Origin of the sequence: Bacillus pretiosus (genome assembly GCF_051294775.1) — a bacterium.
Taxonomy (GTDB): Bacteria; Bacillota; Bacilli; order Bacillales; family Bacillaceae_G; genus Bacillus_A; species Bacillus_A wiedmannii.
In genome coordinates this window covers 1-115,343 of the sequence record NZ_JBPPHF010000007.1, presented here as the reverse complement: position 1 = coordinate 115,343, position 115,343 = coordinate 1, and the positions used below count along the sequence as shown (strand labels likewise).

108 protein-coding genes, 3 pseudogenes, 3 riboswitches and 1 other annotated feature (1 of these 115 running past the window's edge) are annotated in these 115,343 nt (G+C 35.7%); of the genes and pseudogenes, 78 read left to right on the top strand and 33 right to left on the bottom strand.

What is annotated here, in order from left to right; genetic code table 11:
- Positions 1 to 204 carry the 5' portion of an amino acid ABC transporter ATP-binding protein gene (locus ACSG5Z_RS26025; protein ID WP_098147510.1) on the bottom strand. Its footprint begins 519 nt before the window's first position, so only the first 204 of its 723 coding nucleotides appear in the window; its start codon is at positions 202 to 204; the stop codon falls past the left edge of the window.
- 179 nt (positions 205 to 383) lie between these two features.
- Between ACSG5Z_RS26025 and ACSG5Z_RS26020 the strand changes: the two are divergent.
- Both ACSG5Z_RS26020 and ACSG5Z_RS26015 read left to right on the top strand, forming a co-directional pair.
- Positions 384 to 764, top strand: a pseudogene (locus ACSG5Z_RS26020) (HAMP domain-containing protein); the annotation flags it as partial.
- Complete coding sequence (locus tag ACSG5Z_RS26015) at positions 756 to 1,706, top strand: methyl-accepting chemotaxis protein (RefSeq protein ID WP_435712559.1); 951 nt, start codon at positions 756 to 758, stop codon at positions 1,704 to 1,706. The pseudogene ACSG5Z_RS26020 and the gene ACSG5Z_RS26015, both read left to right, overlap by 9 nt.
- A 30-nt stretch (positions 1,707 to 1,736) precedes the next feature.
- Here the strand turns inward: ACSG5Z_RS26015 and ACSG5Z_RS26010 are convergent.
- A pseudogene (locus tag ACSG5Z_RS26010) lies at positions 1,737 to 1,919 on the bottom strand (BBE domain-containing protein); the annotation flags it as partial.
- A 181-nt stretch (positions 1,920 to 2,100) separates the two neighbouring features.
- Between ACSG5Z_RS26010 and ACSG5Z_RS26005 the strand changes: the two are divergent.
- The 4 genes from ACSG5Z_RS26005 (at position 2,101) to ACSG5Z_RS25990 (ending at position 9,570) form a co-directional block, all read left to right on the top strand.
- The gene (locus tag ACSG5Z_RS26005; protein ID WP_435712512.1) at positions 2,101 to 3,765 is read left to right on the top strand and encodes a glycoside hydrolase family 13 protein; all 1,665 of its coding nucleotides are present in this window, start codon (positions 2,101 to 2,103) and stop codon (positions 3,763 to 3,765) included.
- 203 nt (positions 3,766 to 3,968) lie between these two features.
- The gene (locus ACSG5Z_RS26000; protein ID WP_000705549.1) at positions 3,969 to 5,606 is read left to right on the top strand and encodes a PTS transporter subunit IIBC; all 1,638 of its coding nucleotides are present in this window, start codon (positions 3,969 to 3,971) and stop codon (positions 5,604 to 5,606) included.
- 4 nt (positions 5,607 to 5,610) lie between these two features.
- Positions 5,611 to 6,402 carry an endonuclease/exonuclease/phosphatase family protein gene (locus ACSG5Z_RS25995; protein ID WP_435712511.1) on the top strand — a complete coding sequence of 264 codons (792 nt, stop codon included), beginning with the start codon at positions 5,611 to 5,613 and terminating at the stop codon, positions 6,400 to 6,402.
- 306 nt (positions 6,403 to 6,708) lie between these two features.
- A complete protein-coding gene (locus tag ACSG5Z_RS25990) occupies positions 6,709 to 9,570 on the top strand; it encodes a YhgE/Pip domain-containing protein (protein WP_426707997.1) in 2,862 nt (953 codons plus the stop codon).
- Positions 9,571 to 9,611: 41 nt separating this feature from the next.
- Here ACSG5Z_RS25990 and topB read toward each other — a convergent pair whose 3' ends face one another.
- Positions 9,612 to 11,801: a DNA topoisomerase III gene (gene topB / locus ACSG5Z_RS25985; protein WP_435712510.1), complete on the bottom strand. Its 2,190-nt coding sequence runs from the start codon at positions 11,799 to 11,801 to the stop codon at positions 9,612 to 9,614.
- A gap of 424 nt (positions 11,802 to 12,225) precedes the next feature.
- A riboswitch (TPP riboswitch) is annotated at positions 12,226 to 12,335 on the top strand.
- A gap of 63 nt (positions 12,336 to 12,398) precedes the next feature.
- Between topB and thiM the strand changes: the two genes are divergently transcribed.
- Positions 12,399 to 13,214, top strand: a complete 816-nt coding sequence (gene thiM / locus ACSG5Z_RS25980; RefSeq protein WP_097858171.1) for a hydroxyethylthiazole kinase — start codon at positions 12,399 to 12,401, stop codon at positions 13,212 to 13,214.
- A 16-nt stretch (positions 13,215 to 13,230) separates the two neighbouring features.
- Entirely contained in the window at positions 13,231 to 13,890 is a 660-nt protein-coding gene (gene thiE / locus ACSG5Z_RS25975) for a thiamine phosphate synthase (protein ID WP_435712509.1), read from the top strand.
- 115 nt (positions 13,891 to 14,005) lie between these two features.
- On the opposite strand, the gene ACSG5Z_RS25970 is transcribed toward thiE, so the two are convergent.
- Positions 14,006 to 15,319: an anaerobic C4-dicarboxylate transporter family protein gene (locus tag ACSG5Z_RS25970; RefSeq protein ID WP_435712508.1), complete on the bottom strand. Its 1,314-nt coding sequence runs from the start codon at positions 15,317 to 15,319 to the stop codon at positions 14,006 to 14,008.
- Between the two features lie 283 nt (positions 15,320 to 15,602).
- A riboswitch (cyclic di-GMP riboswitch) is annotated at positions 15,603 to 15,687 on the top strand.
- A gap of 143 nt (positions 15,688 to 15,830) precedes the next feature.
- On the opposite strand from ACSG5Z_RS25970, the gene ACSG5Z_RS25965 reads away from it, so the two are divergent.
- The 6 genes from ACSG5Z_RS25965 (at position 15,831) to ACSG5Z_RS25940 (ending at position 22,580) form a co-directional block, all read left to right on the top strand.
- On the top strand, positions 15,831 to 17,570 hold the full coding sequence (locus ACSG5Z_RS25965) for a methyl-accepting chemotaxis protein (protein WP_147787219.1): 1,740 nt from the start codon (positions 15,831 to 15,833) through the stop codon (positions 17,568 to 17,570).
- A gap of 61 nt (positions 17,571 to 17,631) precedes the next feature.
- Positions 17,632 to 17,733, top strand: a riboswitch (TPP riboswitch).
- A 100-nt stretch (positions 17,734 to 17,833) separates the two neighbouring features.
- A complete protein-coding gene (locus ACSG5Z_RS25960) occupies positions 17,834 to 18,154 on the top strand; it encodes an MTH1187 family thiamine-binding protein (RefSeq protein WP_000082897.1) in 321 nt (106 codons plus the stop codon).
- Complete coding sequence (locus tag ACSG5Z_RS25955) at positions 18,126 to 18,899, top strand: ABC transporter permease (RefSeq protein WP_001057159.1); 774 nt, start codon at positions 18,126 to 18,128, stop codon at positions 18,897 to 18,899. The genes ACSG5Z_RS25960 and ACSG5Z_RS25955 overlap by 29 nt, the downstream gene beginning before the upstream one ends.
- A complete protein-coding gene (locus tag ACSG5Z_RS25950; protein ID WP_435712507.1) occupies positions 18,896 to 19,894 on the top strand; it encodes an ABC transporter substrate-binding protein in 999 nt (332 codons plus the stop codon). Before ACSG5Z_RS25955 ends, ACSG5Z_RS25950 begins: the two co-directional genes overlap by 4 nt.
- Entirely contained in the window at positions 19,891 to 20,640 is a 750-nt protein-coding gene (locus ACSG5Z_RS25945; RefSeq protein WP_435712506.1) for an ABC transporter ATP-binding protein, read from the top strand. The genes ACSG5Z_RS25950 and ACSG5Z_RS25945 overlap by 4 nt, the downstream gene beginning before the upstream one ends.
- Before the next feature lie 395 nt (positions 20,641 to 21,035).
- Positions 21,036 to 22,580: an ABC-F family ATP-binding cassette domain-containing protein gene (locus ACSG5Z_RS25940; protein WP_435712505.1), complete on the top strand. Its 1,545-nt coding sequence runs from the start codon at positions 21,036 to 21,038 to the stop codon at positions 22,578 to 22,580.
- Between the two features lie 446 nt (positions 22,581 to 23,026).
- Here the strand turns inward: ACSG5Z_RS25940 and ACSG5Z_RS25935 are convergent, their stop codons facing one another.
- A complete protein-coding gene (locus ACSG5Z_RS25935; protein WP_435712504.1) occupies positions 23,027 to 25,051 on the bottom strand; it encodes a glycosyl hydrolase family 18 protein in 2,025 nt (674 codons plus the stop codon).
- A gap of 421 nt (positions 25,052 to 25,472) precedes the next feature.
- Between ACSG5Z_RS25935 and ACSG5Z_RS25930 the strand changes: the two genes are divergently transcribed.
- The 8 genes from ACSG5Z_RS25930 to ACSG5Z_RS25895 all read left to right on the top strand — a co-directional run bounded on the left by ACSG5Z_RS25930 (position 25,473) and on the right by ACSG5Z_RS25895 (position 29,377).
- Entirely contained in the window at positions 25,473 to 25,844 is a 372-nt protein-coding gene (locus tag ACSG5Z_RS25930) for a DnaJ family domain-containing protein (protein ID WP_435712503.1), read from the top strand.
- 10 nt (positions 25,845 to 25,854) lie between these two features.
- Positions 25,855 to 26,169, top strand: coding sequence for a thioredoxin family protein (locus ACSG5Z_RS25925; RefSeq protein WP_435712502.1), 315 nt, complete (start codon positions 25,855 to 25,857; stop codon positions 26,167 to 26,169).
- A 13-nt stretch (positions 26,170 to 26,182) separates the two neighbouring features.
- Positions 26,183 to 26,434 carry a hypothetical protein gene (locus ACSG5Z_RS25920; RefSeq protein WP_060486913.1) on the top strand — a complete coding sequence of 84 codons (252 nt, stop codon included), beginning with the start codon at positions 26,183 to 26,185 and terminating at the stop codon, positions 26,432 to 26,434.
- Between the two features lie 125 nt (positions 26,435 to 26,559).
- Positions 26,560 to 26,703, top strand: a complete 144-nt coding sequence (locus ACSG5Z_RS25915; protein WP_000817984.1) for a hypothetical protein — start codon at positions 26,560 to 26,562, stop codon at positions 26,701 to 26,703.
- Positions 26,704 to 26,783: 80 nt separating this feature from the next.
- Positions 26,784 to 27,365, top strand: a complete 582-nt coding sequence (locus ACSG5Z_RS25910) for a TetR/AcrR family transcriptional regulator (RefSeq protein WP_048541915.1) — start codon at positions 26,784 to 26,786, stop codon at positions 27,363 to 27,365.
- Between the two features lie 66 nt (positions 27,366 to 27,431).
- Positions 27,432 to 28,664 (top strand): MFS transporter, encoded by a 1,233-nt coding sequence (locus ACSG5Z_RS25905; RefSeq protein WP_435712501.1) that lies wholly within the window; start codon positions 27,432 to 27,434, stop codon positions 28,662 to 28,664.
- A 56-nt stretch (positions 28,665 to 28,720) separates the two neighbouring features.
- Positions 28,721 to 28,972 carry a helix-turn-helix transcriptional regulator gene (locus ACSG5Z_RS25900; RefSeq protein WP_074651450.1) on the top strand — a complete coding sequence of 84 codons (252 nt, stop codon included), beginning with the start codon at positions 28,721 to 28,723 and terminating at the stop codon, positions 28,970 to 28,972.
- 12 nt (positions 28,973 to 28,984) lie between these two features.
- Entirely contained in the window at positions 28,985 to 29,377 is a 393-nt protein-coding gene (locus ACSG5Z_RS25895) for a hypothetical protein (RefSeq protein WP_000514014.1), read from the top strand.
- Positions 29,378 to 29,421: 44 nt separating this feature from the next.
- On the opposite strand, the gene ACSG5Z_RS25890 is transcribed toward ACSG5Z_RS25895, so the two are convergent.
- The gene (locus ACSG5Z_RS25890; RefSeq protein ID WP_087982308.1) at positions 29,422 to 30,705 is read right to left on the bottom strand and encodes an MFS transporter; all 1,284 of its coding nucleotides are present in this window, start codon (positions 30,703 to 30,705) and stop codon (positions 29,422 to 29,424) included.
- Positions 30,706 to 30,812: 107 nt separating this feature from the next.
- Complete coding sequence (locus ACSG5Z_RS25885; RefSeq protein ID WP_087982310.1) at positions 30,813 to 32,126, bottom strand: alkaline phosphatase family protein; 1,314 nt, start codon at positions 32,124 to 32,126, stop codon at positions 30,813 to 30,815.
- Between the two features lie 154 nt (positions 32,127 to 32,280).
- Between ACSG5Z_RS25885 and ACSG5Z_RS25880 the strand changes: the two genes are divergently transcribed.
- Both ACSG5Z_RS25880 and proS read left to right on the top strand, forming a co-directional pair.
- Positions 32,281 to 32,574 carry a YesK-like family protein gene (locus tag ACSG5Z_RS25880; protein WP_060486918.1) on the top strand — a complete coding sequence of 98 codons (294 nt, stop codon included), beginning with the start codon at positions 32,281 to 32,283 and terminating at the stop codon, positions 32,572 to 32,574.
- A gap of 93 nt (positions 32,575 to 32,667) precedes the next feature.
- Positions 32,668 to 32,874 (top strand) — a binding site (T-box leader).
- Between the two features lie 46 nt (positions 32,875 to 32,920).
- A complete protein-coding gene (gene proS / locus ACSG5Z_RS25875) occupies positions 32,921 to 34,351 on the top strand; it encodes a proline--tRNA ligase (protein ID WP_088061622.1) in 1,431 nt (476 codons plus the stop codon).
- Positions 34,352 to 34,465: 114 nt separating this feature from the next.
- On the opposite strand, the gene ACSG5Z_RS25870 is transcribed toward proS, so the two are convergent.
- Complete coding sequence (locus ACSG5Z_RS25870) at positions 34,466 to 35,587, bottom strand: LPXTG cell wall anchor domain-containing protein (protein WP_435712500.1); 1,122 nt, start codon at positions 35,585 to 35,587, stop codon at positions 34,466 to 34,468.
- A gap of 201 nt (positions 35,588 to 35,788) precedes the next feature.
- Between ACSG5Z_RS25870 and ACSG5Z_RS25865 the strand changes: the two genes are divergently transcribed.
- The 7 genes from ACSG5Z_RS25865 to ACSG5Z_RS25835 all read left to right on the top strand — a co-directional run bounded on the left by ACSG5Z_RS25865 (position 35,789) and on the right by ACSG5Z_RS25835 (position 42,372).
- The gene (locus tag ACSG5Z_RS25865; protein WP_088609560.1) at positions 35,789 to 36,658 is read left to right on the top strand and encodes an ROK family protein; all 870 of its coding nucleotides are present in this window, start codon (positions 35,789 to 35,791) and stop codon (positions 36,656 to 36,658) included.
- Positions 36,659 to 36,795: 137 nt separating this feature from the next.
- On the top strand, positions 36,796 to 37,389 hold the full coding sequence (locus ACSG5Z_RS25860; protein ID WP_087982318.1) for a TerD family protein: 594 nt from the start codon (positions 36,796 to 36,798) through the stop codon (positions 37,387 to 37,389).
- Positions 37,390 to 37,415: 26 nt separating this feature from the next.
- Positions 37,416 to 38,000 (top strand): TerD family protein, encoded by a 585-nt coding sequence (locus tag ACSG5Z_RS25855; RefSeq protein ID WP_000146727.1) that lies wholly within the window; start codon positions 37,416 to 37,418, stop codon positions 37,998 to 38,000.
- 82 nt (positions 38,001 to 38,082) lie between these two features.
- Positions 38,083 to 38,661 (top strand): TerD family protein, encoded by a 579-nt coding sequence (locus ACSG5Z_RS25850; RefSeq protein WP_000236650.1) that lies wholly within the window; start codon positions 38,083 to 38,085, stop codon positions 38,659 to 38,661.
- A 73-nt stretch (positions 38,662 to 38,734) separates the two neighbouring features.
- A complete protein-coding gene (locus ACSG5Z_RS25845) occupies positions 38,735 to 39,529 on the top strand; it encodes a TerC family protein (protein ID WP_098122937.1) in 795 nt (264 codons plus the stop codon).
- Between the two features lie 110 nt (positions 39,530 to 39,639).
- On the top strand, positions 39,640 to 41,271 hold the full coding sequence (locus tag ACSG5Z_RS25840) for a YceG family protein (protein ID WP_000492830.1): 1,632 nt from the start codon (positions 39,640 to 39,642) through the stop codon (positions 41,269 to 41,271).
- An 18-nt stretch (positions 41,272 to 41,289) separates the two neighbouring features.
- On the top strand, positions 41,290 to 42,372 hold the full coding sequence (locus ACSG5Z_RS25835) for a toxic anion resistance protein (protein WP_435712499.1): 1,083 nt from the start codon (positions 41,290 to 41,292) through the stop codon (positions 42,370 to 42,372).
- A gap of 82 nt (positions 42,373 to 42,454) precedes the next feature.
- On the opposite strand, the gene ACSG5Z_RS25830 is transcribed toward ACSG5Z_RS25835, so the two are convergent.
- Together ACSG5Z_RS25830 and ACSG5Z_RS25825 are read right to left on the bottom strand one after the other, a co-directional pair.
- On the bottom strand, positions 42,455 to 45,121 hold the full coding sequence (locus ACSG5Z_RS25830) for a cation-translocating P-type ATPase (RefSeq protein ID WP_435712498.1): 2,667 nt from the start codon (positions 45,119 to 45,121) through the stop codon (positions 42,455 to 42,457).
- 192 nt (positions 45,122 to 45,313) lie between these two features.
- On the bottom strand, positions 45,314 to 45,538 hold the full coding sequence (locus ACSG5Z_RS25825; protein ID WP_000366197.1) for a DUF1128 domain-containing protein: 225 nt from the start codon (positions 45,536 to 45,538) through the stop codon (positions 45,314 to 45,316).
- Between the two features lie 173 nt (positions 45,539 to 45,711).
- Between ACSG5Z_RS25825 and ACSG5Z_RS25820 the strand changes: the two genes are divergently transcribed.
- The 3 genes and pseudogenes from ACSG5Z_RS25820 to ACSG5Z_RS25810 all read left to right on the top strand — a co-directional run bounded on the left by ACSG5Z_RS25820 (position 45,712) and on the right by ACSG5Z_RS25810 (position 47,620).
- Positions 45,712 to 46,176, top strand: coding sequence for a low molecular weight protein-tyrosine-phosphatase (locus ACSG5Z_RS25820; protein WP_000250910.1), 465 nt, complete (start codon positions 45,712 to 45,714; stop codon positions 46,174 to 46,176).
- Between the two features lie 53 nt (positions 46,177 to 46,229).
- Positions 46,230 to 46,744: pseudogene (locus ACSG5Z_RS25815) on the top strand (DUF4075 domain-containing protein).
- A gap of 6 nt (positions 46,745 to 46,750) precedes the next feature.
- Positions 46,751 to 47,620: a YihY/virulence factor BrkB family protein gene (locus ACSG5Z_RS25810; protein ID WP_001226530.1), complete on the top strand. Its 870-nt coding sequence runs from the start codon at positions 46,751 to 46,753 to the stop codon at positions 47,618 to 47,620.
- Between the two features lie 186 nt (positions 47,621 to 47,806).
- On the opposite strand, the gene ACSG5Z_RS25805 is transcribed toward ACSG5Z_RS25810, so the two are convergent.
- Positions 47,807 to 49,732, bottom strand: a complete 1,926-nt coding sequence (locus tag ACSG5Z_RS25805) for a heavy metal translocating P-type ATPase (RefSeq protein ID WP_098147767.1) — start codon at positions 49,730 to 49,732, stop codon at positions 47,807 to 47,809.
- A 268-nt stretch (positions 49,733 to 50,000) separates the two neighbouring features.
- On the opposite strand from ACSG5Z_RS25805, the gene ACSG5Z_RS25800 reads away from it, so the two are divergent.
- The 3 genes from ACSG5Z_RS25800 (at position 50,001) to lepB (ending at position 52,509) form a co-directional block, all read left to right on the top strand.
- Entirely contained in the window at positions 50,001 to 50,951 is a 951-nt protein-coding gene (locus tag ACSG5Z_RS25800) for a DMT family transporter (RefSeq protein WP_088061633.1), read from the top strand.
- Between the two features lie 122 nt (positions 50,952 to 51,073).
- The gene (locus tag ACSG5Z_RS25795; protein ID WP_087982332.1) at positions 51,074 to 51,754 is read left to right on the top strand and encodes a lysoplasmalogenase; all 681 of its coding nucleotides are present in this window, start codon (positions 51,074 to 51,076) and stop codon (positions 51,752 to 51,754) included.
- A gap of 218 nt (positions 51,755 to 51,972) precedes the next feature.
- Positions 51,973 to 52,509 (top strand): signal peptidase I, encoded by a 537-nt coding sequence (gene lepB / locus ACSG5Z_RS25790; protein WP_087982334.1) that lies wholly within the window; start codon positions 51,973 to 51,975, stop codon positions 52,507 to 52,509.
- Between the two features lie 42 nt (positions 52,510 to 52,551).
- On the opposite strand, the gene ACSG5Z_RS25785 is transcribed toward lepB, so the two are convergent.
- Entirely contained in the window at positions 52,552 to 55,314 is a 2,763-nt protein-coding gene (locus ACSG5Z_RS25785) for a tetratricopeptide repeat protein (RefSeq protein ID WP_087982336.1), read from the bottom strand.
- Positions 55,315 to 55,788: 474 nt separating this feature from the next.
- Here ACSG5Z_RS25785 and ACSG5Z_RS25780 point away from each other — a divergent pair, with 474 nt between their 5' ends.
- Positions 55,789 to 56,385: a DedA family protein gene (locus ACSG5Z_RS25780; RefSeq protein ID WP_046953695.1), complete on the top strand. Its 597-nt coding sequence runs from the start codon at positions 55,789 to 55,791 to the stop codon at positions 56,383 to 56,385.
- 8 nt (positions 56,386 to 56,393) lie between these two features.
- Here the strand turns inward: ACSG5Z_RS25780 and ACSG5Z_RS25775 are convergent, their stop codons facing one another.
- The 3 genes from ACSG5Z_RS25775 to ACSG5Z_RS25765 form a co-directional block, all read right to left on the bottom strand.
- The gene (locus ACSG5Z_RS25775) at positions 56,394 to 56,822 is read right to left on the bottom strand and encodes an EamA family transporter (protein ID WP_000100307.1); all 429 of its coding nucleotides are present in this window, start codon (positions 56,820 to 56,822) and stop codon (positions 56,394 to 56,396) included.
- Positions 56,823 to 56,966: 144 nt separating this feature from the next.
- Positions 56,967 to 57,116 (bottom strand): BH0509 family protein, encoded by a 150-nt coding sequence (locus ACSG5Z_RS25770; protein ID WP_000977681.1) that lies wholly within the window; start codon positions 57,114 to 57,116, stop codon positions 56,967 to 56,969.
- A gap of 151 nt (positions 57,117 to 57,267) precedes the next feature.
- On the bottom strand, positions 57,268 to 57,684 hold the full coding sequence (locus ACSG5Z_RS25765) for a pyridoxamine 5'-phosphate oxidase family protein (protein WP_000550224.1): 417 nt from the start codon (positions 57,682 to 57,684) through the stop codon (positions 57,268 to 57,270).
- A 179-nt stretch (positions 57,685 to 57,863) separates the two neighbouring features.
- Between ACSG5Z_RS25765 and cax the strand changes: the two genes are divergently transcribed.
- A complete protein-coding gene (gene cax, locus ACSG5Z_RS25760; protein WP_000482128.1) occupies positions 57,864 to 58,919 on the top strand; it encodes a calcium/proton exchanger in 1,056 nt (351 codons plus the stop codon).
- An 81-nt stretch (positions 58,920 to 59,000) separates the two neighbouring features.
- The gene (locus ACSG5Z_RS25755; protein ID WP_033662157.1) at positions 59,001 to 59,798 is read left to right on the top strand and encodes a YfkD famly protein; all 798 of its coding nucleotides are present in this window, start codon (positions 59,001 to 59,003) and stop codon (positions 59,796 to 59,798) included.
- A 118-nt stretch (positions 59,799 to 59,916) separates the two neighbouring features.
- Here the strand turns inward: ACSG5Z_RS25755 and yfkAB are convergent, their stop codons facing one another.
- On the bottom strand, positions 59,917 to 61,044 hold the full coding sequence (gene yfkAB, locus ACSG5Z_RS25750; RefSeq protein WP_000156029.1) for a radical SAM/CxCxxxxC motif protein YfkAB: 1,128 nt from the start codon (positions 61,042 to 61,044) through the stop codon (positions 59,917 to 59,919).
- 213 nt (positions 61,045 to 61,257) lie between these two features.
- Between yfkAB and ACSG5Z_RS25745 the strand changes: the two genes are divergently transcribed.
- From ACSG5Z_RS25745 to truA, 6 genes are all read left to right on the top strand, one after another.
- Complete coding sequence (locus tag ACSG5Z_RS25745; protein WP_000513547.1) at positions 61,258 to 61,440, top strand: SE1561 family protein; 183 nt, start codon at positions 61,258 to 61,260, stop codon at positions 61,438 to 61,440.
- 206 nt (positions 61,441 to 61,646) lie between these two features.
- Complete coding sequence (gene fumA, locus ACSG5Z_RS25740) at positions 61,647 to 63,167, top strand: class I fumarate hydratase (RefSeq protein ID WP_000413499.1); 1,521 nt, start codon at positions 61,647 to 61,649, stop codon at positions 63,165 to 63,167.
- Between the two features lie 126 nt (positions 63,168 to 63,293).
- A complete protein-coding gene (pdaA, locus tag ACSG5Z_RS25735; protein ID WP_000875960.1) occupies positions 63,294 to 64,076 on the top strand; it encodes a delta-lactam-biosynthetic de-N-acetylase in 783 nt (260 codons plus the stop codon).
- A gap of 59 nt (positions 64,077 to 64,135) precedes the next feature.
- Entirely contained in the window at positions 64,136 to 64,999 is an 864-nt protein-coding gene (locus tag ACSG5Z_RS25730) for a DNA-3-methyladenine glycosylase family protein (protein ID WP_000269433.1), read from the top strand.
- 10 nt (positions 65,000 to 65,009) lie between these two features.
- Positions 65,010 to 66,389, top strand: a complete 1,380-nt coding sequence (rlmD, locus tag ACSG5Z_RS25725) for a 23S rRNA (uracil(1939)-C(5))-methyltransferase RlmD (RefSeq protein ID WP_435712497.1) — start codon at positions 65,010 to 65,012, stop codon at positions 66,387 to 66,389.
- Positions 66,390 to 66,445: 56 nt separating this feature from the next.
- On the top strand, positions 66,446 to 67,183 hold the full coding sequence (gene truA / locus ACSG5Z_RS25720; RefSeq protein WP_435712496.1) for a tRNA pseudouridine(38-40) synthase TruA: 738 nt from the start codon (positions 66,446 to 66,448) through the stop codon (positions 67,181 to 67,183).
- A gap of 53 nt (positions 67,184 to 67,236) precedes the next feature.
- Here the strand turns inward: truA and ACSG5Z_RS25715 are convergent, their stop codons facing one another.
- Positions 67,237 to 67,434 carry a hypothetical protein gene (locus ACSG5Z_RS25715; RefSeq protein ID WP_000063921.1) on the bottom strand — a complete coding sequence of 66 codons (198 nt, stop codon included), beginning with the start codon at positions 67,432 to 67,434 and terminating at the stop codon, positions 67,237 to 67,239.
- 106 nt (positions 67,435 to 67,540) lie between these two features.
- On the bottom strand, positions 67,541 to 68,944 hold the full coding sequence (locus tag ACSG5Z_RS25710; protein WP_088061645.1) for a sigma-54 interaction domain-containing protein: 1,404 nt from the start codon (positions 68,942 to 68,944) through the stop codon (positions 67,541 to 67,543).
- Positions 68,945 to 69,218: 274 nt separating this feature from the next.
- Between ACSG5Z_RS25710 and ACSG5Z_RS25705 the strand changes: the two genes are divergently transcribed.
- From ACSG5Z_RS25705 to ACSG5Z_RS25695, 3 genes are all read left to right on the top strand, one after another.
- Positions 69,219 to 69,473, top strand: coding sequence for a biotin/lipoyl-containing protein (locus ACSG5Z_RS25705; RefSeq protein WP_000784766.1), 255 nt, complete (start codon positions 69,219 to 69,221; stop codon positions 69,471 to 69,473).
- A gap of 99 nt (positions 69,474 to 69,572) precedes the next feature.
- Positions 69,573 to 70,994 carry an amino acid permease gene (locus tag ACSG5Z_RS25700; protein WP_000969239.1) on the top strand — a complete coding sequence of 474 codons (1,422 nt, stop codon included), beginning with the start codon at positions 69,573 to 69,575 and terminating at the stop codon, positions 70,992 to 70,994.
- 60 nt (positions 70,995 to 71,054) lie between these two features.
- Positions 71,055 to 72,377, top strand: coding sequence for an acetylornithine deacetylase (locus ACSG5Z_RS25695; RefSeq protein WP_435712495.1), 1,323 nt, complete (start codon positions 71,055 to 71,057; stop codon positions 72,375 to 72,377).
- A gap of 99 nt (positions 72,378 to 72,476) precedes the next feature.
- Here ACSG5Z_RS25695 and ACSG5Z_RS25690 read toward each other — a convergent pair whose 3' ends face one another.
- A complete protein-coding gene (locus ACSG5Z_RS25690) occupies positions 72,477 to 73,130 on the bottom strand; it encodes a DUF1232 domain-containing protein (RefSeq protein ID WP_087982344.1) in 654 nt (217 codons plus the stop codon).
- 130 nt (positions 73,131 to 73,260) lie between these two features.
- Between ACSG5Z_RS25690 and ytaF the strand changes: the two genes are divergently transcribed.
- Complete coding sequence (ytaF, locus tag ACSG5Z_RS25685) at positions 73,261 to 73,872, top strand: sporulation membrane protein YtaF (RefSeq protein ID WP_435712494.1); 612 nt, start codon at positions 73,261 to 73,263, stop codon at positions 73,870 to 73,872.
- A 115-nt stretch (positions 73,873 to 73,987) separates the two neighbouring features.
- Positions 73,988 to 74,146, top strand: coding sequence for a hypothetical protein (locus ACSG5Z_RS25680; protein ID WP_000532409.1), 159 nt, complete (start codon positions 73,988 to 73,990; stop codon positions 74,144 to 74,146).
- A 22-nt stretch (positions 74,147 to 74,168) separates the two neighbouring features.
- Here the strand turns inward: ACSG5Z_RS25680 and ACSG5Z_RS25675 are convergent, their stop codons facing one another.
- Together ACSG5Z_RS25675 and glsA are read right to left on the bottom strand one after the other, a co-directional pair.
- Positions 74,169 to 74,510: a DUF3969 family protein gene (locus tag ACSG5Z_RS25675; protein ID WP_000766602.1), complete on the bottom strand. Its 342-nt coding sequence runs from the start codon at positions 74,508 to 74,510 to the stop codon at positions 74,169 to 74,171.
- 175 nt (positions 74,511 to 74,685) lie between these two features.
- A complete protein-coding gene (gene glsA / locus ACSG5Z_RS25670; protein ID WP_001149862.1) occupies positions 74,686 to 75,615 on the bottom strand; it encodes a glutaminase A in 930 nt (309 codons plus the stop codon).
- Between the two features lie 69 nt (positions 75,616 to 75,684).
- Here glsA and ACSG5Z_RS25665 point away from each other — a divergent pair, with 69 nt between their 5' ends.
- From ACSG5Z_RS25665 to ACSG5Z_RS25605, 13 genes are all read left to right on the top strand, one after another.
- A complete protein-coding gene (locus tag ACSG5Z_RS25665; RefSeq protein WP_074651593.1) occupies positions 75,685 to 75,798 on the top strand; it encodes a transcriptional regulator in 114 nt (37 codons plus the stop codon).
- Positions 75,799 to 75,940: 142 nt separating this feature from the next.
- Positions 75,941 to 77,443: an N-acetylglucosamine-specific PTS transporter subunit IIBC gene (gene nagE, locus ACSG5Z_RS25660; protein ID WP_048567302.1), complete on the top strand. Its 1,503-nt coding sequence runs from the start codon at positions 75,941 to 75,943 to the stop codon at positions 77,441 to 77,443.
- A gap of 254 nt (positions 77,444 to 77,697) precedes the next feature.
- Positions 77,698 to 78,951 carry a serine hydrolase domain-containing protein gene (locus ACSG5Z_RS25655; protein ID WP_327987741.1) on the top strand — a complete coding sequence of 418 codons (1,254 nt, stop codon included), beginning with the start codon at positions 77,698 to 77,700 and terminating at the stop codon, positions 78,949 to 78,951.
- Positions 78,952 to 79,190: 239 nt separating this feature from the next.
- On the top strand, positions 79,191 to 80,006 hold the full coding sequence (locus tag ACSG5Z_RS25650; protein WP_435712493.1) for a sugar ABC transporter ATP-binding protein: 816 nt from the start codon (positions 79,191 to 79,193) through the stop codon (positions 80,004 to 80,006).
- A 167-nt stretch (positions 80,007 to 80,173) separates the two neighbouring features.
- The gene (locus ACSG5Z_RS25645) at positions 80,174 to 80,575 is read left to right on the top strand and encodes an LSm family protein (protein WP_046953685.1); all 402 of its coding nucleotides are present in this window, start codon (positions 80,174 to 80,176) and stop codon (positions 80,573 to 80,575) included.
- A gap of 16 nt (positions 80,576 to 80,591) precedes the next feature.
- Complete coding sequence (locus ACSG5Z_RS25640; protein ID WP_435712492.1) at positions 80,592 to 80,786, top strand: LSm family protein; 195 nt, start codon at positions 80,592 to 80,594, stop codon at positions 80,784 to 80,786.
- Positions 80,787 to 80,799: 13 nt separating this feature from the next.
- Positions 80,800 to 82,344 (top strand): glycosyltransferase family 2 protein, encoded by a 1,545-nt coding sequence (locus ACSG5Z_RS25635; protein WP_435712491.1) that lies wholly within the window; start codon positions 80,800 to 80,802, stop codon positions 82,342 to 82,344.
- Entirely contained in the window at positions 82,337 to 83,578 is a 1,242-nt protein-coding gene (locus ACSG5Z_RS25630; RefSeq protein ID WP_087982350.1) for a nucleotide sugar dehydrogenase, read from the top strand. Before ACSG5Z_RS25635 ends, ACSG5Z_RS25630 begins: the two co-directional genes overlap by 8 nt.
- A complete protein-coding gene (locus ACSG5Z_RS25625; protein WP_060486943.1) occupies positions 83,575 to 84,540 on the top strand; it encodes a UDP-N-acetyl-alpha-D-glucosaminuronate decarboxylase in 966 nt (321 codons plus the stop codon). Before ACSG5Z_RS25630 ends, ACSG5Z_RS25625 begins: the two co-directional genes overlap by 4 nt.
- On the top strand, positions 84,533 to 86,080 hold the full coding sequence (locus tag ACSG5Z_RS25620; RefSeq protein WP_435712556.1) for a glycosyltransferase family 2 protein: 1,548 nt from the start codon (positions 84,533 to 84,535) through the stop codon (positions 86,078 to 86,080). The genes ACSG5Z_RS25625 and ACSG5Z_RS25620 overlap by 8 nt, the downstream gene beginning before the upstream one ends.
- Positions 86,081 to 86,419: 339 nt before the next feature.
- Positions 86,420 to 88,669, top strand: a complete 2,250-nt coding sequence (pflB, locus tag ACSG5Z_RS25615) for a formate C-acetyltransferase (protein WP_087982355.1) — start codon at positions 86,420 to 86,422, stop codon at positions 88,667 to 88,669.
- A 68-nt stretch (positions 88,670 to 88,737) separates the two neighbouring features.
- The gene (gene pflA, locus ACSG5Z_RS25610) at positions 88,738 to 89,469 is read left to right on the top strand and encodes a pyruvate formate-lyase-activating protein (RefSeq protein ID WP_000589742.1); all 732 of its coding nucleotides are present in this window, start codon (positions 88,738 to 88,740) and stop codon (positions 89,467 to 89,469) included.
- A 412-nt stretch (positions 89,470 to 89,881) separates the two neighbouring features.
- Entirely contained in the window at positions 89,882 to 91,048 is a 1,167-nt protein-coding gene (locus ACSG5Z_RS25605) for a diglucosyl diacylglycerol synthase (protein WP_087982356.1), read from the top strand.
- A gap of 369 nt (positions 91,049 to 91,417) precedes the next feature.
- Here ACSG5Z_RS25605 and ACSG5Z_RS25600 read toward each other — a convergent pair whose 3' ends face one another.
- The 4 genes from ACSG5Z_RS25600 to ACSG5Z_RS25585 all read right to left on the bottom strand — a co-directional run bounded on the left by ACSG5Z_RS25600 (position 91,418) and on the right by ACSG5Z_RS25585 (position 94,623).
- Complete coding sequence (locus ACSG5Z_RS25600; RefSeq protein WP_000358487.1) at positions 91,418 to 91,537, bottom strand: YfhE family protein; 120 nt, start codon at positions 91,535 to 91,537, stop codon at positions 91,418 to 91,420.
- A gap of 110 nt (positions 91,538 to 91,647) precedes the next feature.
- A complete protein-coding gene (locus tag ACSG5Z_RS25595) occupies positions 91,648 to 92,205 on the bottom strand; it encodes a GNAT family N-acetyltransferase (RefSeq protein WP_000914737.1) in 558 nt (185 codons plus the stop codon).
- Between the two features lie 241 nt (positions 92,206 to 92,446).
- Complete coding sequence (locus tag ACSG5Z_RS25590) at positions 92,447 to 93,577, bottom strand: amidohydrolase (RefSeq protein ID WP_000698306.1); 1,131 nt, start codon at positions 93,575 to 93,577, stop codon at positions 92,447 to 92,449.
- 140 nt (positions 93,578 to 93,717) lie between these two features.
- Positions 93,718 to 94,623, bottom strand: a complete 906-nt coding sequence (locus ACSG5Z_RS25585; RefSeq protein ID WP_435712490.1) for a TIGR01777 family oxidoreductase — start codon at positions 94,621 to 94,623, stop codon at positions 93,718 to 93,720.
- An 81-nt stretch (positions 94,624 to 94,704) separates the two neighbouring features.
- On the opposite strand from ACSG5Z_RS25585, the gene recX reads away from it, so the two are divergent.
- Together recX and ACSG5Z_RS25575 are read left to right on the top strand one after the other, a co-directional pair.
- Positions 94,705 to 95,517, top strand: coding sequence for a recombination regulator RecX (recX, locus tag ACSG5Z_RS25580; RefSeq protein WP_000268506.1), 813 nt, complete (start codon positions 94,705 to 94,707; stop codon positions 95,515 to 95,517).
- A gap of 10 nt (positions 95,518 to 95,527) precedes the next feature.
- On the top strand, positions 95,528 to 95,845 hold the full coding sequence (locus ACSG5Z_RS25575) for a YfhH family protein (protein ID WP_001057030.1): 318 nt from the start codon (positions 95,528 to 95,530) through the stop codon (positions 95,843 to 95,845).
- Positions 95,846 to 95,909: 64 nt separating this feature from the next.
- Here the strand turns inward: ACSG5Z_RS25575 and ACSG5Z_RS25570 are convergent, their stop codons facing one another.
- Positions 95,910 to 96,062 (bottom strand): YpzG family protein, encoded by a 153-nt coding sequence (locus ACSG5Z_RS25570; RefSeq protein WP_000122093.1) that lies wholly within the window; start codon positions 96,060 to 96,062, stop codon positions 95,910 to 95,912.
- A gap of 46 nt (positions 96,063 to 96,108) precedes the next feature.
- Positions 96,109 to 96,267 (bottom strand): small, acid-soluble spore protein K, encoded by a 159-nt coding sequence (locus ACSG5Z_RS25565; protein ID WP_000517891.1) that lies wholly within the window; start codon positions 96,265 to 96,267, stop codon positions 96,109 to 96,111.
- Positions 96,268 to 96,390: 123 nt separating this feature from the next.
- Here ACSG5Z_RS25565 and ACSG5Z_RS25560 point away from each other — a divergent pair, with 123 nt between their 5' ends.
- Positions 96,391 to 96,657 (top strand): YfhJ family protein, encoded by a 267-nt coding sequence (locus ACSG5Z_RS25560; protein ID WP_000997857.1) that lies wholly within the window; start codon positions 96,391 to 96,393, stop codon positions 96,655 to 96,657.
- Between the two features lie 24 nt (positions 96,658 to 96,681).
- On the opposite strand, the gene ACSG5Z_RS25555 is transcribed toward ACSG5Z_RS25560, so the two are convergent.
- Positions 96,682 to 97,662, bottom strand: coding sequence for a metal-dependent hydrolase (locus tag ACSG5Z_RS25555; protein WP_048542102.1), 981 nt, complete (start codon positions 97,660 to 97,662; stop codon positions 96,682 to 96,684).
- A 149-nt stretch (positions 97,663 to 97,811) separates the two neighbouring features.
- On the opposite strand from ACSG5Z_RS25555, the gene mutY reads away from it, so the two are divergent.
- Positions 97,812 to 98,909 carry an A/G-specific adenine glycosylase gene (mutY, locus tag ACSG5Z_RS25550; RefSeq protein ID WP_046953679.1) on the top strand — a complete coding sequence of 366 codons (1,098 nt, stop codon included), beginning with the start codon at positions 97,812 to 97,814 and terminating at the stop codon, positions 98,907 to 98,909.
- A gap of 35 nt (positions 98,910 to 98,944) precedes the next feature.
- Here the strand turns inward: mutY and yfhS are convergent, their stop codons facing one another.
- The gene (yfhS, locus tag ACSG5Z_RS25545) at positions 98,945 to 99,169 is read right to left on the bottom strand and encodes a mother cell protein YfhS (RefSeq protein ID WP_048542097.1); all 225 of its coding nucleotides are present in this window, start codon (positions 99,167 to 99,169) and stop codon (positions 98,945 to 98,947) included.
- Positions 99,170 to 99,293: 124 nt separating this feature from the next.
- On the opposite strand from yfhS, the gene ACSG5Z_RS25540 reads away from it, so the two are divergent.
- From ACSG5Z_RS25540 to ACSG5Z_RS25525, 4 genes are all read left to right on the top strand, one after another.
- Complete coding sequence (locus ACSG5Z_RS25540; protein ID WP_000039039.1) at positions 99,294 to 99,575, top strand: gamma-type small acid-soluble spore protein; 282 nt, start codon at positions 99,294 to 99,296, stop codon at positions 99,573 to 99,575.
- Positions 99,576 to 99,763: 188 nt separating this feature from the next.
- Positions 99,764 to 100,024 carry a YgaB family protein gene (locus ACSG5Z_RS25535; protein WP_087982361.1) on the top strand — a complete coding sequence of 87 codons (261 nt, stop codon included), beginning with the start codon at positions 99,764 to 99,766 and terminating at the stop codon, positions 100,022 to 100,024.
- Between the two features lie 250 nt (positions 100,025 to 100,274).
- The gene (ntdP, locus tag ACSG5Z_RS25530) at positions 100,275 to 100,805 is read left to right on the top strand and encodes a nucleoside tri-diphosphate phosphatase (protein WP_000506626.1); all 531 of its coding nucleotides are present in this window, start codon (positions 100,275 to 100,277) and stop codon (positions 100,803 to 100,805) included.
- A gap of 54 nt (positions 100,806 to 100,859) precedes the next feature.
- Complete coding sequence (locus ACSG5Z_RS25525) at positions 100,860 to 102,620, top strand: ABC transporter ATP-binding protein (RefSeq protein WP_097889310.1); 1,761 nt, start codon at positions 100,860 to 100,862, stop codon at positions 102,618 to 102,620.
- 15 nt (positions 102,621 to 102,635) lie between these two features.
- On the opposite strand, the gene ACSG5Z_RS25520 is transcribed toward ACSG5Z_RS25525, so the two are convergent.
- The 3 genes from ACSG5Z_RS25520 to hemL form a co-directional block, all read right to left on the bottom strand.
- Positions 102,636 to 103,724, bottom strand: coding sequence for an aromatic acid exporter family protein (locus ACSG5Z_RS25520; protein WP_064477270.1), 1,089 nt, complete (start codon positions 103,722 to 103,724; stop codon positions 102,636 to 102,638).
- Between the two features lie 258 nt (positions 103,725 to 103,982).
- The gene (locus ACSG5Z_RS25515; protein ID WP_435712489.1) at positions 103,983 to 108,419 is read right to left on the bottom strand and encodes a glutamate synthase-related protein; all 4,437 of its coding nucleotides are present in this window, start codon (positions 108,417 to 108,419) and stop codon (positions 103,983 to 103,985) included.
- Between the two features lie 200 nt (positions 108,420 to 108,619).
- On the bottom strand, positions 108,620 to 109,918 hold the full coding sequence (gene hemL / locus ACSG5Z_RS25510) for a glutamate-1-semialdehyde-2,1-aminomutase (RefSeq protein ID WP_000673249.1): 1,299 nt from the start codon (positions 109,916 to 109,918) through the stop codon (positions 108,620 to 108,622).
- Positions 109,919 to 110,045: 127 nt separating this feature from the next.
- On the opposite strand from hemL, the gene ACSG5Z_RS25505 reads away from it, so the two are divergent.
- The 6 genes from ACSG5Z_RS25505 to perR all read left to right on the top strand — a co-directional run bounded on the left by ACSG5Z_RS25505 (position 110,046) and on the right by perR (position 114,337).
- Positions 110,046 to 111,059 (top strand): ABC transporter ATP-binding protein, encoded by a 1,014-nt coding sequence (locus ACSG5Z_RS25505; protein ID WP_000843640.1) that lies wholly within the window; start codon positions 110,046 to 110,048, stop codon positions 111,057 to 111,059.
- Positions 111,052 to 111,843: an ABC transporter permease gene (locus tag ACSG5Z_RS25500; protein ID WP_000521517.1), complete on the top strand. Its 792-nt coding sequence runs from the start codon at positions 111,052 to 111,054 to the stop codon at positions 111,841 to 111,843. Before ACSG5Z_RS25505 ends, ACSG5Z_RS25500 begins: the two co-directional genes overlap by 8 nt.
- 4 nt (positions 111,844 to 111,847) lie before the next feature.
- Positions 111,848 to 112,633 carry an ABC transporter permease gene (locus ACSG5Z_RS25495; protein WP_000639385.1) on the top strand — a complete coding sequence of 262 codons (786 nt, stop codon included), beginning with the start codon at positions 111,848 to 111,850 and terminating at the stop codon, positions 112,631 to 112,633.
- Between the two features lie 72 nt (positions 112,634 to 112,705).
- Positions 112,706 to 113,110, top strand: a complete 405-nt coding sequence (locus ACSG5Z_RS25490; RefSeq protein ID WP_000964347.1) for a potassium channel family protein — start codon at positions 112,706 to 112,708, stop codon at positions 113,108 to 113,110.
- 44 nt (positions 113,111 to 113,154) lie between these two features.
- Entirely contained in the window at positions 113,155 to 113,610 is a 456-nt protein-coding gene (bcp, locus tag ACSG5Z_RS25485) for a thioredoxin-dependent thiol peroxidase (RefSeq protein WP_060486952.1), read from the top strand.
- Between the two features lie 298 nt (positions 113,611 to 113,908).
- The gene (gene perR / locus ACSG5Z_RS25480) at positions 113,909 to 114,337 is read left to right on the top strand and encodes a peroxide-responsive transcriptional repressor PerR (RefSeq protein WP_000237831.1); all 429 of its coding nucleotides are present in this window, start codon (positions 113,909 to 113,911) and stop codon (positions 114,335 to 114,337) included.
- A 199-nt stretch (positions 114,338 to 114,536) separates the two neighbouring features.
- Here the strand turns inward: perR and ACSG5Z_RS25475 are convergent, their stop codons facing one another.
- On the bottom strand, positions 114,537 to 114,893 hold the full coding sequence (locus ACSG5Z_RS25475; RefSeq protein WP_000025063.1) for a YgzB family protein: 357 nt from the start codon (positions 114,891 to 114,893) through the stop codon (positions 114,537 to 114,539).
- Between the last annotated feature and the right edge of the window lie 450 nt (positions 114,894 to 115,343).

Genomic DNA, 115,343 nt, shown 5'->3' with positions numbered 1-115,343 from the left:
CTGTGGATCAATTCGTTCACCTTGTAAGTGAATTTCACCTTCATCGTACATTTCTAAAAAGTTAAGACAGCGAAGTAATGTACTTTTACCGGAACCACTGGCACCAATTAAAACAACAACTTCTTTTTCTTTTACTTGTAAATCAATTCCTTTTAAAACATCAAGTGAGCCAAATGATTTTACTAGATTTTGAACCTGAATCATACAAAACCCCCAGTCAAAATATATTTTACAAATGTTGCCCCTTATTTCTGTTATTAGTCATAAATTGTCAGAATCCTTTATTTTTTTCAGGTAATTTGATATTCAAAGAAATAATGATTTTAAAAATCCCTATATCTTTCTATAACGAAAATATGGATAATAATATATAGGTAGTACTTATGTTGCTTATAAAAAGGGGGAAAGAAGAGATGGAAAAAGAAAGGAAGACATTTTCCTTTGGCTTACGTACACAACTTATGCTATTTACTACAGTTTTAGCTTTTATTACATATTCAACAAGTATATTTTTTATTTACGTGATATACGATTATTTTCAAAGTTATGTAAGTCAAACTGTTTATAATATTATCGTTATGTTATTAGGTGTAGTATGGTCTGGAATTTTAGCGTATGGAGCAGCAATCTTTTTAATTAAACCACTTCGAAAGTTGGAGGAGGCTGCAAGGAAAGCGGCCGATGGCGATATTCGTGAAGATGTCCCGTTACCAAAAACAGATGATGAGATTAAATCTTTAAGTGTTGCATTTAATATGATGCTAGGGAACTTAAGAGGTATGGTAAAAAATATTGATACTACATTTTCGTATACAAATAATCAAGTTCAGCAAATTAGAAGGCAAACAGGGGAAGCAACAAAGCAAGCACGAGGTGTGTCTGAAACTCTTGCAGAGATTTCTTCTGGCGCCGAGCAATCAGCAGCTTCCATTCAGGCGATTGTTTCTGCTGTTGATACAACAACTTCTATTGCGAGTGAAGTAGAAGAAAAAGCAAAACAGTCTGACGAGCTGTCTTTAGAAATGGTTCAAGCTTTAGGGCAAAGTACACGAGTCTTTACTTCTTTAATTCAAGGTATTCAAACATTGGCAAAAGAAAATGAAAATTCGATGAAAAATGTACAGAAATTAGAAGAACGAATGAAACAAGTAGAACATATTGTTTCTGTTGTGAGTGAGATTGCTAGTCAAACGAATTTATTAGCACTGAATGCTTCTATTGAGGCGGCTCGTGCTGGAGAGCATGGAAGGGGCTTTGCAGTTGTAGCTGAAGAAGTACGTAAACTTGCCGATGAAAGCGATCATTCTGCACGAAATATATCGCAGTTATTACGGAATATGCAAGAAGAAGTGCAACAAGTCGCATTGAAAATGACAGAGCAAGTGAAAACGGCTAAAGAAGAGGCGAAACGTGGGGAAGCTACTGAATTAATTTTAAAAGAAATGTCATCAAGTATTATGGAAGTTGCCGATGCAACGAAGCAAATTAGTGGCTATATGAACGAACAAGTGAGTCACATTCATCAAACCGGAGCACAGACGAAGGCTGTAGCAGCAATTGCTGAGGAAACATCAGCTGGTTCACAAGAAGTAGCACGTGTGACGTTGCAACAATCTAAAAATATGGTAGTAATCGATCAATTGTTAAAGGATTTAGAAAAGCAAGCAGCAGACTTGAAACAAACAATTGAACGATTTTCAATGTAAAAAGGAAGAACAGCATTCTGTTCTTCCTTTTTACGTATGAAAGGGTGGGATACTTTGTTGAAAACGAAAAACATTGCAAGGATCATATATGGTTTTCACTTTACGCAATCTTTGAAAGTTAGGGCCGTAATAACTAGTTTGCCAATTTTTAATGTCGATATCGGGCCAATTGATAAAGCTTTCTCGTAAATCTTTAACCGAGCATATGTAACGTGCGTGGACAAGAGCAGGTGAGGAATGAGAGTTGCTTTTGTGAGAAATAAATAAAGCATAAGAATAAGGAATCTACATAGAGTTCAATGAAAACAGTTGCAAACTATTCATATTTTGTTATGATAGTGTTACGAAAACGTTTGCATAAATTTCTGATGGGATGCAAAAGGAGAGAATGACTATGAAAAAGACATGGTGGAAAGAAGCGGTTGCGTATCAAATTTATCCGCGTAGCTTTATGGATTCAAATGGTGATGGTATTGGAGATTTACAAGGTATTATTGCAAAACTGGATTATTTAAAAGATTTAGGTATAGATGTAATTTGGATTTGTCCAATGTATAAGTCACCTAATGATGATAATGGCTATGACATTAGTGATTATCAAGATATCATGGATGAATTTGGTACGATGGAAGACTTTGATGCTTTACTATATGAAGTTCATAAGCGTGATATGAAGCTTATTATTGATTTAGTTATTAATCATACGAGTGATGAACATCCATGGTTTATTGAGTCACGTTCATCTAAAGACAATCCGAAGCGTGATTGGTATATTTGGCATGATGGTAAAGATGGTGCGGAACCAAACAACTGGGAAAGTATTTTTAATGGTTCGGCATGGGAATATGATGAAGTAACAGGACAATATTATTTACACTTATTCTCGCGTAAACAACCAGATTTAAACTGGGAGAATAAAGAAGTTCGCGAAGTGTTATACGATACAGTTAATTGGTGGCTTGATAAAGGAATTGATGGTTTCCGAGTGGATGCAATCAGCCATATTAAAAAAGAAGATGGTTTCAAAGATATGCCAAATCCAAAAGAACTAAAGTATGTACCATCTTTTGATAAACATATGAATGTGGATGGTATTCAACCTTTATTAGAAGAGTTAAAAGAAAATACGTTTTCTAAGTATGATATTATGACTGTTGGTGAAGCGAATGGCGTTAAGATTGAAGATGCTGAGCTTTGGGTTGGAGAAGAGCAAGGTAAGTTCAATATGGTATTCCAATTCGAACATTTAAGTTTATGGGATGCAGAAAAGAAGAAAGATCTTGATGTTGTAGGTTTGAAAAAGGTATTAACGAAATGGCAAAAAGGGTTAGAAAATAAAGGATGGAATGCTTTATATATTGAGAATCACGATAAGCCACGTATCGTTTCAACTTGGGGAGACGATAAACAATATTGGCGTGAAAGTGCAACAGCTCTTGGAGCAATGTATTTCTTTATGCACGGTACACCATTTATTTATCAAGGACAAGAAATTGGGATGACAAATGTTCAATTCCCAAATATTGAAGATTATGATGATGTAGCAATTAAAAATTTATATCGAGAGAAAATTGCAGAGGGCGTATCACATCAAGATATGATGGAAATTATATGGGCTTCTTGCCGCGATAATTCACGTACACCTATGCAGTGGAACGATGAGATGAATGCTGGCTTTACAACAGGTGCATCTTGGTTTGGTATGAATCCAAACTATAAAGAAATTAATGTTGAAAAGCAAAAGAATGAAGAGAACTCTATTTTCAATTTCTATAAGAAAATGATTGCCTTGAAAAAAGAGCACGATGTACTGAATTACGGTACGTATGATTTACTTTTAGAAGATGATCCGCAAATTTATGCATATACTCGTACATTAAACGATGAAAAAATCGTTGTAATTAGTAATATCTCAAAAGAGGTAGCTGTGTATAATGAAGGTTCATTTGCACTAGAACGCAAACGTTTGCTTTTAAATAACTATAAAGTTGCGGAAAATGAACAAGTAACTTCAATCACGTTAAAACCTTATGAAACAAGGGTTTATCGCATTTCATAATAAAAAAGGATGCTCTTAGAGCATCTTTTTTTATGAAAAAAAATAAATTTCTATTGCAAAGTGAAAACGCTTTTATTAAAATAGATTTATGAAAACGGTTGCGTAAAGATAAAAAAAGTAACGTAAGGAATCGTTTTCATAATAGAAACAGAAATTATCATTTAAATCATTATGTTGTTATAAATAAAGGGGAGGAAGAACAGATGAAAATTACGTCTTTTGATTTTTGGCAAAAGTTCGGGAAAGCATTATTAGTTGTTGTAGCTGTAATGCCAGCAGCTGGTTTAATGATTTCTATCGGTAAGTTAATTGGGATGTCTGCTGGGGATATTAACGCAGTTCATACAATCGCTCGCGTAATGGAAGACATCGGTTGGGCAATCATTACAAATCTACACATCTTATTCGCAGTAGCAATTGGGGGATCTTGGGCGAAGGATCGTGCAGGTGGTGCATTTGCAGCGCTATTAGCATTCGTCTTAACGAACAGAATTACAGGAGCTATATTTGGCGTAAACGCTGAAATGTTAGCGGATTCAAAAGCGACAGTTTCTTCAGTATTAGCAGGAGATTTAGTTGTAAAAGATTACTTTACTTCTGTACTTGGTGCACCAGCATTAAACATGGGAGTTTTCGTAGGGATTATCACAGGTTTTTTAGGAGCTACTCTATATAACAAATATTATAACTATAATAAACTACCACAGGCATTAGCATTCTTTAACGGAAAACGATTCGTACCATTCGTTGTAATTGTTTGGTCTACAGTCACTGCAATTGTATTATCACTTTTATGGCCGTTCATCCAAAGTGGATTAAATGAATTCGGTCGCTGGATTGCAGCATCTAAAGATAGTGCACCAGTTGTTGCACCATTTGTATATGGAACGTTAGAGCGTTTACTATTACCATTCGGTTTACATCATATGTTAACGATTCCGATGAACTACACAGAGCTAGGCGGAACATATACGATGTTAACTGGTTCAAAAGTTGGACAAATTGTAGCAGGACAAGATCCTTTATGGCTTGCATGGATTACAGACTTAAATAATTTACTAGCAAATGGAGATACGAAAGCATATAACGATTTATTAAATAACGTTGTACCAGCTCGTTTCAAAGCTGGACAAGTTATTGGCTCAACAGCAGCGTTAATGGGTATTGCTTTCGCGATGTTCCGTAATGTTGATAAAGAAAAACGTGCAAAATATAAACCAATGTTCTTATCGGCTGCATTAGCAGTATTCTTAACAGGTGTAACAGAACCAATTGAATTCATGTTCATGTTTATTGCTCCAGTATTATATGTTGTATATGCAATTACAACAGGACTTGCATTCGCATTAGCAGATTTAATTAACTTACGTGTTCACGCATTTGGATTTATTGAATTAATTACTCGTACACCGATGATGGTTAATGCAGGACTAACAAGAGATTTAATCAATTTCGTTATCGTTTCATTAGTGTTCTTCGGTCTGAACTTTACATTATTCAATTTCTTAATTAAAAAATTCAATTTACCAACACCAGGACGTGCAGGTAACTATATTGATAATGAAGATGAGTCATCAGAAGGAACAGGAAATGTACAGGATGGTTCATTAGCAACAAAAGTTATTGATTTATTAGGTGGTAAAGAAAATATTGCTGACGTAGATGCTTGTATGACGCGTTTACGTGTAACAGTAAAAGATTTAGATGTTGTTGCACCAGAAGCACAGTGGAAACAAAATGGTGCTTTAGGACTTATCGTAAAAGATAAAGGTGTACAAGCAGTATATGGTCCGAAAGCTGACGTATTAAAGTCAGACATTCAAGATATGTTAGGTGCGTAATAAGATGAAATTGCTAACTTTAAACTGTCACTCTTGGCAAGAAGAGAATCAAATGGAAAAGATAAAATATCTTGCTAAAGTCATTCAAGAAGAAGAGTACGATGTCATCGCATTGCAAGAAGTAAGTCAGTCGATACAAGCTGAAAATGTATGCGGTAACAAGAAAGAAGATAATTTTGGACTTTTACTATTAGAAGAGTTAAAAGCGTTACATGTAAAAGATTACAATATTACTTGGGATTTCTCTCATATTGGTTATGATGTGTATGAAGAAGGATTAGCGATTATAACGAAGCATAATGTTGTAAAAGAAGATACGTTCTTTATTTCAGAAAATAAGGATACAACGTATTGGAAAACACGCAAAATTGTAAGTGTGACAATTGCTTATAATGATAAGAACATAACGATTTACTCTTGCCACCTCGGTTGGTGGAATGATGAAGAAGAATCATTCAAAGATCAAGTTAATCGTTTGATGGGGCGTGTAGATAGTAATGAACTTTCCTTCTTAATGGGTGATTTTAATAATAACGCCCGTTTACAAGGTGAAGGTTATGAATATATGATGCAAAAAGGTTTGTATGACACATATGAACTAGCAATAGAGAAGGATGAAGGAACAACTGTCCAAGGTGAGATTGCTGGTTGGGATGAAAATAAACATAACTTACGAATCGATCTAATATTGTGTAACCAAAGTGAAAAAGTTCGTTCTTCAAAAGTCATTTTTAATGGTACGAACAGAAATGTAATTTCAGATCATTTCGGTGTAGAAGTACAAGTAGATATATAATAGAAGAAATCCTCACAGATGATGAAAAGCTGTGAGGATTTTTTTGAGGAATACAAGTATTGCCAAGAGAAAATACTTGTATTTTTTATGACATTTCCTATATATTTGTTATTATTGAATGTAAAACTAATTTGGTCATTTTGTATGCATACTTTTTTTACTTCGTTATATAATGAAGTAAGTGAAATATTTAATGGGAAAAATAGTGTATTTTCGTTTAATCCACGATGTAGAAAGTGATATAATTGCAAAATGTATGTATCATTTTCTAAAGAAGGAAAAATATATAATTAGGTGATAAATTCTATGAAACAAATTTGGCGTATTTATAAGACAGATTTACGGAATGTAGCTAAACATTGGGCTGCAATTGTTATTGTTTTAGGATTAATGATTTTACCATCGTTATATGCATGGTTTAACATTAAAGCTTCTTGGGATCCTTATGGAAATACAAAAGAGGTTCCCATTGCCGTTTCTAACCAAGATGCAGGCTCTAATTTAAGAGGGAAAGATATCAATATCGGGGACGAGATTGTAGATTCTCTAAAGAAAAACAAGAATCTTGGTTGGAAATTTGTAGACCAAAAGCAGGCGATTTACGGAGTTGAGCGTGGGGATTATTATGCAAGTATTACAATCCCAAAAGACTTCTCTGAAAAAATTGCAACTGTTCTGGATGAAAATCCACAAAAGCCAGAACTTGATTACTATGTAAATGAAAAAGTAAATGCGATTGCACCGAAAATTACAGCAAAAGGTGCATCAGGTATTACGGAAGAAATTAGTAAAAACTTCGTTAAAACAGCGAACGGTGAGATTTTTAAAATCTTCAATGACCTTGGAATCGATTTAGAAACAAACTTACCAAGTATCGAGAAAGTAAAAGACCTTGTCTTTAAGTTAGAAGCTCAGTTCCCAGAAATGAATACATTAATGGATAAGGCGTTAGATGATGCGACTCGAGCAGAGGATGTTGTGAAAGTAGCGCAAAAAGATTTACCTGTTGTAGAGAGTGTAATAAATGATGGACAGGAAGCGTTAGCGAATTTAGATAAGTTCTTTGCAAGACAAGATCAAACATTAAAAAATGCTCCAGGGACGATAAGAAATGATTTAGTAGCAGCAAAAGGCGTTATGGATAGTGCGGCTGCATTTACTGACTTTTTAATGAATCCAGGTGTAGAATTAAATATTCCTGACTTGTCTGGAATGAATGGATTACCTGAATTCCCTGCAAGACCAGACCTTTCTAAGTTGAATAGTGATGGTTATAAGGGGATAGCACAAAATATTAATCAAACAGTAAATAATGTTTTAAGCTCATCACGTGCAGGAACAGCTTATGCACAAAGTGTTATGGATGGATTGCAAAATGGAAGCGTTGATCCAGAGATAGCCAAGAAAAATATTTCGACTATATCTAATAATCTTCAAACACATATTGACAATCTTTCTTATGTAATTGATGTTATGGCTCGTTTAGAGCAAGGGGCTCAAACTGAGTTTGGACAAAATTTCTTTAAAACAAGAAAAGAGCATTTAACGGATATTAAGAATGGACAACAAGATTTAAATAATCGTTTTAAACGTTTAAACGATTTAATTAGCACAGGTCAAGAAGTTAAACAAGATGTGCGTGATGGAATCAATCAGAAATTAAATGAAACAAATGCTTTAATCGATCGAGCTGAAAAAGATTACAATGAAACGTTTGTAGCTGATTATAAAAAGGCAGTTAGCGCAGTAGATCAAGCTAAAGCCGATGCAAATCAAATATATGATAATGCAAAAGCAGATTATGATAAAGCGAAAAATAGCCTCGAAGGTGCAAAAGCAGATTTACAAAAAGCAAAAGAAGATGTACAAAATAGAGGTATTAATGGTTTAGATTCAACGAAAGTAGCTTTAAATAGCTTAAATGGTCAATTCCAATCTGGAATTGGTTTAATTGATGATATGATTCCAGTTCTAGAAAGTACAAATAAGGTTTTAGCAGATGTAAATAGTGATAAAAATCTTAATAATGGAATTGCAAAATTAAATAAAGCGAAAAGTAGTCTGCAAAAAGGTGTAGAGGCAACGAATAAGGGGATTACACTTCTTAACAATGGACAGAAACCTACAAAAGATGTAATTGAAAGTATTAACAACGCTGCGAAGGGTGGATCAGCTCAATTAACAGATGTATTATCGACGTATGATTCAGAAATTGTACCTAACTTCAATACAGCAATTGCTCGTACAAAAGAGATGTCGAAAAATACAACTCAAATTTTAAATGATGCAGACAAAAAGCTTCCAGATGTTAAAAAATTACTAGAAGATTCATCAAAAGGCTTAGTAGACGGTAGAAAAAAATTAGCAGATATTAAAGCTGAAATGCCGGAGACTGAGAAAAAGATTAAAGAATTAGCAAATAAAATTCGTGATTTTGAATCTGAAGAGGATTTAAAAGACATCATACGCTTATTAAAAAATGATGTTGAAAAGCAAAGTGATTACTTCGCGAATCCAGTCAATTTAAAAGAGAATAAGTTATTTGCGATGCCAAACTACGGTTCAGCGATGTCACCATTCTATACAGTGCTTGCATTATGGGTAGGCGCATTATTAATGGTTTCATTATTAACAGTAGAAGTACATGAAGAAGGCGCGAATTATAAGAGCCATGAAATTTACTTCGGACGTTTATTAACATTCTTAACGATAGGTCTTTCACAAGCGTTTATCGTATCGATGGGAGATATATTCTTGCTCGGTACGTACGTAGTCGATAAGTTCTGGTTTGTGTTATTTAGTTTATTTATTGGTGGAGTCTTCGTTTGTATTGTATACTCACTTGTTTCTATTTTCGGAAACGTTGGGAAATCGATGGCGATTATTTTACTTGTACTGCAAGTAGCAGGATCGGGCGGAACATTCCCAATTCAAATGACACCAGCGTTCTTCCAAGCAATTTATCCGTTCTTACCGTTCACATATGCAATTAGTGCAATTCGTGAAACAGTAGGTGGAATGCTTTGGGATATCGTAACGCGAGATTTACTTGTGTTAAGTGCTTTCGTAGTAATTATGATTGTTGCTGCGTTATTACTGAAAACACCAATTAACAAATCGAGTGAAAAGTTTGTTGAGAACGCAAAAGGAAGTAAAATTATTCATTAAAAATAAAAGGTTCCTACCGATAGTGGTAGGAACCTTTTTGTTTAATCAAATTTTAACTTCTTTAATGCTTCTGCGAACGGATTGTTTAATGGTTCTTCTTCTTTGTTCTGCTGTTTCATATATTTTTGAACGTCGCGTTTATCAGCTTTGCTTCCAGATTCCTTTTTACGTCTTTCTTGGAATGTGGATAATTTCTCGCGATAGCCACATTTACATGCAAAGATTTGTCCTGCACCTTCACCACGTAATTCTAACTTCTTCTTACATTGCGGACAACGAGCATTTGTTGTACGAGATACATTTTTACGATGACCACATTCACGGTCTTGGCATACAAGCATTTTTCCTTTTTTGCCGTTTACCTCTAGCATTGGTTTACCGCAGTCTGGACAAGACTTTGTTGAAATGTTGTCATGTTTATATTTTTTATCACTCGATTTAATTTCAGAAACAATTTCTTTCGTATAGTTCTTCATTTCTGAAATGAATACTTCTTTTTTCAGTTTACCCTTTGCAATTGCTTCGAGTTTTTGCTCCCATTCACCAGTTAGTGTAGGAGATTTCAGTTCTTCTGGCACTAAATCAAGTAGCTGACGGCCTTTTGAAGTAATGTGAATATCTTTACCACGTTTTTCAAGTAAGAACGAATTGAATAACTTGTCGATAATATCTGCGCGTGTCGCTACAGTACCTAATCCACCAGTCGATTTTAACGTATCAGCAAGTTGTTTGTTTTGCGTATCCATATATTTTGTAGGATTCTCCATTGCTGAAAGTAAAGTTGCCTCGTTAAAACGTGCAGGTGCTTTCGTTTGACCTGATGTTTGCATAATTAACTTTACAGTTAATGTATCGCCTTGTTCAATGCGAGGTAGAAGTTGCTCTTTTACGTCATCCATTACATCATCATCTTCAAAGCGGTTTTCATATACTTCTTTCCAGCCGGCATGTAAAATTGTTTTTCCTCGTGCAATGAACGTTTCATTGCCAACTTTTGTGCGTAACGTTAGTTGTTCGTATTCGAATGCTGGGGATAAAATGGCTAAGAAACGTTTTACAACTAAATCATAAATTTTACGTTCTTTATCTGTGAAGGCGGAGAAATTAACGTATCCTTCTGTCGGAATAATTGCGTGATGATCGCTTACTTTACTATCATCAACAAATGATTTATTAGCCTTGATAGGCTTTTGTAATACTTTATGTGCTAAAGGACGGTATTCTCCAACGCCACATGCTTTTAGACGCTCTGGAAGTGTTCCAACGATATCAGATGAAATATAGCGTGAATCTGTACGAGGATACGTTAGAACTTTATGTTGCTCATACAATTTCTGCATAATGTTTAATGTTTCTTTCGCAGAGTAACCGAACTTTTTATTTGCATCACGTTGTAATTCAGTTAAATCGTAAAGACCAGGAGAGAATGACTTCTTCTGTTTTTTATCAATTTCCACAACGGTAGCATTATGCTTATCTAAACCTTTTACAATACCATCAATTTTTTCTTTATTAAAACTGCGGCTATTACCATTTGCATCTTGCCAAGTTAGTTTTAACTGATTCGTTGTTTGTGCTTCGATACCGTAGTAAGTTTGAGCTTTGAAGTTCTTTATTTCATCTTCACGATTAGCGATCATAGCGACAGTAGGTGTTTGTACACGGCCGCAATTCAGCTGGGCATTAAAGCGAGTCGTTAAAGCGCGAGTCGCGTTAAGGCCGATGTACCAGTCAGCTTCTGAACGTGCGACAGCCGAAGCGTATAAATTGTCATATGCTTTACCTGGTTTTAAATTTGCGAAGCCATCTTTAATTGCTTTATCAGTAACTGATGAAATCCATAAACGCTTAATAGGTTTTTGTATTTTAACTTTATCGATAATCCAACGTGCGACTAATTCGCCTTCGCGTCCAGCATCTGTCGCTACAATAATTTCATTTACATCTTTTCTAAGTAGCTGACTCTTCACAGCATTAAATTGTTTCCCTGTTTGTTTAATAACCGTTAATTTCAAGCGCTCAGGTAGCATCGGTAAATCTTCTAAATTCCACTGTTTATATTTCACATCATAGCTTTCTGGATCAGCTAATGTAACGAGATGACCTAAAGCCCAAGTTACAATATATTTACTACCTTCAAGGTAGCCATTTCCTTTTTTATCGCACTTAAGTACACGCGCAATATCACGTGCAACGGAAGGCTTTTCAGCGATTACAACGCTTTTTACCATATTTAAAACATCCTTTCAAATTTCCATACGTTAACTATAGCATACATCTTCTTGAGATTCAGTTTCGCTCCAGATTTGAACGTTTTTTAGTGGGATAACATCTGTTTGGGGGTGAATGATGGCGACAGAACATAATATGCGCCATGATGAGACTATGAGAAATAGATACTTATTTATCCCGCATTAATGTGCAGTAAGACCCCTACCTCAAAATTCAGCGGAAGCCAAGAAGTTAGGTAGGGGATCAACTGCCCATAAAAGCCTGATTGGTTCAACTAATAATCAGTGGGGGATGAACAAAACCCCCACTGATTAAAGTTTCACTTTATTATGCTTATTGTTTTATTAGTTGCTCCTATATTAAATAGAAAAGTAAAGAACTTGTTATTTTACTAGAATAAGAGTAGACTTTGAAGTAGATGAATAATAAACACATGGGAGTTTGTGGATGCAAACTGAGAGTATGACTAATCCGTCATTGACCATTTGAACCTGTTGGATAATGCCAGCGTAGGGAGAGTGTAAAAGCACATGTTCAGGCACTTTGCGTACGCGCAAAGTGCCTTTTTGTGTATCTCCCATCACTATAGTTAGGAGATGAAAAGGATGAATATGAAAGAAATTAGTAAAGTAGTGGATTTGGTGAGAGAGTCTAATCCACTCGTGCATAATATTACAAATGTTGTTGTAACAAATTTTACAGCTAACGGCTTGTTAGCGTTAGGAGCATCACCTGTAATGGCGTATGCGAAAGAAGAAGTAGCAGAAATGGCTAGCATTGCTGGAGCGTTAGTATTAAATATGGGGACACTTCGTCCTGAAGAGGTAGAAGCGATGTTACTTGCTGGTAAATCAGCAAATGTGAATAATGTACCAGTACTATTTGATCCAGTTGGTGCAGGAGCAACATCGTATCGAACAGAAGTTGCGAGACATATTCCGGCTGAAATTGATTTAGCGATTATCCGCGGAAATGCAGCTGAGATAGCGAACGTTATTAATGAGAGATGGGAAATTAAAGGGGTAGACGCCGGTGTTGGAAATGGCAATGTCGTAAGTATTGCAAGGCAGGCAGCGGATGAATTAAATACAGTAGCGGTGATTACTGGAAAAGAAGATGTTGTTACAGATGGAGAACGAACGATCCTTATTCGAAATGGTCACCCTATTTTAACGAAAGTTACGGGAACTGGTTGTTTACTAACTTCTGTAATAGGAGCATTTGTAGCAGTAGAAAAGGATTATGTAAAGGCAGCAGTAGCGGCATTAACGTTTTATGGTGTAGCTGCGGAACTGGCAGCTGCTAAGACAGTGGAAAAGGGACCTGGTAGTTTCCAAATTGAATTTTTAAATCAGTTAGCGAATACCACTTCGGGTGATATTGAGAAGTATGGGAAGATTGAGCTTATATAGTAAGGAGGGGAACTAGATGCACTGTATTACAAAGGCTGAAATGTCTAGATTATTATCAGTATATTTTATTATGGGAAGTAACAATTGTGCGAAGGAGCCACTACAAGTATTGAGAGATGCACTTGAAGGCGGTATAACAATTTTTCAATTTCGTGAAAAGGGGGAAGGGGCTTTAACGGGAGAGAAACGTATTTGTTTCGCGAAAGAACTACAAGCAGTCTGTAAAGAGTACGGTGTACCATTCATCGTAAATGATGATGTGGAACTAGCTATGGAGTTAGATGCAGATGGCGTGCATGTTGGCCAAGATGATGAAGGAATTACTTCTGTTCGTGAAAAAATGGGTGATAAAATTGTTGGTGTATCTACACATACAATTGAAGAAGCACGCTGGGCAATTGAAAACGGAGCTGATTATTTAGGTGTTGGCCCTATTTTCCCAACGAGTACAAAAAAAGATACGAAAGCAGTTCAAGGAACGAAAGGTTTAGCTTATTTTAGAGAGCAAGGAATTACAATACCGATCGTCGGGATTGGTGGCATTACAATTGAAAATACAGCGTCAGTTATAGAAGCAGGTGCGGACGGCGTTTCTATTATTTCCGCGATTAGTTTAGCGGAATCTGCGTATGAAAGTACGAAGAAGCTAGTTGAGGAAGTAAATAGGGGTTTGTAGGAAAACGGAACTTCACAAAAATAGTAAAAAACATAATGGACCGTTAAAAATATTTAAACAAACGTTTGATTAAAAAAGCACAAACCCTTTAAAATTGTCGGTTTGTGCTTTTTCTTTAAAACATAATTGATATTAGGAGCATTCCAATTCCGATAGAGGTGAATGTTGCGATTAGGCCTGGAATCATAAAGCTATGATTTAAAACATATTTACCAATACCTGTTGTACCAGTGCGATCGAAGTTAATGGCAGCAACGATTGTTCCATAGTTTGGAATGAAGAAATATCCATTTACTGCAGGGAACATTGCGATTAGTAGTGCTGGTGGAATACCGAGTGATAATCCAAGAGGCATTAAAGCACGTACTGTTGCTGCTTGGCTATATAGTAAAATAGATAGAATGAATAATGCGATGGCAAATAGCCATGGTGCACTTGTTACTAGGTGCTGAATTGATCCTTGAATCATATTTAAGTTTCCGTTAAAGAAAGTATCTCCCATCCAAGCGATACCGAAAATAGCAACAACAGCTGTTGCCCCCGCTTTAAAGACGTTACCAGACACGATGCTTTCTACATTTGGTTTGCAGAAAATAATAATAAGAGCTGCGATAGTTAACATAACCATTTCAATTGTGTTTGGCATGGAAAGACGAATTAACTTCCCGTCAACCATCCATCCTGGACGAAGTGCTTCAAATGAACCGAGAAGTACGACAAGGAAAGTTCCTACTAAGAAAAGGATAACGGATAGTTTAGCGCCTTTTAAACCAACAAATTCTTTCTTCTCTTCAATTTTAGGAATTATTCCTTCTTTTAAACGTTTCAAGTATTCAGGGTCCTCATTTAATTCTTTCCCCATTTTGCTAGCAACAAATGCAGCTACCATACAAGCGATGAAGGTAGAAGGAATACTTACTTTTAAAATATCTAATAAGGTGATTTTATAGTCAGCTAGCATTGCTAAAAGTGCAACTGTTGCAGCTGATATAGGGCTAGCTGTAATTGCTTGTTGGGAAGCGATTACGGCAATTGACATTGGTCGTTCCGGTCTAATCCCAGATTCGCGAGAGACTTCTGCGATAACAGGAAGTACAGAATAAGCAACGTGACCAGTTCCTGCGCACAGTGTAAATAAATAAGTAACAATTGGAGCAAAGAATGTAATGCGCTTTGGATTTTTTCGCAATGCTTTCTCAGCTAGATGAACAAGGTAGTCCATTCCTCCAGCGGCTTGCAGTGCACCGGCAGCTGTAATTACTGCTAAAATCATAAGCATTACATCAATAGGAGGAGCTGTAGGTTGTAAGTGGAAGACAAAAACAAGTATTGCCATACCAACGCCACCCATTACTCCTAGACCAACTCCGCCTAGGCGTGCGCCAATAAAAATGCAGAGTAGTAACGTAAGAAATTGTAGCCAAAACATGATAAACTACCTCCGGAATTCATTAGTTAAGATATATTTGAATAATTTAATTTGAACGAAAATTAAAACAAATACCCAAAATAATCCTTGTGTTATATACATTTTTTATTATATAACACAAGAAATGTAACATTCACGAACTTTGTTAAATTATTTCGAAAAAATAATACCTTGAAACTTTACATTTGCATCTCTAAATAGGTAGACATTTTAATTCTTATGTTGTAATCTTTGATAGAGAATAATTTAATTCTCATAGAACTCCCATATCGTTCAACTCGTTCAGCGAGAAAGGCAAACTGATGGAAACATTAGGACGCAAAACTACAGGAGCTAAGGTCGAAAGGCTATGCTAGCCAGTTACCGGACGGATAGGGTTGGTCTTGACCAATGCTCTTTTCATTGGTCTTTTTTTTGTTTATAAACAAATGAGAGCCGTTATCATTTATTAATAAAGTGTATATTTTAATAGCGTTACTTTATAGTAAGTTAATTAAGAAAGGTGATGTTAATGAGAAGATATTGGCATAAGCTATCATTTCTTCAAAAAAATGTATTGTTAACTGTGTTAGTTATTTTGACGCTTGTCGGTACTATGGGAGCGTTAAGTTTTAACATGTTTCAAAATAGCATGATGTCTATATTTGAAAGGCATTCTTTTGAAACAGGAGATACGGTATTACATAAATTAGACGCAGAAATATTGAGAGATGTTGCAAAAGACCCAACGGCAGAAAGAGAAAAGAGAGAGAAGTTAACAGAGAAATTAGATGAATCAACGGAAGAATTGAACAGTGTTGGACAAACCTATATTGTTGGAGCGAAAAAAAATGAAAAAGGTGAGCTACAAATCATTGATTTATCTACAGGTTTAGCAAATGTTGTTGAAGTAAGGCCGGGAGAATATTATAAACAACCAGACCTTTGGATGAAAGCATATGATAAAGTAATGAGCACAAAAAAAGCAAACATGACAGAAGTATATGAAGACGCATTAGGAACATGGGTAACGATATTAGAGCCAATTAAGGATGGAGAAGGTAACATTGTGGCACTTGTTGCAGCTGATGTAGATGCTTCTATTGTTCCTAGTACAAAAGAAAAGTTTATTATACAAGGTTTAATGTTTATTTGTATTTCTGTTTTAATTGCAACTTTTATTCAATTCTTAATTGTGCGTAACGCACTTGCTCCATTGCGGGATTTACGTGAAGGATTGCGCAGAGTCGGTGAAGGTGATTTAAGTATTAAATTAGAGGAAAGACCAGATGATATTGGTATTATTAATGCGTATTTTAATAATACCATTGAGAAGTTTAAAGGAATTATAGATAAAGTGAAGCAGACAGCAGAACAGGTTTCCTCATCTTCGCAAGAATTGTCAGTGAGTACGAAAGAGAATAGCATGGCAGTCCAAGGAATCGTAAGTTCTATAGTTGAGTTAAGGGCTGGCGTTCAATCACAAGAAACTTCAGTACCAAAGTATTTAGGTATTGTATATGAAATGGAAGATAGGATGGAAGAGATAACTAATATTGCAAAACAAATGGCGAAAGAGTCTGAAGGTACGACGCATCATTCAGTAAAAGGAAATGGTGTTATTGAACAGACGATTAATCAAATGAACATAATACAAAATGCAGTACAAGATTTATCTTCTATCATTCATTCTTTGGAAACAAGATCAAAAGAAATTAGTGATATTGTAAATGTAATTACAGGTATTTCAAATCAAACGAATTCGCTAGCTTTAAATGCTTCTATTAAAGCTTCACGTGCTGAGGCAACCGGAAAGGGATTTGCCGTTGTTGCTGATGAAGTGCGTAAATTAGCAGAGCAGACGGAAGCATCAGCAAAAGATATAGCGAAATTAATAGGGGAAACACAAGTTGAAACGGAAGAAGCTGTTGTTTCAATACAAAAAGCTTCAAAAGAAGTAGAATCCGGAATTAAACTTTTTCAAAGTAGTGGTGCTTTCTTTGAAAAAATTTCAAAATCAGCACAATCTGTTACAAATCAAGTTAGAGTTGTTTCTAGCAATTCAAGTGATATATTGCAAAATAGCCAAAATATTGTTCGTGTTGTAAATGAACTATCACTTATTGCAAATAAGTATGCAAATAGTAGTAATAATATTGAAGAAAGTATGAAAGAACAGGAAATGTCTGTACAAGATATTGCTGAATTAGCTAGTTCTTTAAGCTGGCTTTCACAGGAGTTACAAGAGTTAATAGGGGAATTCAAAAGTTAAATGAAATGATTATACGTGCTTTTGTTTGTTCAATAAAATAAATCATGCTACAATGAAAACGAATTAAGGACCGGGGAGCCAATTGGCTGAGAGGATGTAAACAAACATCGACCCTCAACCTGATCTGGATAATGCCAGCGTAGGGAGTTACTTAAAGTGATGTAGCATATGTTATTCTATAATAACTTGCATACAAGGCTTTCCTACGCAGTAGGAAAGCCTTTTCTTGTTTTAATATTTCATTTTATAAGGGGGATTTTACTATGTCACAACAAGTTACAATTTCATTTTCAGTAGTACCACAAGCGAAGAACAAAGATGTGTATTCTGTTGTTGATAAAGCAATTGAAGTTGTACAACAATCGGGAGTTCGTTATGAAGTAGGGGCAATGGAAACAACGCTGGAAGGAGAATTAGATGTACTTCTTGATATCATTAAACGTGCGCAACAAGCTTGTGTGGATGCTGGAGCAGAAGAAGTGATTACTTCTATTAAAATCCATTATCGTCCAAGCACTGGTGTAACGATAGATGAAAAGGTTTGGAAGTACCGTGATGAATATGCAAAACCAGAAGCAATCTAAAATAATTACAACAATTTGGCTTATCCTTCTCATAGCGATATGGGAAGGATCTGTTTCATTATTTAAAATTGAGCCGTGGATTTTACCGAAGCCTTCTGCCATTGTTCAAGAATTAATTGGAATGAAAGATTTACTATTACCGAATACGATGCAAACGTTACAAGAGGTTCTAATCGGACTGTTTTTTGCGATTTTAATTGGGACAAGTATTGCAATTATTATGGATGTTATCCCTTTATTTCGTATTTTAATAAATCCGTTGCTTGTTATTTCGCAAACGATTCCAATCGTTGTACTTGCACCGTTATTTATTATTTGGTTTGGATATGGAATGCTACCGAAAGTAATGGTAGTAATACTCGTTTGTTTCTTCCCGATTGCGCTCAGCATTTTAGAAGGTTTTCAAACGGTAGATAAAAATATGTTGAAGTTGTTGCAAACGATGAAGGCAACGAAATGGCAAGTTTACCAGAAAGTAAAGTTTCCAGCAGTGCTGCCATACTTTTTCTCAGGTTTAAAAATTGCAGTTACATATAGCGTAATGGGAGCAATTATTGGGGAATGGCTCGGTGCAAGCGAAGGGTTAGGAGTTATGCTTACAAGAGCTACAAAATCCTTTCTAACAGCCCGAGTATTTGGTGTGGCGGCAATTATTGTTATGGTGACATTATGTCTGTATTTTATCGTGGAGTTTATGGCAAGAATAACAGCACCATGGATATATAGAAAGGACGGCAGAAAATGAAAAAAGGTTTAAAAGTTATGTTGGCTGCCTTATTAGCAGTAGGTGTAGCTGGATGTAATCCGGCGAAGAAAGAAGAAAGTGCAAGTAAAGATCAAAAAGTAAAAGTAGTATTAGATTGGTTTCCGAATACGAATCATACTGGCCTATATGTAGCGCAAGCGAAAGATTATTATAAAAAGCAAGGATTAGATGTAGAAATTATTCAGCCAGGTGATAATGTGACAGCGGAGCAAATGATAGCTTCCGGAAAAGCTGACTTCGCAATAAGCGCACAAGAAAATGTAACGTTGGCTCGTGTGGAAGGTATTCCTGTTGTATCTATAGGAGCAATCATTCAACATAACACTTCAGCTTTTGCATCACTTAAAAAAGATAATATGACGTCACCAAAAGATTTTGAAGGTAAACGTTACGGCGGCTGGGGAGGACCAGCAGAAGAAGCAACGTTGAAGACAATCATGGAGAAGCATCAAGCTGATTTTAATAAAGTTGAAAAAATCATCTTAGGACAAACAGATTTCTTTAAATCAATCGGTCGTGATGCAGACTTTGAATGGATATATTACGGATGGGATGGAATTGAAGCGAAGCGCCAAGGAAAAGAGTTAAATACGATTATGGTGAAAGACTTAGACCCAGCGCTTGATTTCTATAGTCCTGTTATTATTACGAGTGAAAAACATACGAAGCAAGATAAAGACTTTGTGAAAAAGTTTATGAGTGCAACGACAGAAGGTTATAATTTTGCAATTAAAGACCCGAAAGAAGCTGCTGATATTTTAATTAAAGCAGTTCCAGATGTGAATAAAGAATTAGTACAAGAAAGTCAAAAATGGTTAAGTACGAAATATCAAGATGATGCAAAAACGTGGGGAGTACAGAAGGAAGAAGTTTGGACGAATTACATGAATTTCTTATATGATAACAAAGTTATTAAGAAAAAAATTGATGTGAAAGATGCCTTTACAAATGAGTTCCTTCCAAGTGAAAAATGAGTGGATTACAAATAAAAGAGATTGTAAAAGCTTTTGATGGAAAGAATGTATTAGCAAATATTAGTGCTTCTATACGAGAGGGAGAGTTCGTTTCCTTTGTAGGGCCGAGTGGTTGCGGGAAAAGCACATTATTAAATATGATTGCAAATGTTGAAAAACCAACAAGTGGAAATGTAACGTATAAGGATACGCACGTACAAGAGCAAGATGTTGTAAGTTATATGCCGCAGCAGGATTTATTACTACCTTGGCGATCAGCTTTGCAAAATATAGTTCTTCCATTGGAAATCGAAAGGAAACCGAAAAAACAAAGGCTGACAGAGGGAATGGAAGCATTAAAGCAATTTGAACTAGATGAATATGCAGACCATTATCCAGATGAATTGTCTGGTGGTATGCGTCAAAGAATTAGTTTTTTGCGCACATATTTATGTGAAAAGCCAATTATGCTACTTGATGAGCCTTTTGGAAAATTAGATGCCTTTACAAAAATGGAAGTACATAGCTGGCTTTTAAACTCTTGGCACCAAGAGAAGCAAACAATCGTTATGGTTACACATGACTTAGATGAGGCAATCTTACTTTCGGATCGCGTATTTATTTTATCTCAAAGACCAGCATCAATAGTTGGAGAGGTACAAGTGAAATTACCTAGACCAAGAACGATGGATATGTTAACATCACTTGAGTTAAAGAAGGATAAGGAAGAAATTCTGAGAGTATTAGCTCCTTATATGAAAAAATAGAAAAAGCTCTTACCAGATTTAAATATAATTGCTGGTAAGAGCTTTTTTTTATAGAACATGAAAAGAATGAGAAGGAACAAAAGAAAAAATAGAGAATAGAATATAACAGAGTAGTTTATACTCTTAATATAACAAATGTTAAAGGAGTGAAAGGATAAAATGACTTTATCAACTGTTCTTCAAATGGTTTTAGCTTGATACGGGAGAAGTCTGCCCATTTTTAACGATTAAGCTAAATTGAAGACAGCAGGTAAAGAACCTTAATCCTTTTTTACGATAATATGTAATGGGTAAGGTGTATTCACCTTACCCATTTTTTATATGCACAATTAAATAAGGCTTTTTACTGTTGCTCTCTATTTAGCTTATGAACCATAAGTAGAGGAGAGAAAAAAATGAGTATATTAACAGTAGAAAATTTAAGTCATTCATATGGTGAGAAAACCATTTTATATAATGCGTGTTTTCGACTATTAAAGGGCGAGCATGTTGGGTTAGTTGGGAAAAATGGAATTGGAAAATCAACCTTGTTAAGGATTTTAACAGGAGAACTTATACATGATGACGGAAACATTGAATGGTTTCCACATGTGAAGATAGGTTTTTTACAGCAGCATATGGATTTACAAGAGGGGATAACAATTGAAGGGTACTTACAAAGTGCATTTTCTAATTTGTATGCGATTGAATGTGAAATGTTAAAAATTACAGAAGAGATGGCTGGAGCAGGAGAAGTAGAAAAGTTGTTAGTAAAGTATGGAGAATTACAAACTATATTGGAAAGCTCTAATTTCTATCAAATTCATACAGAAATTGAAGAAGTAGCAATCGGTTTAGGTTTATTTGAAATAGGGTTGAAAAAGGATGTTTCAAAGTTAAGTGGAGGACAGCGAACAAAGTTATTACTTGGGAAGCTCCTTTTAGAAAAAGCTGATGTTTTATTGCTAGATGAGCCAACAAATTATTTAGATACAGCCCATATAGAATGGTTGCAATCGTATTTGAGACTGTATGAAAAAGCTTACGTGATCATTTCACATGACGAAGTATTTTTGAACAGTATTACGAATGTTATTTATCATCTAGAAGAACGGAAAGTGAAGCGGTACGTAGGAAATTATGAAAAATTTGTGCAAAGTTATCAATTGCAAAGGAAACAATTACAATCGGCGCATGCGAAACAGCAAAAAGAAATTGCTCAGTTAGAAACATTTATTCAAAAAAATAAAATTCGAAAAGCGAAACAGGCTAAAAGTCGAGAGAAAGTATTGGAGAAAATGCAAAGGATTGAAAAGGTTAATCATGTACCTCGATCCCGTTTTGATTTCAAAGTTTATGAGGAGCCAGTTAGTCGCATATTACAGGCTGAAAAACTAAGGATAGGATATAGTTCTCCGTTATGTCCAGAATTGAATTTGCAAGTAAAAAAAGGAGAAAAGATAGCGATTGTTGGTCATAATGGGATTGGAAAAACGACAATGTTAAAAACGTTATTAGGTCAAATAAAGCCGCTAAGCGGTTCAATTTCTATTGGAGAACGAGTAAATCCTGCTTATTTTGCGCAGGAAGAGTTTGCTTCAGAAACAACACCATTAGAAAAAGTTTGGGCAGAACGACCAGATATGACAAAGAAAGAAGTACGCCAAGCATTAGCAAAGTGTGGATTGAAAGAAGAACATGTATTAAAACCTATTCGTTTATTAAGCGGCGGGGAACAAACGAAAGTACGTTTATGTGAACTTATCGTAACGAAAAGCAATGTTTTAATTTTAGATGAACCGACTAATCATTTGGATATAGAAACAAAGAAGTCTTTGCAGGAAGCGTTACAACAATATAAAGGAACAGTTTTACTTGTCTCACATGAGCCTTCCTTCTATAAAGCATGGATAACAAAAGTATGGAATATAGAAGAATGGGATGCTGAACGATATGAATAAAGAAAAGGCATTAGCTTGTATAAGCTAATGCCTTTTCTTTGTGATTAACATGATTTTCGAGAACTCTTACATGAGAATTGTATGAAGAAGCACTCTTATGGTGCGCTTATAAGCGTGCTTTTTCTTATGTTATGTTTATATTTAGATGCCTTTCCCTAATAGGCGACTATCTTTCTTTGTATATATAGATAGTTTGAAATGGAATGAAAATAATTCCTATATGTAAAGGATAATGTGATTAGTATGGGAAGACAATAGAACTTAAAGGAAATTCATGTAAAATTCAGATGAACTTCACACGAACTTCATATTAGAAACCAAATATAATTATAATAGGTTATTGTAATTATATTTGGTGATTTTTCATAAAATTAAAAGTTTGAATTTAGGATAGAGCACTCAAACCTAAATTCAAACTTTAGTGAAATAATTAATGGAGGTTACGCTTAGTTTTCGCTAATGGATGCATTTACAAGTTCGGCGGGAGTGCCTGTTCCTGCCCCTCCGATTGTAACGGATCCACCAGGAGGAATTTCACCATTCCATCCTGCATTCGTAATTACGTAATGATTATTTATTTTACTACTAATTTTAGAATCCCAAACTTGTGTTAAATTGCCGTTATAATCAAATTCTAATTTCCAGTTTTTAATAGGGGTCGTTCCACTATTTTTAATTACAATCGAGAAGTTGTAACCACTTCCCCAATTTGAAGTGACTGAAAAGGTAGCATTACCATTTCCACCAGGGGGTGTTGTATCAGTATCATCTGTTTTTACAATGATAGAAGTAGGCTGTGATTTATTCCCGGCAGCATCTTTTGCTATTATTGAAAATGTGTATTCGGTATTAGATTTTAAGTTTTTGATTGTAATGCTATTTGTTGTTGTACTCCATTTCTCTTCTCCGGCAGTAATTTCATATTCCGTAACTCCTACGTTATCAGTAGATGCAGTCCAGTTTAATTGAACGGAGTTTGAATTTTTATTTGTAACAGCAATATTTTTTACGTTTGTTGGGGGCTCAGTATCTTTTTGAGTAATAGGTCCACCAAGTAATTCTTTTACTAACGTATCAAGCAATTTTGGTCCACTGCAACTATATTTTGGACTTGTACGGCAATCCCCGCTTAGTTCCCAAAACATTGCGCCACTTAGACCCTTTGTCTTTATATAGTCTGTTTTATATTTCATAGATTCGTTGTCATCATAGCTAATAAACGTGCCTGTAGTCGCATTATATAAATAAGGTACTTTCGCTACATCGTTCCAGTGGCGAACAAAACCATTTTTATTAACATAATTAGCTGCTAAATCACCATAATCGTAGACACCTGTGTCACCGGTAGAATAATCATCCCAAGTACCTTTAGAAGCGAGCTTTCCGTCACTACCTGGTTTACAAGGTTGGTATTGCCCATTATTTTCTTTTCCGCAACTTTTCCATCCACGTCCGTAAAAAGGTACACCTAATACGAGTTTATCCGCTGGAACCCCTTCATTTGTATAAATGTCTATCGCACCATCTACATAAAATTTTGTATCCGCTGCTGGGTCATTTGGATCTTTGTATAGTGCTGCATTATGGTTAGAAGTAGCTTCCCATCCACCGTGGAAATCATATGTCATAATATTAATCCAATCAAGTATTTGAGAGATCTTCTTTAGCTCTGTATGATCCGCATAACGTTGGCTTGCACCTGATGCGATTGTTAGTAAATATTGTTTCCCATCTTCTGCAGTAGCTTTCGTTAATGCATTTCGAACATCTTGAAGGAGTAGGGTGAAGTTTTGCTTATCTTCAGGACGATAACTACCACCAGGAATCGTTTCAACGCCCGGATATTCCCAATCTAAATCAACGCCGTCAAATCCATATTCACGAAGAAAAGCTACTGTAGATTCAGCGAATACTTTTCTTGTTTTTTCATCAGCGGCCATATCAGAAAAGCGGTTAGACCAAGTCCAGCCACCAACTGAAATTATTGTTTTTAAGTGAGGATACTTAGCTTTTAATTGTTTCAGTTCTCCGAAATTTCCACAACGGGCGTATTTATCACAATCTTCCCAAGTTGTACCTGATCCCGGATAAGATTTTGTGACATCAGCCCAGGGTTCACCGAGTACGAGAGTGCCATTAGGAACCTCTTTATTTTGCAGTGGTACTCCAGACTCTTTACAGTTCCACGTTTGTTTATTTGGATTATCGGGGTGAGTAGAAGGGTTTCCATGTTTTCCATTCCAGCAAATATCAGCGAAAGCATAGTTTAAATGAGTTAGCTTTGATGCATCAATGTCTGCAACTTGATAATTACGTCCGTAAATGCCCCATGAAGGAAAATACCCAACAATTTTTTGACCTTGCTTTGGTGAATCTGCTAATGCAACATTTGGAGTAATAAAGTTTGTGAGAAAAAGAGGTAAGAAGAGTAGTAGGGATAGTAATAGCAGTGTGAATTTTTTAGAGCTCATAGTCATTTCTCCTTTCAAAATAAAAGATATATTTAAAGGCATGCGCCAATAAACCAAAGTGAATCTAGACGTATGAAACGTCTAGATAAAGTGAAACTTTAATCAGTGGGGGTCTTACTGCCCATTAAAGCGGGATAAAAATGATAAGACATCACGAAGTCTATACAAGGGAGCTGGGGGTGATTAAATCGTAGCAAATGTAAGATTTAGTGTAAACGCTTTATTTGATTCAAAAAGATTTTCTCAATATGAAATGGCTCTAATACAGACTACACATGGAAATAAAATATTGATTAGGGAGGAAAAGGCTTCTTGTAATTAAATTTGAGAAAAAATTGTATGAAGTCAATTTGTAATAGCGTAGCAAGATGAGAAAATATCATGTAAAATAATAGTAAAAATATGTAAAGGAGCGAATGGTGTGGATGTCTTTTTGAACATTGCTGAAGAAAAAATTCGACAAGCAATACGGAATGGAGACCTTGATCATATTCCGGGAAAAGGAAAACCACTACAATTAGAAGAACTTTCAATGGTACCTCCAGAACTTAGAATGAGTTATAAAATCTTAAAAAATGCGGGTATGATTCCACCAGAAATGGAACTACAAAAAGATATATTAAAAATAGAAGACTTAATTGCGTGCTGTTATGATGAAGCAGAGAGAAAAAAATTACAAGAAGAGTTAACGGCAAAAACGCTGCGTTTTCAGCAGGTAATGGAAAAGAGAAAGATTAAAGAGAGTTCAGCTTTTCGTATGTATCAGGATAAAGTATTTCGTAAATTACGCTAAGAGGGATAAGATGAATACATTTGAAACGATAGAAGAATTAGCGACACATATTGAAGAACAACAATTAGTACTGCTCTTTATTAAAACGGAAAATTGTGGTGTTTGTGATGTTATGCTAAGAAAAGTAAATGGTGTATTAGAGCATTATGATTACGTAGAGAAAGTGGAAATATTATTACAAGACATGCAAGAGATTGCGGGGCGTTATGCAGTGTTTACAGGGCCAACAGTTTTATTATTTTATAATGGAAAAGAGATCCTTCGTGAATCGCGCTTCATTTCACTTGAAAATTTAGAGAGAACCATTCAATTATTCGAAGATTAAGGGAGGCTTTTATATGGAATTTATTATTGTCATACTATTATTTGTTGTAGTTGGAACGATCGTAACGGCAGTTCGATCAAACAAAAAGAAGGTAAATCTTACGAAACAAAATAACATTCATAATTCATCTAACAGTTCGTCACCATTATTTTTCTTTGCTGGATCTGATAATGATAGCTCGCATGGAGGTTCACATGATTGTGGAGGATCTTTCGGTGGAGATAGCGGAGGTAGCTGCGATGGTGGCGGAGGTGGCGGTGATTGATGAAAATGCGCCTTATATAGGCGTATTTCTTTTTAAACAAACGTTTGATTAGTTGGCTTACATATGCATAAAAACAGTTAAACAAACGTTTGATTAATATTTTTAACGTACTAAGGGGAATAGAAATGAAAAGGGAACCGAAAGTGAAAAATAAGGGGAAAGTAGTGTTATTTTTATTAGCTGCGGGAGGCGTATTTCTTGTTAAATTAGGATTTAAAATTGGAATAATACATATGATTCGAACGTGGTTTGAAAGTACGTTTTCTTAAATAAGGAATATAGCCTCTTGTAATAGAGGTTTTTAATTTGTTATTATTAGACTGAACGGTCGGTTTAAAGAGGTGTAAATATGAGAAGAAGTGCAGAAGAGATAAAGAAAGAAATTGCATATAAAGCAGAAAGTCTGTTTTCACAGAAGGGTTATGCAGCTACATCTATGGAAGAGATTTGTGAAATTACAAAGCGAAGTAAAGGAAGCATTTATTATCACTTTAAAAGTAAAGAAGAATTATTTTTATTTGTAGTGAAACAGCATACGTATGATTGGCTTGAAAAATGGAATGAAAAAGAGAAGTTGTATAGTACAAATACTGAAAAACTATATGGTCTCGCGGAATATCATGTCGAGGACATACAGCAACCCATTTCAAATGCAATAGAGGAATTCTCTATGAGCCAAGTTGTAAGTAAAGAGATTTTGGATGAACTATTGGCTTTAACTAGAGAATCATATGTTATGTTTGAGAAACTAATTGAAGCAGGTATACAGTCTGGAGAGTTTCGTGAAGATAGTACGCGTGACCTTATGTATATTGTGAATGGATTATTATCAGGGCTTGGAGTACTTTACTACGAGTTAGATTATAAAGAGCTGCAACGTATTTATAAAAAGGCGATAGATGTATTGTTAAAAGGAATGGCAGCTGAATAATAAGTCAGTTGCTTTTCTTACAAAACAAATTAGACCGAACGGTCGGTTTATGAAAGGGGAATGAAAATGAACGCTTTATTTAAAAACCGAGCATTTATGCTCGTTATGGCATCTGATATTTTACAACAATTTGCAATTTGGATCAGAAATATGGCTCTTTTGTATTTCATAATGGAGCGAACGAATAATGATCCAGTTTCAGTTTCGTTGTTATCGGTTATGGAATATGCACCTATTTTTATTTTCTCGTTTATCGGTGGGGCGCTAGCTGATCGCTGGAATCCGAAAAGAACGATGGTTGCTGGAGATGTATTAAGTGTACTGTCTATTGTAGGAATTGTCTTGTTGTTAAAGCTGGATTATTGGCAGGCTATATTTTTTGCAACACTCATTTCCGCGATCGTAGGCCAATTTTCTCAGCCATCATCTTCGCGTATATTTAAGCGCTACGTAAAAGAAGAGCAGGTAGCAAATGCGATTGCATTTAACCAAACATTACAGTCATTATTTATGATTTTTGGACCAGTGGTAGGATCACTTGTGTATACACAACTTGGTTTATTTACGTCACTATATAGCTTAATCATTTTATTTTTGTTATCTGCTATTGCTCTTTCGTTTTTACCAAAATGGGTGGAACAAGAGCAAGTGGCGAGAGATTCATTAAAAAATGATATAAAAGAAGGATGGAAATACGTTCTTCATACGAAAAATTTACGTATGATTACGATCACTTTCACCGTTATGGGCTTAACTGTTGGATTAACGAATCCATTAGAAGTGTTTCTTGTAATAGAGCGTCTTGGAATGGAAAAGGAAGCAGTTCAATATTTAGCCGCAGCTGATGGGATAGGTATGTTAATCGGTGGTATTGTTGCTGCAGTTTTCGCTTCAAAAGTGAACCCGAAAAAGATGTTTGTATTCGGTATGAGCATATTAGCAATTTCATTTTTAGTAGAAGGGCTATCTACATCATTTTGGATTACTAGTTTCATGAGGTTTGGAACAGGTATTTGTTTAGCTTGTGTTAATATCGTTGTCGGTACGCTTATGATTCAACTTGTACCAGAAAATATGATTGGAAGAGTAAATGGAACAATTTTACCACTGTTTATGGGGGCAATGTTAATCGGAACTTCACTAGCTGGAGGATTGAAGGAGATGACCTCACTAGTTACTGTATTTTGTATAGCAATGGCACTTATTTTATTTGCGATAGGGCCAGTTCTACGCATGCAAATAAATAAAGAAGATGTCGCTAATAAAGAGGAACTAACAAATTCGTTAGCTTCGAAATAATCATTGTAAGGGAGCAGGATTGCTCCCTTTTCTTGTGGCAATCTTTTGACAATGACATGCCCCAACTATATACTGATGATGTAAAAACGAGTTTACAGGTTAGGAGAAATGGTGTGAAAAATCAAATCTATGAATTACGCACTGAAAACAATATTTCACAAGGTGCATTGGCTGATAAGTGTAAAGTTTCTAGACAGACGATAAATGCAATTGAGAATAATAAATATGATCCAAGCTTAGCGTTAGCATTCCGTTTAGCTGAAGTATTAGGAACAACTGTTGATAAACTATTTTTGTACAAGTTGTAGGGGGAGTAGTTGTTGGGGAAAGAGAAAATAAGCCTTGTAGTTACGGCATTAGTAGCTATAAGTACGTTAGTGTTTGCACTTTATTATTGGTTAACTGAACTTCAAGTAAACTGGTATGCACTATTTATTTGTAGCATCGCATTACATTATATGTTTAAAAGTTTGGCATCGCATAATGTGGAAGGGACAACGGAGGAGAAAGAAGATGTAGAAAAACATGTATTAAAAATAAGTGCAAATGTTACGTATTATGTACTTGTTGTATTAATTTTTGGTTTGTTTTTCGCATCGGTAGGTTTTAATAAATGGATTGATTTTCATAACATACCGCTTTTGTTTGCGTTATGCGCTGCGATAGTTGTAAAGCCGGCTGTAGAATTTTTAATTGTAAGACGTTATCGCTAAAAATAAAGAAAAGATCCTCTTCTCATGAGAAGAGGATCTTTTTCTTATAGCGTTTTAGTTTTTGGACTAGGTGGTGTAACGGACGTATCATTTTCGGGAACTCTAGTTAGTAAGAATCCACCGATAACGAACAGTACAATAATACTAAGGACACCAGCGTTGGTTTTTCCTGTTAATTGCGTTGTAACACCGACTAATACTGGACCCATAATTGCCGCGAATTTACCAAAGATATTATAAAATCCGAAGAATTCATTTGCAGATTCTTTTGGTACTAGTTTTGCAAAATAGGACCGACTAAGTGCTTGAATACCACCTTGAGAAGTGGCAACTAACATTGCTAAAATCCAGAAATCGAGTGTCGTTTTTAAGAAATAAGCATATATGCAGATAATGATATAAATAATAATACCGACGTATAGCATTTTTTTACCTGTAAATGTTTCTGATAACTTTCCGTATAATAAGGCGAATGGACAAGCTACAATTTGTGTGGCAAATAAGATGATTAATAGATTCGTTGCACTAATACCGAGATCTGTTCCGTAAGCGGTAGACATAGTAATAATTGTATCGACCCCGTCAATGTAGAAGAAGTAAGCGATTAGGAACATAAATACAGTTTTATATTCTTTAATATTTTTAAAAGTATTAGCAAGGCGTTTGAAGCTCATTGCAATTGGTCTTGGATGACGTTCAATATAATGTGTTTGCTCTACATTTTTTAGCATTGGAATTGTAAATAATCCCCACCAAAGAGCTGTTATTGCGAACGAAATTTGACTAGCAATGCCGACTGATAAAGGGATAGTTCCTTTTTGAGCAAGAATAATAAGAGCGATACAACCGATAAAAGGAATTGTGCTTCCAATATAACCTAATGCAAAGCCTCTTGTAGAAATTCGGTCCATTCTATCTTTAGAGGTAACATCTACTAAAAATGCATCATAAAAAATGTTTGCTCCCGCAAAACCGACTAATGCGAGCATATAGCAGCCTAGTAATAAGTACCACTGAGATGTTGGGACGACTGCTAGCATACTTGTAAATACGATACCGAGTCCAAAGAAGAATGTGAAAAATCGTTTTTTAAATCCTTTATAATCAGCAACTGTGCCGAGAATAGGAGCAAGTATAGAAATTAAAAGTGTAGCGAAAGAGTTTGCATATCCCCAATATGCCGTTGAAGTTGCACCAGATAGTCCGGCTTCTTTTGCAGCTGCTTTAAAGTAAATTGGGAATAATGCAGTTGTAATGACGAGCGAATATACCGAGTTCGCCCAATCGTATAATATCCAGCTTTTTTCTTGTCTGGACATTTTTTTCATATAATGTTCCCCCTTAAATTGTTCTACTAACAGTGTACAAAAATAAAAATTATAAAAAGAGAAACAGTGATGATTTTTACATAACTTTTACATATATACACAGTTCTTTACAATTGAAGTAAATCCTCTACAATTGATCCGTCTGTTTCACCTAAGTGTAAACCGAGTAGTCTAGCGATAGTTGGACCTTCATCAATAAGTCTCATGTACGGAATGGTAACGCCGCTTTTTATCCCTTTCCCAGCAGCGATAAAAATTGTTTCATAGTTAGGTTTTGTTGGAGAGTATCCATGCGTACCAAATGTATATTTTTTACTGGGCGTAACATCTTTTTCAGTAATTTCTTTTATAAAATCGCCTGTATAGTTTTCAGTGAAATAATATCCTTCTTGTGCTTCCAACATAAATAAACAATTACCATCTGCACCGCAGTCTTTTGCAGCTTCATCATGAAGCATAAATTCAATACCGTTTTGTTTATTTTGAAGTAACTCTTCAAGTAGTAGTTGTACTTTTCGAATTGTATCCGTATCATTTTTGTCTTTCACATATACATAGGCAGAGCCGTCGCAACTTTGGCAATAGACCTTCCAGTCTACTAATTTTCCTTTTGAATTTATAGATATAAGCCCATTTTGATGAAATAGTACATTTAATTGAATGGCTTTGTTTTCACTTAAAGCGCTATGATCACCGAGAGCGATAATTGTACTTTCTTCGTATAGGTCACTGTCTTTTAAAGCTTGAATAATTTTTCCTAGCCGTTCATCATGTCTATGGATAGCAGCTATTGTTTCGTTAGATTCAAAGCCGTGATAGTGTCTTTGAGTGTCTAAATCGGTGAAATGTATAAACATGACATTAGGCTTCTTCGTCTGGATTGTATGCACAGCAGATGCAAGTACGAAATCATCGAGTTCAGGCTGTGATAAGCCATTTCTTATATGACCAAAACGCTGATTCAAATCTAATTGATATAGTGGGCTACCGCTAAATAATGAAACTAAGATTTGATTTTGCCACGGTCTATTTGGAAAAATTTCAGGTAAATTGTAATCAATATTTGCTCTGCCGGTAACAGGCCATAGAAGGGCAGCTGTCGTTAAATTTGCTTTATGTGCTTCATCGTATAACGTTGTTCCTTTAATGGATTTTCGGTACCAATGCCAATCTGGTGACTCGCGTCCAGGTTGAAGTAACGTATTGCTAACTACGCCATGTTTATTAGGGTAGTTTCCAGTAACGATTGTTGAGTGACTTGGATATGTTACAGAAGGATAAATAGGTTCCACTTTTCTCGCCATCGCGCCCTTGTTTATTAATGTTTGAAAATTAGGGAGTTTTTGTAATATAGGAAAATCTAAAGCTGATAAGCAATCGAAAGATAAAATAATGACGTGATTTGTTAATGCTTTATCCATAAAGTTCCCTCCTGATTATATAAAACCTATTCTTATATATTACTATTAATACCTAGTAATAAAAATATATTTCTAGGTAAAAATTTATTATTTATTTTCAGAAAAATTAAACATATAATTAAGTATAAGGGAATGAATGGAAGGAGGGAATACTATGGATTGGCTAGATGGATTTAGTATCTTTTACATCATTGGCGGAATTACGATTATCCTTGTATTTACTATTTCGTATTTACTAAAGAAACGGTTTCCAAACAAACAGTTCGATATTATATTTGCACTTAGTTTAATACTTCTTTGCTTAGCATCCTTTCCCGTTACAATGATGGTGATTGGTGGATGGGAAGGAATGGGATATGGATTTATTGGTTTCTTCGTTCTACTTGGTACACTTATCGGTATGATTGCACATCAACTGGTAAAAATCTCGCGAAAAAGCTACGTATAAAACTGCAGAAAATGAAAAGAATATATAAAAATGAGAAAATTAGCTATTGTTTAAAAAAAGAATTTGTATTATGATAATCAACAAATTTATTTCGTTATAACGATGAAAAAGGACTAGTACATGTTCAACCTTTTTAGCAGAGAGAGAATCCGCTAGGCTGAAAGATTCTTAAAAAGGCGATATGGAACCTACCTTTGCGTTCTGCATATGCAGCGGGAATTTCCCGTTATCAAAAAGAGAGCATGCACAATTTTTGTGCATGAATCAGGGTGGTAACGCCGGCAAAGCTCGGTCCCTATTTAGGGACACGGGCTTTTTTGTATTTTCAAAAGGAGGAAGATTGACTATGGCAAAAGAACAAGTACAAGCGATTACGAAGATGGAAGAGGATTTTGCACAGTGGTACACAGATATTGTAAAAAAAGCAGAACTTGTTGATTATTCAAGTGTAAAAGGATGTATGATTCTACGTCCGTACGGTTATGCCTTATGGGAAAATATGCAGAAAGTTATGGATGAAAAGTTAAAAGCAACTGGTCATGAAAATGTATATATGCCAATGTTTATCCCAGAGAGCTTATTGCAAAAAGAGAAGGATCATGTAGAAGGATTTGCTCCTGAAGTAGCATGGGTGACACATGGCGGGGATGAAAAATTAGCGGAGAGACTTTGTGTACGCCCTACATCTGAAACTTTATTCTGCGAGCATTTTTCAAAAATTGTGCAATCCTATAATGATTTGCCAAAGCTATATAATCAGTGGTGTTCAGTAGTTCGTTGGGAGAAAACAACGAGACCATTCCTTCGTACAACGGAATTCTTATGGCAAGAGGGCCATACAATTCATGAAACAGCAGAAGAATCGCAAGCTGAAACGTTACATATTTTAAATCTATATGCTTCTTTCTGTGAAGATTATTTAGCGATACCAGTAATTAAAGGGCAAAAAACAGAAAAAGAAAAGTTTGCAGGAGCAAAGGCAACTTATACGATCGAAAGTTTAATGCATGATGGGAAAGCACTTCAAACAGGAACATCCCATAACTTTGGAACGAATTTCTCTGAAGCATTTGATATTAAATTTTTAGATCGCAACGGTAAGTGGCAATATGTACACCAAACATCTTGGGGTGTATCAACAAGAATGATAGGTGGACTTATTATGGTTCATAGCGATAATAATGGTCTTGTAATGCCTCCTAAAGTTGCACCAGTGCAAGTTGTTATTGTACCAATTGCGCAGCATAAGGAAGGAGTTTTAGCGAAAGCAACAGAGTTACAAGAACATATTCAAAAGGTTGCACGAGTAAAAATAGATGCTAGTAATAAAACACCAGGCTGGAAATTTAATGAGTATGAAATGAAGGGTATTCCAATTCGATTAGAAGTTGGTCCTAAAGATATTGAAAAGAATCAAGTTGTACTTGTAAGAAGAGATACGAAAGAAAAAGAATTTATATCAATAGATCAATTAGAAGAGCGTATTCCAGCACTACTAGAGGAAATTCATAATTCTTTATTTAATAAGGCAAAAGTATTCCGCGATGAGAATACGTATAGTGTGACGAATTTCGAAGAGATGAAAAAAGTAGCTGATGAAAAGCAAGGATTTATTAAGGCAATGTGGTGCGGAGAATTGGCTTGTGAAGAGAAACTAAAAGAAGAAGTTGGAGTATCTTCTCGCTGTATGCCTTTTGAGCAAGAGCATTTAGCTGACGAATGTATTTGTTGTGGTAAAGAAGCTAAACAAATGGTGTATTGGGGAAAAGCGTATTAATGCTTTTTTGATAGATGATAAAAAGGACTTTGGGCTGCATAATAAAATGCAATCCAAAGTCCTTTTTAGTTTTGCAATTTGTTTCATGTATGTTTTAGATGGAAGGATGTGTTTTTATTTTGCGTTTTTACGGCGAATAAATAGTAACATACCGATTAGGAATGTTGAAAGTCCCATTAAAATAGATGCAGGATAATGTGTTGCCGTATTAGGTAACTTATCGCCTTGTTCTTTCGCATTATCTTTTACATTGCCACCTTGAGAGCCGTTGCCACCCTGAGAACCGCTATCGTCTTTAACGCGGTTGCCGCCTTGAGAGCCATTGCCACCCTGAGAACCGCTATCGTCTTTAACGCGGTTGCCGCCTTGAGAGCCATTGCCACCCTGAGAACCGCTATCGTCTTTAACGCGGTTACCGCCTTGAGAGCTATTGCCACCTTGAGAGCCGTTGCCACCCTGAGAACCGCTATCGTCTTTAACGCGGTTGCCGCCTTGAGAGCCATTACCACCTTGAGAGCCACTGCTGCCAGAACCACTGCCGCTAGAACCACTGCCGCTAGAACCACTGCCACCCGAGCCATTGCCATCCGAGCCATTGCCACCAGAACCATTGCCACCCGAGCCGTTGCCACCAGAACCACTGCCACCAGAACCATTGCCACCAGAACCGTTGCCGCCAGAACCGTTACCACCGGAACTGTTGCCACTAGAACCACCGCCATCAGAACCGTTACCGCCAGAGCCGTTGCCACCAGAACCGTTACCACCAGAACCGTTACCACCAGAACCGCTGCCGCCAGAACCATTGCCACCAGAACCGTTACCACCGGAACCGTTGTCGCCAGAACCATTGCCACCCGAACCATTGCCGCCAGAACCGCTGCCGCCAGAGTCGTTGCCGCCAGAGCCGTTGTCGCCAGAACCATTGCCACCCGAACCATTGCCGCCAGAACCGCTGCCGCCAGAGTCGTTGCCGCCAGAGCCGTTGTCGCCAGAACCATTGCCACCCGAGCCGTTGCCACCCGAGTCATTGCCGCCAGAACCACTATCGTCCTGAGAACCATTGTTTCCTGGTGGTTTATTATTATCTTTTGAGTTGCCTTCTGCTAAATGATCGTTATTTTGTACAATCGCATTTGTTACTGGAGAGAAGTTGTCTGTTGCTGCATTACCGATATTTAAACCACTAAAAAAAGATAAAGAAAGAGTTGATGCTAAAATGAAGATTTTTGTCATTGATTTCCTCCTGAAAATTAATATTCCATCTAAAATACATCCCTTTGTAATATTTCATAGGAAAAAGAGTTTTATGCAAAAAAAACTATATATAGAAAAAGGTGGTGTATTTCTGAAGAGAGAAAAGAGTTAGTGTAAATTCTTTATAATAGTAGAGTGGTGGGAATTTTACACTCATTACAGTAGAGGAAGTGACAGCAGATGAAAGAATATATTGCATTTGATATTGGTGGTACGCAAATTAAATATGGGATTGTTTCAGAAACAGGGACGGTATTAAAGCATAAAACAGTTTCAACAGAAATTCATTTGGGCGGGGAACAAATCATTCAAAAACTTATTCTTCTATCCAAAAAACTAATGAATGAGCATACGATTTCGGGAATTGGTATTAGTACTGCGGGAATTGTTAATATTCATAAAGGGGTTGTAACGGGAGGGGTGGAGCATATTCCGAACTACGCGACTATTCCTATTATTGATAGATTGCAAAGGGTATTACAAGTTCCTGTGTCCATTGAAAATGATGTGAATTGTGCAGCTTTGGGAGAGAAATGGAAAGGTATTGGAAACCGAAAAAGAAATTTTATTATGCTTACTCTTGGAACTGGTATTGGAGGAGCAATTTTTATAGATGGAGATTTATATAGAGGGCATTCGTTTAGTGCTGGCGAATGGGGAAATATGTTAATAGAAGGAAGGCCGTTTGAAGAGGTCGCTTCCATTTCAGGGTTAATTTGTCTTGTGCGAAAATATAAAGGTGAAAGTGATTGGAATGGAAAAACGATTTTCGAACTGTATGATAAAGGAGATAGAGAAGTTACGCAAGCAGTTGAGGTTTTCTTTAAACATTTAGCGATTGGAATTAGTAACCTTGCTTATATTTTTAATCCAGAAATGATTGTTATAGGTGGAGGAATTACTGATAGGGGAAAGCAGTTCTTAAAAGAAGTAAAAGGAGAGGTAGAAAAATATTTAAATAAAGAAATTTATAATAATTGTGAGATTGAACTTGCACAAAACGGAAATTGCGCAGGAATGGTTGGTGCTATTTACCACTTCTTACATTAGCATAAATAAGTTATATGAATGTTTTCATATAACTGAGAATTTATCCTTTTTATCACTAGGTAAATAATGCTACAATATAAGGGGAGAATACAATATTTTCCGATTTGGAAAATGCTTTGTAGAAAGGAAGAAACTTCATGCCTATTATTTTAGAAAAAGGTCAAAAGATCGATTTAACGAAAGGACAACCAAAAGTAGCAAAACTACAGGTTGGCTTAGGCTGGGATCCAATTGGACAATCAGGTGGGTTTCTGTCTTCATTATTTGGAAGTAAACCAAATGTAGATTGTGATGCATCTGTTGTTATGTTAGAAGGGGATCGCTTTTTAAACAAAAACGATTTAGTTTACTTCGGAAACAAACTTTCTACTTGTGGTAGTATTATTCATTCAGGAGATAATTTAACAGGTGAAGGCGCTGGTGACGACGAAACAATTTTCGTAGAATTACATAAAGTTCCAAGCCGTATTAATCGTTTAGTATTCGTTGTAAATATTTATGACTGTGTAAATCGTCGTCAAGATTTCGGGATGATTCGTAATGCATATATTCGTATTCAAACCCCGCAAACTGGTGAAGAATTAGCACGCTATAATTTATCGGATAATTATGCTGGCAAAACGACTCTAATTGCAGGTGAAATGTATCGCCACGGAAGTGAATGGAAGTTTTCAGCTGTTGGAGAAGGCACACAAGATAAAAACTTAAGTGAGATTGTATCACGTTATTAATAAAATAAACCGAGGAGGAATTGAATATGGCATCAATTTCATTGAAAAAAGGACAAAAGGTAGACTTAACAAAAACAAATCCAGGTCTTTCAAAAGTTCTTGTAGGACTTGGTTGGGATACGAATCGTTATGACGGACAAAACGATTTCGATTTAGATGTTAGTATTTTCTTAGTAGGTGCTAACGGTAAAGTTTCAGGTGCAGAGGATTTCGTCTTCTATAATAATCCAAAAGGTGCGAATGGTGCTGTCGAGCATTTAGGAGATAACCGAACTGGTGAAGGTGAAGGCGATGACGAATCGATTAAAGTAGATTTAAAAAATGTACCTGCACATATCGAACGTATTTGTTTCTCAATCACAATTTACGATGGAGAAGGTCGTAGCCAAAACTTCGGACAAGTTTCTAACTCTTTCGTACGTATTTTAGATGAAGAAAAGAATGCAGAGTTAATTCGTTACGATTTAGGAGAAGATTTCTCTATTGAAACAGCTGTTGTAGTAGGGGAATTATACCGTCATGCAGGTGACTGGAAGTTCAATGCAATCGGAAGTGGGTTCCAGGGCGGATTAGCATCTCTATGTAATAATTTCGGTTTAGATGTAGAGTAATAGATTTTATATATCCATCGGTGAAACAGGTGTTTACTGATGGATATATTTTTAAAGATATAAAATATAGAGGTGAATATAAATGGTTATTCAATTGCAAAAAGGACAGAAGATTGATTTAGGTAAGACAAGCCCTGGCTTAACAAAAGCAGTAATTGGTCTTGGATGGGATATTAAATCTTATGACGGTGGATCAGATTTCGATTTAGATGCATCAGCATTCCTATTAGATGCGAACGGAAAATGTACGAAGGAAACCGATTTTATTTTCTATAATAATTTACAGTCTCCTTGTGGATCTGTTCTGCATACAGGGGATAACCGGACAGGTGAAGGTGAAGGCGATGATGAACAACTTGTTGTGGACTTAAAGAAAGTTCCGGCAGATGTGCACAAAATTGCTATTACAGTTACAATTTATGATGGAGAAGGCCGTAATCAAAACTTTGGACAAGTTGGAAACGCATTCGTTCGTTTAGCGAATGAAGAAACTAGTGAAGAAGTTCTTCGTTTTGATTTAGGGGAAGATTTCTCCATTGAAACAGCAGTTGTCTTTTGTGAATTATACCGTCATAATGGACAGTGGAAGTTTAATGCAGTAGGAAGCGGTTTCCAAGGTGGCTTAGGTGCGCTTGTAAGAGCGTATGGCTTGGATGCATAAGAAGGGAAACGATATTCGTTTCCTTTTTTTGACCTTTCTATAAATCTAGCAAAGAATAGGGGATAAAGGTAAGATGAGTATTTTGCAAGGGATCCTTGATACGTATGCTCAGTTTTTCGATTTGGACATGTGGATTAAAGTGTTGCAAGATCCAGTATCTTGGGGATTAATAGGTACACTTGTTGTACTTGAAGGTTTGTTATCTGCTGATAATGCACTTGTATTAGCAGTAATGGTAAAACACCTTCCGGAAGAAAAACGTAAAAAGGCATTATTCTATGGACTTATTGGAGCTTATGTATTCCGATTTATTGCGATTGGAATTGGAATGTTCTTAATTAAATTAGCTTGGGTAAAAGTGTTAGGTGCACTTTACTTAGCTTGGCTTTCAGTTAAATACTTCATTGATAAAAGAAAAGGTAATGCAGAAGAAGAAGAAGAAGCTCATGGTATGAACCAAAACAGTATTCTCTTCAGAATGTTTGGTGTCTTCTGGGGAACAGTTGCGATGGTTGAATTAATGGATATCGCGTTTTCTGTAGATAGCGTACTTGCTGCATTTGGTGTATCAAATGAAGTTTGGATTCTATTATTAGGTGGAATGCTCGGTATTTTAATGATGCGTGGTATCGCTGGTGTATTCTTAAAATTGTTAGAGCGTATTCCAGAACTTGAAACGACAGCATATATTTTAATCTTAATTATTGCAGCAAAAATGTTACTGTCTGTTATTCATATTGAAATAAGTCATATGCTATTCTTTATCATTTTAGTTGTAGCATTTGGAGCAACGTTTATACTTCACTACATGAAGAATTCTGGACAAGCTAAAGAAGAAGTTGCAGCTACTAAAAATAATCATAAATAATTGAAATGGGTTTGCTCGTTATGCGAGCGCCCATTTTTTATAACTAAAAATAGTTTATAATAGAAGAGAGACTTTATAAAAAAAGTAAATGTTTTTGGAGGTGAACTGTTGTGTTTTCACGTTTTACACTTCAACCATGTGCATTAAAAGACGAATCAGATTTAAAGCAATTTGAAGCGCTTTTAGAAAAACGCCCACAATATGAACTGACAGAGAATGAGATGAAGTTTAGTTATATAGCAACTCGTATTCTTGGTGTTCCTAATGATGTAGATGAATATTTCAATGAGCTATTTGATTATAGCGAAGTGAAAGGGATCGTGGTTTTGCATGAACAAAATTTAAATAAGGTGATTGATCCCGAAAAACTGCGCCATATTCAAGAGGTTTTTACATTACATCAAGAAGCACCGAATGGCCTTACAGTAAATAGGCTTGTCGCCCATCTGTCTGGAAAACAACTATTACCACAAGTAGACAATCCTGACTTACAGCATTATATACATACGACGTTTATTTCTGTATTAAAATTGTATGAAAAACAACATAACCAATCATTAAAAACAGAAGGGTTCCGTCGTTTCTTAATCGATATGATTAAGTTAAGTGACAATTACGTAGCGAAGTGGTTCTCTACGATTAATTATAAGAAACAAATGCCGCGCATTATTTGGTACGGTGATGCACAGGAAAGCCGTATATATTTCTTATACTTTCTTATTATGCTCGGTTGCGATGTACTTTATTATCACCCAGAAGGAAAAGATGGATTTGAGAATGTTGATGAGGAAGGAAGAAGTTTTGTTGTGTCTCATCCAGGTCGCATTTCTCTTGAGCCATTTCCAGATCGCCGCCGTGAGCGAGTTGCGACAGTAGCGTATCAGGCTTCAAAAGAAATTGAACAAGTACTTCACCACGATAACTCACTGCTGTACAAGCCATGGCAATTTCGTTCCTATACGCCTGTAGCTCGTACGCTCAAAACAACGTATGATGAACTCTTTTTAATTACGAAAGAAAAGGCATTTGTGCGTCCAACATTCTTTGTTGAAAATAAACACATTTATATCCCTTCTTTATTTGCGAAAATATCAGGTGTCTCAAAAAATGATAAAGAATATTTTCAGCGATTAAAGGCTATTACATCATTTGATAACAGTTTATTAATTAATACATTTCCGTTTACGAAAGAACAAAAAGCGAATTTCCAATATCATTACCGAGATGCGTTAGACCGCGGGGGGAAATTACACCCTGATTTAATTATGAACAGTCATTGGTGGCCACATAAACGTTTGCCAGAAGGATTGCAACATGGTATTGCAGAGGCGATTATCCATACGTGCGAAAGTGAAATGTGTAAACCCATTGCGAAAGAGACGAAACAAGATGTAGCACTGTATGTTTTCGCACAGCTTTCTCAAATACCGCCGAACATTTTAGAGCAACTTGAGAAATTTGATTACTCGCAAGAAGTACCGAAAATTGTTATATTTAATAATGAGAAGAGCGGAGAATTAAGCCGTTCAGATGCTGTTTTATTACTATTTTTAAATCAAATTGGAGTAGATGTATTCCATTTCAATCCAACGGGAAGAAACGATATCGAACCGTATATTGAAGCAGGAGCATTTGATTCCCATTGGCTTGAAGAAGTTAATTTCGATCTTGAGTTTCATGGTTCATCAGCCTATAAAAATTTATCACAAACAATAAAAGGACTATTTCGTCCATTTTTATAAGGAAAGGGAGAATACCATATGAATAACCCAGTCATACTAGATTCGAAAACAGAATTAAATGAGCAAACGGCACAAGATGTTCGTTTACAACTTAGACAAGATGCAGAAGTACAACGTATTTATAATGCAGTAGATATTAAAGATCAGTTAGAATTAATCGAGCTTGGAAAAGAACCATCTATGGAAATTTCACGTTTCGCTGATCAAATTTTACATACAATGTCTTTATCAAAAATAGAAGACTCTGGAGAATTATTAAAACAGCTTGGTAAAATTATGGACAGATTCGATAGCAAAGACTTTGCGGAAGAGAAAAGCGGTTTCTTCTCACGTATGTTCAAAAAAGCTGATAAAATGATTGAACAGATCTTTAGTAAGTACCAAACAATGGGTCGCGAAATGGATAAAGTATACGTAGAAATTACAAAGTATCAAGATGAAATGAAAAAATCAATCGGTACGTTAGATGGTTTATATGAGCAAAATTTGAAATATTATTTAGACTTAGAAAAGTATGTAGTAGCAGGGGAAATGTTATTAGAGCGTTTAAATACAGATTTGGTTCCAATGTACGAAGAGCGTGTGCGTAACAATGACCAATTAGCAGGTATTGAATTAGAATCACTGAAAAACTCTGTTGAAATTTTAGAGCAGCGTATTGATGATTTAGAAAAAGCACGTATGGTTGCGCTACTTACAGCACCACAAATTCGTATGGTTCAACGTGGTAATAATAAATTAATTGGTAAAATCAATACAGCATTTATTACAACGATTCCTATCTTTAAAAATGGTATTATTCAAGCGGTAAATGCGAAACGTCAAAAGCTTGTTGCAGATTCTATGGCTGAACTTGATCGCCGCACAAATGAATTACTTAAGAAAAATGCACAAAATATCGCAACGCAAAGTGTGGAAGTAGCGAGATTATCAGGTTCTTCTAGTATTAAGATGGAAACACTTGAGGAAACTTGGAACATTATTTCAAGAGGTATGCAAGAAACACAACAAATTGAAGAGCAAAATAAACGTGAGCGCGAAGAAAGCCGCAAGCGTATGGCTACGTTAACAGAGAACATAAAAAAAGAATTACAAGGATAAAGTGAAACTTTAATCAGTGGGGACATCTCCCACAAATAGTGAAATAAATGAAAAGGCAATGAGGAATAATCCTCATTGCCTTTTAGTTTCTCTTTACTAATTTAATGATCTCATTCACAACAAGTGGAATGATACTTAAGAAGAGAACAAATCCCCAATCTCGCATCGTTAATGCATGTACACCGAATATATTTGCAAGAGGTGGGATGGAGATAATACACACTTGCATAAGAACACCGATAAGAAGGGAGAAGACTAAATATTTATTTGTAAAGATCCCAATTGAAAAAATGGATTTCGTTCTTGAACGCAAGTTAAATGAATGAACGAGCTGAGAAAAACTAAGAACGACAAATGCCATTGTTTGAGCGTGTAATAGAGCATCTTCATCAATTTTCTCTGGGAAAAGAGGAAATAAATTTGTATCTCCGGTATAGAATTTTGCCCCGATGATAAAGGCTGTTAGCGTTAAAAGTCCAATGACAACTCCATTGAAAATAAGAAAAGGAACGCTACCACTAAATAAGCTTTCTTTCGCATGTCGTGGTTTTTCCTTCATCACATCTGGATCTTCAGGGTCAACCCCAAGTGATAATGCAGGCAGTGTATCTGTAATCAAATTGACCCACAAAATGTGAATAGGTCGTAGTGGTGTTGCCCAACCGAGTAAAATAGCTAAAAATAAAGCGATAATTTCTCCAAAGTTACAAGAGAGTAGAAAGAGAATTGATTTTTTTATGTTACGATAAATATTTCTACCTTCCTCAACAGCTTTCACTATAGATGAGAAATTATCATCTGTTAACACTACATCCGCTGCCCCTTTTGCAACGTCTGTTCCTGTAATGCCCATCGCTACGCCAACATCAGCCTGCTTTAAAGATGGAGCATCATTGACACCATCACCAGTCATAGAAACGATATTTCCTTTTGCACGTAATGCTTTTACAATCTTTACTTTATGCTCTGGAGAGACCCTAGCGAATACATTTAAGTGATCAATTTTGCTTGCTAGCTCTGTATCTGAAATGTTATCTAATTCAGTTCCAATCATAATTTCAGATATGTCTTCAGCAATGCCAAGTTCTTTGGCAATTGCAAAGGCGGTATCTTTATGGTCACCAGTAATCATAACTGTGCGAATACCGGCTTTTTTACATTCTGTAATTGAATCTTTTACTTCAGTTCGCGGTGGATCAATCATACCGACAAGACCAATAAAGATGAGATTTTCTTCAAGATGATCTATAACCACATCGTTTGAATTGTATTGTTTAAATGCAAATGAAAGTACTCTTAAAGCCTCTTGAGACATTGCCCCGGCAGCTTCTAATATTTGATTTTTATCAGCATCTGTTAGAACCTCGATTTTACCGTTTTTAAATATGTGGGTACATCGAGGTAAGAGTTTATCAATAGCACCTTTTGTCATGCTATAGTAGCTTTCATCGTATGTATGAACGGTTGACATCATTTTACGATCTGAATCGAAAGGCAGCTCGTTAACGCGTTCATGTATCTTTTCTAAATGATCTTTTTGCATGTTAAAAGTGTTTCCGGCAACAAGAAGGGCGATTTCTGTAGGGTCCCCTGTTTGTGAATCGGAACCGTAAGACGCATCGTTGCATAGCACCATATTTTCTAACAATAGACGTTGCGCATCATTATTTGCATTTAAATTTTCTAAGTGGTTGTATGTGTTATCACTATAAAAGTGAGTAACGGTCATTTTATTTTGCGTTAACGTACCTGTTTTATCTGAACAAATAATTGTGACAGAACCGAGAGCTTCGACAGCTGGTAGTTTACGAATGATAACGTTTTGTTTAATCATTCGCTGCACACCAATTGCAAGAACGATGGAAACGATAGCCGGCAAGCCTTCTGGAATAGCTGCAACGGCTAAACTAATAGCAGTCATAAACATTTCTAAAGTATCTCGTCCTTGTAAAAAACCGATGATAAACATAATGACGCAAATAGATACAGCGACAAAGCCTAAATACTTTCCGACTTGTGCTAAGCTCTTTTGAAGTGGTGTCATATCATCGTCGGCTTCATGTAAAAGGGTAGCAATCTTACCAATTTGTGAGTTCATTCCCGTTTCAACAGCGACACCGACTCCGCGCCCATATGTTACTAGTGTCGACATAAAGGCCATATTTTTTTGATCGCCCAGTGGTACTTGCTCATCGCTTTGCATAGAAGGGTGGTAAATTGCATCTTTATCAACAGGGACGGATTCACCAGTCAGAGCAGATTCTTCAACTTTCAAATTTGCAGTTTCGATAAGCCGTAAATCACATGGGATATAACGTCCTGCATCCAGCATGACAATATCACCTGGAACGACTTGTTCAGATGGAATTTCTTTTAGTTCACCATCTCGCTTGACGATAGCTTTAGGTGTCGCCATCTTTTTCAATGCCTCTAAAGCTTGTTCTGCTTTCGATTCTTGGATGACACCGATAACAGCGTTTAAAACTACAACGAGCGCGATAATACTTGCATCAGCCCATTCACCTACAAAGGCAGAAATAAGGGCAGCAATAATAAGGACATATACGAGGACGTCATTAATTTGGGCGAAAATACGCTGCCATAACGTGCGTTTTTGTTTTGTAGCTAATTCATTAGAACCGTATTGCTTTAAACGTTCATTTACGATTTCATCTGTTAAACCGTGTTGTTCGTTTGTTTCTAAGTCGATTAATGTTTGATCTTTCGTCTTACTGTACCAATTGCTCATAAGTAAGCACCTCCAGTAAAAACAGTTAGCAATGGTAGTGTTGCTATTATTTGTGAGTAGTATGTATGGAGAAAAAATCTAAGGTGAGGTTCTACTTCCATTGTACAGTATTTTACAGTTGGTTGAGGGAAAGAGAAGAGTTGTCATGAATTTGTTGGAAATAAAAAAAGCCTCATATAAACGAGGCTTTTTTTACTTTTTAATTAATGTACCTAATTCTTCTGTAATAGCTTGCATTTCACTGATGCTGAATGTTTCACGTTTCATAACATGCTCATAAATGTCACGTAAGTCTTCGTACATTTCTTCATTAAAGCTAGCAGCTCTCATCGCTCCAGCATTAACCATACGTAATTTTTCTTTAATAGCTTCGACCATATATTCAACGTTTTCTTCTGACTTTACGGATAAATCCACCGAAGTGTCCCCCTTTAAAATAACATAAGGATATCTTAACATTTTTTATCATTTTCGTTAATGAATCTTTTCAATCCTATTAAATTAGTAGGGATTTCCTTTATAATTAATAATTGGTTGTTTATACTATAAGTATATATAAAGAAATGCACCAAGAAGGGAAGAACAAAAATATGGTTCAAGTATTGTTTGTTTGTCTTGGGAACATTTGCCGTTCACCGATGGCAGAAGCAATTTTTCGAGATCTTGTCGTAAAAGAGGGACTCGAGGAGAAAATTGTCATTGATTCTGCAGGAACTGGAGATTGGCATGTTGGCCATCCGCCACATAAAGGAACACAAAAAATTTTAAAAGAAAATGCAGTCACTTTTGAAGGAATTAAAGCAAGGCAAGTAGAAAAAGAAGACTTAACAAAGTTTGATTATATTATTGCCATGGACAACAAGAATATAGCAGATTTAAAAAGTTTAGGTAAAACTGGAGGCTATATTGGTAGACTGTCCGATTTTGTTCCAGACGGTGGCTGGACAGACGTTCCCGACCCTTACTATACAGGGAATTTCCAAGAAGTATATGACCTTGTAACAGAAGGGTGTGCAAAGCTATTAGCTTTCATTCGAAATGAACAAGGAATATGAGGAAGCTTAGAAAGAAATACTTTCTAACATAAGAAATGAAAGGGTGAAGGAATATGGCAAAGAAAAATAATATTGCTCGAAACATTGCGATTGGTGTAGCTGCAGGTGTGGCTGTATCTATGTTGAAGAAGGAAAACCGTGAAAAAGTAAAAAATACTGCGGAAAAAGCAAAAACAAAGATGATTGAAATCGGTGAAAATGCGAAGATAAAAGAAAAAGTGCAAACTGTTACAGATAAAGGACGCGAACTCGCTGACTTCAATGTAGTAAAAGCGAAAGTAGCAGAAATTAAAAAATTGACGCCGTCTGTTGTAGAGACGTTAAAAGAAACGAAAGAAATTTTTAGTAAGAAAAAGGTTGAGCCAGCAGAGAAGCCAGAAACGATTGAAATTCAAGCTGTATCTTCAAAGGTAGATGAGTTGAAAGCAGAAGAAGAGCCAATAGTTGCTGAAGAGGGCGGTATGAAAGAAGCGCGTGAACTATTTATGAAAGACTCAAATGTAGAAGAAAAAAAACTGAAGCGTACATTGAGTTGAAGCAAGATAAAGAAGAGAAGAAAAGCGTTTAAACATATATGAGAAAAATTTTAGAAAAGGTGAGAAGAAATCGTACTTATTCGTTTGGTAAAGATTTGTATGACCGGACGATGCGCGATGATGTAGCGGGCTTGGCAGCACAGCTCGCTTATTTCTTCTTGCTTGCGATTTTTCCTGGGCTTGTTTTCTTAATTACGCTTCTTGGATTCATTGACCTTCAAACAGAAAGTGTGCTCAACTTATTAGAACCGTACGTACCCGAAGATGCAATGTCTTTAATTGAAGTAAACGTTGATAAAGTTGTAAATGAGCAAAATGGTGGTTTATTATCATTTGGTTTATTATCAATGCTATGGTTTGCTTCAAACGGGGTAAATGCGGTTATGAATGCTTTTAATCGTGCGTATGATGTAACAGAAACACGTTCCTTTATTAAAACGAGAGCTTTATCCATTGTGTTTACATTAGCGATTATTTTTATGATTGTGTTTGCGCTAATTGTTCCAGTGTTTGGACAAGTCATTGGAGCAGCGGTATTTAAAGCAATTGGGTTATCGGATAGCTTTTCTTACGTGTGGAGTATTACGCGATTAGTAGCGAGTTTTTTCGTGCTATTTGCATTGTTTAGTTTTTTATATACATTTGCACCAGATCGAAAGTTAAAAAGAAGAGAAGTCATTTCAGGAGCAACATTTGCTACTGTAGGATGGATTGTGGTATCGTACTCATTTGCTTATTATGTAGATAAGTTTGCGAATTACGCCAATACATATGGTGGTCTCGGTGGTATTATTATTTTAATGTTATGGTTTTATTTGACTGGATGGGTCATTTTACTTGGCGGTGAAATTAATGGTTTACTCCATCATTATAGGACGGGTGACAATAATTCCCGTAATGAAAAGTGAGCTCTTGTTCCATAATAATAGGGAACAGGGGGGATATTTCATGAGTAATAATAAAAAGAATCACAACAATAAAAATAACAATAAACAAAAGAGTAGTTCGCATCCAAAGCATAAAACGAGTGGGAGTGCGAACGGGCATAATAGCTACCATTAAAAAAAACGGGTCCTCTATGAGGGACCCGTTTCTTATTTGTTTCCTTTTAATAATCGTAAGCCATTCAAAATGACAAGAATTGTACTTCCTTCATGCCCAATAACACCGAATGGAAGAGCTAAAAATTGCAAGAAGTTTGAACAAATCAGCATTGCAATTACAGCTAGTGAAAAGATTACGTTTTGCTTTACAATACGATTCATTCGTTTTGATAAGCGGATCGCTTGAGAAAGTCGAGATAATTCGTTTTTCATAAGTACAACGTCTGCAGTTTCTAAAGCTACGTCTGTTCCTTCTCCCATTGCTACACCAATGCTAGCAGTAGCGAGTGCAGGGGCATCATTTATACCATCTCCGACCATTGCTACTGTCCCGTATTTTTCCTTTAGCTTTTTAATCGTTTCAACTTTTGTTTCTGGTAAGCATGATGCGTAATATTCTTTTATATTACTTTCAGAGGCAATAGCTTTTGCCGTTTCTTCATTATCTCCAGTAATCATAATTGCCTCGACACCGATGCTTTGTAATTCGCGAATAGCAGCTATTGTTTCTTGGCGAAGTGTATCTTTTAAAGCGATAAGTCCAAGAATGCCTCTCTCATCACTAATATAAACGACAGTTTTACCTTCTTTTTCAAGGGAGGCAGAAATACCATTATGAAATGTCTTTGTTTCTTCACCGATAAAGTCAGCTTTACCTATTTTATAAGCTTTGTTTTCAAATATTCCTTTGAGTCCAAAACCAGTTACATCTTCAACATTTTCTGGTTTTTTTAATACAATGTCATACGCATGTTGCGCATATTTAACAATAGATTCAGCTAAAGGGTGTGTAGAGTGACTTTCAATTGATGCTGTAATAGAAAGTACTTCTTTTTCTGTCATACTTTCTCGAACATATACATCTGTTACGGTAGGTTTTCCTTGTGTTAATGTTCCTGTTTTATCAAAAGCGATCGCTTTTACTGAAGCGAGGCGTTCTAAATGTATGCCACCTTTAAAGAGAATTCCATTTCTTGCTCCGTTAGAAATTGCAGATAATGTTGCTGGTGTAATGGCAGCAACGAGTGCACAAGGAGATGCGACTACAAGTAAGATCATAGCGCGATAAAACGTTTCATTCCAGCTCCAGTCAAGTAAGAAATGAGGGACGAACATCATAAGCGCAACAACGAGTAGTACACCTTTTACGTATGTTCCTTCAAACTTTTCGATGAATAGTTGTGATGGTGATTTTTCACTTTGTGCACTTTGGACGAGACGGATAATCTTTTGGAATAATGTTTGATCGCTCGGCTTCGTAATTTTAACTTCGATAGCACCGCGTAAATTTACAGTACCGGCAAATACTTCATCGCCATATTTTTTTTCATTTGGAATGGGTTCTCCAGTAATTGCTGCTTCATCGATATTTGTTTCACCGTTATGAATCGTACCGTCAGCAGGAACGCGCTCACCTGGCTTAATTAAAATAATGTCGTTAATTTGTAATCGTCCAACAGGAACACGTTCTTCGGTTCCATTTGAAATACGTAATGCTTCTTCAGGTTGTAAATCAAGAAGCGCTGAAATTTCTTTTTGACTTTTACTTAATGTATAAGACTCCATCGCACCGCTCAGTGCAAAGATAAAGATTAAAATCGCGCCTTCTGCCCAGTAGCCAATGATTGCAGCACCGATAGCAGCGAAGAGCATGAGCATTTCGACATTTAGCTCTTTCTCTTCAATGGTATCTTCAATACCTTCTTTCGCTTTTGCATATCCACCAACTATATAAGCAAGGATATAGCAAGTAATGCCTACATTCATTGCATCGTTCTTTGTGAATAACCAACCAGCTAAAATGAAAATACCAGATGCGATTGCAAATATAAGTTCATGATGTTTCTTTAATGTATCCCATAAAGAGGGATGAGAAATAGACTTTTGTACTTGTAATGTTTTTACTTCTGAGTTCATTCTACTCGCTCCTTCCAAATTCTTATTGAGAAAAAGAATCAAAATCGAAACCCCTATAAAACGACGAAAGCTGCCATCCATAATGGATAGCAGCATTTCTGTTGAATCTGATTTTAATAGTTATTATGTTGTAATTATTCTATAGTATATCATATGTTTTCGTTAGATGATATGTTTTGTTTGCGTATAAACTGAAAACTTGTGTTTTCACACTTCCTTTGGTATATATGAATATTGTTCATATAAAGATCGGAAAGGAAGACAACAAGTGAAGACAGAGAAATTTTTTACCCATCCGATTGGCGTACTAATTGCTGCAATAGTAGCGACTTTTTTATGGGGGAGCGCATTCCCATTTATTAAATTAAGTTATGCTGAACTTGGAATTCAGCCACAAGAAGTTGGGGAGCAAATATTATTTGCTGGTTATCGTTTCTTTTTATCTGGAGTCATGCTCTTATTATTCTTTAAAGTGTTAGGAAAAGATATGAGCTTCAAAAAAGGAACGGGGAAGCAGTTAGTACAAATTGGTTTATTTCAAACATTTCTTCAATATATATGTTTTTATATTGGAATGAGTTATAGTTCTGGTATTGAAGGAGCTATCATTTCAGGAACATCATCATTCTTTCAAATTTTACTCGCTCACTTTTTATATAAAGATGACGCTCTCAATATGAGAAAAATAATTGGGGTCTCTATTGGCTTTTGTGGTGTCATTTTAGTAAATGTACCGAGTGATGGTAGTTTGTCATTCCATTTCGGAATCGGTAGCTTACTACTTCTTAGTGCAGCAATGTTGTATTCATATGGAAACATATTGGCGAAAGAAGGTAGCAAAACATTAGATGTTGGCTATATGACAGCATACCAAATGATTTTTGGTTCTATCGGGCTATTATGTATAGGGGCTTTGCAAGTTGGAGCCATGCCATTTACATTTAGTGTACATGCAATACTTATGCTTCTCTACTTATCTTTCTTATCCGCAGCAGGCTTTTGCATTTGGAATACAATTATGAAGTATAACAAGGTTGGAAAAGTATCAATGTACATGTTCTTTATACCCGTATTTGGTGTGTTATTATCGAGCATGATTTTAGGAGAAGCAATTCATTCATTTGTATTATTCGGTTTGGCATGTGTAGCCGCGGGAATTATCGTGGTGAATCGGACGACAGCTAAGCAGAAAAGGGCGAACGAAAAACAAGTAGCATAGATAACAGGAAAACGATTACAATGGAAGAACAGTACTGTTCTTCTTTTTTTATATAGAAAAAGGATAATAGACTAGGTGTAACGAAAAAAGATACAAAAAGCATTTATTGAGGAGAACATGTTATGAATCTACTTTACATGGTGTTAATTGGACAAATCATTCTTTTTTTAATTGGTGCAATATACGCAATAGGACAGACAAAAAAGACAAGAAATAATATGCCGCTACCTTTAGCGGTGCGTCTTATTCTTAGTTTTTCTTTAACAGCAAGTGCAATTTGGATATGGTTACAAGATCCAGCAGTGGAGTATAGTACGTGGGTTGCACTAGGTATGACGTTATCAACTGTAGGAGATTTATTTATGGCAGGTTTAATTCCAATTGGTCACAGGCTAATTGGAGGGATGATTACTTTCGCGCTTGCACATTGTTTTTATGTAAAAGCATTTTTGCAAACAGGCATCTCATGGAATGGTTTTTGGATTGGTTTACTCGTATACGGGCTCTTTCTCATTATAGGATGGTTCTTTTTTATACGAAATGATAAACAAGATAAATTGTTTACGATAGGAGCACTAATTTACGGACTGTGGGTTGGAGGAATGGCTTGCTTTGCATTCGCCTTATACTATGAGAATACAGGCATATGGTGGATACCGGCTTTTGGTGGTTTACTATTTGTGATTTCTGATTTTATTATAGGCGTGACAGATATTGGAGGGCGCAAATTAAAGTATGAACCACTTTGGATTTGGTTTACATATGTAGCGGCTCAAATGTGTATTGTATATGTGGGAATATAAAAAGATACTCTCAAAATAGTGGATAGACTATTTTGAGGGTATCTTTTTTACTGTTCGCAAATAGTGAGATAAATATAGATTATGGTATATAAAAATAATAAATTTATGAGGATGTTATTTTTAAGTTTGTAATATTACAATTTTATAATTCGGAATTTTGTGGAAATTTCACAGTTGAATTCCTTATAATAAAAGTAAAAAGATGATGAGATGGTGGAATGATGCAAAAGAAAAAACGTTTGCGTGAATTCTTTGGAACAATTGCAATTGCATGTTTGTTAGTGTTTTTAGCGAAAATTTTTGTGTTTTTTCCTACGACTGTAAAAGGAGCGTCCATGAAGCCGACGTTACAAGATGGGGATAAGCTGATTGTTAATAAGTTAGCAAAGCAGTTTGAAAGTTATGGGAGAGAAGATATTATTGTTGTGAAGACGGATAATTTTTATGTGAAAAGGGTTATTGGTTTGCCTGGCGATGTAATCGAGGTGAGAAATGATCAATTATATGTGAATCATGAAGTGACACAGGAAGCGTATTTGTATAGTAATAAAAAACAAGCTGAAAAAAAACTTATGAATTTAACAGAGGACTTTGGACCGATTACAATTCCTAAAAATAAGATTTTTGTTATGGGAGATAATCGCTTAATAAGCAGAGATAGTAGAAATGGTTTAGGACTTATTGATAGAGAAGATGTATTAGGAGAATTAGCGGCAATTTATTATCCATTTGAACATATGAAAATAATGAATTAAAGTAAAAAACCAAGCAAACTGAAATTTGCTTGGTTTTTTATGTTAAATCGTAGGAGACTCATTAAATTCATAGACGTCTTCATTGTTTTTGTTTGTACTTAAAACGAATTTGTGTTGCAATAGTTGCAGTTTAAAGAATGCTAACGGATCGTGATAAGTTTCGGGGTTGCTTCTTAATGTTGCTAATGTTTGCTCGTCTTCCTGTATTTCAAGTTGAGCTGCTTCTACATTTTGTTTCAATATGCTAAGTGGATCTTTAAAGAACATCATGATATCTCGTTCTAATGCGCCTTCAAATACTTCAAATTGAAGGAAGAATTGTTTTGAGATTGTTTGAGCAATTTCCGTATAGTCTTCCGTTTCAATGTATTGTTTATATTTGTTTGCGAGCATAGACTGATTTTTTTGCATGTTACCAAATAGTTTTCCCGCACTTTTTAAGAAAAATTGTGTCGGTGTAAAGCGTAATAAAATATTGATGTTCGTTACTGTAATTCTATTTGTCATGCGTACAACATCTCGATGCCAGTCATCTAGTAATTTGAAATCACAAGGAAGTTTCATGCGTTCTTCTTTATATAATTTATTAAACGTTTCACTCATTTCATCTAAATAAGATTGAGCTTGAATAAATTCATTATGAGCTGTTTCAATCCATTCCTGAATAGAACCAGTAAATTTAGGAAGAAGCACTTGTTGTACATGTTTTTGAACTCGTTCGTTCATCGCAGTATTTAATTCTTCATGAACTAATTTGAAGTCGCTATCTTCTTGAACGAGGTCAGAACAACTCTGTAATAATTCAGGAATTTGAGAATGGATATCTCGTGTGATTTCTTCTTTCGTTAAAAGATAAGATTCTGTAATAGAACGAATTTTATCTTTTTCAAGAGCAGTAAGGTTGTTAATAAATCCATTTAATTTAACTGAGATATGTTTATTCCAGCGTACGGATTTCACTAATGTATTTTCTAACTCCACACGTTCATTTACAAGGTATGCGATTGTCTTTTGAGTAAACCATATTAGTTTTTCTATACGTTCTTGTTCCATGTTACGTTCTGCTAGATTAGAAAGAATAGACTCTGTCACGTCTCCAAGTTGCTGGCTACTCTCTTGTGAAGGAGAGTATGGGAAGAACTGTGCATTTGGGAAATGGACTTTAATTTTACTCATTAGTTTTTCGTTATTGGTCGTATTATTTGTGTGTAATACGAAATGAATTTGTAAATTTGGCACTTGTTCACGTAAATAAAGTAATGTATCAAGTTCTTCACCATGTAATGGTGAAGAAGAATTTAATACGTAAATAAGGCTATCTGCTGCTTGTAAGTATTCAAAATATGAGCTGTTTTTATCCACTTGCCCTTGAACAGGTGGCGTAACAAGAAATGCAAATTTATTTTTTCTTAAAAATCTACTTGGTAACTTAATTTCTATACATTTTTTCTCAAGTTCTGATTCGGAAGGTGTAGCCATTCTTTGATGGAATTCATCAAAGCTAGGTATATTGTGTACATCTAACGCAGTGAATTCTGTTATTTCAGTTTGGCTATCATCTTTAAATAGAATAGGAGTTGTTACAGTCTCAGTTAAGATGTTCTCTCCTAGTATAGAATTGATGAATGATGATTTATCCTGGTCACTAGTTCCCGCTATTAGTAATTGTGTAACATTTAAATCACACAGTTCGTGAACGAGTAACGTAAATTGATGACTTAAATCCACATCGTTTTTTTCAGCCCATACAGCAATTGTTTCGAATAAATGAGAAACTGTTTCCATATTTACATTTGTTTCAGCTGTTGAATTAGAAAGTAGGGCTCCCGCACTTTTTACGAGTAATGACTCTAAAGTTGTAGGTGAAACTTCATTCCATGCTAACACTGCAGCAGAGACAAATAGGGCATCTTTTGCTTTCGTTAAACTAAACCAATTGGTTAATAAATCTGGTACAAGTCCCTGCATTTCATGCATGAAATGCTCACCAGTAATTAACTCAAAGTACGTATCTTGATAGCGTTCAACAATTTCATGCCAATCGTCATTGTTGTCTGTTTCAATATGTAAGAATAAATGATTTATTGTTTGAATCCAAGGTAGATGCAAGTTTTCATTTTGATAGCTGTTCCAAAGCGCAATAACAAGTTCTTTAAATTGGACTTGATCAATTGCATATAATGCTTTTAAAGATTCATAGAAATATTCTGGTTTGATTTGTTTCGTGAATCCTTGATTCACATAATTGATTAAAGTATCGAACCAGTGTAACGATTTTGTTCGAATTCCTTCTTGAAGGGCAAGTTCGATAGCATTATTCCAATCTTCTTGTTTTTCATAGAATGAGCGAGCAATTGCAGTAATATTAGGATAGTCAGGTTGAAATGCAACGGCCTCACTAATCGTCTTAAATGCTAGACCTAAACGATCTTGTTCGATGTACAGAGAAAGAAGTTGTAAGGAAACTTCCATTGTAAGAGTTGTATCTTCCGTTTGAATAGATTGATAAATCTCTTCTGCTTTTGGCAAGAATCCTAGTTCAAAATAAGAATCTGCAATATTTTTGGTTGCCCAAAGTGCAAGTTCGTTATTTACTTTCTCCCATTTAAATATCGCTGCTTCAAAGTCTTTATTTTGGTAATAAAATTCACCTTGAGCAAAGCGGATATTAGAAATGTTGGAGAATTCATTTGTAGATTCATTTATATATGCTTCACCGAGTACTTCTGATACTGGAGTAGAAGTTTCTTCTGTTAAAAATGTTTTATAGTAAACCTTTTGGATAAATTGATTTTCAATGGTCATGTTCGTTCCCCCTGTATAATTTAGAAAAATGATGTTGTATGTAAAGGGTGTATGTTCTTTTAATAGGTAGAAGTTGCATTATATCGACCAAACTATGTTTTTGCTAGATATATCATTTTTCCTGAGAGTTAAACCGTTGCGAAAAGTAACTTTCCTTTATTGTAACAAAAAAACAAGCATATGAATTTTTATTTTTTAATCCCACTATTTACAGATAATAAGACTAGCACTTTAAAAAGCGGTGAATACAAGGGAAGTAGGAGGGAGTCGGGCGCACAATTGGTGTGTGCTAAAAATTAGTGAGGATGAACAAATCACCACTGATTAATGGTTCACTTTCTTCCTGCTAAAGGAATGGATAGAAGTAGAGTTCATTATAAAAACAATGTATAGTGAATATGTATACCATGTTTGTCTGAAAGATAGAAAGGGCACAATGTGGAATAACGATCGTGCATAGGATGTGTTTTCCGAATGGAACAACATATTGGCGAGTTAATCGCGCATTATGGGTATTTTGGAATTATTATAGCGTTGGCCGGTGGAATTGTTGGATTACCGATACCAGACGAGTTTTTATTGACCTTCGTTGGTTATAATGTTTCTAAAGGAGTTATGTCAGGAACTGCTGCTTTTTTAAGCGGGATGGCTGGTGCGATGTTAGGTATTACATTAAGCTACATATTAGGTTTAAAACTTGGACTCCCTGTTTTAAAAAAATATGGACCGAAGATTAGAATTAAAGAACATCACATTGAAAAAACGCATATTTTATTTGAAAAATATGGACCATTTCTTTTAATGATTGGTTACTTTATCCCGGGAGTACGTCATTTAACAGCATATTTTGCTGGGATGTCGAATTTAACACTTTGGCGTTTTTGTTTGTACGCTTACGGTGGTGCGCTTATTTGGATAAGTGTTTTTATTGGACTTGGCTGGAAGTTAGGAGAGAAGTGGCGTTTCGTTGAGTATAGCCTACATCATTACGGAGTATGGATTTTATTCATTTCAGTAGTTGTTACATGTATTGTATGGTTTTATATAAAGAAAAAGAAAAACCGCTATTAGCGGTTTTTTTAGCTGAAAGCAATAAATAATACACCAGCTGTAATAAAGACTACACCAACGCCAGTCATAAAGTTTAACTTTTCACCGAGTATAATCATCGCGAGGATGATAGAAAATACGACGCTTAATTTATCGACAGGAGCCACTTGTGAAACTTTCCCTGTTTTGAGGGCAAGAAAATAAAATAGCCATGACGAAGCACCTGCAACCCCACTTAATGTGATAAAGAGCAGTGCTTTTTTATTTAGCAGTACGTCGCCGATATTTTGAAATTTACCTTGGATAATAATAACGCCCACCATAAATAATGCCATAATAATAGAACGAACCGTTGTTGCAACATTGGCATCGATTCCATCTAAACCAATCTTTCCGAAAATAGATACAAGGGCAGCAGCGATTGCTGATAATAGTGCGAATAAGAGCCATGAACTCATAGTAAAATTCCTCCAATCTTACATTATTATACATGAAAACCATTCTCATGTATAAAGCGAAACTTTAATCAGTGGGATTTTACCGCTCCGCAAATAACGAAATAATCCCCACCTTATATTTCTAATAAGGTGGGGATTATTATACTACTCTGCAATTTCTTCATACAAAAAGTACGTTACATTATAAATATGTTCTACTTCATCGTCTGTCATAAACAATAATTCATCACGCTCAATCCCTTTTTTCTTTTCAATAAACTCAATCATGTTTTTGCGTTCTTCTCTTTTCATCAATTTGATTTCTCCTCTCAATCTGTTTTAATACAGTTTATTTAAGTTACTGCTATTATATAACAGAATCTTTAGAAAGTTCCACCTATTTTATTGTTTTTTTCAGAAGAACTTTTCGACAAAACAAGCCCACCTAAAGGGGGCTTGTTTTATTTTATAGTCGTAAAAACTCGGGCTCCGTCGTACCAGCACCATCGATGTAATAAATTGTGTCGGGATTGATTTTTATTAATACGTAATTAGGGTCTTCAGGACCAAGTAACCAGCGTTTTAAGCTATTATTCCAAAACTTGTTTTTTAATGTGGAGTCTTCCTCGATGGAGGCTAAGCCTTCAACTTCAATATAATCTTCATCTAATTTTTTTCCTTCACGTCCAAGTAGTACATGTACATTTGGATTGTTTTCGATATCTGTTATCTTTTTTGATTTCCGATCTGTTGCAACATATAACACAAAATCTTCGTGGAAAAACATCATAAAGGTACTATGAGGTTTATTTTCACGTACAGTAGATAATACACCAGTTCGTTGACCGCAAATAATAGTTTCAATTTTTTCTTTTAAATGCATGTTTTTAACCCCTGTTCATAATTTATTGTTTTCTCCGTTTAAACAAGATAATTTAAATATCTTTTATACTGTTTTCTTCAATCCGATTTTTTAAACGTAATTGTGATGAAATCGGACAAGTTAGGAGAAGAATAATAATAATATCGAGGAGAAATACATACGATGGAAGGATGAAAAGCATGTTTAATAAAATATTTCTTATAGTAGCGCTGATCGGGGTACCACTTTCTGTACTTGGAAAAATGCTTCATTGGCCTCAAACAATTATGTTCGCTGTGTATTGCATTACTATTATCGCCTTAGCGGGTTTTATGGGGAGAGCGACAGAAAGTTTGGCAATTGTCTCTGGACCTAGAATAGGCGGATTATTAAATGCTACTTTTGGTAATGCTGTTGAACTAATTATTTCGATTTTTGCACTTCAGGCGGGATTAATTGAGGTTGTATTAGCCTCTTTAACGGGTTCTGTACTTGGGAATTTATTATTAGTAGGAGGGCTATCCTTCTTTATAGGAGGGCTTAAATACAAAAGACAAAGTTTTAATGTATATGATGCAAGGCATAATTCAGCTTTATTAATCTTTGCGGTAGTAGTAGCTTTTGTTATTCCAGAGATTTTTTCAATGAAGATGGATGCTGGAAAGACGTATCAATTAAGTATCGGTGTTTCTATCATTATGATTATTATGTACCTTGCTGCACTGCTATTTAAGCTCGTTACGCATCGTGGTGTATATCAGCATAAAACGGATGAAGTAGCTCATGAGGAAGAACCAGAGTGGTCGAAAGGTAAAGCGCTACTCATTTTAGCAATAGCGACCATTGCGGTAGCTTATGTGTCAGAGGCGCTTGTGCATACATTTGAGACCGTTGCAAAGTCATTTGGTTGGTCAGAGTTATTTATAGGGGTTATTATCGTTGCAATTGTTGGGAATGCAGCGGAACATGCATCTGCAATTATTATGGCGTATAAAAATAAAGTAAATATTGCAGTTGAAATTGCAGTCGGTTCTACGTTGCAAATTGCCATGTTTGTTGCTCCTGTATTAGTACTGCTTTCTATGTTCTTTGCACAAAGGATGCCTTTAGTATTTACAATACCAGAACTTGTTTCTATGATTACAGCTGTTTTCTTAACGATTGCGATTTCAAATGATGGAGATACAAATTGGTTTGAAGGCGGTACTTTATTAGCGGCGTATGTCATTATGGGAATTGGTTTTTATTTATTATGAAAAATAGGCATAACAATTGTATTGAGAGAAAACAATAAACAAAGTAGTATATATACCTTTACATAGGAAGGAGCCAGACAGGTGAAACGAGTATACAGCATATGTCTTTCAACTATGGTCTCGTTTATTCTATTATTTCCTAACATGAGTTTTGCAAAGACAACGGTAGAAACAAAAATGCCTTCATCTGTTTTAAATATTTCTAAAGACAATACGTTTCCAAATGATGCGCAAGATTTGCCGCGCTTACAACCGAGTAAGTTTGCTCAAGAACTATTGAAAACAGCAAATATTAAAATTGAAAATCCGGACTTAATTCGAATGTTTAATGAAACGACAATTTCGAATGCGCCGCTTGCGGTAGGGTACCGAGCGAAGATTTATCTAGGTCAATGGGCTTTAAATTATGAATCGGTTGATACGTCGATTAATTGGGAATATAAACAAGTAAATCGCAATGTGTACGATAATCGCGGAGGAGATCGCTTATATCCGCTACGCTATAAGCAAGAAACGCAAAAGACGGTTGAAGGTGATTTAACAGCAGATATGAAAAATACTGCGGATGTGAAAAAAATGATGCTTCTCAAAGCACTTGAAAAAGTACAATTGCCACTTTCATTTAAAACGACCATTGGTTATGGTACTGGACATGAGCGTGTGTATAATATTAGTCCGAGTCAACTTGGATATTTATACGCTTATACACCAGCAGTAAATGAAAAAGGAAAAGTAACATTTGGAGAAGTGTACCTTGTGTTAAAAGGAAATCAAAAGAGGCTTGTAGTAAAAAATATTACCTCACAAGGAATCGGAGCTGCTATTCCAATTCACGATCATTTGTATTTTAAATTCATTTCTTCTTCTCACTCGCAATAATATGAAAAAACGTCAGCTTATAAGCTGACGTTTTTATTTATCCCGCTATTTGTGGGCAATTGGTTCAACTAATAATCAGTGGGGAATGAACAAAACCCCCACTGATTAAAGTTGAACTTTAAAATGTTATGTTTGCTGTTTTTGATAAGAAGTCTTCTGTCGGATAGTAGCTATTTTTTACAAGAACATTTGGTCCAAGGCATTTTACTGCAGGACAGTGACAGCTTAATGATTGTGCTGTTTTTGAAGCACTCCATTTGTCATACGCTTCTTGTAGTGTGTTTGTTTGTACGTTACCTAGAAGAGGAACGTCACCGAAATCAGTTACAATAATATTTCCATCGAAAATGTTGACGTTTAAACGAGAACGACCATCTGGATCGTTACGAACTGTTACATTTTTGCTTTCTTGTAATTTCTTAAATGTGGCGATGTCTCGCTCGTCATCGCTACAAGCGTAGAAAGGTAAAGTTCCAAATAACATCCATACATTTTCATCGCGAATTTCTAGTAAATGCTCAATTGCATCTCGAATTTCAGCTTTTGTTAAGATCTCTAGATTACTCGCGAAGTCACTTGGATACATTGGATGAACTTCATGACGTTTACAGCCCATCTCTTCGACAATTTGACGATGAATATGTTCAATATGCGGTAGAGTCCTTTTGTTTAACATCGTTTCGGCTGATACGAGTACACCTGCATCTGATAGAGCTTTACTATTTGTAATCATTCGTTCAAATAATTTTGCACGTTGTTCATAAGTAGGTTTACGTTCCATCATTGCAAATCCACCTTCAACGAAGTCATCAATTGTTCCCCAGTTATGAGATATATGCAATACGTCTAAATAAGGAATAATTTGTTCGTAACGTGCTAAATCTATAGTTAAGTTTGAGTTGATTTGAGTGCGAACGCCTCGTTCATGAGCGTATTTTAAGAGTGGTGTTACATAGTTGTCGACGGATTTCTTTGAAAGCATTGGTTCTCCGCCAGTAATACTTAAAGAACGTAAATGAGGAATCTCATCTAATCGTTTTAATAAAAGTTCCATAGGAAGCGGATTTGGATCTTTCGGCTGTAATGTGTAACCAACAGCACAATGCTCGCAACGCATATTGCATAACGTTGTCGTTGTAAACTCAACGTTTGTTAATAGTAGTTTGCCGTACTCTTCAAGGTCCATATACGCTTCCCATGGATCGTAAGAAGGAGTAATCGGCTTCATTTTTTGTGATATCGTCATATGAAATACTCCTTTGACTATTGAAATAACAATTTGTCCATTCTCTATAATAGAAGAATATGTACTTTTTATAAAGTGAAACTTTTTTGTGAAAAAAGAGAGAGGGCTTACATTTGAATGAATGGCTGTGACAAAATTGATGAAATTTCATGCCCATAGCAATCATTTTTGCGGTATAATAAAAGCATCTCGAATTAAAAGGAGAGTGCCTTCATGGGAAAAGCAATTGAAGATAAAGATTCACAACTAGTATATTTAAAAGAACGTTTAAATATGTTCATTGAAGTAATTGATACAATTGAACCTGAAGAAGTAGAGTTAGAAGATGTAGATCGTCTTCTTGCGATGTTAGATGAATTAGAATTAAAATGTGAGCAATTTAAAAAAGACGAATAATATATTAAAAAGGCTGCCAATGCAAAATTGGCAGCCTTTTTCTGTATGGATAATAGAAGGACGGTAGAAAAAAAGGTATAATCAAGTTGTGAAAAATTTCATTTATGCTTTAATAGCGTGAAACAAATAAAAAGCTGAAGAGCATAACGATGGAATTTTCAGCTCATAACGTTTTGGTAGCGTTCACAATTGAGGGGGAAGTAACAATGGAAAAGCTTCAAGAAAGCATGTATCAACTAATTGTTGAAACGTCAACGAACTTACCGAAAGATGTTCGTCGTGCGATTCAACAAGCGAAAGAACGAGAAAATGCAGGGACTCGTTCTGCGATGGCACTTGGCACAATTACGAATAATATTAAAATGGCTGATGATAACATCTCGCCAATTTGCCAAGATACAGGGATGCCAACGTTTAAAATTTATACACCAGTTGGTGTGAATCAATTACATTTGAAGGAAGCGATCTATAATGCGCTTGAGCGGGCGACAAAAGATGGTAAACTTCGTCCCAATTCTGTTGATTCTCTTTTTGGAGACAATAGTGGAAATAATTTAGGACCAGGTACACCGGTTATTAAGTTTGAACAATGGGAAAAAGATTATATTGATGCACGCTTAATCCTAAAGGGTGGTGGCTGTGAGAATAAAAATATTCAGTATAGCTTACCGTGTGAATTAGAAGGACTTGGACGCGCTGGCCGTGATTTAGAAGGGATTCGTAAATGCCTTCTTCATGCTGTATATCAAGCGCAAGGTCAAGGCTGTAGTGCAGGTGTAATTGGTGTTGGTATCGGGGGAGACCGCACATCAGGTTACGAATTAGCAAAAAATCAATTATTCCGTACATTAGATGATGTCAATCCAGTACCAGAGTTACAAAAACTTGAAGAGTACGTATTAGAAAATGCGAATAAGCTTGGCATTGGTACGATGGGATTTGGCGGAGAAACAACTTTACTTGGTTGTAAAATTGGCGTGTATAATCGTCTGCCAGCTAGTTTCTACGTATCTGTTGCGTATAATTGCTGGGCATATCGCCGCCTTGGCGTAACAATCCATCCTGAAACAGGTGAAATTATGGATTGGCTATATCAAGAAGGTGAGGATACACTTCAGCAAGAAGCGCAAGAAAAAACAGAGCAACGTGAGATTGTATTACAAGCACCAATTACAGAAGAGCAAATTCGTGAACTTCGCGTTGGTGATGTTGTAACAATTAATGGCATGATGTATACAGGTCGTGATGCAATCCATAAGCATTTAATGGATAACGATTGTCCAGTAGATTTAAAAGGACAAGTTATTTATCACTGTGGTCCAGTTGTCGTGAAAGATGAAAATGAAAACTGGCAAATTAAAGCGGCAGGTCCAACGACAAGTATTCGTGAAGAACCGTACCAAGGCGATATTATGAAGAAATTCGGTATTCGCGCTGTCATTGGAAAAGGTGGTATGGGTGCAAAAACATTAGCGGCTTTAGAAGAGCACGGTGGTGTATATTTAAATGCAATTGGCGGTGCAGCGCAATATTATGCCGAATGTATTAAAGAAGTAAAAGATGTTGATTTCTTACAATTTGGTATTCCAGAGGCAATGTGGCATTTACGTATCGAAGGATTTAAAGCAGTTGTAACGATGGATTCTCATGGTAATAGCTTACATGCAGATGTTGATAAAACATCACTTGAAAAATTAGCTAGCTTTAAAGAGCCAGTATTTAAGTAAACAAAAATGCATCTCGAATGATTCGAGATGCATTTTTTTGGTATATATAGAAAAACATGTTCAGCATGAAAGAATGCACGGCAACAGAAACTACAAGTACGATTATATATGGAAAGGAGACTATTTATGAAATATAAATGGTTATATATCGGTCTCATTTTTTCAATTATGATGGCACTTGTTCCAGTTTCAGCATTAGCTTATACAAATACTCCACATAACTGGGGAATCCCGCGTCCTAAAAATGAAACAGTACCAGATGCAGGAAAGTTATACACAGATTTACTACAAAAAAATGGTGGGTTTTATTTAGGGGATACAAAGAAAAAAGATATTTATTTAACATTCGATAATGGGTACGAGAATGGATACACAGGGAAAATCTTAGATGTATTAAAAGAGAAAAAAGTACCGGCAACTTTCTTTGTAACGGGTCATTATATTAAAACACAAAAAGATTTGTTATTAAGAATGAAGAATGAAGGACATATTATTGGAAATCATTCGTGGAGTCATCCTGATTTTACAACGGTAAATGATGCGAAACTTCGTGAAGAATTAACGAGTGTAACGGAAGAGATTAAAAAAGTAACTGGGCAAAAAGAAGTAAAATATGTACGTCCGCCGCGCGGCGTATTTAGTGAAAGAACGTTGGCTCTTACGAAAGAAATGGGCTATTATAATGTATTTTGGTCACTTGCATTTTTGGATTGGAAAGTGGACGAGCAAAGAGGATGGCAATATGCACATAATAATGTAATGACGATGATTCATCCAGGATCTGTTTTATTACTTCATGCAATATCAAAAGATAATGCAGAAGCACTTGCGAAAATCATTGATGATTTGCGCGAGAAAGGGTATCATTTTAAAAGTCTAGATGACTTAGTAAAAAGCAATCAACCGTAAGCATGTATGCTTGCGGTTTTCTCATGCTATAATGATGTGTAAAAAGGATGGGGAAACGTATGTGGAGCGAACATGTTACGTTAGAGTATCCGTATCATTTTGAAGAGGTATTAAAACGTTTATCTTTTGATCCTCTTAACGTCATTCAATTAGATGAGAAAGTCATTTATGTTCCGCTTTGTATAGACGAGGAACAGATTGTTGTTCGCTTGCAAGGGATTGGTACTGTTCAAAATCCACAGTTTTGGATCTCTAGTCAGGCAGGAGATCAAGAGAAAGTCATGAAACGAATGAGGGCCATTTTTCATTGGAATGAACCGTTTCAAGATATACAAAATCATTTTTTAAACACATCATTACGTCCACTATTTGAAACATATGCTTATACTCCAATTATTTTAGAGTTTGATTATTTTGCTTGTCTTCTTCGCTGTATCATTCATCAACAAATAAATTTGAAATTTGCTACTGTGTTAACAGAACAGTTTGTGAAACGATATGGAACAGAGAAGAACGGTGTATTCTTTTTCCCCACTCCAGAAATAGTAGCAAATATTTCAATAGAAGAATTGAGGGAGCAGAAGTTTAGTCAGCGAAAGGCTGAATATATAGTAGGGTTAGGTCGAAGTATTGTCAGCGGTACATTAAATTTAGCGAGTATAGAAACCAGGGCGGATGAAGAGGTTTCCGCACAATTGTTACCAATTAGGGGGATTGGTACATGGACAGTGCAAAATTTTTTAATGTTCGGGCTTGGACGGAAAAATATGTTTCCGAAAGCGGACATTGGGATTCAGCGTGCAGTGCAAGGTGTATTTCAATTAGATGATAAACCTGATGATGCATTTTTAGAAAAAGTGAAACAAGAGTGTGAACCATACTGCAGTTATGCAGCGTTATATTTATGGAAAAGTATAGAGTAGAGGTGTAATAATGATACAAAAGCAACATGAGAGTAAGTTGGAAGTTGGTCAAACGTTTCCTGTGACAATTAAACGTCTTGGGATTAACGGAGAAGGCGTTGGTTATTTTAAGAGACAAGTTGTTTTCATTCCAGGGGCATTACCAGGAGAAGAAGTTGTTGCTGAAACAACGAAAATTCAGCGTGGCTTTGCTGAAGCGAAAGTGAAAAAAGTTCGTAAAGCTTCACCACATCGTGTGAAAGCACCATGTCCGGTATATGAAGAGTGTGGCGGTTGTCAGCTGCAACATTTAGATTATAAAGAACAATTAAATCAAAAGCGTGATATCGTCGTACAAGCATTCGAGAAGTATATGAACAACAGTTTGGAAGAAAAAATTCGTCCAACGCTTGGTATGGAAAACCCATGGCATTATCGTAATAAGAGTCAATTACAAGTGGGACGTAAAGACGAAAAGGTTATTACAGGGCTGTATAAGCAAAATTCACATCAGTTAATTGATATTGCTCACTGTATGATTCAACATAAAGCAACGAATGAAGCGACAAAAGTTGTAAGACGTATATTAGAAAAATTAAATGTTTCTATTTACAATGAGAAAAAACAAAAAGGTTTAGTACGCACAATTGTGACACGTACTGCAGTTCAAACAGGGGAAGTACAAGTTACACTTATTACAACAAAAGAAGAATTACCAAATAAAGATCAATTTATCGCAGAAGTACAAAAACAGATGCCAGCTGTTAAATCAATTATGCAAAACGTAAACTGGCGTAAAACATCTGTTATTTTCGGTGATAAAACATTTAAATTAGCTGGAAAAGAAGTAATTCAAGAAACACTAGTTGATTTATCATTTGAATTATCAGCACGTGCATTCTTCCAGTTAAATCCAGAACAAACAGTTGTTTTATACGATGAAGCGAAAAAAGCAGCTGCTTTAACAGGCGATGAGAAAATTGTAGATGCTTATTGTGGTGTTGGTACAATCGGTCTTTGGCTTGCAAATGATGCAGCGGAAGTACGTGGTATGGATGTAATTCCAGAAGCGATTGAAGATGCAAGAAAAAATGCGAAGCGTCACGGATTTACAAATACGAAATATGAAGCAGGTAAAGCTGAACAATGGTTACCGAAATGGGTAAAAGAAGGATGGCGTCCAGATGTAATTGTTGTCGATCCACCTCGTACAGGTTGCGATGATAAATTACTGGAAACAATTTTAAAAGTGAAACCAAAACAAGTTGTTTACGTATCTTGTAATCCTTCTTCATTAGCACGTGATGTACAAGCATTAATGAAGAGTTATGAAGTGGAATATGTACAACCAGTTGATATGTTCCCACATACAGCCCATGTAGAAAATGTAGTGAAGCTTGTTAGAAAGTAAAGTTTATTCATATTCCCTCACGATATGAGGGAATATTTTCTATGAAGGAGAGTAAAATGAATAATTATAAATTAACGATTCAGTACGATGGTGCACGTTTTAAAGGATGGCAACGTCTCGGTAATAACGATAATACAATTCAAGGAAAAATCGAGAGTGTCATATCTGAAATGATCGGAAAAGAAATTGAAATTATCGGTTGTAGTAGAACAGATGCGGGTGTACATGCTTTGAATCAAGTTGCTAACTTTCAAAGTGATGAGAAGTTAGTGGAACATAAAGTGAAAAAATATTTAAATCAATATTTACCCAACGATATTAGCATTACGAATGTAGAAGAAGTACAAGATCGCTTCCATGCTCGTTATAATTCTAAAGCAAAAACATATCTTTATAAAATTTGGAATGAAGAGCATACAAATCCATTTATGCGTAAATACAGCATGCATGTGAATAAAAAATTAAATGTGAAAAGCATGAAAGAAGCTGCGAAACATTTAGTTGGTTCACATGACTTTACTGCTTTTTCAAATGCGAAATCAAAGAAAAAGTCTATGGTTCGAGAAGTATATACACTTGAAGTGATGGAAGAAGCAGGATTTGTACAAATTAGAGTAAGTGGTAACGGATTCCTTCATAACATGGTACGAAAAATTGTTGGAGCATTAATTGAAGTTGGATTAGGACAATTAGATGCGGACGTAATCCCAAATATTTTAGAGGAAAAACAACGTAATCAAATTAATTGTCTTGCTGAGGCGAGTGGTTTGTATTTGGAGAATGTTGAATTTTAATAAACAATAAAAAAATCGAGCTGTGTAAGCTCGATTTTTTTATTGTTTTGGCATTAAGAAGATTTTTCTTTCTTCATACGTATCTTTAAATTCCAAAAAGCAGCAAGCATAATAGCTGCAAAGGAGCCGCTAATTGTTGCTAATAGTTTTGCATAAGGATAAGCATTCATATCAACTAGTAACATCATACATACAAGGGTAGGGAAGAAGGCTAAGTATTGTAATAACTTTAATTTGTTATCATTACTCATATATATCGTTCCTTTCTAGTATGTTATATGTTTATTGTAGCATATTTCCCCAATTTTCATTTGCACTTGGAAGCGGATTCATCCTACATTTGATTAAAGTTTCATTTCATATGTGTAAATGCAATTTTTTAATTCGATATTGTAAGTTTTGCCTACTTAATCCTAAAAACTTTGCAGCCTGTGAGATATTACCGTGATACTCTGTCAGAATTTGATTGATGTAGTTCTTCTCCATTGTCTCTATTGTGTGCTTTAACGTTTTAGGTGCATCATCCTCGTTATTAGTTAGGGAAGGTTGCATATTGAATTCTTTTTTTATTTGTTCACGAAAGCGAGCGGGAAGATGAAACGCTGTAATGATATTTTCATCTTCAACTAAATTCATCGAACCTTCAATGATATGTTCCAATTCTCGTACGTTTCCAGGCCAATCATATGCATACAAGAATTCTCTTACATGTACATCTAGATCCGTTACGCCAAGTCCAAATTGAATGTTGTACTTTTCGATAAAGTGCTGCACAAGATCAGGAATATCTTCTTTTCGTTCACGTAAAGGCGGGAGACATAAAGTAACGACGCTTAATCGGTAATATAAGTCTTCCCGTAATCGATTATGTGTAATAGCTTCAAGAGGATCTTCATTAATAGTTGCTATAATACGAACATCAATTTCTTTTTCTTGTGTGCCTCCGATTCTTCGTATTGTTTTTTCTTGTATAGCTCGTAGTAACTTCGCTTGAAGTGCTGGACTTAATGAGTTGATCTCATCTAATAACAAAGTTCCTCCATTTGCTTCTTCAAATAAACCAGCTTTATCGATAGCTCCTGTAAATGCACCTCGGTTCGTACCAAATAATAAGCTTTCCATGAGTGTATCAGGTATAGCGGCACAGTTTTGTGAAATAAATGGTTTTGTTGAACGTTGACTTTCATTATGGATACTTTGTGCAAATAGTTCTTTACCGGTCCCTGTTTCTCCTACGAGAAGTATGGATGAGGATGTACGAATTACTCTCTTTGCTTCTGTAATGACAGATTGAATAGCATTAGAATCACCGATTATGTGATCAAAGGTAAACTTATTATTTTGTTTTCGAGAAAGGTTCGTTTTCATTGTTTGTTTGAAATGGCTAATCTCTGTTGAAATTTCAATAGCGCCTTTAATTTTTCCGTTTTCTATTATAGGGAAAGTATTGTTAATTGTTGTAATTTCTTGCCCTTTATTGTTAAAATACGTTTGTTTTATATTTTTGTTTGTTTTTCCTAATTTTAATGCCTCTATTAGAGTACTATTTTTATTTTCTTCAAATGCGAATACTTCTAAAGGACTTTTATATAGCACATCTGAGCGTTCCATTGATTCAATTTCCATCATTTTACGGTTATAGATAATCGTTTTACTTTCCTCATTAATAATATGAATCCCGATATCGAGCTCATTGAGTAAAGTTTCATATAGCATATTCATTTCAATGATCTGTTTAAAATTAATTTCTTCTGTACGCATAGATTATCTTCTCCTCATTTCACCCTATGAAGACTGACTTTTTATAATTTTATTAAAATTCTTATAAAATCGCAAAATTTTTTTGCTATTTCCCCTTTAAAACTTCTCAAATGATAGAAAAATTTTGCGGTTATGAAGATTTTTTTTTGAGAAACCTTCATTTTAAATAGGAATTGGAGATTGGTACGCATTTTGCATAAATAATAGTTGAAATCTCTAAAGGAGGGATATGCAACGTTTCAGTACCGATTAATAAGAAGGAGGAGTTTATAAAGTGAAGATGGTTATAGAAGGCGTGTATAGTCCTTGTTACGGGAAAGTAGAGAAGTTATTTGTTACGGAAAGTTCTTACGTATACGAGTGGGAGAAATTAGCGTTAATTGAAACAATAGATAAACAGAAAGTAGAAATTAAAGTAGGAATCAGTGGATATATCGAATCATTAGAAGTAGTAGAAGGACAAGCTATCGCTGATAAAAAGTTATTAATAACAGTGAGGGATGATCTTTTAATAACAGGTAGTGATTGATACTATGTATTTTGCTCTTTTCAATAATTATTCTTATTATGAACATTTTTAAAAACGCTTACATGAAATGGGTTTCCAAAGTGAAAAGGGGGGATTTATATGATGGATCAAAACCAAGGGTTAAAAAGGGAATTGAAAAGCAGGCACATCTTTATGATTGCACTTGGAGGAGTTATTGGTACCGGTCTTTTTTTAGGATCTGGGTATACAATTCATGAAGCTGGGCCTGGAGGAGCGATTGTAGCGTATCTTGTTGGAGGATTTGTTATGTATTTAACGATGCTCTGTCTTGGAGAGTTAGCTGTTGCGATGCCTGACGCAGGATCTTATCAAACGTATGCTACAAAGCACATTTCCCCTGCAGCGGGTTATGTAGTAGGCTGGATGTCATGGCTAAACTGGTCTGCTACGATAGGTATTGAACTGATTGCAGTTAGTATTTTAATGAAACGATGGTTTCCTGATGTACCGTCATGGATTTGGTGTGTAGCGTTTGCGGTGCTTCTCTTTGCTATCAATGCGTTATCTTCAAGAAGTTTTGCAGAAGTTGAATTTTGGTTTGCAAGTATTAAAGTAATTACAATCATTGCATTTATTATTTTAGGCGGGGCAGCAATGTTTGGTTTTCTAGATATGAAAGGAAATGAACCAGCACCGATGTTCTCTAGCTTTACTGATTATGGTGGGTTGTTTCCAAATGGATTATCAGCCATTTTAATTACGATGATTGCAGTTAATTTTTCCTTCCAAGGAACGGAACTAGTTGGTATTGCAGCTGGAGAGAGTGAAAATCCAGAGAAAACGATTCCGAAGGCAATTAATAATACAGTTTGGCGTATACTTGTGTTCTTTGTATTATCTATTTTCATTCTTGCAGGCTTATTCCCTTGGCAGCAAGCGGGAGTGATAGAAAGTCCATTCGTAGTTGTATTTGATAAAATTGGTATTCCTTATGCAGCCGATATTATAAATTTCGTTATTATTACAGCGGTTCTATCCGTTGCGAATTCAGGATTATATGCAACTTCTCGTATGCTATGGTCTATGTCTAATCAAGGAATGATTAGTCCAATTTTCGGTAAGTTATCTAAAAATGGTGTTCCTATTTATGCATTGATTGTAAGTACAATTGTAGGTTGCCTTTCATTACTATCAGGTATTTATGCGGAAGATACAGTTTATTTATGGCTACTTTCTATTGCCGGGTTCGGGGCGATATTAGTTTGGGCATCTATTGCTCTATCTAACTTGTTGGCTAGAAGGTCATACATTAAGCAGGGCGGGGATGTGAAGGACTTGAAATTTAAAACACCGCTGTATCCATTCGTACCACTGCTTGCGTTAGTATTAAATGTAACAGTAATTGTTGGTATGGCTTTTATTCCAGAACAAAGAATGGCATTATATTGTGGTATTCCATTTATGATTGTTTGTTTACTGTTTTACCGTGCGACAAGAAATAAGGCACGTAAGGTAGAACATATTGAAAAAACGAATACAACAGAGGCAGAAAGTTTGTAAATATATTAGAAACTTATGCTAAAAAAAGAGACTGTAAAATTGTAAACAGTCTCTTTTTTTGTGACAATAAAGCTGGAAACATACTATGTATGCAAAGGGGAACTAGCGATGAATCAAGAAGTTTCACAGCTATTAGAACAGATTGATTTACGAAAAGATGAGTTACTAGAGCTTACAAAGACTTTAATTCGTTTTGAAACACCAGCACCGCCGGCGAGAAACACAAATGAGGCGCAAGAATTTGTTGCAGATTTTCTAAAAAAACGAAATTTTAGTGTTGATAAATGGGATGTATATCCGAATGACCCGAACGTTGTTGGGGTGAGAAAAGGGCTAGAAAGTGACACACATAAAAGTCTTATTATTAATGGACATGTGGATGTAGCAGAAGTATCGGTAGATGAAGCGTGGGAAACCAATCCGTTTGAGCCATTTATAAAAGATGGTTGGTTAGTTGGACGTGGTGCGGCGGATATGAAAGGAGGACTGGCTGGAGCACTATTTGCTATTCAACTGTTACAAGAAGCTGGCATTGAATTACCTGGAGATTTAATCTTTCAATCAGTAATTGGGGAAGAAGTTGGAGAAGCAGGTACACTTCAATGCTGCAAAAGAGGTTATGAAGCTGATTTTGCAGTCGTAGTGGATACAAGTGATTTACATATGCAAGGACAGGGCGGCGTAATTACTGGATGGATTACTGTGAAAAGCCCCCAGACGTTTCATGATGCAACACGCAGGCAAATGATTCATGCTGGAGGACGTTTATTCGGAGCGAGTGCGATTGAAAAAATGATGAAAATTGTGCAAAGTTTACAAGAATTAGAGCGTCATTGGGCAGTTATGAAAACATATGAAGGTTATCCATCTGGAACAACAACAATTAACCCAGCTGTTATTGAAGGCGGACGGCATGCAGCATTTATTGCGGATGAGTGCCGGTTATGGATAACGGTGCACTTCTATCCGAATGAAACACATGAACAAATAATAAAAGAAATTGAAGAGTATATTGAGAAAGTAGCGGCTGCCGATCCATGGTTAAGTGAAAATCCACCACAATTTAAGTGGGGCGGAGAATCAATGATTGTGGATCGTGGCGAAATTTTCCCTTCTTTAGAAGTAGATAGTGAACATGAAGCAGTAAAAACTCTTAGCTCAGTACACGAATCAATTCTATCTAAAAATGCAATTTTAGATATGTCTGCAACGGTAACGGATGGTGGTTGGTTTAGTGAATTTCATATTCCAGCTGTTATTTACGGACCAGGTACATTAGAAGAAGCTCATTCAATAAATGAGAAAGTTGAAGTAGAACAGTTAATTGAATTTACAAAAGTAATAACAGCATTTATATATGAATGGTGTCACACGAAAAAATAGATTAGTGTGTTGAAATCGTACAGGTATGTATACTTGTACGATTTTTTAGTGAACTATTTCAGAGTTGAACAGAAACAACTGAAATAGTTCTTTATTTTTCTATGTTTTTCGTTTTAGTTCGATTAATTTTTCTTTCGCTAATTCAACAGCAATTGCATCATCTAAATAGCCAATTGGAAAGAGATAGTCGGGAATAATATCTGTCGATAAAATGAAATACAGTAATGCGCCTCCAAGAATTGCACGCTCTTCTTTTGAGATAGTTTCATTGCAAAATTGTTGATACATATCGGTTAATTGTTCAATAAAAGGACCAGCGCTATCAATTTGTTCTAATTTACTCGCGAAACTTTCATGAATACGTTTTTCACCTTCTGTTGTCTGAGCATAGCGTTCATAGTTTTCAAGTTCTTGTTTTACGCGAGTTGTTGTATAGTCAAAATCGAATAAGTTAGAGGATTGCAGCGTTTGCTGAATTGTATCAAGAGATGTGTACATATCCGTCTTTTCTTTATTAATGTGAGGAGAATCAGGATACATTTCATCAAATAACAATTGGGGTGGAACTTGCAAACATTCTGCAAATTTTTGTAGATGTTTTTGTTTTGGCGGTTGTTTACCATTCATAATTCTTGAGATTGTTGCGGGATCAATATTTGTATGCATTCCTAATTGACGCATGGATAAGGCACGTTCTTTTAAAAGTTTTTTTATTAATGTACTAAGCCGCTCATTTGGGTTTTCTTTAGGCATAGTGAAGGCACTCCTTTTTTATTGTTGAAAAAATGTTGAGCATTTCTTACATGTATATGAAACAGACAGGCACAGTTGCTCAACATTTTCATAATATGCATTGAAAAGTGAGAAAAAGGGGTGGCTGTTTATGAGTACGGCAGGTCTATTTTCAATTTTTTTAATCGGTATTGCTTCTAATTTAGATAATGCAGGTGTTGGGATTGCATATGGCATTCGTAAGATTCGAATTTCGTGGCTTAACAATTTTATCATCGCATTTTTTGGTTTTTTATTTACTTTATTAGCTGGCTTTTTTGGGAACTGGATAGCGTTATTTATTTCAGAGTTTACTGCAAACCTAATTGGAGCAATCGTTTTAGGTATAATCGGTGTGTTTATTTTGTGCCAGCCTTTCTTGGGGCAAAGAAATACTGTAGGTTCTAAAGATGGTAATGTACTTATGGGCATTTTACGTAATCCAGAAAAAGCAGATTTTGATGGTTCTAAAACAATTAGTTTTTCAGAAGCAATTGTTTTAGGGGTTGCGTTGTCTATTAATAATATTGCAGGTGGATTTGACGCTGGGGTAACAAACTTGAATCTGTGGCTTACAGCAACTATTTCTGGGGTGTTTAGTTTTATTTGTATTAGTGGTTTTGCTTATGTAGGAAAACGATTTTTAGCAGAATACTTAGGGAAATGGGCTACTGTTATTGCGGGCGTGCTATTAATTCTTATTGGGATAGATCAGTTATTGTGAGGAGAATAGAAAACAATGTTCGAGTATTTCCTTGGAAATATGGCAAAGGATTGCATATATCGACGTACTTTTCTCCATACTAATACGGATTTCTTTTAAAGAAAGGGTGATCCGTATGGGACGCGGAAAAGCATTTGATCATAAGAAAAAAGGGCATGACCATCAACCGCCTAAAGGTGCGTTTATTCATAAAGATGTAAATGAACATACTTTAGAAGAGGAAGAGCTACCAGTAAATATTGAGGCGTATAAAAATAGTTTAAAAAAACATTAAAAGCACCTACATAGGTGCTTTTTCAACGTATATCTTCAATTAGTTGTTCTGATTCTTCATGCATACTGTACTCACTTAAAACTTGAATACAGAGCCACTTTAATTCTTCGATAGTATGTTCAAGTTCTTCAGGAAGCACATGATGAATGTCTTCAAGTCCCATTCCGAAATGAATAAGTTCAAGTACTTGATCATCGATGTTTCGATCCATTAGTAGTTCAAGTACTTCTAAATTGAATATGTATCGGTGAGCTTCATCGAGTGAAACCACTTTTAACTTCAAGCTTTCTACAATACTCAATATAAAAAGAAGAATCGTTTTTTCAAGAACAGGCTGTTTTTCCATTTGAAATATTAGTTTCATCTTTCACACCTCCACATATAGCGCTAGGTTGTACTATATTATTCAGGAGGGGGGAGCAAATATGCATGATATAGAGAAACTTTTAGTACTGTTTTGTAAGGGGATGGATTGCGGATAAAGTTGAGGTTTTTTATGAAATAAAAAAATCCTGCTAGTATAGCAGGATAACTCTGAATTAAAAAATGCTCCAACCTTCTTGGGCAGAAAGAAGTTCAAGAATTTTAAAACCAGCGATACTATTTCCGTTTGCATCTAAAGCCGGTCCGAAAATGCCAATTCCCATTTCTCCTTTTACGCAGCCGAAAATGCCACCAGCTACGCCGCTTTTTGCGGGGATACCAACGCGGATCGCAAATTCACCAGACTCGTTATACATACCACATGTAACCATAAATGTTTTACAGATTTTTGTAATATGTTTAGGGATAATTTGTTTTTTCTTATATGGATCATATCCATCCATCGCAAAAATTAAGCCGATACGTGCTAAATCGATACAGTTTACTTCAACTGCACATTGTCGAGTGTATAAATCCATAAGTTCTTCGATGTCACAATCGATAATTCCGTTTTGTTTCATGTAGTAACAAAGTGAACGGTTTAAGTAAGCTGTCTCTAATTCTGAATTGGCAACTTTAGAAGAATAATTAATGGTAGGATTATCTGTTATTTCACGTACAAAATGAAGGATGCGCTCCATTTTTTTTTCATTATCTTTTCCTGTTAACATGCTCGTAATAGCTAGTGCTCCCGCATTAATCATTGGATTAAGTGGTTTGGATGGACTTGTTGTTTCTAACTTAATAATAGAGTTGAATGGATCACCAGTTGGTTCCATTCCAACTTTAGAAAATACATATTCTTCACCACGATCTAAAAGGGCAAGTGCAAGTGTAATTACTTTTGAAATACTTTGAAGAGTAAATAGTGTTTGTGAGTTGCCAGCATGGATATATTCTGTTTCTTTATGGAAAATGGCAATCCCTAAATCGTCTGGATTTGCATTTCCTAGTTCGGGGATATAAGTAGCAAGCTTTCCTTTTTTCGTATATGGTTTTACTTGTTCTAACAACTGTTGTAAGTTGTTTGTTTCAATGCACTGCATAGTACCAACGCTCCTATTTCGAATTAACTACGTTTACTTTTCCCGATATGCTCGGAAATAAATAATAACATGAAAAGGTGGAATGATAAAACGAAAGTTACATGTTCTATAGTAGGTATTTCGTTTCGAGTATTCTATATTAAAAAAGGAGAATTTTCCTTTTATATAACAGTTTGGAAATAGGAGATTTATCCATAAAAAATTCAAAAATAAAAACTACACATCTATACAACTATATGTTATTATGGTTATGTAAATAGAAAGCGTTTTCTAAGGCGTACTTATAATGATAACGATTTCATAAATTGAATTAGGGGGAATTAAAATGTTGCAGTTTCTACAACGTATTGGTAAAGCGTTAATGCTTCCAATCGCAGTGCTACCAGCAGCAGGATTATTGCTTCGTCTAGGACAACCAGATGTATTTGATATTCCTGTTATGGCACAGGCCGGTGCAGCAGTTTTTGATAATTTAGCACTTATTTTTGCAATTGGTATTGCAATCGGTTTGTCTGTTGATGGTAGTGGTGCAGCAGGTCTTGCAGGTGCAATTGGTTATCTAGTTATGAAAAACAGTATTGATGCACTTAGTAAGGGATATTCTACTGTAGAATTACAAGATAAATTAGGCAAAGTTCAAGATTTAATAGGTAATAGCGCTAATGTAGATCCATCTAAGCTTGCAGATACAATGACACAGGTATCTAAGGCAGCCGAATTATCGACTAAAGTGGATATGAAAGTTTTAGGTGGTATTATTGTCGGTGTTATAGCAGGACTTCTTTATAATAAATTCCATAAGATTAAACTTCCAGAATGGTTAGGGTTCTTTGCTGGAAAACGTTTCGTTCCGATTGTTACATCGGTTGTGATGTTACTATTAGGAATTCTATTCGCACAAATTTGGCCAGCAATTCAAAATGCTATCGATGCATTAGCTCATGGAATTGTTAATTTAGGGGCAGTTGGTTCAGGTCTATTTGGTTTATTAAACCGTCTATTAATTCCAATCGGTTTACACCACGTAATGAACACATACTTCTGGTTCGTACTTGGTGACTTTACAAATGCAGCAGGTAATGTTGTAAATGGTGATATTGCTCGCTTCCTTGCAGGAGATAAAACAGCGGGTATGTTTATGACTGGTTTCTTCCCAGTTATGATGTTCGGTTTACCAGCAGCATGTTTCGCAATGATTGCGGCTGCTAAACCAGAAAAACGTAAAATGGTTACAGGTATGTTAGGTGGTCTAGCATTAACTTCATTCTTAACTGGTATTACAGAACCAATTGAATTCTCATTCATGTTCTTATCACCAGTATTATATGGTATTCATGCTGTATTAACAGGTCTGTCTCTATTTATTACAACAACTCTCGGCATTCACGATGGTTTCACATTTAGTGCCGGTGCAATCGATTACTTCTTAAACTTCGGTATTGCAACAAAACCAGTATTACTGGCGGGAGTCGGTTTAATTTACGCAGTAATTTATTTCGTTGTATTTTACTTCTTAATTAAGAAGTTCGATCTAAAAACTCCTGGTCGCGAAGATGACGACGAGCTAGCTGAAGAGGGTGACGCACCTGTTGCAGGTTCAATTGGTGAAACTTACGTAGCAGCTTTAGGTGGAAAAGAAAACTTAACAGTTATTGATAATTGTGCAACACGTCTACGCTTACAAGTGAAAGATGCTGGTCAAGTAAACGAAGCAGCATTAAAACGTGCTGGTGCAAAAGGTGTTATGAAATTAAGTAACACGAGTGTCCAAGTTATCGTAGGTACAAATGTTGAATCTGTTGCCGATGATATGAAAAAACACGTATAAATAATGAGATAAGAGGATATCCCAAAAGATTGATAAAATCAATTTTTTTAGAGGATATCCTCTTTTTTATGTTAACGATTTAACGGGAATCTTACTTTTGTAAATTTTCTTTTTCTTTTTTATACATATAGGTTGGTAATATGTGCAGTGCGTGATAAAGTAGGGATGATATAGAATAGATTATCCATAATCTGCTAAAATAAATCTTTAGTAGAGGAAGTAAATTATTGGTGAGTAAGGGGAAAAAAGCAATCATGGATCAGGAAAAAAATAATGCGAATGGGAAAGCACGTCGGCCGATTGTATACATAAAAAGAACAATCATTCTCGTCTTACTATTTTCACTTGTATATTTCATGTATACAAAAATTGTTGCGCATAATAAGAAAGAAGAAACTTTAAAAGCAGCGGCAGAAATGAAGAAACAAGAAGAGCTGAAAAAGAAAGAAGAAGAAAAAAAGAAACAAGAAGCACAAAAACAAAAAGAGCAGGAAGAACAAGAAGAACAAGTGAAGCAAGCACAAGCTGTGGAAAAGCCTGCTGAGGGACCACCTCAAGAAATTAATGAAAACGCTCAATTAGATCAATATTTACAAAACGCAGGATTTAGCGGGACAGCTGTTATTGTGAAGAACGGAAAAGTTCTTTTGAATAAAGGATACGGTATGGCGAACAAAGAGAAACAAGTACCGAATAATTCAGAGACAACTTTTTATATTGGTTCTATTTCAAAGGCATTTGTAGCGACTGCTATTATGCAATTAAAGGATCAAAATAAATTAAATGTAGAGGATACGGTTGCAAAGTATATTCCAGATTTCCCTCAAGGTAATGGGATTCAGTTAAAGCATTTACTAACACATACATCAGGAATTCCAGAGTATGAGCAAGGAACAGAGGATATTTCTCATGAAGAACTGATAAAACGAATAGGAAAGCAAAAGCGTGTTGGGAGCCCAGGAGAGAAATGGAAATATTCCGATTCGAACTATTCGATACTCGCCTATATCGCTGAGAAGGTAAGTGGACAACCGTTAGAAGACTATATTAAACAACATATTTTTGCTACTGCGGGTATGAAACATTCTGGTTTCGGTAAAGCGTTAGAGCAAACAAGGTTCCCATCAACAGGTTATAAAATAGTAAATAACAATATGACAACACCTAATATTCCAAGTATGTCACAACTATATGGTTGTGGTGATATATATACAAGTGCACATGATTTATATTTATTTAATGAAGCACTCTTCTCTGGAAAGCTGATTTCAAAAGAGAGTTATGATCAAATGTTTACGGCTGTGAAAAAGGATTACGGATTTGGTTGGTATGTAGACCCGGGAAGTTATTCGAATCACGGTGTAATGCCAGGATGGAATTGTTTAAATGGATTTAGCAAAAACGGAAGTGTGTATGTCGTTTTATTATCTAACATTCAAAATAATATTAAATCGTTTGGTAAAGTGAATAACGACATTTATACGATGTTGCGAAATATTGAAGTGTAAGAGGCTATCCTATTGGATAGTCTTTTTTTATTGAGGAAGTGTAGGGGCAATGGGATAATGAAATAAAGTAAAACTTTAATCAGTGGGGGATTCTTCATCCCCCACTGATTATTAGCCCTCACCAATCGGGCTTTTACGGGCAGTCGATCCCCCACCTAACTTCTTTGCTTTCGCTGAATTTTGAAGTGGGGGTCTTACTGCCCGGCGAATAGCGGGATAAATGGAAAAGGGGGAGGAGTATGAGTATAGATAGGCATCACGCACGTAATGCAAAACGCATTTTTTTTGTATCTATTATTGTATGGGTTATTGTCACAATTGTATTAGTGATGGAATATAAAAAAGGGACGCTATTCACTTCGGAGAAAGAAAATTTGAAATTAATAAGTGTTGTAATACCGGCATTTGGATTATTCATATATAGCTTTATGGAAAAACGAAGATCAAAAATACTTAAAAAGGAAATTTATAATATAGAGAATTCCGAATTATTCGAGCGACAAAAATTTGTTGTTCGTAAAGAGGTAGGGATATTTCAAGTAATAACGTACTTTGGATTAGATGGCAGTGCATTAGGTTTTTTAAAAGAAGAGTATGATTTTGTTATTCAACGTGTATGGCAAGTTGTACTTTCTTTTCTTTTAAAGGGACTACATAAGCAACAATTTTATTTATATAATCACTCGGGAGAAAGATTGTTGCGTGTTCAAAAGGAGATGGGAGTACGAAACTTCTATACTTTTTCTAATATAGATGGAAAGAAAATTGGAGAGTTGAAACAAGTACTAAGTTTAACAAAGTGGGAATGGACCTTTTTAGGGATGGATGGTGAAGAAATTGGTAAAGTGGCTGGCGATTTCTCAGCAACAATGCAGAAAATAGATTGGCGAGATGGAACGCATATTGATGTAAAAGAAGATGGTATTCCTTTAGAAGCTGTTAAGTATTTCTCGGCAAGTGGTGGTTCACTTGTTACAGCTTCTATAAGTGAACAGGCAGAATTACCACGAGCGGTTTATTATAGTACAGCTGCCATTGTTACAATTAAAAATTAAAATATACATAAAGATAGATGGGATACCATCTATCTTTTTTGTGTGACTAGAAAAGATGGTTTCTTTGAAAAATGTATGCCTTACCTATCACAAAAAAAGCCTGCTCTGTATACATTAAGATGTATGGATGTGTTTTTATACTTTAAAAATAATAGGAGGAGAAGTGTATGTGTTTGTTCGGTAAGTATTGGAAAAAGCTATCGAGATTGTTTAATAGACAATTAGATTATTTTTTAGATAATAAGTTATTGCCTGCTGTGGAGAGACTTTTATTTTCACAAAACTTCGCGAGATTTATTCAAAGAAACTCTAAGCAAGCTACGGAAGAAGTTATTGAATCAAGTAGATTTCAATCTATTATTTGTAACATTTTAAAAGAATGTAATACATCACCTTTTAAAGAAATTGCAGAGCAGTATTTGGGTAAAAACGTAGAGATTACTGTGACAGTTGGACAGTTAACGGGTGTGATTGTAGCAGTTGGTGATGATTTTTTAACACTGCAAGAAGGAATAGGAACAGAAGTTTTATTACCATTTACAAGTATTATATCAATTAAAGAAGCGTAAGAAAGGAGAGTTATATATGTTATTTACTGATGAATTACGTAACCATGTTGGTGAACTAGTGCAAGTTGTGACAGCTGTAGAAATCATTGCAGGCGTTCTTTTATCTGTGACGGATGGGGCAGTAATTGTTCGTACTTCTCCTTCTTATGGACCACCAGAAGATGTAGTTGTACGTATTCCGATTATTGCTTATGTTCGCTTGGAAAGGTAAGCGTGATACAAGTATGAGAGTGTCAGTTGTTATTCCAGTGCATAATGAAGCAAGTACTTTATCAAAAGTTTTAGTAGAAGTAAGGAAGTTGGAACCATATGAAATTATCATAGTAGATAATGGATCGACAGATGGTACGAAAGAAATAGCGTTACAGCATAATTGCCGTGTGATTTATTATAGATATTCTCTTGGTAATGATGTGGGACGGGCAATTGGTGCTAGAGAAGCAAAAGGTGAAATTGTTTTATTTTTAGATGGCGATATCGTCATGAAAAGTGAAGAATTATACAATTTTATTAAAGGAATACAGCAAGGACATGAGATTGTTTTAAATAATTTAACATGGTCCGTTTATTTGAAGATGAGACCGCATTATACGACGGTTGGAAAATATATGTTAAACCGTTATTTGAACAAAAAAGAATTTGTTGTAGGATCTTTAATTGCGATACCACATGCGATAAGTCGTGAAGTGATTAAAGAACTAGGGTGGTGGAATTTAGCGGATCCAGCACTATTTCAAGCGATGGCGATGTCTAGAGGAGTAGATATTTCTGATATGGCTTCAGTTGATGTCATTTACACAAATAAAGTTCGTCCTGTCCATACGGGCACGTCACCTGGCTCTCCTTATCCGAAAGCGACTAGTCGTATTATGGGTGATCATTTGCGAGCTTTACAATACGTAATCGAAACATACGGTAATCGCGGTGGTTTTTCAGAGGGCAATAAAGATAGGGAGTTTGTAGGAAAGTATAAACCAGTTTTATTACAAAAGAAAAAAGCGAAATATAGTGCCATTATCCCAGTATCAGAAGAGAAAACAACTATAAGGTCTGTTATACAAGAAGTGAAAAAAGCAGGTGTAGATGAAATTATAGTTGTTGTGAATGGAGCTGCCGTAAAGACCATTAAACAAGTAAAGCTAGAGAATGTTATTGTTGTTGAGTTGGATGAAGTGCTTGGGCATAATGTAGCACGGGCGATAGGGGCCATGTATGCTACGGCAGATATTTGTTTATTTGTTGATAGTGATTTTGTTATTCCAGCAACAAATTTAATTCTATTTTTGCGTGCTATTGAAGATGGAAGTGATGTGGCATTAAATGATTTACAGTGTTTATTAGATATGTTTCATCCAGCAGATCCAATTAGCATGGGAAAATATTTTGTGAATTTGATAGCGAAGCGACCAGATTTATGGAATAACTCATTAACAGCAGTACCACACGCTATGCATAAAAAAGTAATAGAGAAAATTGGTTATGATTCTCTTGTGATTCCTCCATTAGCTCAGGTGAAAGCTATTTTAGAAGGATTCTCTATTACAGCAGTAGAGTTAGTAGATGTTATAAAAACAAATCGAGTACGTCCAGAGCAACACGAATTTGTAAATGGGCGTATTTCAGCATTTGATCGTATTTTCGGTGATCAAATTGAGGCGATTGCGTATTTATTACAATGTACAGACGAACGCGGTGGCTTTACGGATGGAGATAGAGATAGAGATATCATTCAACAATTGAGAAGGGAAGAAGAGAATACAAATGAATAGTAGTAAAGTAGCTATTATTGGCTTAGGGTATGTTGGCCTTCCTTTAGCAGTCCATTTTGCAGAGAGAGGGCATACAGTACTTGGGTTAGATAAAGATATTAGAAAAATAGAATCAATTATAAAAGGAGAAAGCTATATTCCGGATGTTTCTTCTAAAGAGTTACAAAGTTTATTGGTGAAAAAAAAATTAATAGTGAACACACCGGATCAAGGCATTGCTGATTTTCAAAATAGTGATTATGTTATTGTTACTGTCCCGACTCCGATTAATGAACAAAGAGAACCAGACTTAAGTGCCCTCATTTCAGCCTCACATTATATACAACAAAACCTTCAAAAAGGACAAACCTTCATTTTTGAAAGCTCCACATATCCAGGTACACTCGAGGAAGTTATCATTCCTATTATTTCTCAAACAGGTAAAAAGGTAGGAGAAGATTTCTATATCGGATATTCCCCTGAGAGAATTGATCCGGCTAATAGTCACTATTCTGTTCAAACGATTCCAAAAGTTATTAGTGGACAAACAGAAAAGTGTAAACAAAAAGTTCAGGAGTTGTATAGCACTACATTTGATGTAGTTGTTCCGGTTAGTTCTCCGAAAGTAGCGGAAATGTGTAAGTTATTTGAAAATATTCAGCGCCTAGTCAATATTTCCTTAGTAAATGAGTTAAACACACTATGTGAAAGTTTAGGAATTGATTTTTATGAGGCGCTTGAAGCCGCATCTACAAAACCGTTTGGATTTACCCCATATTGGCCAGGACCAGGAATAGGAGGACATTGTATTCCAGTAGATCCTTTATATTTCCAATGGAGAATAAAAAGGAATGGGGAAATTAGTCAATTAATTGAGGCTGCACATGTGATTAATGAAGAAATGCCAGAGAAAATAGTCCGGAAAGTAAAAGGCATGGTGCAATCACCTGCATCAGTTTTAATTGTAGGAATTGCATATAAGAAAGATGTAAATGATTTGAGAGAATCACCGGCTTTACCAATTATTGAATTGTTACTAAAAGAAGGATATGAAATCGAATATCACGATCCATATATTTCTTCTGCAAAGTTTGAAGGCAAGGTGTACCAATCTGTTTCTTTGGATGAACATGTCGTTAAACAAGTGGGTTGTATATTAATTTTAACTGATCACTCTAATATCGATTGGAAGCTTTTTAAAGGTATGAAGCGAGTAATAGATACACGTGGAATTATAAAGAAGGTGAGTGTATGAGTAAGAAATGTTTAATTACAGGTGGAGCAGGATTTATTGGTTCACATTTAGCTGAAGAGCTGGTGAAAAGAGGGTATGGGGTTACGATCGTTGATAACTTCTATAAAGGGAAAAATAAATATCATGATGAGTTAATGAAAGAAATTCGAGTTATTCCAATAAGTGTTTTAGATAAAAATTCTATTTATGAATTAGTAAACCAACATGATGTAGTGTTTCATTTAGCAGCAATTTTAGGCGTGAAAACGACAATGGAAAAGAGTATAGAGCTTATTGAAACGAATTTTGATGGAACGAGAAACATTTTACAAGCAGCGCTAAAAGAAAAGAAGAAAGTGGTCTTTGCTTCTACTTCAGAAGTATATGGTAAGGCAAAGCCACCCTTCTCTGAAGAGGGAGATCGATTATACGGGGCAACTTCTAAAATACGCTGGAGTTATGCAGTGTGTAAAACATTAGAAGAAACATTATGTTTAGGATACGCATTAGAAGGTTTACCGGTAACGATTGTTCGTTATTTTAATATTTATGGTCCAAGAGCGAAAGATGGTCCGTATGCAGGGGTAATCCCACGATTTATTAGTGCGGCTTTGCAAGGAGAAGACATTCTCGTATATGGAGATGGAGAGCAGACACGTTGTTTTACGTATGTAAGTGATGCGGTAGAGGCAACGATTCGAGCGATGGATGAGAAGGTAAATGGTGAAATTATTAACATAGGTTCTGACAATGAAAAGAGTATAAAAGAAGTGGCAGAAGTAATTAAAAAGCTAACGAAATCCTCTTCAAAGATTGTTCAAGTTCCTTTTGAAGAGGTGTACCCACATGGCTTTGAAGAAATTCCAAATAGAAGACCAGATGTTGCGAAATTAAGAGAACTTGTTCAGTTTCAAGCAGAAGTAACATGGGAAGAAGGATTGAAAGAAACTATTAAGTGGTTCCGTGAAGAAAATAATGGCTAAGTCACTATCGGTCATTATACCTGTATGTAATGAAGCTGAAACGATTTCAGATGTTATCCAATCGGCAAAAGGATTAAATCCAATAGAGATTATTGTAGTAGCAAACGGTTGTAACGATGGTACAGAAGAGGTTGCTGATCGTTTAGGGTGTAAAGTAATCAAGTATATAGAGCTACTAGGGAACGATGTTGGCCGCGCGATTGGCGCAAAACACGCGATAGGTGATGTATTACTATTTATAGATGGAGATTTTGCTATTCAAACTTCAAAATTACAATTATTCCTTAATCCGATTTTACATGATCAGGCCGACATCGTTTTAAATAATTTGGACGCATTATTTTTAAAGAAACAAAAACCGCACGCCGTGACAGTATGGCGCCAAATATTAAATGCAATGTTAGAGCGTGAAGAATTAAAAATTGATTCCTTATTAGATGCACCTCATGCGCTGACGAAAGAGGTCGTTCAAAGCATCGGATATGAATGTTTTGTTAATCCTATTTTGGCTCATTTACGCCTCGTTCAAAGCGAATGGAGAATTAGTCGGCATTGTGCAATTGACGTTATTACGCCAAATAAATTTCGGCCGACCGAGCATGCTGCGTACGGCACGGGTCTTTCGCAATCTGAAAAACGGATGATAGGTGATCATATAGAAGCTGTAGCGGAGCGAATAGTAGGTAGCGATGAGCGCGGAGGGTATTGTGATGGAAATAGGAAAAGAGATAGTGTCTATCATACTTTAGATTTCGAAGATTTTTATCAAGGATGGGGCGTTACATCTAAATTGTATAAAGGAAAGCAATTATCGGTCGTCATTCCTGTACAAAATGAAGAGAAGACGATTGGAAACGTTATAGAAGAGCTCCGCAAAATTGAACCTTTTGAAATTATCGTTGTTGTAAATGGTTCGTCTGATAAAACAGCAACGATTGCAAAAGACAAGGGAGCAACAACAATTGTATATAAAGAAGCACTTGGCAACGATGTGGGACGTTCACTTGGGACTTATTTCGCCAAAGGAGAAATTGTATTATTTATAGACGGTGATTTTGTTATTCCAGCTAGTGAGCTATATCCATTTGCAAAAGCTATTGCAGATGGAATGGATGTCGCATTAAATGATCTAAATCATTATTTAGATTTAAGAGTACCGCTTCATCTTGTAACTGCATTTAAATATGCATTAAATTCAGCTTGTGATAGAAAAGATTTAGGAGTAGGATCTCTTATCGCTGTACCTAATGCGTTTAGCCAGAAGTGTTTGAAATCAATTGGGTATAGGTCTTTATTGTCACCTTGCGTAGCGCAAGTGAAAGCTATTCTTTCAGGATTCGAAATTGCGTGTGTAAGTCGTGTAGAGGTCGATAAGATGAACCGCATTCGTCCCAGTGAACATTTTGCAAAAATAGGTCATCCTCCAGCTGTCTTGCGAATTATAGGTGATCATATAGAAGGATTAGAGCAATTAATTGTATTAGAAGGTAGCCGTGGTGGATTCTATGATGGGAATAGAAAAAGAGATGTTTTAGAGTAGTAACAAAAAAAGTGTACAACATATGTACACTTTTTTGTTCTGTTATAAAAACTATAACAGATTAGGAGATAAGAGTATTACAGCTCTACAATGGGTATTGTTCTTATATTACAAAATAGGACTCGTATATAAGGATACCAAAAAAATACAATTAAGGAAAGGGTTAATTATAAAGACTTTTAAGTGAAGTTAACACTATGCATATAGTAGTTTGCTCAACATTTCACAAACATGTCACAACTATTTCGTTCACTTTAGCAAAAAAGTAGTATTCTAAGTGTGTAAGCTGTTATATAAAAAATCTTAGTCCTGTACTAATCAAAAATGGAGGAGATTAGGATGACTCAAGTATTAGAAAATGTTAAAAACGCATGGGAAAACTTTAAAGGTGAAAAATGGAAAGCAGAGATTGATGTTCGCGATTTCATTTTAAATAATGTAAACGTTTTCGAAGGAGACGAATCTTTCTTAGCGGGAGCAACTGAAGCAACGAAACAACTTTGGGATCAAGTAATGGATTTAACAACGAAAGAACGTGAAAACGGTGGCGTTCTTGATATGGATACAAAAATTGTTTCTTCTATTACATCACATGAACCAGGATATTTAAATAAAGATATTGAAAAAGTAGTCGGTTTCCAAACTGAAAAACCATTTAAACGTTCTTTACAACCATATGGTGGTATTCGTATGGCGGAACAAGCTTGTGAATCTTATGGATACGAAATGGATAAAGAGCTTAGTCGTATTTTTAGAGATTGGAGAAAAACTCATAACCAAGGTGTATTCGATGCTTATACACCAGAAATGAGAAATGCACGTAAATCAGGTGTAATTACTGGTCTTCCAGATGCATACGGACGTGGACGTATTATCGGTGACTACCGACGCGTAGCATTATATGGTATTGATCATTTAATTGAAGCGAAAAAAGTTGATTTGAATTTAACTGGCGGTGTAATGAGCGAAGATACAATGCGTTTACGTGAAGAGTTATCTGAGCAAATGCGTGCACTTCAAGAGTTAAAACAAATGGCTGCTTCTCATGGCTTTGATATTTCTAAGCCAGCAACAAACACACAAGAAGCATTCCAATGGTTATACTTCGCATATCTTGCAGCAATTAAAGAGCAAAACGGAGCTGCAATGAGTCTTGGACGGACTTCTACATTCTTAGATATTTATATTGAAAGAGATTTAGCAAATGGTACTTTGACAGAAGAAGAAGTACAAGAAATTGTGGATCACTTCATTATGAAATTACGTCTTGTGAAATTTGCAAGAACACCTGATTATAATGAATTATTCTCTGGTGACCCAACTTGGGTAACTGAGTCTATCGGTGGTGTAGCATTAGATGGTCGTCCATTAGTAACAAAGAACTCATTCCGTTTCTTGCATACATTAGATAATTTAGGACCAGCTCCAGAACCAAACTTAACAGTTCTTTGGTCTAAACAATTACCGCAGAACTTTAAAAACTACTGTGCGAAAATGTCTATTAAAACATCAGCAATTCAATATGAAAATGATGACATTATGCGTGCTGACTACGGCGATGACTACGGAATTGCTTGTTGTGTATCTGCAATGAGAATTGGTAAACAAATGCAGTTCTTCGGCGCACGTGCAAACTTAGCAAAAGCATTACTATATGCGATTAACGGTGGTAAAGATGAAAAATCTAAAGCACAAGTTGGTCCTGAGTACGCACCGATTACTTCTGAAGTATTAGATTATGAAGAAGTTATGCGTAAGTTTGATATGACAATGGAATGGTTAGCAGGTCTATATTTAAACACATTAAATGTTATTCATTACATGCATGATAAATATAGCTACGAACGTATTGAAATGGCACTTCATGATACAAATGTTCTTCGTACAATGGCAACAGGTATCGCGGGTCTATCAGTAGTAGCAGACTCTTTAAGTGCAATTAAACACGCAAAAGTAAAACCAATTCGTGATGAAAACGGTATTGCAGTTGACTTTGAAATCGAAGGAGATTTCCCTAAATACGGTAACAATGATGACCGTGTAGATGAAATCGCTGTAAATCTTGTAAAAACATTTATGAATAAACTTCGTAAACATAAAACATACAGAAATTCTGTTCATACAATGTCGATCTTAACAATCACATCTAACGTTGTATACGGTAAGAAAACTGGTAACACTCCAGATGGTCGCCGTACTGGAGAACCATTTGCACCAGGTGCGAACCCAATGCATGGTCGTGATACAAAAGGTGCATTAGCTTCATTATTATCTGTAGCTAAATTACCATATGAAGATGCACAAGATGGTATTTCTAATACATTCTCTATTATTCCAAAAGCACTTGGTAAAGAAGATGATGTACAAGTACGTAACTTAGTATCAATGCTTGATGGTTATGCAGTAAAAGAAGGCCATCACTTAAATATTAACGTATTTAATCGTGAAACATTAATGGATGCGATGGAACATCCTGAGAAATATCCACAATTAACAATTCGCGTATCTGGTTACGCTGTAAACTTTATTAAATTAACTCGTGAACAACAAATCGATGTAATTAATCGTACAATGCATGAAAGTATGTAAGTGAAAAAGTGTCCCTCTGCTTTTTATAAATAGCAGAGGGGGGCTGCTTCAATAAAGGAGGAAGTAACATGATAAAAGGAAGAATTCATTCTGTAGAGTCTTGTGGTACTGTTGATGGCCCAGGAATTCGTTATGTCATATTTACACAAGGGTGTTTATTACGTTGTCAATACTGTCATAATGCTGATACGTGGGAGATCGGTAAAGGAAAAGAAATAACAGTTGAAGAAGTAATGCAGGATGTGACATGTTACCTTCCTTTTATTGAAGCTTCTGGAGGCGGTATAACAGTTAGTGGTGGTGAACCATTATTACAGCTAGATTTCTTAATTGAATTATTTAAGAAATGTAAGGAAGTTGGAATTCATACAACAATTGATTCTTCGGGTGGTTGTTATTCTGAAGAACCAGAATTCCAAAATAAGCTAGATATTTTAATGGATTACACAGATTTAGTTTTATTGGATTTGAAACATATTGATTCAAAGAAACACCGTAAATTAACAGGGAAACCAAATGAACATATTTTACAATTTGCTCGTTATTTATCGGATAAAAATAAACCAATTTGGGTAAGACACGTATTAGTTCCTGGTGTTACGGATAATGAAGAGGATCTACAAAAATTATCTAGCTTTATTCAAAGCCTGTCTAATGTTCAGAAGGTTGAAGTGCTACCATATCATAAGCTTGGTGTATATAAATGGGAGGCACTTGGGCATAAGTATCCACTCGCGAATGTAGAACCACCTACTGAAAAAAATGTAGAGCAAGCAAGACATATTTTACAAGCAGTCTAATCCAAATGTTGGATTAGGCTTTTTGCTTTCTTTACAATAAAACCTAGAGTATGTATATAGAAAAGAGTATACTAAAAATAGAATATCCATATTTTTGTAAGGAATAAGTGGAGAAATTTACATAATTGTAAAGGGAAATCAAAATAGTAAAAAGAATTAAGAAGTAAAAGAGTGAGTATCATGGAATAGAGAACATTTGTAAGTTATTGCGAAAGCTCTTATAGGAAAGTATAATGTAAAGATATGAGCACAGATAGGATTAAGGGGTCAATCTTATATGCTTTGCATATCCACGACAGGTACATAGCTGAAAGAGAAGTATTAGAATCTGTTTATGTAATTTTTAAGGAAAATGTTTTTCCTATTGTCGTATATGCAATATGGAGAAACAATAAGCTAGGAGTGGATTTGTTTGATAAAAAACCCCAAGGTTTTAATATTAACTGCACATTATGGTAATGGTCATGTGCAAGTAGCGAAAACATTAGAACAAACATTTCGCCAAAAAGGAATTAAAGATGTAATTGTATGCGATTTGTTCGGAGAATCACATCCAGTTATAACCGATATTACAAAATATTTATATTTAAAAAGTTATACAATAGGAAAAGAATTATACCGCTTGTTTTATTATGGCGTAGAAAAAATTTATGATAAAAAAATAGCATCTTGGTATGCGAACTTTGGAAGAAAACGTTTGAAATTACTTTTACAAGCAGAGAAACCGGATATTGTTATTAATACTTTTCCGATCATAGCTGTACCAGAGTTAAAAAAGCAAACAGGTATTTCAATTCCTGTTTATAACGTATTAACGGATTTTTGTGTGCACAAAATATGGATTCATCGGGAAGTAGATCGTTATTTTGTAGCAACGGATCACGTGAAAAAAATTATGGTTGATATTGGTGTGCCCTCGGAGCAAATTGTTGAAACTGGAATTCCGATTCGTAGTAGTTTTGAGCTCAAGATCAATCCAGACATTATATATAATAAATATCAGTTATGTAAGAATAAAAAGATTTTACTAATTGTAGCAGGTGCTCATGGGGTATTAGGAAGTGTAAAAGAACTATGCCAATCATTTATGTCATTACCTGATTTACAAGTAGTTGTCGTTTGTGGAAAGAATGAAGCGTTAAAACAGGATTTATTAGGAGTACAGGAAAAAAATCCTGATGTATTAAAAGTATTTGGGTATGTTGAAAATATTGATGAATTATTCCGTGTTACTTCTTGTATGATTACGAAGCCAGGCGGTATTACGTTAAGTGAAGCGGCAGCATTGCAAGTACCTGTCATTTTATATAAGCCTGTTCCAGGGCAAGAAAATGAAAATGCGATGTACTTTGAAAGAAAAGGAGCTGCAGTTGTCATTCGTGATGATAGTGAGGTTTTTGCAAAGACAGAGGCGTTATTACAAGATGATATGAAGCTTCTTCAAATGAAAGAAGCGATGAAAAGCATTTATCGTCCGGAGCCAGCTGGTCATATTGTGGATACAATTTTGACAGAAAATCATGTAGAACCGAATCATATACCTATTAAATCACCTGCTCTTGCACAATTATTTACTTAATATGAAACCCTCTTTTATATGTTTAAAGAGGGTTCTTTATTGTGTTATAAGATAAAGTAGTAACTTATCCACATGAAGATTACGCTTTCATTAAACAGTAAAGTCGAAATATTAACAACTATATCCACATTGTCCACAATTTTTAGAAAACTATCCACAATTCTAACGTTTACTATGCGTTACAACATATAAACTTGTGAAGGATTTGTTGAATTTATTCACAATTCTATAAATTGTGTGGATAACGTTATCCACACAAAAAAGGTTCCTTATAAATAAGGAACCTTTTTGTCTATTCTATCACGTAGAAAAAATATGTAATGAGAATGAATAATTAGGGGGGAAAACTTCTAATTATTCATTCTCACTTTAAATACTTTTCGAGCGATAACCCGCTGCGCGATCTGCTTTGCGAAATTCTCGTTGGTAAAGAACTTCTTGTGTACTAGATAATGTGTTTTTTGTTTTGTCACGTTTCTTTTTATCCATTACAAATCACCTCGTGTCCTAAAGTCACTATCTATCGTTTCCAAAGACATAGGGTGATATACGTATATGGTAAAATGTTAATGATTAATTATTTTTTCTGGAAATTTAGATTATGCTTCTTTTAATTGGTGAGCATCTTGGAACGTTGTATCTCGCATTGTAGCAAGTGTATATTGATCTTTTGGGATTTCATATAAGTTATATACTTCTTCATTTGCGTTAATTTCATCATAAACGGCTTTTCTTGTTTCGTTTGCTAGATTTACATATTGTAGTTTTTCGGCAGCTTTAATAGAACGAATATTTATTTTACGAATACGCATAAAGATTGTTTCAATATCTAATTCATAGAAAAGTTCACTAAAAAATGAATCTTTCGCCAATTTATTATAGCCTTTTCCATGATAGGGTTTGCCAAGCCATGTTCCGAGAAATCCGGCTTTTTCTTGCACATCAAATAAAGTAATTGTTCCGATAGGGTTACCCCATTCATCTAAAATTGTGCGTGAAATTAATTCCCCACGCTCTTCAGCTTCAATCGTTTGTTTCGTTAAAAATAAATACTCTTCATAAGAATAAGCCTTTTGACGCACAAAAGGGAAGACAGCTGGGTCCACCATTAACTCGTATAGAACGTGGCTGTCGTGTAAGTCGCGTTTTTTCAACATACTAACTCCTCCTCACACGAGGGTAGCATGACGAAAAAACACCCCACCCTCGAAATTTTTATATCAATCTTTAAAAAATTTCGGGGTGGGAATCGAACCCACTAGAACCAGTTTCTAACGCTGGTGGCGCACCATTTGCCTTCCCCATTCATCAATTTGAAAATGATAATCACGACACAAATTGATTATGGTTTCATTCAGTTTATAATCGTATAATACTTTATCTAGTCAAAAAAATAAACTAGTTTTTTTTATTTTTTTTGTAAATTATTTTTCCATCAATCATGGTTAGTACAGGCTTGGCTAAATAATGGAAAGGATGATGAGTCCATAACACAAGATCAGCGTCTTTTCCAACCTCAATGCTTCCAATTCTATCCTCTAAACGTAAATTTCGTGCTGGAAATATGGTGATTCCTTCTAGTGCAGTTTTTTCGTCTAATCCTTCTCTTACTGCGACAGCAGCACAAATATTTAAATATTGAATTGGTGTATAAGGGTGATCTGTTGTTATAGAAACTTCCACACCATTTTTCGATAATATATGGTAAGTATCCCATGTTTTGTTTTTAAGTTCGATTTTAGAACGGCGTGTAAGAGTGGGGCCAACTGAAACCTTCAAATTGTGTTTCGAAAGTTCTTCAACAATAAAGTGTCCTTCTGTACAATGTTCAATACGTAAATCGAGATTGAACTCTGTTGCAAAGCGTAGAGCAGAACTAATATCATCTGCTCGGTGAGCGTGGATACGTACGGGTATTTCGCGGCGTAATGCTTTTAAGATAGGAAGCATTCGAAAATCAGCTTCATGCCCGTAGTGCTGTGCTTCATAGAATGATTCCCGAAGTAATCCCATAATTCCCATACGTGTTATGGATTCTTTTGTTCCATTACTATGGACCTTTTTAGGATTTTCTCCGAAGGCAATCTTTAAGCCGGCAGGTTCTTGAATAATCATATGATCAATACAAGTTCCAGCTGTTTTTATTACACAAGTCGTACCACCGATAATGTTTTGACTTCCTGGCATAACGTGAACAGTTGTGATTCCGTTTTGTACAGCATCTTGAAATGCAATATCAAAAGGGTGGATTCCGTCCAAAGAACGGATATGTGGTGTTGAAACTTCAGATGTTTCATTTGCATCATTGCCAGCCCAACCAGTACCTTCATCATAGAGACCAAGATGAGTATGGACATCAATAAATCCAGGTAAAAGATGAAGAGCACGAGCGTCTATAACTGTCATATCTTGAGTAGGTTGAATGGAAGGCTTGACCTCGGCAATTCTTTCTCCTATAACGAGTACATCCCCTTGAAATTTTTGGGATGTAATAGGATAGACAATGGCTTGTTTGAGCAATATTTTCATAGGTACCTCATTTCTGTTACTTTACAATGTTAATGGAATTTAAGGGAAAGTAACTGAAAGGTTATTTGTGTAATAATGCTCCGGATTCTAGAAAATGAAAGTTTTGAAAGGGGACCCTGTAAAACTGTGTTTTAGAAGTACTACATTGTATGCGAAAGTATATTTTGTAATGCATGGTCTATTGCCGGAAATGTGTATTGATACCCATGTTCAATTGCTTTACTAGGTAATACATGTTGTCCTTCGAGTACAAGTATACTCATCTCACCTAATAAAGTGTGAATCATAAATGAAGGGACAGGTAACCAATGAGGTTTTTTCATTATAGTTGCAATGGTTTCTCCAAATTCCTTCATTCTTATAGGTAGGGGAGCTGTGATGTTAAAAGGGCCATCAATTTCTTCTTTGTGTATGATGAAATCAATTAGGCGAACGACATCGTCTATATGAATCCATGATAACCATTGGTTTCCAGATCCAATTGTACCTCCAATATAGAATTGATAGGGGAGTAGCATTTTGGGAAGAGCTCCTCCGTCTGCGCCTAATACAACTCCAAGTCTTGCGTAGATTGTTCGCATTCCAAGAGAACGTGCTTTAGATGCTTCTTGTTCCCATGAATATACTGTATTTGCTAAAAAGTCATTTCCAGGAATCTCATGCTTTTCTGTAAAAGACTCAGTTTCAGACGTTCCATAGTATCCAATAGCACTTGCGTTAATAAATGTATTTGGCTTTGTACCAAGTGTTTGCAATTGTTTAATGAGTCCTTTTGTTGTTTGAATTCGACTGTTTAAAATGGATTCCTTTTGTTTCTTTGTCCATCTACTATTAATAGACTCTCCAGCTAGATTAATAACTACATCGATAGAAGAGAGGGGGAAGGTTTGTAAATCTGGTGTCCATTGTACATACTGAAGGTTAGGATGGGAAGTTTCAGTAGTTTTGTTTCGAGTAAGAATGTAAACATTATATCCTTTTTGAATAAAAAAAGTAGAAAGGTATTTACCGATAAAGCCGGTACCACCAGAAATTGCGATTCTCACAATTATTTCCTCCTCATTATATATATTCTTGAAAAGCAAAAACGTTCCTTGACTATGTTAAAATAATAGAGAGGTGAGAGTATGGCTGTCATTACAAAAATAGAAGTGCAAAAACGATCGAAAGAACGATTTAATATTTATATTGATAAAGGTCAAGGTGAAGAATACGGGTTTAGTGTGGATCAAGTAATCTTAATGAAACATGGATTACAAAAAGGATTAGAAATTGATGAAATAGCGTTAGGGAATATTTTATACAATGAAGAGGTACAAAAAGCATATTTACAAGCAATTTCCTATCTATCCTATCAAATGAGAACAAAAAAAGAAGTAGAAGACTATTTACGAAAAAAAGAAGTGGGACAGGCCGTCATCTCTGAAGTCGTTTCGAAATTATTACATGATCGATATATTAATGATAAAGAGTACGCTGTTTTATATACGCGAACGCAAAGTAATGTGAATCGAAAGGGTCCGACTGTTATTAAAAGAGAGTTATTAAATAAAGGTGTTCAGGATCTAATCATTACACATAGTTTACAAGAATATCCGAAGGAAAAGCAAATTGAGAATGCTTTACTTCTTATAGAAAAGAAGAAAAGGTCTTATCAAAAGCATTCCTTTTTACAAATGAAGCTAAAGTTAGACGAAATGCTTGTTCGTAAAGGATATTCTAGAGATGTGATTCAAATTTGTTTGGAAGAATTGAAAGACGAAAAAGATGACGAACAGCAACAAGAAGCGTTACACTATCATGGGAATAAATATTATGAGAAATATAAGAAGTATGATGGATGGACATTCGAAAATAAGATGAAACAAGCGTTATATCGCAAAGGGTTCTCTATTGATGAGATAGAGATATTTTTGCAGATGAAACGTGAAGAGGGATGAGGGGAATAAGATGAATATGCCAAAGCGCTACAGTGAAATGACACCACATGAGCTAAGGGAAGAAATTGGGGTTTTGAAAGAGCAAGCAATAAAGGCAGAGCAGCTTGGTATTGTAAATGAGTTCGATGTATTAATGCGCAAGATGGCAATGGCTCGTGCTTATATGACTGATATAAACAAATTCCATATTGGTGAGACATATGAATTAGTAGAAGAACCTGGTATATTATTTGAAATTACGTATTTCAACGGGGTATTTGCTTGGGGACATAAGCAAAATGATAATGAAGAGATTGGAATACCGATTTCTTTATTGCAAGAAAAATGAAAACCAGAGAGCGAATATCTCTCTGGTTTTCATCTTTGGTAGGCGTTACAGGAGATAGGAGATTCTAAAATTGGCGTTTTTTACATTCATTCGCCAGTATAATGAGAGACTGGGTTTGTTGCGTCTGTCCGTTAACTTGCGCTTTTGCATGTTTCGGACGAGTCCACGTATGGTTAAATAATTCAGAACGACTATCTAAGCGATCACGGTAGCTCATCTTTATCACCTCGTGTAGGAAGTTAATTTTTTAGGTTGTACCTGAACTATTCTTCCTGCTGATTTGCAGCACGCATACGTTCTTGTGGGTGCGTGTTAATTGTGCCGTTAGGTCGTTTCGAAGCGAAGCGTGATTTCGCTTTCGGCTGACCATCGATTTTGCTGTTGTTTTTTGACTCAGACCAAAATTCGGCTTGTTTACCCATTGCGAACGCCCTCCTCATCATCAGTTGATACCTCTTTAAGAAGTATCACTTATAGAATGTGCAAAATAGAGGAAACTATCCTTTAGAAATTAAGGGAATAAATAGGTAAAAGGAGAATAGAACATGAATGATATTCACGAAACATTAACAAAAGAATTGTTAGACAAAAATGACAAACTTTCTTACGCACAAGCTCGTGCGTGGGTTGAATTATTGTGGGAAGACTTTCAAACAACTTATGCTAAATCAGGTCGTTATCAAGGTGATGAAATGACTGAACAAGTGGTACGAACATGGATTAATAATCATGGAGGTCGCCTTCATGAAATGCGTACAAATAATCCGAAATATAGCCATTTAATCAATCAAGAAGATCATTTGAAACATTAAAAAAAGCGACTTAAGTCGCTTTTTTTAATGTGGAAGTAATTCCAGTTTTTTTCGAAGTTTTTCTTCACTAAAAATCCATCCTGTATAGGAACTAATAATATTTAAATTGTGGTCGAGTTGAACGATTGCAACGAATGGATAATAATCTTTACTGCGATAGCGCAAATCAATGAAGCGAACTTCGTAATAATGATCATAATCGAAAATGTCCCAGCGATACACAGGGGAGAAAGATAGAAATGCTGAGATGTTTTCATCTTGTTTAGCTGCGCGCATAATAGCATTATCTGGGAACGGTACCCGGTCGAACTTATCATATATCATGATGTTACCACGATGCCATCTAGCAACGTAGTAATAATCAGTTGTAACGATTGCTAAATGGTAATGATAAAATCTGTAAGAAGGGGAAATGATTATTTTCTCCACATGATTGAAACGTTTATATACGACGCTACGTATGTTTCTATGCATCATAATCCGTCCGATATAGTAAATAATCATCAATATATACGCTGCTAAGGCAGTATACCCTTTATGGGAACCTACAAGCATACAAGCAATCGCGAGTAGGTGGATAAAGAAAATGACGGTATCAAATGTATTAATGATGCCGAGCGCTACCCATTTTTTTGTGAAGGGCCGTAATGCCTGGGTACCGTAGGCGTTGAAAATATCTACAAAGACATGAAGAAAGACGGCAATAAATGACCAAAGTAGTAGATGCAAATATGGAGCGTCTGAAAAGAAGGCGAAAGAGATGCCACTTATAAGGAATGACCAAAGAATCACTGCAGGAATGGAATGAGTAATCCCGCGATGATTTCTTATATATTTAGCGTTATTACGCAATTTTAAAACTGTATCGATGTCAGGAATATTGGAACCGGCAATTGTAGCAAGCATAACTGCTTGTGGCCCAATATCACTTTGTGCTATGGCTGGATCTAACGTTGCCAAACTGCCTAGAGTAACGCCCATAACAAGGTGAGTGGCTGTGTCCATAGAAATCCACCTCCGTTTTTTATTAATGTAACTCTTTTTATTCGATACCTCAAGTCCTTTGCCTTCTATTTCCTATGTCATCTTACTTAAATTTTTTCCTAAAATCTTTATAATAGTACTTATATGCAAAAAAATGAGGGGGATCAAGTTTGACACTTGAAATATTAAATAATTTTAACATAGAGCAGTTTCAAAATGATTTAATTGGTTGGTTTGAAAAAGAGCAACGCGACTTACCGTGGCGTAAAAATAAAGATCCATACCGCGTCTGGGTTTCGGAAATTATGTTGCAGCAAACAAGGGTAGAAGCTGTAAAACCATATTACGCGAATTTTATGGGGAAGTTTCCTACTCTAGAAGCTTTGGCAAATGCTGGTGATGAAGAAGTGTTAAAAGCATGGGAAGGTTTAGGATATTATTCTAGAGCACGAAATTTACATGCGGCTGTAAAAGAAGTGAAAGAAGTATACGGCGGGATAGTACCAAGTGATGTAAAGAAAATTGAAAAATTAAAAGGAGTTGGCCCCTATACAAAAGGTGCTATTTTAAGTATCGCATATGGTATACCAGAGCCGGCAGTTGACGGAAATGTTATGCGTGTATTATCTCGCATTTTATCAGTATGGGATGACATTGCAAAACCGAAAACTAGAAAAGTGTTTGAAGAGATTGTACGTGAAATTATTTCGGCTGAAAATCCATCTTATTTTAATCAAGGTTTGATGGAATTAGGTGCACTAATTTGTATTCCAAAAAATCCATCTTGCTTACTTTGTCCTGTACGTGAACATTGCCGAGGATATGCTGAAGGTGTTCAAAAGGAGTTACCAGTAAAAAGTAAAGCGAAGGCTCCTACAATGGTACCGATTGTTGCAGGGGTACTTCAAACAGAAGATGGTCGTTACGTCATTAATAAACGTCCAAGTACCGGGTTATTAGCTAACATGTGGGAGTTTCCAAATGCTGAACTTGGAGAAGGGATTCGGAATCAGAAAGAGCAGCTTACAGATTATATGAAAGAAAAATTTGAGCTCTCGATTTCTATTGAAGAATACGCAATGAATGTACAACATACGTTTACACATCGTACTTGGGATATATTCGTATTTTACGGAAAAGTAACTGGTGATATTGTTGAAACAGATACATTGAAATTTGTATCGAAAGAAGCATTTGAGCAGTTACCATTCTCGAAATCGCATCGTACGATTTATGAGAATTGCGTTGAGAAAATTACAATGCAATAAATTAAAAAAGTGTTCCCTAGATTGGGAACACTTTTTTAATCGTAAGAAATTTTTGTCCCATGAGTCCAATTAGCTTCACCTTGTTGTAAGCCACCTCTTGATTCAATTTCTACTACAATTTCTTTATAGATACTTTGACCTTCTGCATTTAAATACGGCAAAATCTGTTGTAATGAGTGATGAAAATAAGCTAATTCATCTTCTTTCCACTCATTTTTTGAAACCATCGTTAGTTCAGTCATATCGCGTCCTATATACATATTTCCACCTCCATTTCCTATAGTTTGAATGAGTGATAAGAGATATATACGGAGATTAAAAAAAGAAAATCACGGATAACTTCTAAGTGAATTGGTTACATTATTGGTTGTGGAGGTGAGAAAGATGAGTAAAAAACAACAAGGTTATAACAAGGCAACTTCTGGTGCTAGCATTCAAAGTACAAATGCTAGTTATGGTACAGAGTTCGCGACTGAAACAAATGTACAAGCAGTAAAACAAGCAAATGCACAATCAGAAGCAAAGAAAGCACAAGCTTCTGGTGCACAAAGTGCAAACGCTAGTTATGGTACAGAATTCGCAACTGAAACAGATGTGCATGCTGTGAAAAAACAAAATGCACAATCAGCTGCAAAACAATCACAATCTTCTAGTTCAAATCAGTAATGAAAGAAAAACACTTCTCTAATTCGGGAGAAGTGTTTTCTTTGTGCCTGGGTCATAGTAATGAAAATAAAGTGAACGACATAACTTCTAATAAGTCAACAAATGTAGTCAAAGGAGAAGGAAGTTAAAGATGAGAAATATGTAATGAGGAAGAATAACTGATAAATAAGTTCAAAAGGGGGTAAGTAATGAACGACTTTGATAAGTTGGTAGGAGAGCAATTGGAAACGATGGACGAGTTGTTAAAGTTACAAGCTCATCTAGAGAAGTATCAGCAAATTGAAATGAGCGAAAAGGATACGTGCGATAAAAAGGAATTACATTTTATCCGCCAAGAAATATATAGAACAGAATTAGCGTTAAAACTGTTACATGAGAAATTTGAAGAGCAAACAAATAGTGTGATTGAATCTTTTGAGACTGAAAAAATGATTTCGAATTTAGGGTAAGGCATGTTGTTACCTTCCGGTGAAAGGTCCTTCTTTAGATAGAAATAAGGAAGGGCTTTTTCTATTTCTATTTCCTCGTTTGTAAATCATTCAGCGAAGGCCCCGTCTCCTAAGAAGATTAGGGATATAGTATTCAGTGTGAAAAATAGAGTCTTGTCGCTTTAGTTTTAAAATTTCGACAAAAAAGTTATAATAGAAAAAAAGTGAATGCAGCTCAAAGGGCATTTGCAGTTGAAAGAAGGGAGCATATATGGGATTTCCCAAAGAAGGAGAAAAAGTACAAATACATAGTTATAAACATAATGGCTCCATTCATAGAATGTGGGAAGAGACAACAATTTTAAAAGGGACACAGAGCCTTGTGATCGGAGCAAATGATCGTACAGTAGTGACAGAATCAGATGGCCGAACATGGATTACTCGTGAACCAGCAATTTGTTATTTTCATGCAAACTATTGGTTTAATGTGATTGGGATGCTAAGGGAAGAGGGAGTATATTATTATTGTAATTTAGGCTCACCTTTTGCATATGATTCTGAAGCATTAAAGTACATTGATTATGATTTAGATATTAAAGTATATCCAGATATGACATATACGCTTTTAGATGAAGATGAGTATGAAAAGCATAGTCAAATTATGCAGTATCCACCTGTTATTGATACTATTTTAAAACGAAATGTAGCACAATTAACACAATGGATTCATCAAAGAAAAGGGCCATTCGCGCCAGATTTCGTAGATATGTGGTATGAAAGATATTTAATGTACAGAAATTAAAACAAACCTGCAGGGGATTTCCCGGCAGGTTTGTCCTATTAGAGGGGGGATTATGTGCAAGGTATAAAAAGATATTTGCAATTTGTTAAACCGTATCGATGGCTTATTGCTATTACGATTATGATTGGTCTAGTTAAATTCGGCATCCCGCTTATTATGCCGTGGTTATTAAAATATATTATCGATGATGTAATTCAAGGGGGAGGGTCACTTCAAGATAAAACATCCCAATTAGTAACAGCCGTTGGGATTGCTTTTTTTATTTTTGCAGTAGTAAGACCGCCAATTGAATATTATCGTCAATATTTCGCGCAGCGTATCGCAAATACAATACTATATGATTTACGAAAACATATTTTTGGTCATTTACAAAAGTTGAGTTTACGCTATTATTCGAATACAAAAACAGGAGAGCTTATTTCACGTGTAATCCATGATGTAGAACAAACGAAGGATTTTGTAATTACTGGTTTGATGAATGTTTGGCTAGATACTGCAACAATTGCAATTGCTATTATTGTTATGTTTTCTATGAATATAAAATTAACATTTGTTGCGTTATTAATTTTACCTATTTATGTAGTGGCAGTGAAATATTTTTTCGGGCGTCTTCGAAAATTAACGAAAGAGCGTTCGCAAGCGTTAGCAACGATGCAAGGGTATTTACATGAACGTATTCAAGGGATGCAAGTGACACGTAGCTTTGCATTAGAAGAGTATGAGGGTAAGCAGTTTGAAAAAAGAAATAATGAATTTTTGACGAAAGCATTAACGCATACGAGTTGGACTGCAAGGACATTTTCAGCAGTGAATACGTTAACCGATTTAGGCCCGTTACTGGTGATCGGTTTTGCAGCATATGAAGTAATTCAGGGGCAGTTAACATTAGGGACTATGGTTGCCTTTGTTGGATATATGGATAGTTTGTATAGTCCGCTTCGCCGCCTTGTCAATTCCTCTACAACATTAACACAGTCTTTCGCATCGATGGATCGAGTGTTTGAATTGTTAGATGAAAAATACGATATTGTCAATGTGCCAAGTGCGGTACAAACGACAAAATTAAATGGTGAAGTGATATTTGATAATGTATCTTTTCGTTACAATTCGGATGAAAAAGAGATATTACATAACCTTTCGTTAACTATGTTGCCAGGAGAGAAGGTAGCACTTGTAGGAGCAAGTGGGGGAGGGAAGTCATCTCTTGCTAGCTTAATCCCACGTTTCTATGATGTTTCTTCAGGTGCAGTTTATGTAGATGGGATAGATGTTAGAAAGTATGATATGAGAAATTTACGTAGTCATATTGGAATTGTACTGCAAGATAATTTGTTATTTAGTGATACAATCGGGGCAAATATTTTATATGGAAACCCGAAAGCTACAGAGGAAGAAGTGATTGCAGCTGCTAAAGCTGCGCAAATCCATGATTTTATTATAGAGTTACCTGATGGCTATGATACTGTCGTTGGGGAACGCGGTGTGAAGTTATCTGGTGGGCAAAGGCAACGTGTAGCGATTGCAAGAGTGTTTCTAAAGAATCCATCGTTACTTATATTAGATGAGGCGACTTCCGCTTTAGATTTAGAAAATGAACGGTATATTCAGCAGGCGCTTCAGACGCTAGCTGCAGATCGGACGACGATCGTAATCGCACATCGATTGGCGACGATTACACATGTGGATACGATTATTTACATTGAAGATGGTGAAATTAAAGAAACAGGTTCTCATGAAGAGTTAATGAAAAAAAGAGGGTTTTATTACAATTTATATCAACTTCAACATATAACAGAAACAGCTCCTTTAGCGTAAAAGGAGCTGTTTTCTTTATTCGTCTTCTTTTTTATCTTCGATTTGAAGTTCTGCTTCTGGTTTATGGTATGTGTAGAAGCTATCCACAAGTAAATCTAAATGCTCTACTTCTTCACTATAGTTAATAATGGCAGAAATAAGAGGGAAGAGGTGTAGCCATGTTTTATACGCTTCCTCATCGTCTTTGTTTTGATAATCCATAAAGATATCAATTAATTCTTGTTTACCTGTTTCAACTTCATCAAGCATTTCAACAGATTGTTGTTTTTTTGCTTTACCAATAAATTTTAATAGAACTTGTTCATGATAATGCGTTAATGAATCAAGTTCGTTTTGAATAGATTCCTGAAATTCTTCTGGCATATAGCGCAGTTCATTTTCAGTACGATGTAACGATTTTAACGTACTTAAAGCACGGCTTGTCGTCGCTAACATTTGTCTGAATAAAACGAGCTTACGAATTTTTGCGAACTGTACTTTTTTCGTGTAGCTTCTTTCTTCTTTATACAGCAAATAGTAATGGTTTAGTTTGATCATTTTTTCTTTCATACGATCAATATCAGTTTTTAGCGTTGTAAAATCAGAAGCTTGCCTGCTATTCATTCGAATCCATTTTACAATTTCTTCTGTATTATCAACGATACGATGATATAGTTTTGTTTCGTATTTTGGCGGCATAAACACTAAATTTACAAGTGAAGCCGCAATAATTCCAATCATAATCGTCGCAAAGCGAAGTAAGGCAAAACTAAAGAAATCGTCGCCCTGATACTCCATAATGGCGATAACTGTTACTAAAGCAATTGATATTGTGTTTTCTAATCGTAATTGTAACGTAAGCGCAATTACTAATATACATGTTAATCCAATAATAAAAGGATTATGTCCAAAAGCAGTAGCAAATACGATAGCGAATACGGCACCAATGACGTTTGCTTGAATTTGCTCAAGAGCTGTTAAATACGAGCGGTATACAGACGGTTGAACAGCGAATATAGCTGAGATTCCCGCGAATACTGGACTCGGTAATTGAAGTAAAATACAAGCAAATAAAGCTAATGTGATGGCAATACCCGTTTTTAAAATGCGAGCACCAAGTTTCATACCCTTAATAAGATCCTTTCTCTTGTCATAATGAATGTACAACATGATACTATACATTCATTACAATATGTTAGCAAGTGATATTTTAGTGACATTAATAAGAAATTAAGATTCATTTATACTTTTTCCTAATTCTTTTTAAACATCAATTTTTAGTAAAAAAACCTGCTGAATTTCAGCAGGTTTCAAATTGTTACTATAGATTACTATGAGAAGTGTACTTCGTCAATTTATTCTTGAAAATGAAATTTAGGTATATCACTCTGTTGAGATAGATGGATCAGCCTGCTCTTTTTTCGGGATAATTTCAAAAAACTGTTGCTGCATATCATCGAGTAACGGGGTTAATAAAGCAACTTCCTCGTATTGTTCATGCTCATTTAAGACACGAATGTAATCTAACAATAACTCAGTCACATCTTGCACGCCGTTTTTACTAATTGGTTGTAATGTAACATTTGCCCCTTTTGCGATTCTTCTTTTTAAGGCGTGTTCTGTTAAACCCGAGCTTGAATCATGACGTAAATAAACAACACCACCAGTCATACCAGCACAAATCCATGGACCAGGATCCCCTAAAACAAGCGCTCGCCCATTTGTCATATATTCAAAAGCGAAACCTTTAATATTAGAGTATACACCTATATTCCCTTGCTCTTTTTCACGGAGTGGCTTTGTCATTCGCCCTCCAATTATCATGTCTGCTCCAGAGAGGCGAATGCCAGCGCGAGCATCAGCATTACCTTGAACGTATAGCGATCCTTTTTGTGCACCGTACCCAAAACCTTTTCCGACAGAACCGTTATAATATATGCCGTCTTTTCCTTTTGCTTTCGTTATATAAATACCACCACCAAAGGAGGTTTTACCAATACCATCTTGTGCACCGCCATTTACGTGTATAAATAAGTTCTCACTATTGTAAGCACCTAATCCATTTCCAGGAATAGAGCCATTCGTATACTTTAATGTAAGTGGTTCAAGCTTCGTGTCTTCATATAATTTACTACGAACGCGATAGCAAGATTCTAGACCACCCATAACGCGTTGCTCTACGCCAACGCCTACTAATTCTTTTGAATGAGGGGAATGAACTGTTTCAAATTGTTTTTCTGGTACGTATTCTGTTTTTGTAACAGATGGGTGTTCTATCGTTTGTAGTAAATTACATAAGTCTAATAAATTTTCGCCTCGAACTTGTTCTAATAAATCGGAATGTCCGACAATTTCTTGTAAATTTGTATAACCAAGATTTCCTGTTAATCGTTTTAGTTCTACGCCAAAAGTGGTGAATAAATGTAATAATCCAGCAACGGCGCTTTCTAATTCGCGCGGGACGAAGCGGCGTAATCCGTGTTCTTTCGCCTGAGCTTCAGACTCAATTTGTGTTGCAATTCCAACGTGACAAGTATCTAGATGACATCCGCGGCAAGTTGTACAGCCGATTGCAATCATGGATAATGTACCAAATCCAATACGGTTTGCCCCAAGGAGCATGATTTTCAAGGCATCATTAACACTTCGAATACCACCGTCAGCCCAAATTTCTACCTTTTGCCTCATATTTGCTTCTAATAAAGCATTGTGAGCGGCTTTCACACCAATTTCTACAGGAAGGCCTACATGTTGCAATGCGTGAATACGTGCGGCACCTGTACCACCATCAAATCCGCTAATGTTAATAAAGTCAGCACCAGCCTTTGCGATACCGACAGCAATTGTTCCAATGTTAGGGACAACAGGGATCTTTACAGCTACTTTCGCAAGTTGATTAGCCGTTTTAATTTCTGTAATTATTTGAGCTAAATCTTCAATGGAATAAATATCATGGTTGTTAGAAGGTGAAATTAAATCAGAGCCAATTGTAGCATTACGCGCTTCAGCGATTTTTGCTGTTACTTTTGAACCAGGCAAATGTCCGCCTTCACCAGGCTTTGCGCCTTGCCCAATTTTTATTTCAATTAAGTTTGATGAATTTAGTAGTTCGGCGTTTACACCAAATCGCCCAGATGCAACTTGTTGTCCACGTGTATGTGGATATTTTCCAATCATATCTTTAATTTCGCCGCCTTCACCGTTCAAGCTAATCATATTTAGCTGATCGGCCGCTTCTGCATATGCACGAAAGGCAATTTCATTTTGAGAACCGAATGACATGGAACTAATAATAAATGGTAAATCATGATTTTGAATGCTGATGGATACTTCTTCAGCCGGAACGACATGTTTTGTTTCTTTCGTTTGAACAAGATGTCTAATCGCGATTGGATTATTTTCTTCTAACTCACTTAATTTGTCACGGTAATCATCATAAGAATTTCCTTTTGCGACATCGCCGATTGCTTTCCAAATTCGCGGGAATATATGAAAAGATTTTCGCATTCTAACTTTAGGATTGTTATAATCATCCGCTCGCAATTGTGCATCTTCAGCAAGTGATTCAAGCGAAAAAGCTAAATCATTTGAACCGAAGAAATTCGTAATTTGTAATATATTTGCGATTTCTTCATGTAATCCGATAGAAGAATAGAGGCGGCCGTAACCACGTAATTCATGAATTCCAATTGTTGAAATGACTTTTTCTAGTCCTTTATTAAGAGCATTATACAAATTCGTAATTGGCGTTTTTGTTCCATCATTTACGGTTGCAAATAATAAATATGGATTCATACCATCTGCTCCTAATCCATACAGTGTGACGATATCATGTAAGGAGCGAAGGGCACCAGAACGTATAACGAGAGAGCAGTTTCGGCGTAATTTATTTTCGCTTAATACTTGATGTACTTTAGCGGTAACTAAATGTGGATCAATCCATAACTGTTCATTTAGATGAGCGTTGGCATCGTCTATTAATAGTAGGGAAGCTCCATCGTTCACGGCCTTTATCGCTTCAGAACTAATTCGATTTAAGGCGCATTGTAAAGTTTCTGTCGGACTGAATGTAGCAGAGATTGTAGCGATAGAGCTATGAGTATTGAATAGCTGTATAAGTTGTTCGTACGTAATTGTGTGTAATTCCTCTGTAATAGATTGTGCTACACTTCCTTCTAAAATAATGGGGGAAAGCATCTCAACTACAAATGTCCGTTTAGCTCCGCTTAATAAACTTGGGCGCTCTCCAAGTATTGTTCGTGTAGAGAAGTGCTCGACCTCTCGATCACGATCGATTGCTGGATTTGTAACAACGGCTACACTTTCCTTAATGAAATCAGCGATATTTCGTCTACCAGTATCGAGTGCTGCAAGTGGTGAGTCATGCCCAAGTGAGCGAATTGGCTCAACGCCTTTTGTTGCCATCTGTTCAAGAAGCTGAATATGTTCTCGGTCCCATCCGAAAGCAACGTATTGTTTCGTTTCAACTTGTATAGAATCACATAATCCTGGGATTTCTTTCGTTTCAGGGATAGATAAGTTTAAATGATAATCTTTAGTATCAAATCGCTTTTTAAAACGGTTATATACTTGAGTTTGGTAGTCATCGTATTCGTAGAGTACAAGTTCATCTTGTTCATTCCACTTTAGACCGACTTTTTCTCCAGGAGCGAGTGGTTTTGGTTCTGCTACATATTCAGTTGGTGATACAACTCCAGGTTCAGAAGAGAAAACATAAGAACTCGCTGTCTCTACTTTCCATACTGGTCGTAGTCCAAGGGAATCAACGCTGAAAACAGCCTCATCTTTATAACGTGAAATAATACCAGCTGGACCTTGCGCAAAATGGCCCCAAGCTTCACGTATATACGTATATAAATCTTGTAAATGCGGTTCATAAAGTTTCATTTCATTAATAATTGGTGGGAATAGTATATCCATTGCTTCAAATAAACTGTAGTCGTATTGAACAAGTAGAGTTTCTAAGGTGCGGTTTAAATCTTGGGAGTCACTGCCCCCAGCAGTAAGTGGAACATGAATCATGTCAGCTTGATCACGTAATTTTGCAATTGTGTTAATTTCACCATTATGTCCGAGAATGCTAAATGGTTGTACACGAAAAAAATTAGATAATGTATTAGTAGAATAGCGGTTATGTCCTAGTGTCATAGTTGAAGCGATAAGTGGATGTTGTAAATCATTGTAATAGGCAACAAGTGTATCCCCAGCGCCTAGAACTTTATATACAACATGGTCACGACTTAATGAAGCAACATGAATCGCTTCGTTTTCCTCTATTTTTATCGTTACTGAAAATAATGTTTGCTCAACATTTTCAACTTTATTTTCTGCGATAAGAGCAACTTGCCAAAATAAAGGTTCTTCCTGTTTACCAAGTGGACCGAGTGCATCGGAATTTATTACATCATCACTTTCGAAAATAATAGTAAAACTTTCGTTATTTAATTGCGTACGAATATGATTTTTTAAATTAACGATATTTGCGTTTTTGTTTAGAAAAAAATGTCCAACGATAAAGTGGGGATGATCCACAATCGTTGGATTGTATCCGTTATTTTTCAGCTTTTCATTCCAAAGTGCTTTTGGGACATCAATGTGAATTCCGATACCATCGCCTTCACCATTAATGAAACCAGCTCGATGATTCATTTTGACAAGTGATTGTATGCAAAGATCAATGTTTTCTTTCGTGGCAACTTTTCGTTTCTCCATAACGGAAACGATTCCACACGCATCATGTTCTGCATTTTTATAATCTCGAAATAAAGACGGTGTCCATGTATTTGTTTTATTGAGCATCCGTCAATCCCCCCTTTTGTTGAAGTTCGAATAATCTTACTATTCAAGGCGTGAGCAGCCTTATATACAAGGATAGTAAGGATATAAAAGAAAAATAAAACAGATAATTATGAATAATTATACTATTAATAAGGGATTTATGAAATAGAAAAAAGGAAAAAAGAAAGATGTGCTTTCTTTTTTCCTTTTTAATGAAGGGATTATTTATTATCCGCTAAAGCAGCGAATGCTCTGCCTACAGCTTCAATTGTATATTCAATATCTTCTTTTGTATGTTCTGTCGTTAAGAACCATGCCTCGTATTTAGAAGGTGCTAAGTTAACTCCTTCTTGAAGCATAAGCTTGAAGAATTTACCGAACATTTCACCGTCTGTATCTTGTGCTGCATCGTAATCTTCAATTGTATTTGTTGTGAAGTATACAGTTAAAGCACCTTTTAGTCGGTTTAATGTAATATCGATATTATGTTTTGCAGCTTGCTCTAAAATTCCCTTTTCAAGCATCGCACCAAGTTCATCTAATTTCTCATAAAGACCTTCTTGTTGAAGAACTTCTAGACAAGCGATACCGGATGCCATAGAAGCAGGATTTCCTGCCATTGTACCAGCTTGATATGCAGGTCCGAGCGGGGCAACTTGTTCCATAATTTCTTTCTTACCACCATAAGCACCGATCGGAAGTCCGCCGCCAATAACTTTACCAAGCGCTGTTAAGTCTGGTGTTACGCCAAGTAAGTCTTGAGCACCACCGTACATGAAGCGGAAAGCAGTAATAACTTCATCATAAATTACTAGTGCACCAGCTTCGTGAACAAGTTCATTCACTTTCTCAAGGAAGCCAGGTTTTGGCTCTACAATACCGAAGTTTCCAACAATCGGTTCTACAAGGATAGCTGCTACTTCATGTCCCCATTTATCTAATGCTTCTTTTAAAGTTTCTACATTATTAAATGGAACGGTAATAACTTCTTGAGCGATACTTTGTGGTACACCGGCTGAGTCAGGAGTTCCTAGCGTAGAAGGGCCAGAGCCAGCTGCTACAAGTACTAAATCAGAATGACCGTGGTAACAACCAGCAAATTTCATAATTTTTGTGCGGCCTGTGTAAGCACGAGCGACACGAATTGTTGTCATTACTGATTCAGTACCAGAGTTTACGAAGCGGACTTTATCTAATGCAGGCATTGCTTCTTTTAACATTTTTGCAAATTTTACTTCTAGTGCTGTTGGTGTTCCGTAAAGTACACCATTTTCAGCAGCTGTTGTAATTGCTTTTGTAATGTGCGGGTGAGCATGTCCAGTAATAATAGGACCGTATGCTGCTAAATAATCGATATATTTATTTCCGTCTACATCCCAGAAATAAGCACCTTTTCCACGTTCCATAGCAACAGGAGCGCCGCCGCCAACTGCTTTAAAAGAACGAGAAGGACTATTAACGCCGCCAACGATATGTTCTAAAGCTTCTTTATGTAATGCTTCTGATTTTGTGAATTTCACTACAATTCATCTCCTTACAAAAATCTATGTATTATTCTAACATGTTTTTCGAAAAGACGTATTGTTTGTGATAGAGAAGGCAGTTGGGTAAACTATTCGTTGTGACATTTAGGAAGGGGGTCCGATTATGAAATCGGTAATTGAGGTACAAGGGTTACGTAAAGAGTTTACAGCCTATTCAAGTCGTCCGGGATTAAAGGGTGCTTTTCGCGATTTATTAAATCGTAATTATAAAATAGTACCAGCAGTAAATGATGTATCTTTTAATGTGAAACAAGGTGAAATGGTTGGATATATCGGTGAGAACGGTGCTGGTAAATCAACAACTATTAAAATGCTTACGGGGATTTTGACTCCGACATCAGGAGAAATTTTAGTAAATGGGATGAACCCGCATAAGCAGAGAGAAGAATTCGTAAGAACAATTGGTGTTGTTTTCGGTCAACGCTCACAACTTTGGTGGGATATTGCTGTACAAGAATCTTTTCGTTTATTAAAAAAAGTGTACGGTGTATCAGACGCTCAGTATAAAGAGCATATGGAACACGTGATTGAAACGTTAGATATTGGTCCTTTATTAGATAAGCCAGTTCGAAAGTTATCTCTAGGTCAAAGAATGCGTTGTGAATTAGCGGCAGCATTAATTCATAATCCACCATTATTATTTTTAGATGAACCAACAATTGGGCTGGATGTTCTTGTGAAATTAAAAATACGTGAATTTTTAAAAGAAATGAATGAACGTTATAAAACAACAATCTTATTAACAACCCATGATATTACTGATATTGAAGCTTTATGTGAGCGCGTTATCATGCTGGATGAAGGAAATATTATGTATGACGGTTCTTTAAATAATCTTCGTACACAGTGGGGAGCAGAGAAGGAAATCCATTTTCAATTTATTGCACCAGTTTCCTATCAGGCTTTATCAATGGTTATGCCAGATAGTCATGTCGTTTGGTCGAAAGCGAAAGAGGAAAACGCGTGGGTTGCAAAAATACCGAATGAAGAAGTTATCATTTCAATGCTTATTTCTAAAGTAGTACAAGCCTTTCAAATTAAAGATTTAAAAATTAACGAAGTATCTACAGAGGAAATTATTCGTAACATTTATGAAGAAGGTATTAAACATGGGTAAGTACATTGAAATGATTCGGATTCGCTTTTTAATGATGCTTGCGTATCGTACAAACTATTATAGTGGGATATTAATTTATACAATTAATATCGGTGCGTATTATTTTTTATGGCAAGCAATTTATAGTGGAAAAGAGAATATTGAAAGTTTATCTATTTCGCAAATGACTACTTATATCGCAATTGCGTGGATGGCACGTGCCTTTTATTTTAATAATATAGACAGGGAAATTGCGATGGAGATTCAAGAAGGACGCGTAGCAGTAGAACTCATTCGTCCATATAACTATTTAGGCATGAAAGTGATGCAAGGTCTTGGTGAAGGAATATTTCGTTTTGCTTTCTTTTCAATTCCAGGTATGGTTATCGTTACCTTATTATTTTCATTGCAAATTACAACGAATTTTCAAACGTGGTTATATTTCTTCTTATCTTTAATATTTAGTTTTATTATTAATACACAAATTAATTTAATGACGGGAATGCTCACGTTCTTCCTATTTAATAATAGTGGAATTATGTATGCGAAACGTGTCGTTATTGATTTATTTTCAGGTCTATTATTACCAATTAGTTTTTATCCGTTATGGGCCCAAAAGGCAATGATGTTTTTACCGTTTCAGGCGATTAGTTATATTCCGAGTATGATTTTTTCAGAAGGTATACAAGGAAGTAAATTGTATGAGGCATTATTATTCCAAGTAATTTGGGCAATTGTACTTATTATTCCAATTGTACTCATGTGGAGAACGGCGAGAAAACGTCTAATTGTACAAGGGGGATGATGAGATGATATATATAAACCTATTTTTGCAATATGCAAGCCAATATATAAAAACAAAATTGGAGTATCGGGGCGATTTTATCGTTGGATTACTTTCTGATTTAGCACTACAGGCTGTTAATTTAATCTTTATTCTCGTTGTGTTTGGGCATACACAAGCATTAAAGGGCTGGAGTAGAGAAGAAGTAATCTTTATTTATGGTTTCTTTTTAGTGCCGTTTGCCATTTTCTCAGCTTTCTTTAACATATGGGACTTTAATGATCGTTACATTATTAAAGGAGAAATGGATCGTATATTAACGAGGCCGATTCATAGTTTATTTCAAATTATATTAGAAAGAATGGAACTAGAATCTTTAATTGGAGCGATTACAGGAATAATTGTAATGGGATATGCAGCAGTGGAGCTGCAATTATCTTTTTACTGGTACGATTTCTTCTTATTCTTACTGATGGTAGGAGGGGGCGCACTTGTATATGGAGGGATATTTGTTACGCTTGCGAGCCTTGGTTTTTGGTCGGATGCGAAAAGTTCAATTATGCCGCTAATGTATAACATAGGTAACTATGGTCGCTATCCTGTTAACATTTATAACCGTGTGATTCGCTTCATTTTAACGTTTGTTTTACCATTTGCGTTTGTCGGAGTGTATCCAGCAGCATACTTTTTAAGAAAAACAGAGTGGAATAGCTATGCATTTGCAACACCATTCGTTGGTGTTATCTGTTTTACGATTGCAATTACTCTTTGGAATCAAGGGGTAAAAAGGTACCGTGGTGCTGGGAATTAATTATAGAAGCTTGTTTGTTTCTAAGGGATAAATCCAATGGCCGTCTCATACATATAAAATGAGGTGGAGGACATGTTATGGGGATTTATTCTATTAATTGCAGCAATTGCTATTTTGAGAAGTGTCCAATTGTTATGGAGTTCATATTCAGATTCTAGGCGTTTCTTTTCGCTTTATAATTTAGCCTCCTTATTTTTAATTTATACAACGGTATTGATTGCGTTTGGGTTAAGTTATGTTGTATTAGAAGAAATGGGTTTTGCAGTTTTGAAAGAAGATGGAGAAAGCTTGCATGCCCAATCCTTTCAACTTGTAGAAATTTGCTTATATTTTAGCGCAGTTACTTTATTGTCCGTTGGGTACGGTGATATAGCTCCGATTGGAATAGGGAGATGGATTGCGATTGCAGAAGCGCTAATTGGATATACGTTACCGTTTGCTTTTGTAATGAGGTCTGTAATAGACAATGAAAAATAAGATAGCATTTGATATAGTAAAAGAAAAGAGTAGGAGTGATAACAATGATCACAGTAGGAGAAATGGCTCCAGAATTTACATTAGAGGGAAGTAACGGGGAACAAGTTCGCTTAGCTGATTTTCGTGGTAAAAACGTAGTGCTATATTTTTATCCGAAAGATATGACTCCAGGGTGTACAACTGAAGCATGTGATTTTCGCGATGCGTATGGATTATTTCAAGAGAAAGATACAGTTATTCTTGGTGTAAGTCCTGATTCAGCGAACAGACATCTGAAATTCATTGAGAAGCATGAGCTTCCATTTGTACTTTTAGTAGATGAAGATCATAAGGTAGCGGAATTATACGATGTTTGGAAATTGAAAAAGAACTTTGGAAAAGAGTATATGGGAATCGAGCGTTCTACATTCCTTATTAATAAAGACGGTGAGCTTGTAAAAGAGTGGCGTAAAGTGAAAGTGAAGGGACATACTGAAGAGGTTCTTTCTTATATAAAGTAAATTCATTGTGGAGATAAAATATATAGAAGTAAGGCGAGTGTCTATACATATTTTATCGTCTTACATAAAGTGAAGTGTAGGGCATACCTCCTCAGATGATAGTATTCCAAGTGCGATTATGTCGCACTTTTTTTCTATGTAAATGTATAGAAAATGGGGAAGGATATATAAGAATAAGGCTATATACAAAAATAAACCACATACTTATAGTAGAAATATTGACGATTTATAAGAAAAGGAGTACACTCTTTATAAGAATTATAAAATAATAATCCGTATAGAATCGGGGTGCATGACGGTGGTCAAAGAAGAATTAAAAGAAGCGCTAGAAATGCTGAAAAATACGGGTGTACGCATTACTCCACAGCGTCATGCTATTTTAGAGTACCTTGTGGAATCTATGACGCACCCAACAGCGGATGACATTTATAAAGCATTAGAAGGTAAGTTTCCAAATATGAGTGTTGCAACTGTCTATAATAACTTACGTGTATTTAAAGAGGTTGGACTTGTAAAGGAATTAACTTATGGAGACGCTTCAAGTAGATTTGATTATGTTACAAGTCAACATTATCATGTGATTTGCGAAAAATGTGGTAAGATTGTTGATTTTCCTTATGGAGGTTTGGAACAGCTTGAAGAGGAAGCTGCGAAAACGACAGGCTTCGTTATTAATAGTCATCGCTTAGAAATTTATGGCGTTTGTCCAGAGTGTCATAAGGCGTAATATATAATAAAGAAAGAGGGAGACGTTTACGTCTCCCTCTTTCTTTATTATATATGGGAATTACGTTAGGTTCAGGAGGATTTAAAACGTTCAGTGAAGAACCTAATTTAATTAAAGATAAATACAAAAGGTGATTTCTTTGTTAAGAAATCACCTTTTAACGTTTAGTTTTGTAAGGGCACATTGTACCTATATATGCCTATGATTTATAGCTCTTCTTATTATATTTCTCATCAAATTCTTTTCCTTCTAGATTTCGATCCATTGTTAAAGGTTGGTTGCAATGCATACATGCGTCGACACGACCGAGCATTTTGGTCGGCTTATCGCAGCTTGGACAAATAATTTGTACAGTTTTAGTAGATAACATGCCAATCCAAAAGTAAACGACAGTACTAGCGATAACAGCTAAAAAGCCAACCATCATAAATGTTGTCATAATAATAATGTTTTCACGGAAAAAGACACCTAAGTATGCAATGAAGAGGCCGATAAATACTAAACTTAATGCAAAGGTCCGGATTTTATTGATTTTGTTCGAATACTTAATGCTCATTTGCATCACACTCCTATAATAATAATATAACATAAAATTTAGAATTTTCACTCGTTCGTAAACGTGATAAACCGATAAGATATGAGATATGGAGTATGATGCAGAATAAAGGGAGACTATAATGGTTTTTGGAACATGGTTTTAAGATTTTAACGGGATGTGAAATTTTTTTATGAAAAGTATTGACCCCTTATATACTACATGATATATTAATAACCGTCGCTGATGCGGAAATGCAGAAAACGACAAAAAAGAAATTGAAAAACTTAGTTGACATCGAAAAACGAAGATGTTAACATAAGGAAGTCGCAAATGAGCGACCGAGTAGTTCTTTGAAAACTGAACGAAACAAACAACGTGAAACGTCAATTTTTATTTTTAGATGCTAGACAAACTAACTTTATTGGAGAGTTTGATCCTGGCTCAGGATGAACGCTGGCGGCGTGCCTA

Excerpts from the sequence above, each read along its gene's own strand:
- ACSG5Z_RS25920 (WP_060486913.1), top strand. The coding sequence starts at position 26,183 with ATGGAATTTATTATTGTCATACTATTATTTGTTGTAGTTGGAACGATC.
- ACSG5Z_RS25925 (WP_435712502.1), top strand. The coding sequence starts at position 25,855 with ATGAATACATTTGAAACGATAGAAGAATTAGCGACACATATTGAAGAA.
- ACSG5Z_RS25850 (WP_000236650.1), top strand. The coding sequence starts at position 38,083 with ATGGTTATTCAATTGCAAAAAGGACAGAAGATTGATTTAGGTAAGACA.
- ACSG5Z_RS25540 (WP_000039039.1), top strand. The coding sequence starts at position 99,294 with ATGAGTAAAAAACAACAAGGTTATAACAAGGCAACTTCTGGTGCTAGC.
- ACSG5Z_RS25475 (WP_000025063.1), bottom strand. The coding sequence starts at position 114,893 with ATGAGCATTAAGTATTCGAACAAAATCAATAAAATCCGGACCTTTGCA.
- ACSG5Z_RS25885 (WP_087982310.1), bottom strand. The coding sequence starts at position 32,126 with ATGGATAAAGCATTAACAAATCACGTCATTATTTTATCTTTCGATTGC.
- pflA (WP_000589742.1), top strand. The coding sequence starts at position 88,738 with ATGATAAAAGGAAGAATTCATTCTGTAGAGTCTTGTGGTACTGTTGAT.
- ACSG5Z_RS25935 (WP_435712504.1), bottom strand. The coding sequence starts at position 25,051 with ATGAGCTCTAAAAAATTCACACTGCTATTACTATCCCTACTACTCTTC.
- thiM (WP_097858171.1), top strand. The coding sequence starts at position 12,399 with ATGAAAAGGATGAATATGAAAGAAATTAGTAAAGTAGTGGATTTGGTG.
- ACSG5Z_RS25900 (WP_074651450.1), top strand. The coding sequence starts at position 28,721 with ATGCCCCAACTATATACTGATGATGTAAAAACGAGTTTACAGGTTAGG.
- ntdP (WP_000506626.1), top strand. The coding sequence starts at position 100,275 with ATGGGATTTCCCAAAGAAGGAGAAAAAGTACAAATACATAGTTATAAA.
- ACSG5Z_RS25650 (WP_435712493.1), top strand. The coding sequence starts at position 79,191 with ATGAGTATAGATAGGCATCACGCACGTAATGCAAAACGCATTTTTTTT.
- ACSG5Z_RS25520 (WP_064477270.1), bottom strand. The coding sequence starts at position 103,724 with ATGAAACTTGGTGCTCGCATTTTAAAAACGGGTATTGCCATCACATTA.
- ACSG5Z_RS25700 (WP_000969239.1), top strand. The coding sequence starts at position 69,573 with ATGATGGATCAAAACCAAGGGTTAAAAAGGGAATTGAAAAGCAGGCAC.
- ACSG5Z_RS25915 (WP_000817984.1), top strand. The coding sequence starts at position 26,560 with ATGAAAAGGGAACCGAAAGTGAAAAATAAGGGGAAAGTAGTGTTATTT.
- ACSG5Z_RS25715 (WP_000063921.1), bottom strand. The coding sequence starts at position 67,434 with ATGAGTAATGATAACAAATTAAAGTTATTACAATACTTAGCCTTCTTC.
- bcp (WP_060486952.1), top strand. The coding sequence starts at position 113,155 with ATGATCACAGTAGGAGAAATGGCTCCAGAATTTACATTAGAGGGAAGT.
- ACSG5Z_RS25805 (WP_098147767.1), bottom strand. The coding sequence starts at position 49,732 with ATGAACTCAGAAGTAAAAACATTACAAGTACAAAAGTCTATTTCTCAT.
- ACSG5Z_RS25590 (WP_000698306.1), bottom strand. The coding sequence starts at position 93,577 with ATGAAAATATTGCTCAAACAAGCCATTGTCTATCCTATTACATCCCAA.
- ACSG5Z_RS25630 (WP_087982350.1), top strand. The coding sequence starts at position 82,337 with ATGAATAGTAGTAAAGTAGCTATTATTGGCTTAGGGTATGTTGGCCTT.
- ACSG5Z_RS25835 (WP_435712499.1), top strand. The coding sequence starts at position 41,290 with ATGAATAACCCAGTCATACTAGATTCGAAAACAGAATTAAATGAGCAA.
- ACSG5Z_RS25830 (WP_435712498.1), bottom strand. The coding sequence starts at position 45,121 with ATGAGCAATTGGTACAGTAAGACGAAAGATCAAACATTAATCGACTTA.
- ACSG5Z_RS26000 (WP_000705549.1), top strand. The coding sequence starts at position 3,969 with ATGAAAATTACGTCTTTTGATTTTTGGCAAAAGTTCGGGAAAGCATTA.
- ACSG5Z_RS25505 (WP_000843640.1), top strand. The coding sequence starts at position 110,046 with ATGAAATCGGTAATTGAGGTACAAGGGTTACGTAAAGAGTTTACAGCC.
- yfkAB (WP_000156029.1), bottom strand. The coding sequence starts at position 61,044 with ATGACGATATCACAAAAAATGAAGCCGATTACTCCTTCTTACGATCCA.
- ACSG5Z_RS25820 (WP_000250910.1), top strand. The coding sequence starts at position 45,712 with ATGGTTCAAGTATTGTTTGTTTGTCTTGGGAACATTTGCCGTTCACCG.
- ACSG5Z_RS25940 (WP_435712505.1), top strand. The coding sequence starts at position 21,036 with ATGAGTATATTAACAGTAGAAAATTTAAGTCATTCATATGGTGAGAAA.
- ACSG5Z_RS25870 (WP_435712500.1), bottom strand. The coding sequence starts at position 35,587 with ATGACAAAAATCTTCATTTTAGCATCAACTCTTTCTTTATCTTTTTTT.
- ACSG5Z_RS25665 (WP_074651593.1), top strand. The coding sequence starts at position 75,685 with ATGAAAAGGTGGAATGATAAAACGAAAGTTACATGTTCTATAGTAGGT.
- ACSG5Z_RS25490 (WP_000964347.1), top strand. The coding sequence starts at position 112,706 with ATGTTATGGGGATTTATTCTATTAATTGCAGCAATTGCTATTTTGAGA.
- ACSG5Z_RS25710 (WP_088061645.1), bottom strand. The coding sequence starts at position 68,944 with ATGCGTACAGAAGAAATTAATTTTAAACAGATCATTGAAATGAATATG.
- ACSG5Z_RS25600 (WP_000358487.1), bottom strand. The coding sequence starts at position 91,537 with ATGGATAAAAAGAAACGTGACAAAACAAAAAACACATTATCTAGTACA.
- lepB (WP_087982334.1), top strand. The coding sequence starts at position 51,973 with ATGATGCAAAAGAAAAAACGTTTGCGTGAATTCTTTGGAACAATTGCA.
- ACSG5Z_RS25620 (WP_435712556.1), top strand. The coding sequence starts at position 84,533 with ATGGCTAAGTCACTATCGGTCATTATACCTGTATGTAATGAAGCTGAA.
- ACSG5Z_RS25995 (WP_435712511.1), top strand. The coding sequence starts at position 5,611 with ATGAAATTGCTAACTTTAAACTGTCACTCTTGGCAAGAAGAGAATCAA.
- ACSG5Z_RS25950 (WP_435712507.1), top strand. The coding sequence starts at position 18,896 with ATGAAAAAAGGTTTAAAAGTTATGTTGGCTGCCTTATTAGCAGTAGGT.
- ACSG5Z_RS25775 (WP_000100307.1), bottom strand. The coding sequence starts at position 56,822 with ATGAGTTCATGGCTCTTATTCGCACTATTATCAGCAATCGCTGCTGCC.
- ACSG5Z_RS25690 (WP_087982344.1), bottom strand. The coding sequence starts at position 73,130 with ATGCCTAAAGAAAACCCAAATGAGCGGCTTAGTACATTAATAAAAAAA.
- ACSG5Z_RS25780 (WP_046953695.1), top strand. The coding sequence starts at position 55,789 with ATGGAACAACATATTGGCGAGTTAATCGCGCATTATGGGTATTTTGGA.
- ACSG5Z_RS25965 (WP_147787219.1), top strand. The coding sequence starts at position 15,831 with ATGAGAAGATATTGGCATAAGCTATCATTTCTTCAAAAAAATGTATTG.
- ACSG5Z_RS25970 (WP_435712508.1), bottom strand. The coding sequence starts at position 15,319 with ATGTTTTGGCTACAATTTCTTACGTTACTACTCTGCATTTTTATTGGC.
- ACSG5Z_RS25640 (WP_435712492.1), top strand. The coding sequence starts at position 80,592 with ATGTTATTTACTGATGAATTACGTAACCATGTTGGTGAACTAGTGCAA.
- ACSG5Z_RS26015 (WP_435712559.1), top strand. The coding sequence starts at position 756 with ATGATGCTAGGGAACTTAAGAGGTATGGTAAAAAATATTGATACTACA.
- ACSG5Z_RS25860 (WP_087982318.1), top strand. The coding sequence starts at position 36,796 with ATGCCTATTATTTTAGAAAAAGGTCAAAAGATCGATTTAACGAAAGGA.
- proS (WP_088061622.1), top strand. The coding sequence starts at position 32,921 with ATGGCAAAAGAACAAGTACAAGCGATTACGAAGATGGAAGAGGATTTT.
- ACSG5Z_RS25625 (WP_060486943.1), top strand. The coding sequence starts at position 83,575 with ATGAGTAAGAAATGTTTAATTACAGGTGGAGCAGGATTTATTGGTTCA.
- yfhS (WP_048542097.1), bottom strand. The coding sequence starts at position 99,169 with ATGTATATAGGACGCGATATGACTGAACTAACGATGGTTTCAAAAAAT.
- ACSG5Z_RS25795 (WP_087982332.1), top strand. The coding sequence starts at position 51,074 with ATGAATCTACTTTACATGGTGTTAATTGGACAAATCATTCTTTTTTTA.
- glsA (WP_001149862.1), bottom strand. The coding sequence starts at position 75,615 with ATGCAGTGCATTGAAACAAACAACTTACAACAGTTGTTAGAACAAGTA.
- rlmD (WP_435712497.1), top strand. The coding sequence starts at position 65,010 with ATGATACAAAAGCAACATGAGAGTAAGTTGGAAGTTGGTCAAACGTTT.
- ACSG5Z_RS25575 (WP_001057030.1), top strand. The coding sequence starts at position 95,528 with ATGAATATGCCAAAGCGCTACAGTGAAATGACACCACATGAGCTAAGG.
- ACSG5Z_RS25555 (WP_048542102.1), bottom strand. The coding sequence starts at position 97,662 with ATGGACACAGCCACTCACCTTGTTATGGGCGTTACTCTAGGCAGTTTG.
- ytaF (WP_435712494.1), top strand. The coding sequence starts at position 73,261 with ATGAGTACGGCAGGTCTATTTTCAATTTTTTTAATCGGTATTGCTTCT.
- ACSG5Z_RS25865 (WP_088609560.1), top strand. The coding sequence starts at position 35,789 with ATGAAAGAATATATTGCATTTGATATTGGTGGTACGCAAATTAAATAT.
- nagE (WP_048567302.1), top strand. The coding sequence starts at position 75,941 with ATGTTGCAGTTTCTACAACGTATTGGTAAAGCGTTAATGCTTCCAATC.
- ACSG5Z_RS25765 (WP_000550224.1), bottom strand. The coding sequence starts at position 57,684 with ATGCATTTAAAAGAAAAAATTGAAACTATTATTTGCGGTCAACGAACT.
- ACSG5Z_RS25495 (WP_000639385.1), top strand. The coding sequence starts at position 111,848 with ATGATATATATAAACCTATTTTTGCAATATGCAAGCCAATATATAAAA.
- ACSG5Z_RS25955 (WP_001057159.1), top strand. The coding sequence starts at position 18,126 with ATGAATATGCAAAACCAGAAGCAATCTAAAATAATTACAACAATTTGG.
- ACSG5Z_RS25890 (WP_087982308.1), bottom strand. The coding sequence starts at position 30,705 with ATGAAAAAAATGTCCAGACAAGAAAAAAGCTGGATATTATACGATTGG.
- truA (WP_435712496.1), top strand. The coding sequence starts at position 66,446 with ATGAATAATTATAAATTAACGATTCAGTACGATGGTGCACGTTTTAAA.
- thiE (WP_435712509.1), top strand. The coding sequence starts at position 13,231 with ATGCACTGTATTACAAAGGCTGAAATGTCTAGATTATTATCAGTATAT.
- ACSG5Z_RS26005 (WP_435712512.1), top strand. The coding sequence starts at position 2,101 with ATGAAAAAGACATGGTGGAAAGAAGCGGTTGCGTATCAAATTTATCCG.
- ACSG5Z_RS25595 (WP_000914737.1), bottom strand. The coding sequence starts at position 92,205 with ATGTTGAAAAAACGCGACTTACACGACAGCCACGTTCTATACGAGTTA.
- ACSG5Z_RS25570 (WP_000122093.1), bottom strand. The coding sequence starts at position 96,062 with ATGAGCTACCGTGATCGCTTAGATAGTCGTTCTGAATTATTTAACCAT.
- cax (WP_000482128.1), top strand. The coding sequence starts at position 57,864 with ATGTTTAATAAAATATTTCTTATAGTAGCGCTGATCGGGGTACCACTT.
- ACSG5Z_RS25810 (WP_001226530.1), top strand. The coding sequence starts at position 46,751 with ATGAGAAAAATTTTAGAAAAGGTGAGAAGAAATCGTACTTATTCGTTT.
- ACSG5Z_RS25535 (WP_087982361.1), top strand. The coding sequence starts at position 99,764 with ATGAACGACTTTGATAAGTTGGTAGGAGAGCAATTGGAAACGATGGAC.
- ACSG5Z_RS25675 (WP_000766602.1), bottom strand. The coding sequence starts at position 74,510 with ATGAAACTAATATTTCAAATGGAAAAACAGCCTGTTCTTGAAAAAACG.
- ACSG5Z_RS25515 (WP_435712489.1), bottom strand. The coding sequence starts at position 108,419 with ATGCTCAATAAAACAAATACATGGACACCGTCTTTATTTCGAGATTAT.
- ACSG5Z_RS25645 (WP_046953685.1), top strand. The coding sequence starts at position 80,174 with ATGTGTTTGTTCGGTAAGTATTGGAAAAAGCTATCGAGATTGTTTAAT.
- ACSG5Z_RS25910 (WP_048541915.1), top strand. The coding sequence starts at position 26,784 with ATGAGAAGAAGTGCAGAAGAGATAAAGAAAGAAATTGCATATAAAGCA.
- ACSG5Z_RS25655 (WP_327987741.1), top strand. The coding sequence starts at position 77,698 with ATGGATCAGGAAAAAAATAATGCGAATGGGAAAGCACGTCGGCCGATT.
- recX (WP_000268506.1), top strand. The coding sequence starts at position 94,705 with ATGGCTGTCATTACAAAAATAGAAGTGCAAAAACGATCGAAAGAACGA.
- ACSG5Z_RS25565 (WP_000517891.1), bottom strand. The coding sequence starts at position 96,267 with ATGGGTAAACAAGCCGAATTTTGGTCTGAGTCAAAAAACAACAGCAAA.
- ACSG5Z_RS25945 (WP_435712506.1), top strand. The coding sequence starts at position 19,891 with ATGAGTGGATTACAAATAAAAGAGATTGTAAAAGCTTTTGATGGAAAG.
- ACSG5Z_RS25960 (WP_000082897.1), top strand. The coding sequence starts at position 17,834 with ATGTCACAACAAGTTACAATTTCATTTTCAGTAGTACCACAAGCGAAG.
- ACSG5Z_RS25905 (WP_435712501.1), top strand. The coding sequence starts at position 27,432 with ATGAACGCTTTATTTAAAAACCGAGCATTTATGCTCGTTATGGCATCT.
- ACSG5Z_RS25730 (WP_000269433.1), top strand. The coding sequence starts at position 64,136 with ATGTGGAGCGAACATGTTACGTTAGAGTATCCGTATCATTTTGAAGAG.
- ACSG5Z_RS25845 (WP_098122937.1), top strand. The coding sequence starts at position 38,735 with ATGAGTATTTTGCAAGGGATCCTTGATACGTATGCTCAGTTTTTCGAT.
- ACSG5Z_RS25560 (WP_000997857.1), top strand. The coding sequence starts at position 96,391 with ATGAATGATATTCACGAAACATTAACAAAAGAATTGTTAGACAAAAAT.
- pflB (WP_087982355.1), top strand. The coding sequence starts at position 86,420 with ATGACTCAAGTATTAGAAAATGTTAAAAACGCATGGGAAAACTTTAAA.
- ACSG5Z_RS25745 (WP_000513547.1), top strand. The coding sequence starts at position 61,258 with ATGGGAAAAGCAATTGAAGATAAAGATTCACAACTAGTATATTTAAAA.
- topB (WP_435712510.1), bottom strand. The coding sequence starts at position 11,801 with ATGGTAAAAAGCGTTGTAATCGCTGAAAAGCCTTCCGTTGCACGTGAT.
- ACSG5Z_RS25855 (WP_000146727.1), top strand. The coding sequence starts at position 37,416 with ATGGCATCAATTTCATTGAAAAAAGGACAAAAGGTAGACTTAACAAAA.
- pdaA (WP_000875960.1), top strand. The coding sequence starts at position 63,294 with ATGAAATATAAATGGTTATATATCGGTCTCATTTTTTCAATTATGATG.
- ACSG5Z_RS25785 (WP_087982336.1), bottom strand. The coding sequence starts at position 55,314 with ATGACCATTGAAAATCAATTTATCCAAAAGGTTTACTATAAAACATTT.
- fumA (WP_000413499.1), top strand. The coding sequence starts at position 61,647 with ATGGAAAAGCTTCAAGAAAGCATGTATCAACTAATTGTTGAAACGTCA.
- ACSG5Z_RS25880 (WP_060486918.1), top strand. The coding sequence starts at position 32,281 with ATGGATTGGCTAGATGGATTTAGTATCTTTTACATCATTGGCGGAATT.
- ACSG5Z_RS25990 (WP_426707997.1), top strand. The coding sequence starts at position 6,709 with ATGAAACAAATTTGGCGTATTTATAAGACAGATTTACGGAATGTAGCT.
- ACSG5Z_RS25635 (WP_435712491.1), top strand. The coding sequence starts at position 80,800 with ATGAGAGTGTCAGTTGTTATTCCAGTGCATAATGAAGCAAGTACTTTA.
- ACSG5Z_RS25680 (WP_000532409.1), top strand. The coding sequence starts at position 73,988 with ATGGGACGCGGAAAAGCATTTGATCATAAGAAAAAAGGGCATGACCAT.
- ACSG5Z_RS25500 (WP_000521517.1), top strand. The coding sequence starts at position 111,052 with ATGGGTAAGTACATTGAAATGATTCGGATTCGCTTTTTAATGATGCTT.